Annotated in this window: 98 protein-coding genes and 1 riboswitch (2 of these 99 cut by a window edge); of the genes, 60 read left to right on the forward strand and 38 right to left on the reverse strand. The window is 60.2% G+C overall.

What is annotated here, in order from left to right; genetic code table 11:
- From pgi to edd, 5 genes are all read right to left on the reverse strand, one after another.
- A protein-coding gene (gene pgi / locus LUN51_RS09675; protein ID WP_277811089.1) for a glucose-6-phosphate isomerase crosses the window boundary here: on the reverse strand, positions 1-802 show its 5' end (the start). Its footprint begins 845 nt before the window's first position; only the first 802 of its 1,647 coding nucleotides appear in the window; it begins with the start codon at positions 800-802; its stop codon lies off the left edge, out of view.
- 120 nt (positions 803-922) lie between these two features.
- Entirely contained in the window at positions 923-1,798 is an 876-nt protein-coding gene (locus tag LUN51_RS09680) for an aldo/keto reductase (RefSeq protein ID WP_277811090.1), read from the reverse strand.
- Positions 1,795-2,670 (reverse strand): D-hexose-6-phosphate mutarotase, encoded by an 876-nt coding sequence (locus tag LUN51_RS09685; protein WP_040244448.1) that lies wholly within the window; start codon positions 2,668-2,670, stop codon positions 1,795-1,797. The genes LUN51_RS09680 and LUN51_RS09685 overlap by 4 nt, the downstream gene beginning before the upstream one ends.
- Positions 2,667-3,626, reverse strand: a complete 960-nt coding sequence (gene glk, locus LUN51_RS09690; RefSeq protein WP_246894309.1) for a glucokinase — start codon at positions 3,624-3,626, stop codon at positions 2,667-2,669. The genes LUN51_RS09685 and glk overlap by 4 nt, the downstream gene beginning before the upstream one ends.
- The gene (edd, locus tag LUN51_RS09695) at positions 3,627-5,498 is read right to left on the reverse strand and encodes a phosphogluconate dehydratase (protein ID WP_246894308.1); all 1,872 of its coding nucleotides are present in this window, start codon (positions 5,496-5,498) and stop codon (positions 3,627-3,629) included.
- Positions 5,499-5,663: 165 nt separating this feature from the next.
- Between edd and gap the strand changes: the two genes are divergently transcribed.
- From gap to LUN51_RS09715, 4 genes are all read left to right on the forward strand, one after another.
- On the forward strand, positions 5,664-6,665 hold the full coding sequence (gap, locus tag LUN51_RS09700; RefSeq protein WP_277811091.1) for a type I glyceraldehyde-3-phosphate dehydrogenase: 1,002 nt from the start codon (positions 5,664-5,666) through the stop codon (positions 6,663-6,665).
- A gap of 380 nt (positions 6,666-7,045) precedes the next feature.
- On the forward strand, positions 7,046-7,333 hold the full coding sequence (locus LUN51_RS09705) for a hypothetical protein (protein WP_246894307.1): 288 nt from the start codon (positions 7,046-7,048) through the stop codon (positions 7,331-7,333).
- Between the two features lie 75 nt (positions 7,334-7,408).
- Complete coding sequence (locus LUN51_RS09710; RefSeq protein WP_277811092.1) at positions 7,409-8,716, forward strand: sensor domain-containing diguanylate cyclase; 1,308 nt, start codon at positions 7,409-7,411, stop codon at positions 8,714-8,716.
- An 80-nt stretch (positions 8,717-8,796) separates the two neighbouring features.
- Entirely contained in the window at positions 8,797-9,603 is an 807-nt protein-coding gene (locus LUN51_RS09715) for a dienelactone hydrolase family protein (RefSeq protein ID WP_277811093.1), read from the forward strand.
- 53 nt (positions 9,604-9,656) lie between these two features.
- On the opposite strand, the gene pncB is transcribed toward LUN51_RS09715, so the two are convergent.
- Together pncB and LUN51_RS09725 are read right to left on the reverse strand one after the other, a co-directional pair.
- Complete coding sequence (gene pncB, locus LUN51_RS09720; protein WP_277811094.1) at positions 9,657-10,829, reverse strand: nicotinate phosphoribosyltransferase; 1,173 nt, start codon at positions 10,827-10,829, stop codon at positions 9,657-9,659.
- A gap of 102 nt (positions 10,830-10,931) precedes the next feature.
- Positions 10,932-11,228 carry a DUF4190 domain-containing protein gene (locus LUN51_RS09725; protein WP_277811095.1) on the reverse strand — a complete coding sequence of 99 codons (297 nt, stop codon included), beginning with the start codon at positions 11,226-11,228 and terminating at the stop codon, positions 10,932-10,934.
- A 77-nt stretch (positions 11,229-11,305) separates the two neighbouring features.
- On the opposite strand from LUN51_RS09725, the gene LUN51_RS09730 reads away from it, so the two are divergent.
- The 3 genes from LUN51_RS09730 (at position 11,306) to LUN51_RS09740 (ending at position 15,254) form a co-directional block, all read left to right on the forward strand.
- Positions 11,306-12,448 (forward strand): GNAT family N-acetyltransferase, encoded by a 1,143-nt coding sequence (locus LUN51_RS09730; protein ID WP_277811096.1) that lies wholly within the window; start codon positions 11,306-11,308, stop codon positions 12,446-12,448.
- A gap of 68 nt (positions 12,449-12,516) precedes the next feature.
- Complete coding sequence (locus tag LUN51_RS09735; protein WP_277811097.1) at positions 12,517-14,346, forward strand: monovalent cation:proton antiporter-2 (CPA2) family protein; 1,830 nt, start codon at positions 12,517-12,519, stop codon at positions 14,344-14,346.
- 74 nt (positions 14,347-14,420) lie between these two features.
- Positions 14,421-15,254: a fructosamine kinase family protein gene (locus LUN51_RS09740; RefSeq protein ID WP_277811098.1), complete on the forward strand. Its 834-nt coding sequence runs from the start codon at positions 14,421-14,423 to the stop codon at positions 15,252-15,254.
- On the opposite strand, the gene LUN51_RS09745 is transcribed toward LUN51_RS09740, so the two are convergent.
- The gene (locus LUN51_RS09745; protein ID WP_277811099.1) at positions 15,251-16,165 is read right to left on the reverse strand and encodes an alpha/beta fold hydrolase; all 915 of its coding nucleotides are present in this window, start codon (positions 16,163-16,165) and stop codon (positions 15,251-15,253) included. The two genes, LUN51_RS09740 and LUN51_RS09745, sit on opposite strands and share 4 nt — an antisense overlap.
- A gap of 62 nt (positions 16,166-16,227) precedes the next feature.
- On the reverse strand, positions 16,228-16,845 hold the full coding sequence (locus tag LUN51_RS09750; RefSeq protein WP_075370176.1) for a TetR family transcriptional regulator: 618 nt from the start codon (positions 16,843-16,845) through the stop codon (positions 16,228-16,230).
- 161 nt (positions 16,846-17,006) lie between these two features.
- Here LUN51_RS09750 and LUN51_RS09755 point away from each other — a divergent pair, with 161 nt between their 5' ends.
- From LUN51_RS09755 to cyoE, 10 genes are all read left to right on the forward strand, one after another.
- The gene (locus LUN51_RS09755) at positions 17,007-18,257 is read left to right on the forward strand and encodes an efflux RND transporter periplasmic adaptor subunit (protein ID WP_040244418.1); all 1,251 of its coding nucleotides are present in this window, start codon (positions 17,007-17,009) and stop codon (positions 18,255-18,257) included.
- A 3-nt stretch (positions 18,258-18,260) separates the two neighbouring features.
- Positions 18,261-21,461: an efflux RND transporter permease subunit gene (locus LUN51_RS09760; protein ID WP_246894298.1), complete on the forward strand. Its 3,201-nt coding sequence runs from the start codon at positions 18,261-18,263 to the stop codon at positions 21,459-21,461.
- Positions 21,462-21,573: 112 nt separating this feature from the next.
- Complete coding sequence (locus tag LUN51_RS09765; RefSeq protein WP_277811100.1) at positions 21,574-23,859, forward strand: mechanosensitive ion channel family protein; 2,286 nt, start codon at positions 21,574-21,576, stop codon at positions 23,857-23,859.
- Positions 23,860-24,012: 153 nt separating this feature from the next.
- A complete protein-coding gene (locus LUN51_RS09770) occupies positions 24,013-25,008 on the forward strand; it encodes a J domain-containing protein (RefSeq protein ID WP_277811101.1) in 996 nt (331 codons plus the stop codon).
- Between the two features lie 25 nt (positions 25,009-25,033).
- Positions 25,034-25,423, forward strand: a complete 390-nt coding sequence (locus LUN51_RS09775) for a hypothetical protein (RefSeq protein ID WP_277811102.1) — start codon at positions 25,034-25,036, stop codon at positions 25,421-25,423.
- 531 nt (positions 25,424-25,954) lie between these two features.
- Positions 25,955-26,863 carry a ubiquinol oxidase subunit II gene (gene cyoA / locus LUN51_RS09780; RefSeq protein ID WP_040244412.1) on the forward strand — a complete coding sequence of 303 codons (909 nt, stop codon included), beginning with the start codon at positions 25,955-25,957 and terminating at the stop codon, positions 26,861-26,863.
- 4 nt (positions 26,864-26,867) lie between these two features.
- Positions 26,868-28,847 carry a cytochrome o ubiquinol oxidase subunit I gene (cyoB, locus tag LUN51_RS09785; protein ID WP_277811103.1) on the forward strand — a complete coding sequence of 660 codons (1,980 nt, stop codon included), beginning with the start codon at positions 26,868-26,870 and terminating at the stop codon, positions 28,845-28,847.
- 2 nt (positions 28,848-28,849) lie between these two features.
- Positions 28,850-29,467, forward strand: a complete 618-nt coding sequence (locus tag LUN51_RS09790) for a cytochrome o ubiquinol oxidase subunit III (RefSeq protein WP_040244407.1) — start codon at positions 28,850-28,852, stop codon at positions 29,465-29,467.
- On the forward strand, positions 29,467-29,802 hold the full coding sequence (cyoD, locus tag LUN51_RS09795; RefSeq protein WP_040244404.1) for a cytochrome o ubiquinol oxidase subunit IV: 336 nt from the start codon (positions 29,467-29,469) through the stop codon (positions 29,800-29,802). Before LUN51_RS09790 ends, cyoD (LUN51_RS09795) begins: the two co-directional genes overlap by 1 nt.
- 13 nt (positions 29,803-29,815) lie before the next feature.
- Positions 29,816-30,703 carry a heme o synthase gene (gene cyoE, locus LUN51_RS09800; protein ID WP_277811167.1) on the forward strand — a complete coding sequence of 296 codons (888 nt, stop codon included), beginning with the start codon at positions 29,816-29,818 and terminating at the stop codon, positions 30,701-30,703.
- A gap of 70 nt (positions 30,704-30,773) precedes the next feature.
- On the opposite strand, the gene thiC is transcribed toward cyoE, so the two are convergent.
- The gene (gene thiC, locus LUN51_RS09805; RefSeq protein ID WP_277811104.1) at positions 30,774-32,690 is read right to left on the reverse strand and encodes a phosphomethylpyrimidine synthase ThiC; all 1,917 of its coding nucleotides are present in this window, start codon (positions 32,688-32,690) and stop codon (positions 30,774-30,776) included.
- A gap of 79 nt (positions 32,691-32,769) precedes the next feature.
- Positions 32,770-32,899: riboswitch (TPP riboswitch) on the reverse strand.
- Positions 32,900-33,022: 123 nt separating this feature from the next.
- Between thiC and LUN51_RS09810 the strand changes: the two genes are divergently transcribed.
- On the forward strand, positions 33,023-33,904 hold the full coding sequence (locus LUN51_RS09810; protein ID WP_040244400.1) for an NAD(P)-dependent oxidoreductase: 882 nt from the start codon (positions 33,023-33,025) through the stop codon (positions 33,902-33,904).
- Between the two features lie 7 nt (positions 33,905-33,911).
- Here the strand turns inward: LUN51_RS09810 and LUN51_RS09815 are convergent, their stop codons facing one another.
- The 3 genes from LUN51_RS09815 to LUN51_RS09825 form a co-directional block, all read right to left on the reverse strand.
- Positions 33,912-35,090 (reverse strand): PQQ-dependent sugar dehydrogenase, encoded by a 1,179-nt coding sequence (locus LUN51_RS09815; RefSeq protein WP_277811105.1) that lies wholly within the window; start codon positions 35,088-35,090, stop codon positions 33,912-33,914.
- A gap of 62 nt (positions 35,091-35,152) precedes the next feature.
- Entirely contained in the window at positions 35,153-36,079 is a 927-nt protein-coding gene (locus LUN51_RS09820) for a lysophospholipid acyltransferase family protein (protein WP_277811106.1), read from the reverse strand.
- Positions 36,080-36,174: 95 nt separating this feature from the next.
- Positions 36,175-36,543, reverse strand: coding sequence for a VOC family protein (locus tag LUN51_RS09825; RefSeq protein ID WP_040244392.1), 369 nt, complete (start codon positions 36,541-36,543; stop codon positions 36,175-36,177).
- A gap of 167 nt (positions 36,544-36,710) precedes the next feature.
- Between LUN51_RS09825 and LUN51_RS09830 the strand changes: the two genes are divergently transcribed.
- Positions 36,711-37,376, forward strand: a complete 666-nt coding sequence (locus LUN51_RS09830) for a class I SAM-dependent methyltransferase (RefSeq protein ID WP_277811107.1) — start codon at positions 36,711-36,713, stop codon at positions 37,374-37,376.
- 299 nt (positions 37,377-37,675) lie between these two features.
- On the forward strand, positions 37,676-37,963 hold the full coding sequence (locus LUN51_RS09835; protein WP_277811108.1) for a hypothetical protein: 288 nt from the start codon (positions 37,676-37,678) through the stop codon (positions 37,961-37,963).
- 103 nt (positions 37,964-38,066) lie between these two features.
- Here the strand turns inward: LUN51_RS09835 and LUN51_RS09840 are convergent, their stop codons facing one another.
- From LUN51_RS09840 to folB, 4 genes are all read right to left on the reverse strand, one after another.
- Positions 38,067-38,753: a response regulator gene (locus LUN51_RS09840; RefSeq protein ID WP_277811109.1), complete on the reverse strand. Its 687-nt coding sequence runs from the start codon at positions 38,751-38,753 to the stop codon at positions 38,067-38,069.
- Positions 38,754-38,772: 19 nt separating this feature from the next.
- Entirely contained in the window at positions 38,773-40,239 is a 1,467-nt protein-coding gene (locus tag LUN51_RS09845; protein WP_277811110.1) for an ATP-binding protein, read from the reverse strand.
- A gap of 137 nt (positions 40,240-40,376) precedes the next feature.
- Entirely contained in the window at positions 40,377-40,895 is a 519-nt protein-coding gene (gene folK, locus LUN51_RS09850) for a 2-amino-4-hydroxy-6-hydroxymethyldihydropteridine diphosphokinase (RefSeq protein WP_277811111.1), read from the reverse strand.
- Complete coding sequence (gene folB, locus LUN51_RS09855; RefSeq protein ID WP_277811112.1) at positions 40,892-41,245, reverse strand: dihydroneopterin aldolase; 354 nt, start codon at positions 41,243-41,245, stop codon at positions 40,892-40,894. Before folB ends, folK begins: the two co-directional genes overlap by 4 nt.
- 150 nt (positions 41,246-41,395) lie before the next feature.
- On the opposite strand from folB, the gene LUN51_RS09860 reads away from it, so the two are divergent.
- Positions 41,396-42,022 (forward strand): glycerol-3-phosphate acyltransferase, encoded by a 627-nt coding sequence (locus LUN51_RS09860; protein ID WP_277811113.1) that lies wholly within the window; start codon positions 41,396-41,398, stop codon positions 42,020-42,022.
- On the opposite strand, the gene tsaD is transcribed toward LUN51_RS09860, so the two are convergent.
- Complete coding sequence (gene tsaD / locus LUN51_RS09865; RefSeq protein ID WP_247639285.1) at positions 42,003-43,034, reverse strand: tRNA (adenosine(37)-N6)-threonylcarbamoyltransferase complex transferase subunit TsaD; 1,032 nt, start codon at positions 43,032-43,034, stop codon at positions 42,003-42,005. The genes LUN51_RS09860 and tsaD overlap by 20 nt on opposite strands.
- Before the next feature lie 231 nt (positions 43,035-43,265).
- On the opposite strand from tsaD, the gene rpsU reads away from it, so the two are divergent.
- The 3 genes from rpsU (at position 43,266) to rpoD (ending at position 47,543) form a co-directional block, all read left to right on the forward strand.
- Complete coding sequence (gene rpsU, locus LUN51_RS09870) at positions 43,266-43,481, forward strand: 30S ribosomal protein S21 (protein WP_040244373.1); 216 nt, start codon at positions 43,266-43,268, stop codon at positions 43,479-43,481.
- A 153-nt stretch (positions 43,482-43,634) separates the two neighbouring features.
- Positions 43,635-45,479, forward strand: a complete 1,845-nt coding sequence (gene dnaG, locus LUN51_RS09875) for a DNA primase (RefSeq protein ID WP_247639286.1) — start codon at positions 43,635-43,637, stop codon at positions 45,477-45,479.
- 219 nt (positions 45,480-45,698) lie between these two features.
- Entirely contained in the window at positions 45,699-47,543 is a 1,845-nt protein-coding gene (gene rpoD / locus LUN51_RS09880; protein WP_277811114.1) for an RNA polymerase sigma factor RpoD, read from the forward strand.
- Between the two features lie 73 nt (positions 47,544-47,616).
- Here the strand turns inward: rpoD and LUN51_RS09885 are convergent, their stop codons facing one another.
- On the reverse strand, positions 47,617-48,261 hold the full coding sequence (locus LUN51_RS09885; RefSeq protein ID WP_277811115.1) for a hypothetical protein: 645 nt from the start codon (positions 48,259-48,261) through the stop codon (positions 47,617-47,619).
- 176 nt (positions 48,262-48,437) lie between these two features.
- Between LUN51_RS09885 and LUN51_RS09890 the strand changes: the two genes are divergently transcribed.
- On the forward strand, positions 48,438-50,345 hold the full coding sequence (locus tag LUN51_RS09890) for a DUF294 nucleotidyltransferase-like domain-containing protein (protein ID WP_277811116.1): 1,908 nt from the start codon (positions 48,438-48,440) through the stop codon (positions 50,343-50,345).
- Positions 50,346-50,352: 7 nt separating this feature from the next.
- Positions 50,353-51,078 (forward strand): 3'-5' exonuclease, encoded by a 726-nt coding sequence (locus LUN51_RS09895; protein ID WP_040244364.1) that lies wholly within the window; start codon positions 50,353-50,355, stop codon positions 51,076-51,078.
- Positions 51,079-51,158: 80 nt separating this feature from the next.
- Here LUN51_RS09895 and LUN51_RS09900 read toward each other — a convergent pair whose 3' ends face one another.
- Complete coding sequence (locus tag LUN51_RS09900) at positions 51,159-52,805, reverse strand: BCCT family transporter (protein WP_097022681.1); 1,647 nt, start codon at positions 52,803-52,805, stop codon at positions 51,159-51,161.
- A gap of 154 nt (positions 52,806-52,959) precedes the next feature.
- Positions 52,960-53,901, reverse strand: coding sequence for a LysR substrate-binding domain-containing protein (locus tag LUN51_RS09905; RefSeq protein WP_277811117.1), 942 nt, complete (start codon positions 53,899-53,901; stop codon positions 52,960-52,962).
- Positions 53,902-54,039: 138 nt separating this feature from the next.
- Between LUN51_RS09905 and LUN51_RS09910 the strand changes: the two genes are divergently transcribed.
- Positions 54,040-55,419 carry an L-serine ammonia-lyase gene (locus LUN51_RS09910; protein WP_277811118.1) on the forward strand — a complete coding sequence of 460 codons (1,380 nt, stop codon included), beginning with the start codon at positions 54,040-54,042 and terminating at the stop codon, positions 55,417-55,419.
- A gap of 177 nt (positions 55,420-55,596) precedes the next feature.
- Complete coding sequence (locus LUN51_RS09915; protein WP_277811119.1) at positions 55,597-56,334, forward strand: Crp/Fnr family transcriptional regulator; 738 nt, start codon at positions 55,597-55,599, stop codon at positions 56,332-56,334.
- 28 nt (positions 56,335-56,362) lie between these two features.
- Here the strand turns inward: LUN51_RS09915 and LUN51_RS09920 are convergent, their stop codons facing one another.
- The gene (locus tag LUN51_RS09920; RefSeq protein ID WP_277811120.1) at positions 56,363-57,247 is read right to left on the reverse strand and encodes a LysR substrate-binding domain-containing protein; all 885 of its coding nucleotides are present in this window, start codon (positions 57,245-57,247) and stop codon (positions 56,363-56,365) included.
- A 146-nt stretch (positions 57,248-57,393) separates the two neighbouring features.
- Here LUN51_RS09920 and LUN51_RS09925 point away from each other — a divergent pair, with 146 nt between their 5' ends.
- From LUN51_RS09925 to LUN51_RS09965, 9 genes are all read left to right on the forward strand, one after another.
- The gene (locus LUN51_RS09925; RefSeq protein ID WP_277811121.1) at positions 57,394-58,503 is read left to right on the forward strand and encodes an S-(hydroxymethyl)glutathione dehydrogenase/class III alcohol dehydrogenase; all 1,110 of its coding nucleotides are present in this window, start codon (positions 57,394-57,396) and stop codon (positions 58,501-58,503) included.
- Positions 58,504-58,632: 129 nt separating this feature from the next.
- Positions 58,633-59,490: an S-formylglutathione hydrolase gene (fghA, locus tag LUN51_RS09930; protein WP_110062488.1), complete on the forward strand. Its 858-nt coding sequence runs from the start codon at positions 58,633-58,635 to the stop codon at positions 59,488-59,490.
- Positions 59,491-59,713: 223 nt separating this feature from the next.
- Positions 59,714-60,844 (forward strand): GlxA family transcriptional regulator, encoded by a 1,131-nt coding sequence (locus LUN51_RS09935; RefSeq protein WP_431355569.1) that lies wholly within the window; start codon positions 59,714-59,716, stop codon positions 60,842-60,844.
- 182 nt (positions 60,845-61,026) lie between these two features.
- Positions 61,027-62,004: a dipeptidase gene (locus LUN51_RS09940; protein ID WP_277811122.1), complete on the forward strand. Its 978-nt coding sequence runs from the start codon at positions 61,027-61,029 to the stop codon at positions 62,002-62,004.
- 171 nt (positions 62,005-62,175) lie between these two features.
- Positions 62,176-62,721 (forward strand): 4-vinyl reductase, encoded by a 546-nt coding sequence (locus LUN51_RS09945; protein WP_277811123.1) that lies wholly within the window; start codon positions 62,176-62,178, stop codon positions 62,719-62,721.
- A 10-nt stretch (positions 62,722-62,731) separates the two neighbouring features.
- Entirely contained in the window at positions 62,732-64,816 is a 2,085-nt protein-coding gene (dgcA, locus tag LUN51_RS09950) for a dimethylglycine demethylation protein DgcA (protein WP_277811124.1), read from the forward strand.
- Positions 64,817-64,925: 109 nt separating this feature from the next.
- Positions 64,926-66,977 (forward strand): (Fe-S)-binding protein, encoded by a 2,052-nt coding sequence (locus LUN51_RS09955; RefSeq protein WP_277811125.1) that lies wholly within the window; start codon positions 64,926-64,928, stop codon positions 66,975-66,977.
- Positions 66,974-68,242 carry an electron transfer flavoprotein subunit alpha/FixB family protein gene (locus tag LUN51_RS09960; protein WP_277811126.1) on the forward strand — a complete coding sequence of 423 codons (1,269 nt, stop codon included), beginning with the start codon at positions 66,974-66,976 and terminating at the stop codon, positions 68,240-68,242. The genes LUN51_RS09955 and LUN51_RS09960 overlap by 4 nt, the downstream gene beginning before the upstream one ends.
- The gene (locus LUN51_RS09965; protein WP_277811127.1) at positions 68,232-69,035 is read left to right on the forward strand and encodes an electron transfer flavoprotein subunit beta; all 804 of its coding nucleotides are present in this window, start codon (positions 68,232-68,234) and stop codon (positions 69,033-69,035) included. The genes LUN51_RS09960 and LUN51_RS09965 overlap by 11 nt, the downstream gene beginning before the upstream one ends.
- A 10-nt stretch (positions 69,036-69,045) precedes the next feature.
- Here the strand turns inward: LUN51_RS09965 and LUN51_RS09970 are convergent, their stop codons facing one another.
- Complete coding sequence (locus tag LUN51_RS09970; RefSeq protein ID WP_277811128.1) at positions 69,046-70,212, reverse strand: MFS transporter; 1,167 nt, start codon at positions 70,210-70,212, stop codon at positions 69,046-69,048.
- Between the two features lie 270 nt (positions 70,213-70,482).
- On the opposite strand from LUN51_RS09970, the gene fdhA reads away from it, so the two are divergent.
- From fdhA to LUN51_RS09990, 4 genes are all read left to right on the forward strand, one after another.
- A complete protein-coding gene (gene fdhA / locus LUN51_RS09975; RefSeq protein ID WP_277811129.1) occupies positions 70,483-71,676 on the forward strand; it encodes a formaldehyde dehydrogenase, glutathione-independent in 1,194 nt (397 codons plus the stop codon).
- Between the two features lie 159 nt (positions 71,677-71,835).
- Positions 71,836-73,554 carry an NAD(P)H-dependent oxidoreductase subunit E gene (locus LUN51_RS09980; protein WP_277811130.1) on the forward strand — a complete coding sequence of 573 codons (1,719 nt, stop codon included), beginning with the start codon at positions 71,836-71,838 and terminating at the stop codon, positions 73,552-73,554.
- 12 nt (positions 73,555-73,566) lie between these two features.
- Entirely contained in the window at positions 73,567-76,428 is a 2,862-nt protein-coding gene (fdhF, locus tag LUN51_RS09985; RefSeq protein WP_277811131.1) for a formate dehydrogenase subunit alpha, read from the forward strand.
- A gap of 150 nt (positions 76,429-76,578) precedes the next feature.
- On the forward strand, positions 76,579-77,616 hold the full coding sequence (locus LUN51_RS09990; RefSeq protein ID WP_277811132.1) for an Ldh family oxidoreductase: 1,038 nt from the start codon (positions 76,579-76,581) through the stop codon (positions 77,614-77,616).
- Positions 77,617-77,714: 98 nt separating this feature from the next.
- Here the strand turns inward: LUN51_RS09990 and LUN51_RS09995 are convergent, their stop codons facing one another.
- The 4 genes from LUN51_RS09995 to LUN51_RS10010 are packed head-to-tail and all read right to left on the reverse strand — an operon-like array spanning position 77,715 to position 83,157.
- Positions 77,715-79,415 carry an aconitase family protein gene (locus tag LUN51_RS09995; RefSeq protein ID WP_277811133.1) on the reverse strand — a complete coding sequence of 567 codons (1,701 nt, stop codon included), beginning with the start codon at positions 79,413-79,415 and terminating at the stop codon, positions 77,715-77,717.
- Between the two features lie 32 nt (positions 79,416-79,447).
- Positions 79,448-80,716 (reverse strand): NAD(P)/FAD-dependent oxidoreductase, encoded by a 1,269-nt coding sequence (locus LUN51_RS10000; protein WP_277811134.1) that lies wholly within the window; start codon positions 80,714-80,716, stop codon positions 79,448-79,450.
- Complete coding sequence (gene nhaC / locus LUN51_RS10005) at positions 80,713-82,233, reverse strand: Na+/H+ antiporter NhaC (protein ID WP_277811135.1); 1,521 nt, start codon at positions 82,231-82,233, stop codon at positions 80,713-80,715. Before nhaC ends, LUN51_RS10000 begins: the two co-directional genes overlap by 4 nt.
- Before the next feature lie 51 nt (positions 82,234-82,284).
- The gene (locus tag LUN51_RS10010; protein WP_347276510.1) at positions 82,285-83,157 is read right to left on the reverse strand and encodes an ornithine cyclodeaminase family protein; all 873 of its coding nucleotides are present in this window, start codon (positions 83,155-83,157) and stop codon (positions 82,285-82,287) included.
- Positions 83,158-83,398: 241 nt separating this feature from the next.
- Between LUN51_RS10010 and LUN51_RS10015 the strand changes: the two genes are divergently transcribed.
- From LUN51_RS10015 to LUN51_RS10055, 9 genes are all read left to right on the forward strand, one after another.
- The gene (locus LUN51_RS10015; protein ID WP_277811136.1) at positions 83,399-84,193 is read left to right on the forward strand and encodes an AraC family transcriptional regulator; all 795 of its coding nucleotides are present in this window, start codon (positions 83,399-83,401) and stop codon (positions 84,191-84,193) included.
- Positions 84,194-84,299: 106 nt separating this feature from the next.
- Positions 84,300-85,337: a GlxA family transcriptional regulator gene (locus LUN51_RS10020; RefSeq protein ID WP_277811137.1), complete on the forward strand. Its 1,038-nt coding sequence runs from the start codon at positions 84,300-84,302 to the stop codon at positions 85,335-85,337.
- 264 nt (positions 85,338-85,601) lie between these two features.
- On the forward strand, positions 85,602-86,852 hold the full coding sequence (locus LUN51_RS10025) for a sarcosine oxidase subunit beta family protein (RefSeq protein WP_277811138.1): 1,251 nt from the start codon (positions 85,602-85,604) through the stop codon (positions 86,850-86,852).
- A 171-nt stretch (positions 86,853-87,023) separates the two neighbouring features.
- Entirely contained in the window at positions 87,024-87,428 is a 405-nt protein-coding gene (locus LUN51_RS10030) for a sarcosine oxidase subunit delta (protein WP_277811139.1), read from the forward strand.
- A gap of 2 nt (positions 87,429-87,430) precedes the next feature.
- Positions 87,431-90,499, forward strand: a complete 3,069-nt coding sequence (locus LUN51_RS10035; protein ID WP_277811140.1) for a sarcosine oxidase subunit alpha family protein — start codon at positions 87,431-87,433, stop codon at positions 90,497-90,499.
- Positions 90,492-91,154, forward strand: a complete 663-nt coding sequence (locus LUN51_RS10040) for a sarcosine oxidase subunit gamma (RefSeq protein ID WP_277811141.1) — start codon at positions 90,492-90,494, stop codon at positions 91,152-91,154. The genes LUN51_RS10035 and LUN51_RS10040 overlap by 8 nt, the downstream gene beginning before the upstream one ends.
- Complete coding sequence (gene purU / locus LUN51_RS10045) at positions 91,141-92,007, forward strand: formyltetrahydrofolate deformylase (RefSeq protein ID WP_277811142.1); 867 nt, start codon at positions 91,141-91,143, stop codon at positions 92,005-92,007. Before LUN51_RS10040 ends, purU begins: the two co-directional genes overlap by 14 nt.
- Before the next feature lie 154 nt (positions 92,008-92,161).
- Positions 92,162-92,410, forward strand: a complete 249-nt coding sequence (locus LUN51_RS10050) for a hypothetical protein (protein ID WP_277811143.1) — start codon at positions 92,162-92,164, stop codon at positions 92,408-92,410.
- 168 nt (positions 92,411-92,578) lie between these two features.
- Positions 92,579-93,445: a PhzF family phenazine biosynthesis protein gene (locus tag LUN51_RS10055; RefSeq protein ID WP_277811144.1), complete on the forward strand. Its 867-nt coding sequence runs from the start codon at positions 92,579-92,581 to the stop codon at positions 93,443-93,445.
- A 61-nt stretch (positions 93,446-93,506) separates the two neighbouring features.
- Here the strand turns inward: LUN51_RS10055 and LUN51_RS10060 are convergent, their stop codons facing one another.
- Positions 93,507-94,793 carry an aromatic ring-hydroxylating oxygenase subunit alpha gene (locus LUN51_RS10060; protein ID WP_277811145.1) on the reverse strand — a complete coding sequence of 429 codons (1,287 nt, stop codon included), beginning with the start codon at positions 94,791-94,793 and terminating at the stop codon, positions 93,507-93,509.
- Positions 94,794-95,085: 292 nt separating this feature from the next.
- Between LUN51_RS10060 and LUN51_RS10065 the strand changes: the two genes are divergently transcribed.
- Positions 95,086-96,192, forward strand: a complete 1,107-nt coding sequence (locus LUN51_RS10065; RefSeq protein WP_277811146.1) for a hybrid-cluster NAD(P)-dependent oxidoreductase — start codon at positions 95,086-95,088, stop codon at positions 96,190-96,192.
- Positions 96,193-96,227: 35 nt separating this feature from the next.
- Here the strand turns inward: LUN51_RS10065 and LUN51_RS10070 are convergent, their stop codons facing one another.
- Positions 96,228-96,878: a cation transporter gene (locus tag LUN51_RS10070; protein WP_277811147.1), complete on the reverse strand. Its 651-nt coding sequence runs from the start codon at positions 96,876-96,878 to the stop codon at positions 96,228-96,230.
- Positions 96,879-97,044: 166 nt separating this feature from the next.
- On the opposite strand from LUN51_RS10070, the gene LUN51_RS10075 reads away from it, so the two are divergent.
- Positions 97,045-99,342 carry a CehA/McbA family metallohydrolase gene (locus LUN51_RS10075; protein WP_277811148.1) on the forward strand — a complete coding sequence of 766 codons (2,298 nt, stop codon included), beginning with the start codon at positions 97,045-97,047 and terminating at the stop codon, positions 99,340-99,342.
- Positions 99,343-99,514: 172 nt separating this feature from the next.
- Here LUN51_RS10075 and LUN51_RS10080 read toward each other — a convergent pair whose 3' ends face one another.
- Positions 99,515-100,747 carry an MFS transporter gene (locus LUN51_RS10080; protein WP_336296832.1) on the reverse strand — a complete coding sequence of 411 codons (1,233 nt, stop codon included), beginning with the start codon at positions 100,745-100,747 and terminating at the stop codon, positions 99,515-99,517.
- An 80-nt stretch (positions 100,748-100,827) separates the two neighbouring features.
- On the opposite strand from LUN51_RS10080, the gene LUN51_RS10085 reads away from it, so the two are divergent.
- Entirely contained in the window at positions 100,828-101,805 is a 978-nt protein-coding gene (locus tag LUN51_RS10085) for an AraC family transcriptional regulator (RefSeq protein ID WP_277811149.1), read from the forward strand.
- A gap of 28 nt (positions 101,806-101,833) precedes the next feature.
- Here LUN51_RS10085 and LUN51_RS10090 read toward each other — a convergent pair whose 3' ends face one another.
- The 3 genes from LUN51_RS10090 to LUN51_RS10100 all read right to left on the reverse strand — a co-directional run bounded on the left by LUN51_RS10090 (position 101,834) and on the right by LUN51_RS10100 (position 104,030).
- Positions 101,834-102,628 carry a hypothetical protein gene (locus LUN51_RS10090; protein ID WP_277811150.1) on the reverse strand — a complete coding sequence of 265 codons (795 nt, stop codon included), beginning with the start codon at positions 102,626-102,628 and terminating at the stop codon, positions 101,834-101,836.
- A 213-nt stretch (positions 102,629-102,841) separates the two neighbouring features.
- A complete protein-coding gene (locus tag LUN51_RS10095) occupies positions 102,842-103,663 on the reverse strand; it encodes an MBL fold metallo-hydrolase (RefSeq protein WP_277811151.1) in 822 nt (273 codons plus the stop codon).
- Positions 103,664-103,721: 58 nt separating this feature from the next.
- Positions 103,722-104,030: a hypothetical protein gene (locus tag LUN51_RS10100; protein WP_277811152.1), complete on the reverse strand. Its 309-nt coding sequence runs from the start codon at positions 104,028-104,030 to the stop codon at positions 103,722-103,724.
- A gap of 307 nt (positions 104,031-104,337) precedes the next feature.
- On the opposite strand from LUN51_RS10100, the gene LUN51_RS17410 reads away from it, so the two are divergent.
- The 3 genes from LUN51_RS17410 to LUN51_RS10115 all read left to right on the forward strand — a co-directional run bounded on the left by LUN51_RS17410 (position 104,338) and on the right by LUN51_RS10115 (position 105,856).
- A complete protein-coding gene (locus LUN51_RS17410) occupies positions 104,338-104,799 on the forward strand; it encodes a general stress protein (protein WP_347276511.1) in 462 nt (153 codons plus the stop codon).
- Between the two features lie 153 nt (positions 104,800-104,952).
- Positions 104,953-105,159: a DUF2795 domain-containing protein gene (locus LUN51_RS10110; protein ID WP_277811153.1), complete on the forward strand. Its 207-nt coding sequence runs from the start codon at positions 104,953-104,955 to the stop codon at positions 105,157-105,159.
- Between the two features lie 238 nt (positions 105,160-105,397).
- The gene (locus LUN51_RS10115) at positions 105,398-105,856 is read left to right on the forward strand and encodes a universal stress protein (RefSeq protein WP_277811154.1); all 459 of its coding nucleotides are present in this window, start codon (positions 105,398-105,400) and stop codon (positions 105,854-105,856) included.
- Between the two features lie 47 nt (positions 105,857-105,903).
- Here LUN51_RS10115 and LUN51_RS10120 read toward each other — a convergent pair whose 3' ends face one another.
- The 4 genes from LUN51_RS10120 to fdhF (LUN51_RS10135) all read right to left on the reverse strand — a co-directional run bounded on the left by LUN51_RS10120 (position 105,904) and on the right by fdhF (LUN51_RS10135) (position 110,406).
- Complete coding sequence (locus tag LUN51_RS10120) at positions 105,904-106,212, reverse strand: hypothetical protein (protein ID WP_277811155.1); 309 nt, start codon at positions 106,210-106,212, stop codon at positions 105,904-105,906.
- Positions 106,213-106,312: 100 nt separating this feature from the next.
- On the reverse strand, positions 106,313-106,825 hold the full coding sequence (locus LUN51_RS10125; RefSeq protein WP_277811156.1) for a ferritin-like domain-containing protein: 513 nt from the start codon (positions 106,823-106,825) through the stop codon (positions 106,313-106,315).
- A gap of 120 nt (positions 106,826-106,945) precedes the next feature.
- Positions 106,946-107,440, reverse strand: a complete 495-nt coding sequence (locus LUN51_RS10130; RefSeq protein WP_277811157.1) for a DUF1641 domain-containing protein — start codon at positions 107,438-107,440, stop codon at positions 106,946-106,948.
- On the reverse strand, positions 107,440-110,406 hold the full coding sequence (gene fdhF, locus LUN51_RS10135; protein ID WP_277811158.1) for a formate dehydrogenase subunit alpha: 2,967 nt from the start codon (positions 110,404-110,406) through the stop codon (positions 107,440-107,442). The genes LUN51_RS10130 and fdhF (LUN51_RS10135) overlap by 1 nt, the downstream gene beginning before the upstream one ends.
- Positions 110,407-110,991: 585 nt before the next feature.
- Here fdhF (LUN51_RS10135) and LUN51_RS10140 point away from each other — a divergent pair.
- From LUN51_RS10140 to cyoD (LUN51_RS10155), 4 genes are read left to right on the forward strand one after another with little or no spacing between them, the layout of a single operon-like run.
- Entirely contained in the window at positions 110,992-111,831 is an 840-nt protein-coding gene (locus LUN51_RS10140; RefSeq protein ID WP_277811159.1) for a ubiquinol oxidase subunit II, read from the forward strand.
- Positions 111,828-113,933, forward strand: a complete 2,106-nt coding sequence (locus LUN51_RS10145) for a cbb3-type cytochrome c oxidase subunit I (RefSeq protein WP_277811160.1) — start codon at positions 111,828-111,830, stop codon at positions 113,931-113,933. The genes LUN51_RS10140 and LUN51_RS10145 overlap by 4 nt, the downstream gene beginning before the upstream one ends.
- Positions 113,930-114,553, forward strand: a complete 624-nt coding sequence (locus tag LUN51_RS10150; RefSeq protein ID WP_277811161.1) for a cytochrome c oxidase subunit 3 — start codon at positions 113,930-113,932, stop codon at positions 114,551-114,553. Before LUN51_RS10145 ends, LUN51_RS10150 begins: the two co-directional genes overlap by 4 nt.
- Positions 114,550-114,897 carry a cytochrome o ubiquinol oxidase subunit IV gene (cyoD, locus tag LUN51_RS10155; RefSeq protein WP_277811162.1) on the forward strand — a complete coding sequence of 116 codons (348 nt, stop codon included), beginning with the start codon at positions 114,550-114,552 and terminating at the stop codon, positions 114,895-114,897. The genes LUN51_RS10150 and cyoD (LUN51_RS10155) overlap by 4 nt, the downstream gene beginning before the upstream one ends.
- A gap of 34 nt (positions 114,898-114,931) precedes the next feature.
- On the opposite strand, the gene LUN51_RS10160 is transcribed toward cyoD (LUN51_RS10155), so the two are convergent.
- Positions 114,932-115,343, reverse strand: partial view of a cytochrome P450 gene (locus LUN51_RS10160; protein ID WP_277811163.1) — the end only. It continues 869 nt past the right edge of the window; only the last 412 of its 1,281 coding nucleotides appear in the window; the start codon falls outside the window, past its right edge; it ends in the stop codon at positions 114,932-114,934.

The raw sequence follows: 115,343 nt of genomic DNA on the forward strand, positions 1-115,343 counted from the left end.
GCCCGCCGACCCAGGCCCAGAATTCGAAGACGTTTTCCTCACGGATGCCGAATTCCATCGCGGCCTTGCGGTTGGTCGAGGCAGCGATGAAATGTGCGCCGACATCGGCATTTTCGCCGGCATTGTCGAGGAACCAGCGCCGCGCGGTCTTGGCGTTGAGAAGCGTTTCCTGGGTAGAAAAGGTCTTGGTCGAGACGATGAATAGCGTGGTCGCTGGGTCGAGTGCTCTTAGCACTTTCTGGATGTGCGCGCCGTCGACGTTGGAGACAAAGTGAAAGTTGAGCTCGCCGTGACGGTGCTTGAGCAGCGCGCGGCAGGCCATGTTGGGCCCCAGGTCCGAGCCGCCGATGCCAATGTTGACCACGTCCTTGATCTGCTCGCCGCTGTAGCCCTTCCATTCGCCGCTGCGTACTTCTTCCGAGAAGCGCTTGATCTGCTCGCGCGTGCTCTGGATCTCGGGCATGACGTCCTTGCCATCGGCATAGACCGGCTCATCGCCCAAATGACGTAGGGCAGTATGCAGGACAGGGCGATCTTCGGTGACGTTGATGATATCGCCTGAGAACATCTGCGCGCGACGCTGGACCAGCGCCGAGTGATCGGCGAGCTCGATCAGTTTGGCGAGCACGGCATCCGAGACGTGGTGCTTGGAGTAATCCAGGAACAAACCGCCGACGCGCAGGCTCATCTTGTCGAAACGCTTAGGGTCGGTGGCAAAGTAATCACTGATGCGATCATTGGCGGTCTCGCGGTGGAGACGTTCGAGAGCGCGCCAGGTGACGCTGCGCGTGAGTTGGAACATGGCGTCATCCTTCTTCATGAATCGAGCGGCATGACCACGCGGGTCGGTTGGATAAATCGTGTCAGCTTTGCCATTAGCCCCACCATGGGCCTTCGACGAAAGCCGCATGCGAGTCACTGTCTAGGCCACACGGTGACTGCGAGCCTCTTCGAGCAGTGCGAACCAGGTGGCACGGTCGAGCATCAGGTTACTGTCGCGGTGCAAAGCTTGAATACGACTTTCCTTGAGGGTGCCGATGACTGGTGCGGGGTGCCCTGGCAGACGTCGTAGCCAAGCCAATGCCAATCCGGCAGTGCTCGACTCGAACTCTTCGGCGAAATGCTCCAGCGCGCTGCCCAGGACATCCTCGAAGACCAAACCTCCACCGAGCGGCGACCAGGCCATGGGCGCGAGGTTATCGGCGATCACGGCATCATAGAACCCATCGAAAAGCACTTCCGGACGTGCCAGCGACAGCTCAAACTGATGCGCACCGAGCGGGTGGCGCATGACGGCCTGCAGGCGCCGCCACTGCTCGGGCAGGAAGTTGGAAACACCCACCGCGCCGATCTTGCCGGCATCGATGGCGGCATCCAGCGCGGCTGCAGTGGCGGGGGCATCGAGTAGCGGGTCGGGGCGGTGTAGCAGGAAGTGATCGAGGCGCTCGACGCCAAGCTGCTCCAACGATGCGTCGATCCGCGCATTCAGGTAATCGGGGGAGGTATCGTAATGTTTGACGCCGAAGCGTGACGTGTCGCGGGCGGGCAACACGATATCGGTTTTGGTGATCACCTTGACGCGGGCCTTGAGCGCCGGACGCCGTGCCAAGGCCTCGCCGAACAGTTGTTCACACTCGCGATTGCCGTAGATATCGGCGTGATCGAACCAGTCGAGTCCTTCATCGAGACGTGCTTCGATCCAGTCGGCCAAGCGCGTGGCGCCGGCTAGCTCGGGACGCTCGTGAAGGCGCATCATGCCTAGCACGAACGGGACATCGAAAGTCAGCTCATCACTCATTGCGCAAGATCCTCTCGGGTCAGGGTGGTGGCCAGTAGATGCTGGGCGCCAGGCACAAGCCACACGGGGTCAATGCGTGTACAGGCCGCTTCGATGCACAGGAAACGGTAACCGACGTCGGTGGGTGTGTCGCTGGGCAAGTCGGTGTCGGGATGCCAAACTACCGTGGAGTCGCTGCCTTGCTTGGCGATCTGGAGGCGGCGTACGCCATCATCGAGCACGAGTGGACGGTTGGATTCGTAGATACGATCCAATGGGCCGCGCACGCCGAGCTCGCCTTGTTGGTGCGCTTCGGAAAAGTCCTGGCGCTTGTCCAGGTAGCGCGCCCCGGCGAGGCCCTCGACACGGCATTGGTGCGCATGCGCAACACTCAGGTAGCTATGCAATGCTGCGGTCAGTTTGACTGGCGTTTCACCGCGGTGTTCGGTAATCAGCTCGACATGCAGGCGCCGGGCGCTGGCGTGGATCATTACGCGGGGCGTGAGTTGCTCGTCAAGACGCGTTGTCGGCGACAGGTGCACCTCTACGCCTTCGTCCTCTTCGTCGATTCCGTCCAATCGCCACTCGGCCTGACGGGCAGTACCGTGCATGGGGCCGCGGCCGTCGGGGGATTCATCGGCAAACCACGGCCAGCACACCGGGATACCGCCGCGTATCGTACCCGGCAAGGCTTGTGGTGTGGGTGTTACCCATAGCCAGCCATCCTCCGTGCCGGGCGCAAAAGGTAAATAATGCAGCACCTGGGCGCCTTGAAGAGAGACCGCCAACTCGCCCCAGTCGGCATTGAACAACAGCACGCGACGGCCTTGCCATTCGGCTTCGCGCTGCCCTTTTGTCGCGTCGAGCAACTGACGCAGAGAATCGGGAATCATGCCACCTCCTCGTTATGTAACGCTTCGCAGGCACCCAGCAGCCCATTCCAAGGTGCCGTGACCACCCACACGGGAATGTGAGCAGTGTACGCGTGCATGCGGCCTTTGTCGGTGAAGGCGTCACGGAAGTGGCTATGCGGTAGCCAATCGAGCAGTCGCGGCAGAATGCCACCGCACAAATAGACCCCGCCGCGCGCGCCAAGCATCAGGGCGGCATCGCCGCTGACATCGCCGAGAATCTTGAGGAAGCGCTCGAGAGACTGACGCGCGAGTGGGTCGCCAGCGCGTGCCGCACCAGTCACCTCGGCGGGCGTGTTGTAGTGGGCAATCTGCTTGGCTAGATGCGCATTCGCGCGATAAAGATCCAGCAAGCCTTGACCACAGAGGATACGCTCCACCGAGACGCGCCCGTAGTGCTGGTGAAAGTACGCCAGCAGCTCGCGTTCATGCGCATCGGTGGGCGCGAAGGACACGTGCCCACCCTCGGTGGGAAGGGGGATCCAGTCGTGCTGACCGGGAAAGAGGCCCGCCATGCCCAGGCCGGTGCCGGGGCCGAAGATCAACCTGGCGCTGCCCGGCGCGGCCTCGCCGGCTCCTAGCGGTACCAAATCCTTGGCATCTACGTGAGGCACACCGAGAGCTTGTGCGGTGAAGTCGTTGATGACCTTGAACAGCTCGAAGCCGAACTCCTGGGCTACTTGGCGCTTGGAGAAGCACCAGGCGTTGTTGGTCATGCGGACTTCATCGTTGTGTACGGGGCAGGCGAAGGCGAGGCAGGCTTCGCGGGGTACTTCCGCACCCACCTCGTCGAGGTAGGCGCGAATCGCTTCGGAGAGTGTTGGATAATGCGCACAAGGAAGCGTTCGAATGGCCTGAAGATCGAACTCTCCCGGCGTCACCAAGGCGAAGCGGGCATTGGTGCCGCCGATGTCGCCAATCAAGGCAGGTCGGCTCATTCAAGCATCCTCGCCTTGAATGTGCGCTCCTTGGCGAGCTAGGTCGTCGGCCTCGAAGCCGCCCAGCACGCTGCAGCCTTCCTCGCCGCGCATGGCGAGCTGACGGAAGCCGCCGAACAGTTCGCGCCCCAGCCCTACATGGTAGTGGTCGAGATCGCCGACAGCCTGCTCGCGTTGCGCCCAGGTCTGTGCGTCGAGTTTTACTTCCAGGCTGCCGTTGTCGGCATCGAGGCGCACGACATCGCCGTCGCGAAGCTTGCCCAACGGGCCACCGTCGAGGGCCTCGGGTGTCATGTGGATCGCCGCGGGGACCTTGCCGGAGGCGCCGGACATGCGGCCGTCGGTCACCAGCGCGACCTTATAGCCGCGGTCCTGCAGGACACCAAGATAGGGCGTGAGCTTATGCAGCTCGGGCATGCCGTTAGCCTGGGGGCCCTGAAAGCGGACGACGGCGATGACGTCGCGGTCCAGTTCGCCAGCTTCGAAGGCGCCCTGGAGATCGTTTTGATCCTCGAAAATCCGGATGGGCGCCTCAACCAGGCGATTTTCTTGCTTCACGGCGGAGATCTTGATTACGCCGCGTCCCAGGTTGCCGTCGAGCACCGTCAGCCCACCGGTCGGGGAGAAGGGGTTCGATACCGGACGCAGGACGTCCTCGTCGAGGCTTTGCTCGGGGCCTTCACGCCAGATCAGTTCGCCGTCTTCAAGGAAGGGCTCTTTGGTGTAGGCCGTCATGTCGGTACCGAACGCGGTCGGGATGTCGCTGTGGATGAGCCCGGCCTTGAGCAGTTCACGGAACAGGAGGCTCATGCCGCCTGCGGCTTGGAAGTGGTTGATGTCTGCCTGGCCGTTGGGATAGACGTGCATCAGGCTCGGTGTCACCGCGGAAAGGTCGGTGAAGTCGTCCCAGGTCAAGGTCAGCCCCGCAGCAGCGGCCATGGCCACCAGGTGCAGGGTATGGTTGGTGGAGCCGCCCGAGGCGAGCAGGCCGACGATGGCATTGACGATGGCACGGGCGTCGATCTGCTTGTAGAAAGGCCGATAATCGCCACCCGGCTCGGTGTTGCGAATCGTCTGTTGGGTGGCGAACTGGGTGAGTGCCTCGCGCATCTCGGTACCGGGATTGACGAACGATGTGCCCGGCAGGTGCAGACCCATCATCTCCATCATCAACTGATTGGAGTTGGCGGTACCGTAAAAGGTGCAGGTGCCGGGGCTGTGATAGGACTGCGACTCGGCTTCCAACAGGTCTTCACGCGTGGCTTTGCCCTCGGCAAACAGCTGACGGACGCGGGCTTTTTCCTTGTTGGGCAGGCCGCTGGGCATTGGGCCCGCGGGCACGAAAGTGGCCGGCAGGTGGCCGAAGCGCGCCGCTGCAATGAACAGCCCCGGGACGATCTTGTCACATACCCCGAGGTAGAGGGCGCCATCGAACATGTTATGCGACAGGCCTACAGCTGTAGCCATGGCGATGACATCGCGTGAGAACAGTGACAGCTCCATGCCAGGCTGGCCTTGGGTAACGCCGTCGCACATGGCGGGGACGCCACCGGCGAACTGGGCGGTCGAGCCCATTTGTCGAGCGGCGTCCTTGATGGTGGCGGGAAAGGTTTCCAGGGGCTGGTGCGCCGACAGCATGTCGTTGTAGGCCGATATGATGCCCAGGTTGGCGGAGTTCATCAGCTTGAGCTGATTCTTGTCCTGGCTGCCGCAAGAGGCGACGCCATGGGCAAGATTACCGCAACTGAGGTCGCTGCGGTGGACTCCGCGCTTGTACTGATCGTGCATACGCTTTTCGTAAAGCGCTCGGCGTTCCTTGGAGCGTTCTTCGATGCGGCGAGTAACGTCGGCAACGGTCTGATTCAGTGGCATGTCAGGACCTCATCAAGTGCGTTGGGTGGTCATGTAAGTAAATTTAGCAAAAAATACCTTGATGGTCGTGCGTCTTTTGCCCAAATTAAGGGGATAGCTGTAGTATTCTTCCAAAAGATACTTATCGTATCTTTGGGGTCACGCCAATCAAAGGAGGAAGCCATTATGACACTGCGTATTGCAATCAACGGGTTTGGGCGTATCGGTCGTAACGTCCTGCGGGCTCTCTATGAAAACGGTTATCGCGACCGCGTCGAGGTCGTGGCCATCAACGACCTGGGTGATCCGTCGCTCAACGCCCATCTACTCAAGCATGATAGCGTGCATGGGCACTTCATGTTTGAGGTGGGACACGACGACGAGTCGTTGAACGTCGATGGCGACCGCATCCGCATACTTTCCGAGCGTGACCCGGCCGCCTTGCCCTGGACATCGCTGAATGTCGACCTGGTCATGGAGTGCACTGGGCTCTTTACCAAGCGTGATGCCGCCGCCAAGCACCTCGAAGCCGGCGCCGAGCGTGTGCTGATCTCTGCGCCCAGCGGCGATGCCGATGCCATGGTGGTGTTCGGCGTCAATGAGGATGTGTTGACCAGCGAGCATCGGGTGGTTTCCAACGCCTCTTGCACCACCAATTGCCTGGCGCCGGTTGCCAAGGCGCTCAACGACGCGGTGGGCATCGAGAACGGCTTGATGACGACGGTTCATGCCTACACCAACGACCAGAACCTATCCGACGTTTATCATAAGGATCCTTACCGGGCGCGTAGCGCGACCCAGTCGATGATTCCTACCAAGACGGGCGCCGCGGCGGCGGTGGGTCGAGTATTGCCCGAACTCGAAGGTAAGTTCGATGGTTTGGCGGTCCGCGTGCCGGTCATCAACGTGTCGCTGGTCGATCTCACTTTTACTGCCGGCCGTGAAACCACCCAGGAAGAAATCAACGCCATCGTCGAGAAGGCGGCCGAGAATTCTCCGGTGCTGGCCTCCAATGCCCAGCCACTGGTGTCGATCGACTTCAACCACGATGCGAACTCGTCCACCTTCGATGCGAACCACACGCGCGTCAACGGCCGCCTAGTCAAGGTGATGGCGTGGTACGACAATGAATGGGGTTTCTCCAACCGTATGCTGGATACGGCGCTGGCAATGCACGCGGCCAAGTAAGGCTCGTCAGTGACGTAACCACCCCGTGTGGGAGCGTCCGGATACACGTCTCGCGCACTCACGGCTCCGCTCGATCGTTGTCCGTTCGCTCTCGCTCCCCAGCGGGTACCGTCAGGTGCTCGGGAAATCAGGCGCCTCAGGGCGCCTTTTTTCTGCCGGGACACTCAAGATCCGACACCCCCCGGCCGATGTTCAAGGTAAGGCAGCACCGCATTGCCATTGGCGTATTGCAACTGTCGTGACGATGCCTAAGCTCCTGTCCTGTAGAGAATGACGAAAGTGCCATAGTGGGTCCATCATCACGTCATGGTCGGGTTTAACCCCTTCCTGTGATAGACTGCAAAAGGCATGCATCATTTCTCATCAACGGAACGGGCATCATGCGCGATTTTGTGCAACAGGCTCATCGGCTGGTCGGTGTCATGCTGCGCGACGGACACCGCAATCGCCAAGGAAAGATCACCGGTGTCGACCAATCGCGCGACACGCCTGCCGTCTACGTCGCTTGGTCGGGACAGTCCCGTTGCGAGCGTGTGGCGCTGAGCATTGAAGAGCTGCGCACCCTGGTGTCGGCCTATCTCGAAACGCATGATCGCCGACCCGTTGAGCAAGCCGAGCCGGAGGCTTCATCGGTCTCGCCGCCGCAGCGGCGCACTGGGGTGCGGTAGCCCGCTTGTGCCTTCGCTGAGTCAGCGGTCGTGCGAATTCGTCACGAAGCCTGTGAAGTGGGGCGATGACTCATTATGGATATACCGGCCGCGAAGGGTTTTTCCACGCTTCCTAGCGATTGCGATGTATTGCTGGAGGGCTCTCCCGCCATCCTATATGCGACCGGTCCCGGCTGGTGGCGTAGCGATCTACACTACGTTAGCTATAACCTCGCGGCACTGATCGGTGCCACGCGGGTGCAGCTCCAGGCTACCCCTACTTTGTGGCTCGAGCATGTGCGCGATGCCGAGGAAGCGGAGGCGCGGCTGTTTGCGGGGCTGGCAGCGGGCGAGTCGCGTATTCGCCTGTATTACCGCGTTGCGTGCGTCGAGGGGCATGTCCGCCACATGCAAGACGATATCGTGGTGCAACGTGACGCCACTGGCGATGTGATCGAGTTGATCGGCTCCCTGACCGATATCAGCGAGACGCAGATGGCGCTTGAGACACTGGCAGACAGCGAGCGTCGTTATCGTTTTATCGTCGAAAATATCAGCGATGCCATTTTGTTGATGGACGCTGATGGGGAATGCCGCTTCGCGTCGCCGTCGATACGTGGCCTGCTCGGACATCGTCCCGACACCTTGCATGATCGTGGACTGTTGGAATTGTTGCCGCCGGACGACGCGCCGCGCGTGCAGCGCCTGATTCACGATGCCTCGCGTCATGGCGAGCCGCTGCGCATGGAGCTGCGCATGCGTCACCGGCTAGGTCATTATGTGTGGCTGGAAACCTGCTGCTCGCCCTATTTGAACCCTGCCAGTGAACGCTACGAATGGATCCTTGCGGTGGCCCGCGATATTACCGACCGCAAGCATCGCGAGCATCGTCTGCATGAGCTTTCGACAACTGATAGCCTCACCGGGGCGCTCAATCGTGGCGCCTACTTGAGCTGCTTGCGTAGCGGTCTGGAAGCCGCCGATCATGTGTCTCAGCGTGTGTCCTTGGTGATTTTCGACATCGACCATTTCAAGACGATCAACGACACTTGGGGACATGCGGCCGGTGACCTGGTGCTGGCTTGTGTGGGTGAGATATGCCGCACTGCGTTGCGTGATCACGATGTGTTCGGACGCATCGGCGGGGAAGAATTCTCGTTGATGCTGGCAGGTCAATCGCTGAACGATGCGGCGTTGCTGGCCGAACGGCTGCGCAAGAAATTCGAAAGCGTACGGGTCGAATTTCATGGCGAATGGCTGAGTTTCTCAGTAAGTTTCGGTGTGGCGGAACGCCAATCCCGCGAGGGGGTGGAGTCGCTGCTACACCGCGCCGACATGGGGCTCTATGCTGCCAAGCACAACGGCCGTAACCGCGTGCATCAGGCGCCGCCGCAACCCGTATGAACACGTTATGCAATTACCCCCATCGTATGCCATATCGCCGAGCGTTAGCCGAACACGGCGTAGTAATCAAGGAGAAGAAAATGATGCGAATTCTGCTGGCCTGTTTGCTGAGCATGCTGAGCCTCGGCGCCTGGGCGGAGACCGTGGAGGGTCCAAAGGTCATCGGCGAGACGTTTGAATACTCCACTGGCGGCGAGACGTATCAAGGGTATCTGGCACGTAACGTCAACGATGAGAAACCGCGTCCGGCGGTGTTGTTGGTGCACGAATGGTGGGGCCTCAACGATTACGCCAAATCACGGGCCGATCAGTTGGCGGCGCTGGGCTTCGTCGCCCTGGCGGTCGATATGTACGGTAAGGGCGAGACCGCCGAACATCCCAACGATGCGCAGGCGTTTTCCAAGCGAGTGATGAGCGATTGGCCCACGGCGCGCGCGAGCCTCGAAGCGGCCATGGCCAAGCTGCGGGAACAGCCCTACGTGCGTGGCGATCGCATGGCGGCGTTGGGATATTGCTTCGGCGGCGGCGTGGTGATGAACATGGCGCTGGCGGGCATGCCCATCGAGGCGGCGATCAGCTTCCATGGCAGCCCTACTCAAGCGGTCTCCGATCCGCAGCCCTTCGATGGCATCGTGCAGATTCACAATGGCGAGGCCGACGGCCTGGTCGAGCCGGATGCGCTGGAGTCGATGGCACAGACGCTAAGCGATCAGGGCGCCGATGTGCGCGTAGTGCAATACCCGGGAGCCAAGCATGGTTTCAGCAACCCGGGGTCCGACGCCCAGGCTGACAAGTTCGATCTGCCGTTGGGCTATGATGCCGCCGCCGACGCGGCCTCTTGGCAATCGGCCCTGGTAGCGTTGGATCGCGCCCTCAACCAGGACTGATATGCAATCTGGCGGTGCCGTGTCGTGCCGCCAGATTTGCCACTGGTGGTGAATCAGGCGCGCCGGGAGAGGGCCAGAACACGCTTGGCGAGCTCGATCATGTCGGCGTCGCCGGTGTTTTTGTCGGGAACGTCGGAGAGCTTGATTACCGGGGTCCAATGTTGCCCTTCTGGGCGTGCCTCGGTCATCTTGATGACCATGTTCATTGGTGTAACGCCGACATCGTTGGTGAAGTTGGTGCCGATGCCGAACGCGGTAGTGATGCGTCCACGACAGAAGTTGTCAATGCGTTCCACGCGCTCGGGGGTCAAGGCATCGGAAAAGATGATGGTCTTGGTACGCGGGTCGATGCCCATGCGTTCGTAATGCGCGATGGTGGCGGCCGCGAATTCAAGTGGGTCGCCGCTATCGTGACGCACGCCATCGAAGAGTTTGGCGAACTTCTTGTCGAAGCTGTCGAAGAAGGTGGCAGAGGTAAAGGTGTCGGTAAGCGCGATGCCCAGGTCGCCGCGATAGACATCGACCCAATGCTCCAGGGCCAGGCTGTTGGCCATCTTGAAGCCAAAGCGCGCGCCGTGAAACATGAACCACTCATGGGCATGTGTGCCGATCGGCTTGACGCCATGCCGCATGGCCAGGTGCACGTTGCTCGATCCGGAAAAGGTATCACCACCGTGGTGGCACAGTGAAGCCACGACGCGGTCGTGGACGCTATAGGAATAGCGCCGACGGGTGCCGAACTCGGCGATCTTGAGGCCCAGGCGCTTGTAGTGCTCGATCTTGTCGCGGGTGCGGGTATCGATGAGAGCATCCGAGTCTCGCTGACCGTCGCCCATTTGGTACCAGATCTCGCTGATCAGCGCCATCAGTGGTACTTCCCAGAGGATGGTGCGATACCAGAGCCCTTCGATTTGCAACGTGAAGTGTCCGCCCTCCTGGACGATTTCGACCTCCTCTGGGTTGTAATGAAACCCCGAGAGGAAGTCGAGATAAGTCGGGTCGAGATAGGGGCAGGTGCGCTCCAGGTAACGCTTTTCCTCGAGGGTCAGCGACAGATTCGCCATGGCGTCCACTGCCTCGCGTAGTCGCTCGGCAAAGCCGGGGGGGAAGGTGTGGTCGCCCCGGTTGATGAACGCATAGCGAGCTCGCGCATAAGGAAAGCGCTTGATGACCGCGCTTTGCATGGTGAACTTGTAAAAGTCGTTGTCGAGGAGCGAATCCAGCATCGTGCATCCTATACGGCGAGGTTCCGAAACGGGGACGCCAGCTTAGCGCAGCTATACGATAGGCACCACCACCGCCGGGCTGAGCGCCGGCTTGTGAAGTGCTTACATGAAGGCCATGACACCGAACATGGTGATCATGAAGCCACCGAACAATAACAAACCTGCGATCGACAGCAGGAGTAACAAATAGCCGAGGATAAGAGCCGCCAGGGCCCAGGCGTCGCCCTGTTCGCCCGTGCGACGGATCTGTCGACGTGCTAAATGACCGCAGACGATGCCGCCCAGCGCGCTAGGTAGCACGAAAATGCCCAGCACGCTGAGCGCAAAAGCGACCAGTGCCATGCTGTTGAGCTGTGGTGTCGGAGGCGGCGGGGAGGGCTCGGGCGTGACGCGGGACATCGCTTGCTCCAGAGATGGGTTGGCCTCACCCTAGCATGAGCCGTGATGTTCGGGAATCCGCTTCGGGAGGCGTGGCGATGGGCTTGACGATACGGGAACTGACGCGCGTTGCCGAGGTCCCGCTCGAAACATGGAACGCATTGGTGGGTAGGCGCTATCCCTTCCTGCGGCACGAGTTTCTAGATGCCTTGGAAAGCACCGGCTGTGTGGACGCCGAGAGTGGCTGGGCGCCGCGTCATCTTTCGCTGTGGCAGGACGGACGCTTGGTGGGCGTGTTACCGCACTATCTCAAGACGCACTCTTTCGGCGAGTACGTCTTCGACTGGAGCTGGGCGGACGCCTGGGAGCGTGCCGGTGGGCGGTATTACCCCAAGCGGCTGAGCGCCATCCCCTTCACGCCTGCTGTCGGGCCGCGCCTGGCGGTAGCATCCGATATCTCGTCCGCCCAGGCGATACAAGCGGTGGCGGCTTTGTTCGAGGAGCGCGGCGACGACTTTTCGAGTTGGCATTTGCTGTTTGCCGATGACCACGAAGTTACGCAGTGGCAAGCACAGTGGCCGGCCTTACTACGGCGTGAGGCGGTGCGTTTCGAGTGGTGCGATGCCAACTACGGTGATTTCGAGGGCTTTCTGGCGTCAATGGTAGGGAAACGGCGCAAGGAGATTCGCCGTGAACGCCGCAAGGTCGCCGAACAAGGGTTGAGCCTGCACCGACTGAGCGGAGACGACATCGATGCCGCGGCGTTGGCTCACTTCTATCGCTGCTATCGCATTACCTATCTCGAACGCGGGCAGATGCCCTATCTCAGCGAAGCATTCTTCACGCGATTGCGCGCGACGATGGCTGAGGCGCTCATGCTGGTGCAGGTGCGCCAGGGCGATACGCCGGTCGCCGCGGCGCTCTACCTGAGAGGTGGTGATACGCTATATGGACGCTACTGGGGCAGTGAAGTCGTTGTCGACTGCCTACACTTCGAAGCATGTTATTACCAAGGCATCGAATACTGCTTGGAACAGGGCCTGCAACGCTTCGATCCCGGTACCCAGGGTGAGCACAAGTTGCTTCGCGGCTTCTCGCCCGAGCTAAGCACTTCGCTGCATTACTTGCCACATGCGGGATTTCGGGAGGCGGTCGCGCAGTTCTGTGTCGAGGAGCGCCAGGCCATGGGCCACTATCGCTTGGCATGCCGCGAACGCTTACCGTTTCGCCACGTACAATGAGTAGAAGCCATCGCTGGGAAGCGTGCCGTGGCGCAGCCATGGAAGGATTATATGAGGAAGGCTAGCACATGAACTTTTTCTATGAGGCAGCGGTACTGCTAGGTGCGGCCATCATCGCCGTGCCGCTGTTTCAACGTCTGGGATTGGGCTCGATACTGGGTTATCTCGCGGTGGGGCTGCTGCTAGGGCCGTCCGTGCTGGGATTCATCGCCGAACCCGAGGAAGTGCTGCATTTTTCCGAGTTCGGCGTGGTGATGTTGTTGTTCCTCATTGGGCTCGAGATGGAACCTTCGCGCCTGTGGGGTATGCGCAAGCAGTTGTTCGGTCTGGGGCTTCTGCAACTGCTGGTGTGTGGCATGTTGTTGACTCCCATCGGGCTGGCATTGGGGTTGACATGGGAGCTCGCGATACTGCTGGGGCTGATCCTGGCGCTGTCTTCCACGGCGTTCGCTCTGCAGCTTCTCAATGAACAGCATCGCCTGGCGACACCCCATGGCCAGACGGCATTTTCCATCCTGCTCTTCCAGGACCTGGCGGTCATCCCGTTACTCGCTTTGTTGCCATTATTCGCGGGCGACCTGAGCGGCCACGATAGTGCGGTGTGGCTTGATATCGGCAAGGCCGTGGGCATGGTGCTGGCGGCGATTGTCTTCGGACGCTTGGTTTTTCCGCGCGTACTGGCGTTCATCGCGCGCAGCGGTGTGCATGAAGTATTCACTGCGGCGGCGTTGTTCATGGTGCTGACCATGGCACTAGTCATGGAGTGGGCGGGCTTGTCCATGGCTTTGGGGGCCTTCCTCGGTGGCGTCATGCTAGCGGATACGGTTTATCGGCACGAGCTGGAAGCCAACATCGAGCCCTTCAAGGGCATCCTGCTGGGGCTATTTTTCATCGCCGTGGGCATGTCGGTCGACCTGACGCTCGTTGTCGACGAGGTATGGTGGGTGCTGGGCATCACCTTGGCGCTATTGGCGGCCAAGCTGGTCGTCATTGCGCTGGTGGGCATGGCGGCACGCCTGCCGCGTCAGGAGATCCCGCGCCTAGCGACGGTGATCGCCCAGGGCGGTGAATTCGATTTCGTGTTGCTCAGCGCAGCGGTCAGTGCGGGCGTTTTCGATCAACGCATCGCCAGCCTGTGCATTGCAGCAGTGACCCTGAGCATGGCGCTCACGCCGTTTCTTTACCGAGGCGGTAACTGGCTAGCCGTTCGGATGAGGGAGAGCCGTCCCTACGACAAGGACTTCGGCGACGAGACACCGCCGGTCCTGATCGCGGGACTGGGGCGCTTCGGGCAGATGGTGGCGCGCGTGCTCAAGTTGCAAGGCATCAGCTTTACCGCGCTCGATCCCAATATCACCCAGGTGGAGTTCATTCGCCGCTTCGGCTCGCGCATCTATTATGCCGACGCCGCGCGTCTGGATGTCCTGCGCTCGGCGGGGCTTGCTCAAGCCAAGTTGCTAGTGATCGCCGTCGACGACGAGGAAGCAGCACTGACCATCGCGAGGATGGTGCGTAACCACTACCCGCAGATCAAAATCTTCGCTCGCGCGCGTAATCGTCATCATACCTGGCAATTGATGGAAATCGGTGTCGATAGCGTCGTGCGAGAGACGTTCGCTTCAAGTATGGAGATGAGTGTGGAGGTGCTCAAGGGCCTTGGCTACCCCGGTTCCAACGCACTGGAAGCCGTGCGTACCTTCCGTGATTTCGATAACCAATTGTTGGCAACGTCCTACGTGCACCGCCATGATTTGGAGACCTTGAGAAAGACCGAGCATGAAGCCATTGCTGAATTCCAGGCGCTTTTCCAGCAAGAGTTGAAGCAGCGTCGGAGCAAGGAGACGGATGACGCGCCGCCATCGAGTATGGCTAACACGTCCGTGCCGGAGGAACGCTGAATACGTTTCGTACGCCGCGGAGAGGGATAGGCGTTCGTGACGCAAGGGAGGAAAGCAGTTAACGGGAGGTCGATATGCAGGAGTCGCTGCGTGCTGTGCTGGCATCGCAACATCTGGTCGCCCGGGGAGAGCCTCGGGCATTGTCGGGCGGCGATATCGCCGAGGTTGCCTGGTTGGAAACCGATCAGGGCGCGGTGGTGGTCAAACGCGACGCCTCCGATGCCCTGGCAGCCGAAGCCGAGGGCCTGCGTGCCCTGAGCTATGCGAATACGGCGTTGAAAGTGCCGGCGGTGATCGCTCAGGAAGGAGAATGGTTGATCATGGAGGCACTGGAATCGGGCGGCAAGCGCGACGCAGCGCGGCTTGGCGAAGGCTTGCGCGGATTGCACGCCGTTCACGGCGAGCGTCACGGGTGGCCGAGTGATAACCGTTGCGGGCCCACGGCGCAGCGCAACACGCCCTGTGATGATGGGCGCGTGTTTCAACGCGAGCACCGGCTAATGCCGTTGGGCACGGCCTGTGTCGAACGCGGCTTGCTGCCCACAACGCTGCTGGACGCTTTGGGCGATGTCGCCGACCGGCTCGATACGTGGTTGCCGGACGTGCCACCAAGCCTCGTGCATGGCGACCTGTGGTCTGGCAATGTGCTTACCACGCCCGAAGGGCCGGCCATCATCGACCCTGCTGTCTACTATCATTATCCCGAGGTTGATCTGGCGATGCTGACGCTGTTCGGCGCGCCGGGCGAGGCGTTCTTCGAGGCTTACTGGGATGGCGCTCGCCCCGAGGACTGGGAGCGTCGCGAGACGTTGTTCCAGCTATACCCGCTACTGAATCATTTGCTGCTATTCGGTGGTGCCTACCGGACGGGTGTCGAGCAGGCCATCGCGCGCTTGCAATCGACTTAATGTCGCCGGGATGTGCGCCACAGGCGTTGCCACCATGCCTTGCCAAGCGTAGCCGGGGCACACCGTTCACGTACCCGACGAGCGTCGAGAAACGCGGCGATCGGGGCGCTCTGTGAAGCCTTGTCGAGCATGGGGGCATGGCCGCACCCGGGCACTTCGAGGATACGGGTGCTGGGTTGGTGGTAACGCATGGCCGATAGTGTTTGGTGCGACAGGATGTCGGATTGCATGCCGCGTATCGTCATCAAGGGGCAGCGCAGAACTTTCCAGGCGGCCCACAGGTCGCGTGGCGTGTCATGGACGAATTGCTCGGCGATACGAGGATCGAAATGGTGGCTCCAGCTACCATCGGGTAAACGCCGAGCACTGCCCAAGAGCAGGCCTTGCCATACCGCCTCGCTATCGATACCGAAGCTCTGGTAGTGATTGCGGATTTCCGACTCCAGTGCCTGCAGGGTCGTGAACCGTTGCGTCGAGATGAAGTGATTCGCCAGGCGTTGCAGGCCTTTCGCTTCTACGGTCGGGCCGACATCATTGAGGATAAGAGCCGCTACACGGTGGCCATGCGACGCGTCGGCGGCCAAGAGTAGCCCCAGCAGACCGCCCATCGACGTGCCCAGCCACGGAACGCTCGTGAGTTCGAAGTGATCGAGGACCGAGAGGGCAATACGCATGTAATGTGCATAGAGATAATCGTAGGCGGGAAAGAGCGACCAACTGGAAAGGCCGCGTCCTGGTGTATCGGGGGCGATCAGTCGCCAGCGGGGACCAAGTAGTCGGGCCAGGAACTCGAAGTCGCCGCCATGCCGCGACAAGCCATGCCAGGCTATTAGTGTCCGCGGGGCCTCGGGGTGCCAGACGCGCACGGCGATCTCGAGCTCACGGTGCTGGAGCAGAACAAGCTCATCCACGGCATGGTCCTGAATATCGACACGTCACCAGTATAGACGTGATGCTGCAATGCAGTAGAACCTTAGGCGCGCCGGGTGATGAGGTAAAACAGGCTGTCGATCGCCTCGCCGCCGCTTTCGCGCAGCGAGAAACTATCAGGAGTTCGGAGCCAGTCGTGTACCAAACCGCCGATCATCGAGTGCAGCATCAGGGTGGCGACGTCTGGTGCGATCTCGTCGATGAGCAGGCCCTCGTCGTGGGCTTGCTGAAAACAGCGTCGCACGACCTCGCGGCAATCCGCGGCCAGGCGGTTTTGAAGCTCCACCGGGTTGATGTCGCTGATGAATTCGCAGCGATGCATCAAGATGGTGTGGACACGGCAAGAGCGTGGACGTTCCAGCATCTCGAACGCATGCAGCGTGGCAAGGCGCAGCGTGTCCAGCGGCCCCAGGGGCTGCTGCTCGGCGGTGATGTCGTCGATGATCTGCTGGAGCGGCATCTTGACCCGGTCGAGCATGGCATGGAACAGGTCGGCTTTGTTCTTGAAGTGCCAATACACGGCGCCACGCGTCATGCCGGCATGACGCGCGATATGTTCCAGCGAAGTGCGTGAGACGCCTTTTTCGAGGAAGACGTCTTCGGCTGCATCGAGCAAGGCTTCTCGCGTGGCCTCGGCTTCGGCTTTGGTTCTGCGGGGCATGGCGTGATCTCGTTGATGAATCCAGCCAGACGGCGGGGAATGGGCACCGAGTGGCGAGACTTTTTTAGCCATCATACCCCAAGTGAATGGCATTTACATTCATGTATGTATGCGTGTAGTCTTAGCCATCATTGATTTCGATCAAACAAGGTAAAACACCGATGGTATCCACGACAGGGAATGAGCGCCGGGGTCTTTGGGCCGTGGCGTTGGCGGGCGTTCTGTTGATGGGCTGCGGCAGCGATGACGATGCCCAGCAGCAGTCAAGCGACGCTTCTTCTCCGCCGCCCAAAAAGGCTCAGGTCATGGAAATGGCCAAGCGCGACATATCGCTCGACAAATCTTATCCTGCCATGCTGCGTAGCGATAATGAAGTGACTGTCGTGGCTCGTGTCAGCGGTACGCTCGAAGAACGGCATTTCGACCCCGGCCAACAGGTCGAGAAGGGCGATAGCCTCTACACGATCGAGCCTGAGGTCTATGAAGCCACCGTGCGCCAGCGCGAGGCGGATCTGCAGAGTGCCCAGGCCGATGCGGAACTGGCGCAGACGAATGCTGCTCGCTACGAGCGCCTGCTCAAGCAGAATTCCGTCAGCGTTCAGCAGCGCGACCAGGCACAGGCCGACCTCAAGGTGGCGCGTGCCAGCGTTGCCCAGGCGCAAGCGGCACTGGATAGCGCGCGTATCGATCTTGATTATACCGATGTCGAGGCGCCGGTGTCGGGCATGATCAGCCTGAGCGAGGTGAATCTCGGCAACCTCGTCAACGATGGCGCCGAGTTGGCGACGATTACGCCGCTCAATCCTCTCGAGGTGCGTTTCCAACTGCCTCAGGAAGAAGCCTTCGAACTACGCCGTCAGCGCGAGCAACAGGGTAAGGAGGCGATTACCGCCGAACTGCAGATTCCGGCATTGCCGGGACAGACCCTCAAAGGGAATGTGGAATTCTTGGGCTCGCGTGTCAGCGAAAGCACCAGCACCGTGCAAGCCAACGCCTTCTTCGACAATCCCGATGGCATGTTCATGCCGGGACAATTCGTGCGTGTCGAGCTGGATGGCGTGAAGCGTTTTGATGTATTTGCCGTGCCCGAGATTGCTGTGACGCAAGGGCTGATGGGCCCTCAAGTCTATGTGCTGAATGAAGAAGGCAAGGTGCGCACGCAGACCGTGCAGCTCGGCGATACAGCGGGACCGTGGATGATCATTACGGACGGAATCAAGGCGGGAGACCGCGTCGTGGTCAGCGACCCAGGCAACATCAGCGCCGGTGCGAGCATCGATCCTCAGCCGTTCGACGGCGATGCCGAAGCGCTCTCGGGTGCCGAAAAAGGCGAGGCTGCATCAGGAAGTCAGACCGAGAAGAAAGGGGCATCCAATGGCGATGGCCATGCCAACGAGGAAGGTGGAGCCTGACGGATGAATATTTCCAACTTCTTCATAAAACGGCCGGTCTTCGCCACCGTTATTTCGATCATCGTGGCGGTGATCGGGATAATGGCGATGCGCGTCTTGCCCATCGAGCAATATCCCAGCGTCGTACCCCCAACGGTTTCCGTGCAGGCAACCTATCCCGGTGCCGATGCCGAGACGGTCTCGAAGACCGTGGCGGCCCCGATCGCCGAGGCGATCAACGGGGTCGAGGACATGATCTACATGACCTCGACCAGCGCCGATAATGGCTCGATGCGGATGAATGTCTCGTTCGGTATCGGGACTGACGGTGACATCAACACGATCAACGTCAATAACCGTGTCCAGCAGGCGCTGTCGCAGTTGCCTGAATCGGTGCAATCGCAAGGGGTCACGGTCGAACTGAGTTCAAGCAGTATCTTGATGTTGGTGGCATTGACGTCGCCGACGGATGAATACAACAACATCTACATGCAGAACTACGCCACGCTCAATATCCTCAATGAACTTCGCCAAGTGCCCGGTGTGGGAACGGCTGAGGTGCTGGGGGGTGGCGAGTTCGCCATGCGTATCTGGCTCAATCCGGATAAATTGGCGCAATACGACATGACGTCTGCCGAGGTGGCCAGTGCCATCCGGTCGCAGAACACCGAAGTTCCGGCGGGGGCCTTGGCCCAGGCGCCGCAGGACGATCCGCGCGCGTATACGTATACCATCACGGCGCCGGGGCGTTTGGCCGATGCGGACCAATTCCGCGATATCATCTTGCGTACTAACAGCGATGGGTCAGCGCTGCGCTTGAGCGATGTGGCGCGCGTCGAATTGGGAGCGTCGTCCTATTCGGTCAACGCTGACATGAACGGCGCCACCATGACGCCGATCATGATCAATCAGCAGCCCGGCGCCAACGCCCTGGAAACCGCCGAGGCCGTCAAAAGCAAGATGGACGAACTCTCTGAGCGGTTTCCGCCAGGGCTTGAGTATGACGTGCCTTACGACACGACATTGTTCATCGATGCCTCGGTGGAGTCGGTCTTCCATACGTTCATAGAGGCGTTGCTGATCGTTGCGGTGATCGTGTTCATCTTTCTGCAGAACTGGCGCACCACGATCATTGCCATGTCAGTAGTGCCGGTCTCGGTGGTGGGCACCTTCGCTGGCCTGTATCTGTTCGGTTTCTCGATCAACTTGTTGTCACTGTTTGCCATGGTGCTGGCGATCGGCATCGTAGTCGATGACGCGATACTGGTGGTGGAAAACGTCGAGCGATTACTGGAGGAAGATCCCGAAATACCCATACGCAAGGCGGCCATCACCGCCATGAAAGAAGTTAGCGGCCCCGTGATCGCGACCTCGTTCATCATGGCGGCGGTGTTTGTGCCGGTGGCATTCTTGGGTGGTTTCACGGGCCAGATCTACCAGCAGTTCGCGTTGACCATCGCGATCTCCGTGGCTATCTCGGCGGTCGTGGCCTTGACCTTCACGCCGGCGATGAGTGCGCTTTTCGTCAAGCACAAGTCAGAGATAGGCGATTCCAAGATCGCGCGTGCCGCCTCGACGCCATTCCGTCTGTTCGATCGCTTCTTCGAATGGGTGACGCGGGGTTACATGGCAGTCGTACGCTTGCTGGTTAAGGCGTGGGTGCTGACGTTGATATTGGCGGCGCTCATCATCGGCTTTTCCTATTGGCTGTACCAGAGCAATCCCTCGACATTGATTCCCGAAACCGACCAGGGGATAGCCATCGCGAGTGTCACCTTGCCACAAGGCGCGTCCGTGGCGCGTACTACCGAGTACATGGACAAGCTGAGTGACAAGATCGAGCAGGATCCGGCGGTCGCGTACTCCACGGCGGTGGCGGGCTACGACATGCTGTCCAGCGCAGTCAACACGGCCAAGGGTGTGATGTTCATCACCATGAAACCGTGGGGCGAGCGTGATGAGTCCGTCGAGGACATGATCGCCAAAATCAATCGAATTGGGGCTGGTCTGGAAGGTGGTACGGTAATGGCCTTCAACATGCCGCCGATCATCGGGCTTTCCACCACGGGGGGCTTTACCGGTTACCTGCAGTCCTATGGCGGGGCTGACTCTCAGGAGTTGATGCAGGCTTCCGGTAAAATAATGCAAGCCGCCAACAAGCGTCCGGAGCTGGCCCAGGTGTTCACCACCTTCGATGCCTCGGTGCCATCGTATCGGGCGCATATTGACCAGGAAAAAGCCCTGAGTTACGGCGTGTCGATCGATGATCTCAATACGACGCTTTCGAATACGTTAGGCAGCGGTTTCGTGAACTATTTCACGTATCAGAACCGCAATTTCCAGGTCTACATGCAAAACGAGGATATGTTCCGGCAAACGCCCGATGATCTGAACAAGATCTTCGTGCGTGGCGGTGATGGCGAGCGAATTCCGATTTCCGAGTTCGTGACGCTCGAACGTCAGTCGGCGCCCTCGGTGGTATCGCGCTTTGGGGTCTACCCGTCAGCGCAGTTCCAGGGTGGCCCTGCGCCGGGCTATAGCTCAGGCCAGGCGATCGCCGCGATGCAAGAGGTGGTTCAGCAAGAACTCGGCAACGAGTGGGGCATGGGCTGGACAGGCACGTCCTTCCAGGAGGCCAATGCCGGCAATGCCGCGATTATTGCCATTACCTTCGGCATCTTGATGGTCTTCTTGATCCTGGCGGCGCAGTACGAGAGCTGGGCGTTGCCGCTGGCGGTGATCACTGCAGTACCGTTCGCCTTTATCGGGTCCATCGGGGGGATCGTGCTGCGAGGGCTGGACACCAGTGTCTATGTCCAGGTGGGCATGCTGGTGGTGGTCGGGTTGGCGGCCAAAAACGCCATCCTGATCGTCGAGTTCGCCGAGTTGCAGCGGCGCGAACTCGGCAAGTCGATCCGTGATGCCGCATTGACCGCCTCCGAGCTGCGTTTTCGGCCGATCGTGATGACTTCGCTGGCGTTCATCTTCGGGACCTTGCCGCTGGCCATCGCGAGTGGTGCCAACGACACCAACAGCCATCACATCGGCACCACGGTGGCGATGGGCATGGTCTCGGTAGCCGTATTGGCGAGCCTCTTCGTGCCAGCCTTCTACGCCATGATCGCCAACGTTCAGGTATGGCTGCAGAATAAACGTGGCGTATCCTCTCATCACGAGGATGACGACGAGGCATCGGCAACCTCCGGGCCGCCGGCAAACCACTGACCTTCGAATGAACCGACTATGGCCAGGGCCTCGCGCCCTGGCTTTTTTATTTGCGCGCAGGGTTCATGCGTGACGACCGGTTGGTTGCGGCACTCGGCTAGGGCACTCTGTCATGATGGGAAGACGAGGTGAGGTGAGCATGATCAAGGGAGCGGCACTGCATTGGTACCGAGGGATCGTCCTCTTGTGTGCGCTGCTAGTGTTTTCTGGCAGTGTGTGGGGCCAGAGCGCATCCCCGCTGGCGGCACTGTCCGGGGGCGGTAACAGCCAGGCAGCACAAGATGAAGCGCCATCCAACGAGCAGGCGCGTGCCTCGTTAGATAGCGTCATCTCTATGCTCGAGGATCAAGAGCGCCGAGACGCCTTGCTCACACAGTTGCGCGAGTTGCGAGCCTCTCTGGAGGGCGCCGATGCCGACGTTGAGGCAGAGTCGCCACGCGGCTTGTTGGGAGCTATCGCGGACTCGCTGACCTCGTTGAGCGACTCTGGCGAGGTCGTGACCCCGTTAGAGTATTGGCAGCGCCTGGGCGAACGGGCAGGGGATACCCTGACGCAGCGCGTCGCGTCGCTGGACTCGCTGCTGCATCTCGTCGTCGATTTCGCTTGGGTGCTAGGGCTCTGGGGCGGTAGCGCGTCGCTGATGGTGTTCGGCGGGCGCAGCTTGGCCAAACGCATGGATATGCAGCTCACGCTCAGCGCCGAGCCGAGTACCTGGATGCTGATACGCCATATGCTGCGTCGCTTGCTGCCCTGGGGGCTCGCCTTTGGCCTTACTCTGGGCGTCGTGCACGGCATGATATCCACGTTGGGGATGACGCTGGCGATGGTGATCGCTTACATCACCCTGTGCGGGATTCTTTTTTCCGCCGTGTGTGAAGTCGTCTTCTCACTGTTTGCTAACGGTCATCGTCGCGTCGCCTTGCGTATTCTGCATCGCCGGGCCGCTCGCTGGCTGTTCATCATCGGCGCGCTGGTCGCCTTGGGCGATGCCTCGAATGCCTCAGAACTGCGCTCGGCCCTGGGAGCGTCGTTAGCGGAAATGGTCTCGATGCTGTCCAATGTCACGGCCGCCTTGTTGACGGGGGCGTTTACGATTCGCTTCAAGCGTCCGGTCAAGCACCTGATCCGCAATCGTCCCTATCGCTACCGGCGCGACAAGCGTGCCAGCAGTGAGTTGATCCAGGTGATCGGCTCATTGTGGCATGTGCCGATTCTGCTCATGGTCGTGGTTTCGTTGGTTGCGATCCTGACGTCGGAGGGAGATTCGCGCAGTGCCTTTGCCAAGGCCATCGTGACCGCCGGGTTACTGGTGGTGACCCTGATCATCAATGGCCTGATTCATCGCCATGCCGAGCAGCCTTCTAAACTGCGCCGTCAGTCACAATATCGGCGGCGGCTGGTGCGCTTCGGCTATACCCTGGCGCACTTGATCAGTTGGTTGCTCTTCGCCGAGTTGGCGATGCGTGTCTGGGGCTTGTCGTTGCTGGCCTTTGGTGGTGACGAGGGCATCAGCCAGCTAATTGGGCAATCGCTGATCAGTATAGGTATGACAGTGCTGTTGGCATGGCTGGTCTGGATTCTTGCCGATACGGCGATCGAGCGGGCGTTGCTTTCTTCCAAGCGCGGTCGCAGCGGACGCGCGCAGAGCACGCGTGCGCAAACCATCACACCGCTGATTCGCAATGTGGTCTTCGCCACCATCGTGATTATCGCGGTCATCGTGGCGTTGGCCAATCTAGGGGTCAACGTCACGCCGCTGTTGGCCGGTGCCGGGGTGATCGGTCTGGCGGTGGGCTTCGGCGCTCAGACGCTGGTCCAAGACTTGATTACGGGACTTTTTATTCTTATCGAGGACTCGTTGGCCATCGACGACTTCGTTGACCTGAGCGGCCATATGGGGACGGTCGAGGGATTGAGTCTACGCACCGTGCGCTTGCGTGACCTGGATGGCATCGTGCATACGATTCCCTTTAGCCAGATCAAAGGAATCCAGAATTTTTCACGGGAATTCGGTATCGCCCTGATGCGCGTCCGCGTGGCGCATCATATGAAGATCGATGAAGCGATCGCCATCGTGCGTGAAGTAGCCGAGGAGTTACGTCGCGATCCGATGATGCGGCATTACATCTGGTCGCCGTTGGAACTCCAGGGAGTGGAAAGTTTCGATGCCGGCGCGGCGATTCTGCGCATGCGCATGCGCACGGCGCCGATTATGCAATGGGACGTGGCGCGGGCGTTCAATCTGCGGCTCAAGCGTCGTTTCGATGAGCTGGGCATGGAGCTTGCCATGCCGCGCATGAGCGTGAGTCTTGAGCAGGCCCCTGGTGAGGCGGTGAACTTGCCGACTTCGACCGAACATGCCACAACAGCCAGCGGTGCGCCATCCGACACGAGTTGATCGCGATTGTGGAGGTGGCATCTAGGTAAAAGGGGATGACGCATGTCATGGCGTCGCCGTTAAAGGTATGCAGCAAGCGGCCGATGCTCATAGGATGCTCGCACGCCACGCGGCGATTACCTATAACGAACAATCCAAAAGCCAGGAGCTGGCATGGCATCATCGCGTTTTACGCCTTTCGAGCGCTTATTGCTCAGCAGCCGTAACGAGGCCGATACGGCTGCGTTGTTGTTATTGGCGTGGCTGGCGATGAGCGATGGACAGGGGACCTTGAGCGACCGCAAACGCACCTTGCTCGACGAGCTCACCGGGGACTTTCGCCACGACCACGGCTATCAGTTGATCATCGATCTAGCGAGTGCGCCGGATTTCGTGGCCTTACAGCTCGCGGCGGAAGTGCTGCAACGCTATTATCGTGGGCCGCGCCGGGAAACCTTTCTCCGCCAGGCCATTCATGTGGCAACCCATGAAGGGGCGCTGGTGGCCGGCCAGCATCATGTGCTGCGTTTTCTGGCCGACCTGCTGGGCGTGGCGCCCGAGACGTTCGAGGTCTTGTTCCGGGATGTTGCCGGTTACCCGCTGGCGGTGCCCGAGGACCTCAGTGCCGCGCATTACTGGCGGTCACGCGAGAGTGCCGATCATCGGCATTCCTCCCAACAAGACCGTCATGACACGCATGGTGAAAGTTCTCGGGAACGCACGGACGGGGAGGAGGACGCCGCGCAAGGCTCGCGAGGGCGTCGTAGGAAGGAGCAACGCTATCGTCAGCGTGAGCATGCCAAGGACGGGCATGACGAAACCCGGCGGCGTCGCTGGCGTTGGCGGCGCGAGGAAGCCGGGCAGCGTGAGCAGGCTCATGACGGCCAGCATTCGGACGAAGGGGAGCGGCACCGCGAAGGTTTTTCCCATGAAGGTGCGTACGCTAAGGGGCATGCCTCAGGTAATGAAAAGGCTCAGCGGGCATTGGCCGTGCTGGGTTTGATGGAAAATGCACAAAAGAGCGAGATTAAGCGCGCCTACCGACGTCTGGCCCAAAAATACCATCCTGATCGCTATCATGCACAAAGCCAGGAGGCGATGGTCACGGCGTCGCTGCGCTTTCAGCGAATCAAGAACGCCTATGATTATTTGATGCGCCAACATGCGTGATCTTTATCGACGATTGGACATACACGTGTCGGCAAGCGACGCGGACATCGCACGGGCCATTGCGCGTTGCGAGAATCAGGCCGTCAAGGCGGCCGCGGAAAACGTCCTGCGCGTCGAATCGCGTAAGCGTGAATACGACCAACTCTATGGCACCTTGACGGGTATCGGGCTGCTGCGTGCGCGCATGGGACTGAGTCATGCACCGTATTGGAAAGGCAGCGTGGCCAACGATTTCTCGATCAGCGCCGATGGTGAGTATGCCCGCTACGCGGAGCTAAAGGCCAAGGTGGGCCGTGCCGTACGCGTCCACGACGCCTGGCAGCAAGTGCGCAGGGTGATGCTGTGGGGCGGCGGTATTTCGTTGGCCACGGGCGCCGGCGTGGCGTTGCTGATGTTTGCACCGGATCTTTTCTGATCTCATGCCATGGCATCGTTGAGGGACCCTGCGCTACCCCCTACAATCGTATGAACGTCTGCTCAGTCAAGAGGCTTAGGTGCGACACGGCTGCGGCAATTGGTCGCTTCTATTTCGCCTGATTTTGCTTCAGAATGCCGCCCCGTCGGCTCTCCCTGCTTGTCGCTCGCGTTCGACCGAAAGGTGTTCCTTTACAGGCAGACGAGGGCGAGATGGCGTAAGCGATGCGTGCTCGTTTATGGCGGAGGTATTCACCATTGCTTAGCATGCTTGGTACGCCCAACCTTCAGAGCGCATCACACTCGTGTCATTGGCAGCCGGAAAACCGGTGGCCGGTTGGAATGCCATGGGGCGTTTACAAGTAGTCAGCAATGCCTGAGCTGACCAATTGGACACGCGCCAAGTCGCTGACGTTCCGTTGGCGAATGTGCTACGGCATTTTGACCGCCAGGCCTAACGGGTCGCTAGCGGAGGAAAGCATTCAATGAGCAAGCGCTGCAACGTCTTCCCACGCTTGAGTGAGGCTATGCAATGAGAATGAAGAAGAACCTGGGATGGCTCGGTATCCTGCCCTTGATCGCAGTGCTGCTTAGTGGCTGCGATGGGGCGCTCGTGGATCCCAAGGGTCAGATCGGGGTAGAGCTAAAATCACTGATTATCACGGCGTTCTGGCTGATGATGATCGTGGTGATCCCCGTCCTCGTCATGACGGTGGTTTTTGCTTGGAAATATCGGCATAGCAACCATGCCGCCAAGTACATGCCGGACTGGGCGCACTCCAACAAGATCGAAGCCGTCGTGTGGCTCATCCCCTGCATCATCATCCTGTTTCTGGGGATCATTACCTGGAAAACGTCGCACTCGCTGGATCCGCACAAGCCGATCGAATCCGACGTCGAGACCATGGAAGTACAGGTCGTCGCCTTGGATTGGAAGTGGCTGTTCATCTATCCCGAGCAAGGCATCGCAACGGTCAACGAAGTGGCCATGCCCGTTGATGTGCCGGTGCACTTCAGCGTGACGTCGGCGGCGGTGATGAACTCGTTCTTCATCCCCACCTTGGGTAGCCAGATCTACGCTATGGCCGGCATGGATAACGACGTGTACCTGGTGGCGAACGAGGCGGGCGTCTACGACGGCAAGTCCTCCAACTACAGTGGCAAGGGTTTCTCGGAGATGACCTTCGATGCGCATGCCATGTCGCAGGATGATTTCGATGCCTGGGTCGACAAGGTGGGTCAGTCGTCCGAAACGCTCTCGTATGAAGGGAGCTACCAAGAGTTGGCGGAACCGTCCACGGACCATCCTGTGGAGTATTTCTCCGACGTAACGTCAGACCTGTACCGCGACATCGTCGAGGGTTTCCATGGTGGCAACGGTGAAGGTGGACACGATGGCGGCCATGGCGAGACGTCCATGAGCGCAGAGGCAGCGGAGTAACATTATGTTCGGAAAACTTGGACTTGACGATATTCCCTATCATGAGCCAATTCTGGTCGTGACGGCTATTGTCATGATGCTGGGTGGCTTAGCCATCGTCGGCTTGCTGACGTACTTCAAGAAGTGGAAATGGCTGTGGACGGAGTGGATCACCTCCATCGACCACAAGAAGCTGGGTATCATGTATTTCCTCGTGGCGCTGGTCATGCTGTTGCGCGGTTTCTCCGACGCCATCATGATGCGTACCCAACAGGCCATGGCCGCCGGGGGCGCCGAGGGCTATCTACCGCCCGAGCATTACGATCAGATCTTCACCGCGCATGGTGTGATCATGATCTTCTTCGTGGCCATGCCCATGGTCATCGGCCTGATGAACCTGGTTGTTCCGCTGCAGATCGGCGCGCGTGACGTCGCCTTCCCGTTCATGAACAACCTGAGTTTCTGGCTGTTCATGGCAGGTGTCGTACTGACCATGGTGTCGCTGCTCATTGGTGAGTATGGCAAGACTGGCTGGTTGGCCTATGCGCCATTATCGGGAATACAGTACAGTCCCGGCGTAGGGGTCGATTATTGGATATGGGGACTGCAGATATCGGGGATCGGCACCACCCTGACCGGTATCAACTTCTTCGTCACCATCCTGAAGATGCGTACCAAGGGCATGACGCTGTTCCGCATGCCGATCTTCACCTGGACGTCGCTGTGCGCGAACATCCTGATCATTGCTTCTTTTCCGATTCTGACTGCGACCATTGCATTGCTGACTCTCGATCGTTACCTGGGGATGCACTTCTTCACGAACGATATGGGCGGCAACATGATGATGTACGTCAACCTCATCTGGGCCTGGGGCCATCCTGAGGTGTACATTCTCATCCTGCCGGCGTTCGGGGTGTTCTCTGAGGTCATTGCGACCTTCGCCAAGAAGCGCTTGTTCGGTTACAACACCATGGTCTGGGCGACCTTGGCGATCGGTATACTGTCGTTCGTGGTGTGGCTGCATCACTTCTTCACCATGGGGGCAGGCGCGAACGTCAACGCCTTCTTCGGTATCGCGACGATGATTATCGCCATTCCGACCGGGGTGAAGATCTTCAACTGGCTGTTCACCATGTATCGCGGTCGGCTGCAGTTCACATCGCCAGTACTGTGGACACTGGGCTTCATCATCACCTTCACCATCGGTGGCATGACCGGGGTGATGCTGGCAGTGCCTGGCGCGAACTTCGTGCTGCATAACAGCCTGTTCGTCATCGCTCACTTCCACAACGTCATCATCGGCGGCGTGGTATTTGGCATGCTTGCAGGTCTGACCTACTGGTTCCCGAAGGCCTTTGGCTTCAAGCTCGACGAGAAGTGGGGCAAGCGTTCCTTCTGGTTCTGGATTACCGGTTTCTACCTGGCCTTCATGCCGCTCTATATCCTGAGCTTCATGGGTGCGGTACGCCGCATGCAATCATACGCCAACGCCGATTGGCAGCCGCTGATGATCGTGGCATGGGTCGGTGCCGTCCTCATTCTGTGCGGTATTGCCTGCACCGTGATCCAGTTCATCGTGAGTATTCGCAATCGCGAGAAGTATGCCGATATCACGGGCGATCCGTGGGATGCGCGTACACTGGAGTGGTCGACGTCTTCTCCCGCACCGTTCTATAACTTCGCGCATCTACCCAATGTTGGCTCCGTCGATGCCTTCTGGGAAGCGAAGAAAGAGAAGGGCATGGCAGCGGACAAACCGACCCAGTACGAAGACATTCACATGCCGAAGAACACTGTGGCAGGACCGATCATCGGTCTGATCAGCATCGTGTTCGGTTTCGCGTTGGTCTGGCATATCTGGTGGCTGGCCGGTGTAGGCGCGGTCGGCATGTTCGTAGCCTTCATGTTCCGTGTCTTCAACGACGACATCGACTACTACGTCCCGGCGGCGGAAGTCGAGCGTATTGAGCGCGAGCACCATAAACGGCTGGAGATGCAGGCGTAATCATGACGACGCAAACTGTTAATCAACATGACGCTCATGCCCATGACGAGCATGAGCACCACGATGCTGGTGCCATGAAGGTATTTGGCTTCTGGGTCTACCTGATGAGTGACCTGGTCATCTTCGGGAGCCTTTTCGCGACCTATGCCGTGCTCATGCAGGGCACGGCGGGCGGCCCCTCTGGGGCCGATATCTTCGAGCTCCCGTTGATTTTGGTCAGTACCTTCCTGCTGCTATTCAGTAGTTTCACCTATGGCATGGCCGTGCTTGCCATGCATGCCGATCGAGTGGCGCAGGTGAAAGGATGGCTGGTCATCACGTTCTTGCTGGGTGCCGGCTTTATCGGGTTGGAAATCTATGAATTCCATCATCTGATTGCTGAAGGCTTCGGACCGGATCGTAGTGCTTTCCTATCCTCCTTCTTCACGTTGGTCGGGACGCACGGCCTACACGTGACCTTCGGCCTGATCTGGATGCTGGTGATGATCGTCCAACTGTTCACGAAGGGTCTTAACGACAAGACGCGCCCGCGCATCATGTGCCTGAGTCTGTTCTGGCACTTCCTCGATATCGTGTGGATCTGTGTCTTTACCTTCGTCTATTTGATGGGAGTTCTGTAATGAGCGATGCACATGCTTCCCACGATGGTGGCAACCACGGCAGCGTCAAGTCCTATGTGATTGGCTTGATCCTCTCTCTCGTGTTGACGATCATCCCGTTCTGGATGGTCATGAGCGGTGGCTTCAGCAATATGGCCGTCGTCGTGACGATCTCGATCATGGCCATCTGTCAGGTGCTGGTGCAGTTGATCATGTTCATGCACCTGGACTTCAAGACCGAAGAAGGATGGAATGCGGGGTCCTTTATCTTCACGGCGTTGATCCTGGTCATCCTGGTAGGTGGGTCGCTGTGGATCATGCAGAACCTGCACGCCAACATGATGCTTGGTGGGTGAGTCGCTCGGCGTGATGCTCAAACCCTACGTCTCCATTACCAAGCCGGGCATCATCTTCGGCAATCTGATCTCCGTGGCCGGGGGCTTCTTCCTCGCTTCTCAAGGGAGCGTGGATGGTGTGCTCTTTCTGGCCACGGTTATCGGAATTGCGTTGGTGATCGCGTCCGGGTGCGTGTTCAATAATTACATCGATCGTGATATCGATCGTCTGATGGAGCGTACCCAAGGGCGTGTCACGGTCCAGGGGCTGATTTCACCCGGTATCACGCTTGCGTATGGCAGTGTGTTGGGGGTTGCAGGCTTCTTGACTCTGGCGTTGGGCACCAATGCCTTGGCGACACTGTTCGCCTTGCTCGGGTTCTTCGTCTATGTCGGGCTTTATAGCCTGTATCTCAAACGACACTCGGTCTATGGCACCCTGGTGGGCAGTTTGTCCGGCGCAGCGCCCCCGGTGGTCGGCTATTGCGCCGTCAGTGGGCAGTTCGATCTCGGCGCGCTGACGCTGCTGCTGATCTTCTGCTTGTGGCAGATGCCGCACTCGTATGCCATTGCCATCTTTCGCTACCAGGACTATCGCGCGGCGTCGATCCCGGTACTGCCGGTCACGCGCGGCGTGAGGGCAGCGAAGCATCATATCTTCTGGTATATCCTGGCGTTCTTGGGAGCGACTCTGATGCTCACGCTAGGCGGCTATGCCGGATATGGCTACTTCGCGGTGGCGGCAGCGATGGGGCTTTATTGGCTCGTCATGGCGCTGCGGGGATACCGCACAGGCGACGACCGTGTCTGGGCCAAGAAGGTATTCATCTTCTCGATCCTCACCATCACGGCGCTCAGCATCATGATGTCGATCGACTTTCAGGTGACCGATACCGAAGTACTGATGACCTCGCTACGCTGATTTAAAGCCCCTTGCCCGAAATAAAAAGCCACGCCATGACGGCGTGGCTTTTTTCGTCTCGGGCGCGTGTTTAGACCTCGCGATATAAGTTGCTCCCCTGCGCGCGGAATTTCTCGGCCTGCTCGCGCATACCGTTGTGGCGTGCTCTTTCAGTCTCAAGCGGATCTTTTTCGCCGTCCCCGCCCTGGGGCAGCCGATCCTTGAAGACATGATCGCGCACTTCATGGCTGATCTTCATCGAGCAGAATTTGGGCCCGCACATGGAGCAGAAGTGCGCCACCTTGGCCGAGTCCTTGGGCAGTGTCTCGTCGTGGTATGCCCGCGCGGTGTCTGGGTCGAGCCCCAGATTGAACTGATCCTCCCAGCGGAACTCGAAACGCGCTTTCGAGAGCGCGTTGTCGCGGCGCTGGGCGGCCGGGTGGCCTTTGGCCAGGTCGGCGGCATGCGCGGCGATCTTGTAAGTGATGATGCCGGTCTTGACGTCTTCCTTGTGGGGCAGGCCGAGGTGCTCCTTGGGGGTGACGTAGCAGAGCATGGCGCAGCCGTACCAGCCGATCATCGCCGCGCCGATGCCGGAGGTGATGTGGTCGTAGCCCGGGGCGATATCGGTCACCAGCGGCCCCAGCGTGTAGAAGGGAGCTTCATCGCAGCATTTGAGCTGCTTGTCCATGTTCTCCTTGATCAAGTGCATCGGCACGTGGCCGGGGCCTTCGATCATCACTTGAACGTCATGCTTCCAAGCGATCTTGGTCAGCTCGCCGAGAGTTTCCAGTTCGGCGAACTGCGCGGCATCGTTGGCGTCGGCTATTGATCCCGGTCGTAGGCCATCGCCCAGCGAGAATGCCACGTCGTAGCGCTTGCAGATCTCGCAGATCTCCTCGAAGTGGGTGTAGAGGAAGCTCTCTTCATGGTGATAGAGACACCACTTGGCCATGATCGAGCCGCCTCGGGAAACGATGCCGGTGACACGCTCGGTGGTGAGTGGCACGTAGCGCAGCAAGACGCCGGCATGAATGGTGAAATAATCCACACCCTGTTCGGCCTGCTCAATCAAGGTGTCGCGGAAAATGTCCCAGGTTAGATCTTCGGCGACACCACCGACTTTTTCCAGGGCCTGGTAGATGGGCACGGTGCCGATGGGTACCGGGGCGTTGCGGATGATCCACTCACGTGTTTCGTGGATATTGGCGCCGGTGGAAAGATCCATGATCGTATCCGAGCCCCAACGGATGCCCCAGGTCATCTTGTCGACCTCGTCTTCAATGGACGAGCTCACTGCCGAGTTACCCAAGTTGCCGTTGATCTTCACCAGGAAGTTGCGACCGATGATCATTGGCTCGGTTTCGGGATGGTTGATGTTGCAGGGAATGATCGCGCGTCCTGCGGCTACCTCGTCGCGCACGAATTCCGGCGTGATTTCCTCGGGTAAACGCGCGCCGAATCCTTCACCTGGATGCTGCTGATCGAGGATGCGTTCAACCTCGTCGCTTCCCAACGCTTGGCGGCGCTGGTTTTCGCGGATGGCGATGAATTCCATTTCAGGTGTCACGATGCCCTGACGGGCGTAATGAAGCTGGGTGACGTTACGACCTTCCATGCCGCGTCGTGGTGTGCGGGTCAGCTCGAAGCGCAGTTGGGCGAGCATGGGGTCGTTGGCTCGGCGTCGGCCGTATTCGGAGGTGGGGCCGTCGAGGCATTCGGTGTCGTCGCGTGCATCGATCCAATGGCGTCTCAGTTCCGTTAGCCCCTTGCGCAGGTCGATCTTCGTGTTGGGATCTGTGTAGGGGCCGGAGGTATCGTAGACCAGCAGGGATGGGTTCTTCTCATCTTGGCCGGAGGTGCGGGTCGGCGACAGCGATATCTCACGGAAGGGGACGCGGATGTCCGCACGTGAGCCTTCTACGTATATTTTGCGCGAGCCGGGTAGCGTCTGAATGGCGTCCTCATCGACGCGGGCAGTGTCGGAAAGAAATTGCGGTGATGTCATATGTGCTCCAGGGCGAGACTTGGGTCAAGCCGGCGCACAGCGCAGGAGGGGGAAACCGGCATGGGCGTGTTTTCGTATCGCGCGGTTTCCGCTTGATCCCTACGCCGGTACTAGCCGGATCAGGTTCGTCGGGATCCGTCGTGGCGCCCGCTTTGATGGCGAACGCAGGACGATCTCAGCCGGTTCCACCGGCACCCCGTCAAGCTGTCGTCTAGAGTCTAGCAAGGTATCGCCCGAATGAAATCCCCCTGTGCGATGCGTGCGACGGACGAGACGTCAAACCCTTGTTTGCATGCTAATGTTCAGGGGAAGCCACCAAAGGAGAGCTGAACATGAAAGTTGGATTTATTGGTCTGGGAGCCATGGGGCGTGGCATGGCGCAGCAGTTACTCGAGGCAGAGCATGATGTGACGGTGTGGAACCGTTCCCCGGAGGCTGCCGAGGCGCTCGCCGAGCAGGGCGCCAAGATCGCCAAGAAACCGGCCGACGCGGCGCGGTGTGAGGTGCTGGTGAGCATGCTGGCGGACGATCAGGCAGCGCATCAGGTGCTGGTCGAAAGCAAGGCCATCGAGGCGATGAAAAAGGGCAGCGTTCACGTCAACATGGCTACGGTGTCGGTGGCTTTCGCGCGCGGTATGGCGGCGCTTCACGAGCGCCTAGGCGTGGGCTATGTTGCCGCGCCGGTGCTGGGTCGGCCGGATGTGGCGGCGTCGGGTAAGCTTAATATCATCGCCGCCGGTGAACCGTCCCAAATCGAGCGGGTCAGACCCGTGCTAGACGCCATGGGGCAAGCCGTATGGCCTTTGGGAGCATCACCCGAGCGTGCCAACGTGGCTAAAATAGCCGCCAATTTCATGCTTGCCAGTGCCATCGAATCGATGGCCGAGGCCTCGACACTGACCCGCGCGTACGGCATCGAGGCCAGCGATTTCCTCGATATCGTCACCAACACGCTGTTTGCCTCGCCGGCCTATCAGGGCTACGGCAAGATGATCGCCGAGGCACGCTTCGAGCCCGCCGGGTTCACGATGCGGCTTGGCCACAAGGATGTCGGGCTGGCCTTGAGTGCGGGTGATGAGCAAAACGTCGCCTTGCCATTGGGCAGTGCGGTGCGCGATCGGCTGCTCGACGCCTTGGCCAACGGCGATGGCGAAAAGGACTGGTCGGGGCTCGCCGAGGTCGCCGCGCGCCAGGCGCATCTAGATAAGCGCTAGACCGTGTTCATGGCGTCAGGCGGTACAGCCCGGTATCACCGTCGTCGGCGGTGAAATATAACGCTCCGTTGTGGTAGGCGACGCCAGCGGGGCGTGCCCAGCGCTCGCCGTTCTCAGCCTGAAAGCCGCTGACCAGGTCGATCACTTCGCCTTGGTGACCGCCGTCCGTGAGTCGAATGCCGACGATCTTGGGCGGTCGGCGAGAGGCACGGCCGCCGGACGCTTGCGTAGCCCAGCTGCCATGGATGGCGGTGACCATATCCACTTGCCAGGGGTTGTCATCAGGCAGGAAGGTCAGGCCGATGGGGGCGCTACGAGCGGCGAAAGTGGTCACCGGTGGTGTAAGCGTGTCACGCCCGGCAGGTGGTGCCGAATCGATGCATTCGTCGCGCTGCCACTCGCCTTCATTCCATTGATACCACGGCATGCCATAAAAGCTCTCGGCCTCGGCGCGCACCAGCAGTTCAGGTGGCGCCTCGTACCCCCAATGGTCGGGGCCATTGTTGTTGAGATATAGCGTTCCCTCGGGGCTCCAGGCCATGCCGATGGGGTTGCGCAGCCCGCTGACGTAGGGTGTCCATTCAGGTGTCTCATGCGTGGGATCGAGGGCCATCACGCCGCCGCGCCGGTCCTCGAACGCAACGTCTTCGGAGATGCGTTGCGCCGAGCAGTTGCCTTGAAGGCCGAGCGCGACATAAAGCCTGCCATCGGGGCCAACAGATAACGAACGCGAGGCGTGGCCGCTGCCGCCGGGCAAGTCGGCGACGCCCTCGAAATCCGTCTCCGTGACGTCCTGTCCCGGCGTATACCTCGTGCGATAGAGTTGGTCAGTGGTCGCTACGTACAAGTAGCCTTCGTGGACCACGGCACTATGCGGGTAACCGGACAGCGGGATTTCCGCATCGACACGATCATAGGGCGGTTGCAGGCGATACAGGCGCCCCGCCTGGGAGCCGATGAACATCTCGTCCTCAGGACCAAAGCTGATCAGTCGGGGCGCGCGTAGCGCGACCTGCTTATCGAGCGTGGCACCGTCGGGGACATTGGCCCGTTCCGCGTTGCCGGCAACCTCCACTGGCGTTAGTGCTTGGGCCTGACCGGAGGCGATCATCATGGCGCCCAACCACAGGCCGGCAAGCGCCGGCGCGCTTCGCCTCAGTGCATGGGTAGTGTGGCGAACGATCATGCACGACTCCTCGAGAAATTCTCTGGAGAAGTGTAGACAACAATCAGCGATGCGCCCGGGACTCAGTAGATGCGAAAGCGTTTGAAGTCGGGATGCTTGGCAGCTTGTTGCGGGGTCTTGCGGAAGCGTTTGTATTCCCACTGGTACTGGGCGGGATCCAGGGCGATGGCGTGTTCCACGCTGGCGTTAACGCCAGTGGCGGAGTGTGCCTCATCACTGGCATAGACGCGTTCATCGGCGGCGAGAAAGTGGATCACGAAGCCCTCGCCGTTGGAGAGACGCCGCGCCACGCCAGTGACGACACGCGCCTCGGTGCGCGCCACGAGCTTGGGCAGTAAGGTGGCGGTATAGGCTGGACGCTGGAAGAAATCGGCAAAGACGCCACTACCCCAGCTCGGCTCCTGGTCGGGGAGAATCCCTACCGCCTCGCAGCGCTTGAGTGCCTTGAGCAGCGAGGCGACACCGCGTGGATTGGTGGGGACTAATTGGGCCCCCATGCGTTCGCGGCCATGCCGGATCACCGGATCGAGAGCATCAATCTTGGGAGGCTCGTACATGGCGGTAAATGGGAAGTGGCTGGAAAGCCAGAAGTTGAGCACTTCCCAGTTGCCGTAATGCGGTGCCAGCACGATGACGCCACGCCCCTGGGCGCGGGCGTCATCGAGCAGTTCGCGGCCATGCACGGCGCGGATCGAGGCCTCGACGCGCTCCGGAGCGGCCATCCAGGCAAAGCCCAGCTCGAGCATGGTTGCCGAAGAGTGCGTCAGGCTGTCCCGTGTCAGGCGTCGTTGCTGGCGTGCCGGCATGTCCGGATAGACGTGTCTGAGATTGATGCGTGTCACGTCGCGTTCGCGGCGGCTGAAGGTAAGAATCAGCGGGCCGATCAGGCGGGCCAGCTGCCACAGCCGGTGCGGTGTCAAGCGTGCCAGGGTGCGCCACAGCAGGGCGATGGCGCGTGCGCGTAAAGGAGAAGAGACATCTTCGGACATCGAACTCATGGCATCATAGTTTAGGCGGACGATAGGCCTGTATTATACAGATCGCGCGGCGTATGCCCGCCCCGCGGGCATACGATGTCATCTTGTCAGCGGCGCCTTGGTCGGGAAATCTCAATCAGATTGCCATCCGGGTCGCGTACGTGAAGCGTTTCGGCAGCGTGATGTTCACCCGGCCCTTTGTCTAGAGGCACTCCAAGCGCTTCCAGGTGTGCTTTTACTTCTGCCAGGGATAGAGAGCTGCGAAAGCCCATGGTCTGATTGCCTGGCATGGCGGGTTGCGTTTTGTCGGCTGTGGCCTGGACGGCGTATAGGCGCAAGGCGAAATCGTCCAGATAGAGATCGGTGCGTGTCGCATCGTGGTAGCGTGCCTCGAGTCCCAGTACGCGTGTGTAGAAATCGATGCTGCGCTCGAGGTCGGTGACGTTTACCACCAGATGGTCGATAGCATTGAGCATGGCGGATTGTCCAAAAAAGTGGCGGTCGGCCCCCCAGGGGGAAGGACATCATGCACGCTCGAGGCGGTCTGCATCCAGTCGAAAGATGCGCGAGCGTGTGTCACGAGGATGTTTGCCGGTAATGCTCGCCGCCGGGCAGATCAATCTACGAGGCCATGCGAGGCTCAATGACAGAACGAACAACATCACTGGCCGTTACGCCAGCATGCCCCCTGTGTGCCGCGTCGCACAGCGTACCCTCGCTGGGCGCGCCGCCACGCACCTATTATCGCTGCCCGGTGTGCGCCTTGATCTTCGTCGCCCCCGAAGAGCGCCCTACGGCCGAAGAAGAGCGTGCGGTCTACGATCTTCACGAGAATTCACCCGACGACCCAGGTTATCGCCGCTTTTTGGCACGCTTGTGGGATCCCTTGCGAGCGCGTCTGCCGCCTGCCTCGCAAGGGCTCGATTTCGGATGTGGGCCGGGACCGACGTTGTCGTTGATGATGGAAGAGGCCGGGCATCGCATGATGGTCTTTGATCCTTTCTATGCGCCGTATCCCGAACGCCTGGCACGGAATTACGACGTCATCACCGCCAGTGAAGTGGTGGAGCATCTGCATGCACCAGGGCAGGTATTGGCCGAATTGATCGCGCGGCTACGTCATGGAGGCTGGCTGGGCATCATGACCCAGCGCAGCGATGGCGTCACCGACCTCACCCGCTGGCGTTACATGCGTGATTCGACGCATGTCTGCTTCTTCGCCAAGCGCAGTTTTGACTACCTCGCCGAACAATACGGGCTGACGGTGACGTTTCCGCGTAACGATGTGGCACTGATGCAGCGCCCGTGACGATCAGCGTCAAGCGTAATTCTGATTGTCGCGGGGCTGGAAGGTTTCGTTTACGAAAAAAACATCCGTAATTAAAGTATAAAAGTATATTTTTGGGCTTGTAGGCTCCAGAAGGAGGTTTGCGCTTGATGCTGTTCTAAGCGCTTTAAGGAGGAAAAACGACTGCATCGTGACTTTTATTGGCATATAGATTTCGGCTATAGGGGCGATTGCCAAATCTATTATTGCGTTTATTGTTAGCTTGCTATATATTTTACTCAACGTTCGCAAGCGAACATGAACACGCAAGGAGATCCATCATGCAAGTACGTACCCTTATTGCCGCCGTCGCACTCGCCGCTCTGCCGGTTGCCGCTCAAGCTAGCATTGCCTCCGCTGAAGCGCTGCACGTTAATCATGAGTCGCTGCAGGCCAACCAGGGTGCCGATCAGGCATCCGTGAGCTTCCAGCAGCTCGATACCTCAGGCGCCGACAGCGTGGGCATCGCCAAGGCACGGCACTACATTTCAGTGCATAACACCAAGCAGACCGACCTGCCCAGCGATACACAGGAGCAGCAGCAGATCGGTCATCGCGCGGATTGGTAAGGTGCTGATTGACGGTGTCGCCAAGGCGCCGTCTGAACGGATATGCAAGAGCCACCCACCTTTCGAGGCGGGTGGCTTTTTATTGTGTTGGTGGTAGGGAGATTCAAGCGTCGGGCTGGTACTTGTACCCGACGCTGTAGACGGAGTGGATGATGTCGCGCTCGGGGTAGGCGTCGGCAATCTTGCGGCGCAGCTTTTTGACGTGGCTGTCCACGGTGCGCTCGGAGACGATGCGATGGTCGCGATACATATGATCCATCAGTTGGTCGCGGGAGAAGATCCGTCCCGGGGCGTGCATCATGACCTTGAGCAACTGAAATTCGACGGCGGTCAGGCCGAGGTCGTGTCCTTGGGCCAGCGCGCGCCAGCCGTCTTCATCGAGGTGCAGGGGTGGGGCGCCGGTCGCTTCCTCGTGGCGTGGTTGCAGGCGGCGGAGCACGGCCTTGACCCGCGCCACGACCTCGCGCGGACTGAATGGCTTGCAGATGTAGTCGTCGGCGCCCAGCTCCAGGCCGAGTAGCCGATCGATCTCCTCGACCCGGGCGGTCAACATGATTACGGGCAGCGAGGGGTAATCGTCGTTGATGTGTCGGCACAGCGTCATGCCGTCGGTGCCGGGCAGCATCAAGTCGAGCAGTATCAGGGCGGGGGCGGCATGGTGCGCGAGCCAGGGCATGACCTCGTTACCATGTGCCAGGTGATGCGTGGCGTAACCGCTTTGCTGGAGGTAGTCGGCGACCAGGCGCGCGATCTTGGGTTCGTCTTCGACGATCAGGATGGTGTCGTTCATGACTGTCTCCAGGCTTGGCTCATGGCGTGTCGTGATCGAGGACATCATCGCCGTGACGTACCGGAAAGGTCAGTGTCCAGCGAAGCCCACCAAGCGGCGACGCCGAGGGGGTCAGCGTACCGCCATGCGCCGTGACCAACGCATTGGCGATCGCCAGACCCAGGCCGCTGCCGCCGCTGCGACGGTTGCGCGAGCCCTCGACACGGTACAGGCGCTCGGTCAGGCGCGGTAGTAAGTCTTCGGTGACGCCGGGGGCGCTGTCTTCCCAGGTCAGGCGCAGGTGATCGGGATGACGCTCGAGACGTATGCGTAGCTGGCCCGGGGCGTCGGTGTAGGCGCAGGTGTTGCTCAGCAGGTTATTCCACAATTGACGCAGCCGCTGTGGGTCGCCGCGAATCGGCGCCGGGACGGTGCCGATCTCTGCATCGAGCGTGATTCCACGTGCATTCAACCAGCCGCGTGCCTCGTCGAGTCGTGCCCCTAGCGTATCTGCCAGGTCATGCGGAGCCAGGTAGATATCCAGAGCACCCGCGTCACTCTGGGCGAGTAGGCGTAGATCGTCGACCAGACGTTCGAGCTGGGTCACTTCCTGGGCAAGCGAGGCGAGTGTCTCTTCGCCAAGCGGGCGCACGCCATCCTCGATCGCCTCGATTTCGCCGCGTAGGACTGCCATTGGCGTGCGCAATTCATGAGCGATATCGGCGACCCACTGCTGGCGGTTACGACGATTGGCGTCCAGTGTCTCGGCGAGCACGTTGAAGTCGGCGGACAGGCGGGAAAGCTCGTCGTGGCCGCGTTCGGGAAGCCGCACGGCGAAGTCGCCCTGGGTCATACGACGGGTAGCTGCGGTCATATCGCGGGCACGCCTCCCTAGCCACCAGGCTAGGCCCGCAGCGAGCAGCAGCGAGGCCACCGACAGAGAAGCGACGATGATCGTCATGTTGCGCAACTGACGCTGCAGGAAGATGCGATCCATGCGCGCCATCAGCTGCGCAGGGGGGAGATAGCCGAGACGGCCGACGACCTCACCTTGATGCTCGATGTCGATGAAGCGGGGCTGCGGAGGAGGTTCTGCATCGGAAGGTGGTTTGCCGGGTGGCAGTGGGCGGCCGATGATGGCTTCGCCCTCGGCATCGAGTACCACGAAATCCCGCGCGTCGCTCAATTCGCGGTCGATGCCGCTGGGCGGTTGGCGTTCGCCTGGCCAGAGCTGGTTACGTACCAGGCGGTGCCAGGCGCGTGGATCGTCGCGCAGCCAATGCCAGTTGCCATGTTCCTGCCAACGTTCGGCGAGCGCGGTGGCCAGGGTGTCGGCACGATTGGCTTGGGTGCGCTCCAAGTAGTCGATGAAGCCTTGGTCGAGACTGCGGGCGATGAGCAGGAAGCTCATGCCGCCGATCAATACGTTGGTCAGCAGGATGGCGGCGAACAGTTTGAGGCTGATGCGCGCGATGCGGGGACGCTTGAAACGCAGCCAGTGTTTCATGGGACGACTCTCGAGGAACGAAACGGCCGTGGCGCGGGCGCATGACCTGATGGTAAGAGCATCATGCTGGACGCCGGCGCAAGAAACCGTCACGCAATGTGCAAGTAGTGTGCATCACACGGCCCGGTACCGAGGTGTCAGTCCGGGTGCGAGATCGTGCGGCCACGCCAGGTGAAGGTCACGGGCCACAGATGTTGGTCGCCGCTCGTGAATTGGGCCCACAGCTCGGCATAGGGGTGTCCCGTCTCGGGATGCGGCGTCTCCGGTAGCAACTCGGCGAGTGGCCGTAGCACGAAGGCATGCTTAAGAATCTCGTCACGCGGGAGATCGACGCCTTCGATATGGCCGCATTGATCGCCCACCGTGAGCAGATCGATATCCAGGGTGCGTGGACTGAACTTGGGACTGCCTGGCAGGCGCCCGTTGTTGGCCTCGACTTGCTTGCACCAAGCTTGCAGCTCGCCGACCGAGAGGGAGGAATGGAACGCGGCGACGAGGTTATAAAAATTACGCCCGTCCTCGAAGCCGACCGGTTCACTTTCGAAGATACGCGACACCCGCACATCCCCGAAGGTGTCGGCGAGAGCGTCGAGACAGGCGAGAACGTGTCGCTCGCGATCGATATTGCTACCGATGCTGACAGTGATCTGTGTCATGCCTGGCCCCGCGTGATGCGTACGCCTACGCTTGCGGCATTGGCGACCGCACCGGGCTTGCGAACGGTCAGGCGGAGCCAGGTGATGGCGAATTCCTGGCGCAAGGTATCGGCCAAGCGCTCGGCAAAGGTTTCGACCAGCGCGAATTGATGGGCCTCGGCGAATGCGCCGATACGCTCGCTAATGGCGGCGTAGTCGAGCGTCAGTTGGATATCGTCTCGCTGTGCGGCGGGGCGAATGTCGGTCGCCAGTTCGAGATCCAGCCGCAGCCGCTGGCGAAGGGTGCGCTCCCAGTCGTAAACACCGATGACGGTGTCCACTTCCAGTGCCTCGATCAGCACGTGATCCACGGCGTATCCTCATTAGGTCGGGTGTTCATGCGGCGAAGCTTGGCCAGCGCCTCACGACATTGCAAACCTTAGATTGTACGTCATGGAAGTGGCAGAATCATGGGCGGGGCCTATGCATTGGTGTGCCCGCGCCACGAGGGAGTCCAACCCATGTCTCCAGTCTTGCCTGTCGCTGCCTTGGTGGTGGTCGGCTATTTGAGTGGCTCGCTGCTCGGTGCCGTCTGGGTGTGTCGTGCGCTGGGGCGGCGGGATCCGCGTTACGCAGGATCGCGCAACCCAGGGTTTTCGAATGTCTTGCGCGTGCATGGGGCGGTGCCCGCTGCCTTGACGCTGACGGTTGATGCGATCAAGGCGATGCCGGTGTTGTGGATAGCGCAGCGTGAGGCATTACCGCTATGGATACAGGGTGCAATAGGACTGTCGGTGCTGGTGGGACACAGCTATCCAGCGTGGCATCGTGGGCGCGGCGGTAAGGCCGTGGCCAGTGCTTTCGGCGTGCTGCTGATGATCGCGACGCCAGTGGCCTGGGTTTGCGCCCTGTGCTGGGCACTCTTGGCGTGGCGCTCGCGTACTGCCGCGGTGGCGTCGTTGGCCGCGGCGTTGATCGCCCCCCTGACCAGCTACTGGCTGGCGCGCGAGGCGACGCTAGTGGTGAGCGTCTTCTCGGCGTTGGTGCTGGTGCGCCATGCCTGGAATATTCGCCGCTTGGGGCAGGGCGATGAATCAGGGCTTTCGCGCGCCTCGCGCGAGGGTGACGTCAGGCCGCCGGAGGAGTGAGCGTTGCCAGTGGCCAGCGTGGCGTCGCCTGCATGGTTGCGTCGTCGCGCTCACCGGCAAGTAGGCGTTGTGCGCCGACGTAGGCGATCATCGCGCCGTTGTCGGTGCAAAAACGTCCACGCGGATAGAAAGCCTGCGCCTGGCGCTTGGCGGTTTCATGGTCGAGACGCTCGCGCAGGCGGTAGTTGGCGCTGACGCCGCCGGCCACGACGAGACGTTTGAGCCCCGTGGCATCGAGGGCTCGGCGGCATTTGATGACCAGCGTGTCGACGACGGCTTCCTCGAAGGCACGAGCGATATCGGCGCGATCCTGATCGCTGAGGGGGCCGGCTTCCTGGAGCTTTCTGGCGGTGGTCAAGGTATGTGTCTTGAGCCCGGAGAAGCTGAAGTCGAGCCCCGGGCGATCGGTCATGGGGCGCGGGAAACGAAACCGCTTGGGGTCGCCGTGCTCGGCGAGCTTGGCCACCTGTGGGCCACCGGGGTAGGGAAGGTCGAGCATCTTGGCGGCCTTGTCGAAGGCTTCGCCCGCGGCGTCGTCGACCGACTCGCCGAGCAGGCGATAGCATCCGAGTCCGTGTACTTCGACGAGCTGCGTGTGTCCGCCCGAGACCAGTAACGCCACGAATGGAAAGTCAGGAGGCGTATCCTCGAGCATCGGTGCCAGTAGGTGCCCCTCCATGTGGTGCACGCCGAGTACCGGGATGTCCCAGGCACGTGCCAGGCCATGCGCGGTGGAGGCGCCAACCATCAGTGCGCCGACCAGGCCGGGGCCTGCCGTGTAGGCGATGGCGTCGAGCTGGTCGCCGCGCAGTTCGGCGTCGCCGAGCACCTGGCGAATCAGCGGCAGCAATTTGCGAGTATGATCGCGCGAGGCAAGTTCCGGCACCACACCGCCGAATTCGGCATGCATCGCCATTTGGCTATGCAGCGCATCGGCGATCAGGCCGCGCTCGGTATCGTAGATGGCGACGCCGGTTTCGTCGCAGGAGGTCTCGATGCCCAATACCCGCATGTGTCGTCATTTCCCCGCTATCCCGTGAAGCCCGCTATTCTACGCTTTTCGCGGCGTGCGTGGCAGGGGCCGGGGTAAAGGCTTTGCAAAGCAATCTTACGGCGACTAGAATACTGTGTTCTGCAAGACTGGGTCGTGCACCCGTCATGCCGTTCGGCATTAGTTGAACCTTGGCTGACTAGGTGTGCGTTCAATCCGAACTCATCTTTCCTAAAGGTAGGTGATTGGTTAATGCCTTCTGTAAAAGTACGTGACAACGAGCCGTTCGACGTCGCACTGCGGCGTTTCAAACGTTCTTGCGAAAAAGGCGGCGTTCTCTCCGAAGTCCGTCGTCGTGAGACTTATGAAAAGCCCACCGCAGTGCGCAAGCGCAAGGCTGCTGCGGCGGTCAAGCGTCATGCCAAGAAGCTGCAGCGCGAGCGCAAGCGTTTCGAACGGCTGTATTGATTCCGTACTAGAAGTGGCTTCGGCCGCTTCTTAGAGGGACGCCAAGCGGCTGCCATCAGGTGGCCGCTTGTTTTTCCCACCCCGCTGTTTCCGCGATGCCTGGCTCCGTGATTTCCGCGATACAGACAACGTTTCGTCGAGCGCTTCCCCGCCATGGCTGGACAGATACCTCAACGCTTCATCGATGATTTGCTGGCTCGCACCGACGTGGTCGAGATCGTCGGCGAACGCGTTCAGCTCAAGAAGGCAGGTCGCAACTACTCAGGCCTTTGCCCCTTCCATCAGGAAAAGTCGCCATCGTTCACCGTGAGTGCCGAGAAGCAGTTCTATCACTGTTTCGGTTGCGGCGTGCACGGCAATGCGCTGCGCTTCTTGATGGAGTTCGACCACCTGCGCTTTCCCGAAGCGATCGAGCAGTTGGCGTCGCGTTTGGGACTGGACGTGCCTCGTGAAGGCGATGACGATCCGCGTGCCCAGCAGCGCGAGCAGCGTCGAGAAGAGGCAGTCAACCTGCTCGAGTTGTCGGCGAGCTTCTTCCGAGAACGCCTGGCAATGACGGAGGGCAGTGACGCACGTGATTATCTCGAGCGTCGCGGGTTGTCTGAGGATATCGTGCGCGAGTTCGGGATAGGCTTCGCCCCGGACCGCTGGGAGGCGCTCAAACGTCATTTGGGCGAGCGCGGCATCAGCGATGCGGTGCAGATCGAATACGGACTGCTGGTGCATCGCGAGGACTCTGGGCGTAGCTACGACCGCTTTCGCAACCGGGTGATGTTTCCGATCCGCGATTGGAAGGGGCGCACCATCGCGTTCGGTGGGCGCGTGCTCGGGGACGCCAAGCCCAAGTACTTGAACTCGCCCGAGACGCCGGTGTTTCACAAGGGGCGCGAGCTATACGGCCTCTACGAAGCGCGTCAGGCCAACTCGCGACTGGAGCGCATGCTGGTCGTCGAGGGTTACATGGATGTCGTGGCGTTGGCCCAATTCGGAATTCGCAACGCCTGCGCGACCCTGGGGACCTCGCTTAGCGAAGACCATCTGCAGCGTCTGTTTCGCCTGGTGGGCGAGGTGGTGTTTTGTTTCGACGGGGATCAGGCCGGGCGGCAGGCGGCACGACGCGCGCTGGAGACAGTGCTGCCGTCGATGATCGACGGGCGCCAGGTGCGCTTTCTGTTTCTCCCTGAAGGTGAGGATCCGGACACTCTGGTACGCCGTGAAGGCAGCGAGGCCTTCGAGAATCGGGTTTTGTGTGCCGCGCCGCTTTCGGAGTTTCTCTTCGACCAGGCGGCCGAGGGGCGTGATCTCAAGCATATTGAAGAGCGTGAGCGTTTCGTTACCACGGTATTACGTGCCTTGGAGCGTCTGCCTGAGGGCGTGTTGAAATCGCTGTTGTTGCGCGAACTCTCGCAGCGCACGGGCGTCGAACAAGCGAACTTTCAGGCATTGCTGGCGCGTGCCGATAAGACGCATGGCATCCAAGAGTCTGGTCTCGCTGAGGCGCAGGAGGGATCGCCTCCTGAGACGACGAGTCCGCGAGAGGGGGTGTCGGATAGCCGGCGTGGTGCTCTGAGTCTCGTCGGTCGCTTGCTGCATTTGTTGGTGCATGAGCCTGGCTTGGTGAGTCGTTTGCCTGAATCGCTCGATTGGTGCCCCGACGACGAGGGCGATGGTGCGCTGTGCCACGAAGTGGTGCGCTTGATCCGCGCGGGGGGCTATCGCAACGCCCAGGTCCTGCTGGCGCATTTTCATGGCACGCCTGAAGGTGAGCGACTCGCCTGGCTGGCGCGTCGGGAGCTATTGATGCCACGCGACGCACGCGGCGCCGAGGTGGAAGGTCTGGTCGACGGGTTGCGCCAACGCCATTCGCAGCGTTCGCCGCAGGAAGCCATTGATGCTTTGTTGGCGCGCGAGCGGCATGGAGAGCGTCTTTCCCGTGAAGAGCGGGCCCAGCTCATGACGTTACTGACGGAGTTGAAAGGCGGAGCTCGCCCAACATGACGGTCGTGGGAGAGATGCCTGCCGCGACGGGTTGAATTGGCGCAAAACGTCGCCATTTAATAGGCAATATCGAAAAGGGTAGCCGAACACACTAGCACACCTGGATGACAAGACAAATACGACACTGGCAGTAAAATGCCCTTAGCGGCTATACTGGCAGGCTTAGCAGCGTTTCGATCCGTGCGCTTCCAGGTGCTCCATTGTCGAGATAGGGTTTCTATGGCTGGAAATACGCAGCAGTCACGTCTGAAGGAGTTGATCGCCCAGGGTAAGGAACAAGGCTTCCTGACCTATGCGGAGGTCAATGACCACCTTCCCGAGGATATCGCCGATCCCGATCAGGTGGAAGACATCATCGCGATGATCAACGACATGGGTATCAGCGTCGTCGAGGAAGCACCTGACGAAGATACCCTGATGATGTCCGACCAATCTACCGATGAGTCGGCGGCGGAAGAAGCTGTCGCTGCCTTGGCGGCGGTAGAGAGCGACGTCGGGCGCACTACCGATCCCGTGCGCATGTATATGCGCGAGATGGGCACGGTGGGCTTGTTGACGCGCGAAGGCGAAATCGAGATCGCCAAGCGCATCGAAGAAGGTACCCGCGAGGTGATGTCCTCGCTGGCTTATCTGCCGGGTGCCGTGGACTCCGTCCTCGAGGCTTATGACGCCACCCAGGACGAGGAAGCGCCGGGGCGGCTTTCCGACTTGTTTTCGGGCTTCATCGATCCTGACGAAGGGATCCCGGGTGTGGCCGAGGCGGAAATTCCGGAGCCCGAGCCCGAGCAAAGTGCTGTGGACGGTGAGGCTCCCGAAGACGCTGACGATGCCGAGGAAGAAGAAACCGGCGGCGGCCCGGATCCCGAGGAAGCGAAAGCACGTTTCGAGCAGATTCGCGAACAGAACGAGCGTGCCAAGGCTGCGATCGACAAACACGGTCTGGGGTCGTCTGACGCGAATCAAGAGCAAGAGCGTCTTGCCGAGCTGTTCTCGCCGATCAAGCTGGTGCCCAAGCACTTCGAGCGTCTGGTGGGGCAGGTACGCATCAGCATCGAGCAGATCCGCAGTCAGGAAAAGGCCATCATGCAGGTCTTCGTGAAGCAGGCGAAGGTGCCGCGCAAGACCTTCATCGGCTCCTTTCCTGGCGCCGAATCCGACCTCGAATGGTTGGACCGTTTCCTGACCAAGCATGCCAAGTACGCCGAGCGCCTCGAGCCGTTCCGTGCCGATATTCTGCGTTCCCAGCGCAAGATCGGCTTCGAGGAAGAAATGGTGCGCCTGCCGGTCACGAACATCAAAGAGGTCAATCGTCGGTTGTCGATTGGCGAGGCCAAGGCGCGTCGTGCCAAGAAGGAAATGGTCGAAGCCAACCTGCGCCTGGTCATCTCGATCGCCAAGAAGTACACCAACCGCGGCTTGCAGTTCCTGGATCTCATTCAGGAAGGCAACATCGGGTTGATGAAGGCGGTGGACAAGTTCGAATACCGTCGTGGCTACAAGTTCTCGACGTATGCCACTTGGTGGATTCGCCAGGCGATCACGCGCTCCATCGCCGACCAGGCACGCACCATTCGTATTCCGGTGCACATGATCGAGACCATCAACAAGCTCAACCGCGTCTCGCGCCAGATGCTGCAGGAAATGGGCCGTGAGCCGACGCCGGAAGAGCTAGGCGAGCGCCTCGAGATGCCGGAGGACAAGGTTCGCAAGGTGCTCAAGATCGCCAAAGAGCCGATCTCCATGGAAACGCCGATCGGCGACGATGACGACTCGCATCTCGGTGATTTCATCGAGGATGGCACTATGCTGCTGCCGATCGACCTGGCCACTGGTGAGGGCCTGATCGAAGCAACCCGCAACGTGCTGGGCGGTTTGACGGCGCGCGAAGCCAAAGTGCTACGTATGCGCTTCGGGATCGATATGAACACCGACCACACACTGGAAGAGGTCGGCAAACAGTTCGACGTGACTCGTGAGCGTATCCGCCAGATCGAAGCCAAGGCGCTGCGCAAGCTACGTCATCCGTCGCGTTCCGAACCTTTGCGGACTTTCCTCGACGAGTGAGCGAGGCGAGATCCAAAAAACCCGCGAGTGAGCTCGCGGGTTTTTTTATACCTCATGTATGAAGGCGGTCGTTTCAGCCATGACGGCGGAAGCGTCGACGCACCAGTAGCAGCAGCTCGATGCAAGCAAAAAAGAGCAGCATGTATCCGGCAAGCTCGGTCACTTCCTCGGCGGCATCTTTGATGACGCGCTGATAGTGGTCGCCCAGCATGGCTTCCCAGAATTCCGAACGGCCGTAAAGCCGCGAGAACACATACGTTGTGAGGAAGCCGGCGGCGAACATCCCGAAGCCAAGGCTGTTGGAGATCGACTTGAACTCCTCGGCAAAGGCATGTCGATGGCGAATTACCACAAACAGTGCCGGCAGCACGATTAGGGTCACGATTACTTGCCAGGCGCCATCGAAGACGTAGTCGTCCAGCCAGGCGTCGTTTTCTCGAACGAAGGAGGCGAACAGGAACGCGCCGAGCAACAAGCTGACGTGAGGAATGGCGTCGGGATGGCGATATATGTAGACCATCAGCAATGAGCTGAGCAGCAGCAAAGCCGACTGCGTGAGCTCGGTCAATGACGACTCGGAGAACTGGCCGACACCGGACTGAGCGTCCAGCATGACCAGTTGCATGATGCCGGCGACGATCAAGATATAGCAAAGTGCGCGAAGGCAGATCGCCTTGAAGCCAAAAGTGGCTTCGGGAGGCAGGGGCGAATGCGTCATACGTAGTCTCTGGCGTGCGTCGAAGCGACGGTGATTAGGGCATCGATGAATGTTGAATATTAGCAGGGAAACGACTCTTAAGAAACACCGTTTCCGATCTTCAAGGTAGTCCTTTACAGAACCTGGGTAGAATCTCAGACTAACGGTATTGTCCTTCATTGCCGGAGAGCGGTCGCATGCAAGTAGAATTGCTGGAGGTTCGTCAGCACATGGCGCAATTTCCGCCCTTCGAGCAGCTATCTGATGACTTGCTCGATGAGCTGGCCGGTCAGGTCGAGGTTGGGTATTTTAAGGCCGAGACCGATATTTACCGCCACGGAGATGCAGTCGAGTATCTTCACTACATTCGTAGTGGCGCTATCGATCTTTATCGCCGCAATGGCGATCTTTACAACCGCCTCAGCGAAGGCGATATCTTCGGTCAGTTCGACTTGCTCAGGGATCGACGCGTACGTTTCCCGGCCCGAGCGATCGAAGATACGCTGATCTACTTCATTCCTCTTGCGGCGTTTCAACACTTGTGCGAGGCGGACGACAACTTCGCCGATTTCGTCGAAGTCGAACGTCCGCGCCTGGAGTCTACCGTCGACCAGCAGCGCAAAAGCCACGAGATGCTGGTGACGCGGGTACGTAAGCTGGCCACCCGGGCACCGGTGATGGTGGAAAGCGATGCCACGGTACAGGAAGCGGCGCAGCGCATGGGCGAGCACAATGCCTCCTCGGTGCTGGTGCTGGGGGCGCCGCAAACACCGGACGATTCTCATGCCTTCACTCATGAGGACGGGCAACTGCGCCGCATGGTCGGTATCCTCACCGATCATGACTTACGTAACCGTGTCCTGGCCGAGGGACGACCGACGAGCACCACGGTGGGTGAGTTGATCGACGAGCGCCCGATCACCATTCAGTCCGACGAGTCGGTGTATGAAGCGATGCTGCGCATGCTGCGCAACAATATTCATCACCTGCCTGTCCTGTATCGGCGGCGCCCGGTGGGCGTGTTGCATCTATCTGATATCGTGCGTTACGAGACCAATAGCAGCCTGTATCTCGTGGATAATATCTTTCGCCAACCCAATGTCGAAAGCCTGGCGCCCCTGAGGTTCGATGTGCGTGCAGCCTTCGTGCGCATGGTCAATGAGGACGATAACTCACAGATGGTCAGTAGTTCGTTGTCGAGCATCGGACGCTCGTTCACGCGGCGTTTGCTGGAGCTGGCCGAGGAGGAATTGGGGCCGCCACCGGTGCCGTATTGCTTCATGGCATTGGGGTCCATGGCGCGCAATGAGCAATCCATCGTCACCGACCAGGACAATGCCCTGGTGCTCGATGATAGCTTCGACCCCGAGCAGCACGACGCGTACTTCCTGACATTGGCACAACGCGTCAGCGATGGGTTGGCGGCATGTGGTTATAGCTATTGCAAGGGTGACGTCATGGCTACCAATTCGCGTTGGCGTCAGCCGTTATATGTGTGGCAGCAATATTTCCGCGACTGGATCGACGATCCTAGCCCCGAGCGCTTGCTGCACAGTTCCATCTTTTTCGATCTCGATAGTGTTTATGGAGACGAGGCGTTCGTCGAGCGTCTGCAAGACCTGGTCGCTGGACGCGCCTCTCAGCGTCCACGTTTTCTGGCCGCGATGGCACGTAATGCGTTGAACCGTACGCCTCCGCTCGGTTTTTTCCGTACTTTCGTGATGGAAAAAGACGGCGAACAGAACAACACGATTAATCTCAAGCGACGCGGCACGGCGCCTTTGGTCGACCTGATCCGTGTGCATGCCCTGGCCTGCGGCTCACGTGCGCAAAATTCCTTCGACCGTCTCGAGGATATCAACAAAACTCGCTTGCTCGCGGGCCACTCCGGGGAGCGTATTCGCTACGCCCTGGAATTTATCGCCATGGTGAGAATTCGTCACCAGGTCATCGATATCCAGGAAGAGCGTGAACCGGACAATAACATTGAGCCTGAAAACGTCTCGGATAACGAGCGCCACAACCTCAAGGACGCCTTTCAGGTTCTGAGCAATGCTCAGAAATTCCTGAAGTTCCGTTATCCCATGCCTTCACAAAAGCGCTGATATTTGAATGAAGCCACTGCTTTCACGCCGTCACCCTGAGCCGTCGAAATGGACGGATTATTTTATGGCGCGTCGCGAGCAGGCGCATGATACGGCATTGAAACGCTACTTCGATGTCGGTGTGCCCGCGCCGGAGACTCCAATCGGTGACGTGCCGATGTTGGCCATGGACATGGAAACCACTGGCCTCGATGAGCAGCGTCACGCCATTGTCAGCATCGGCGTGGTGCCTTTCGATCTACAGCGCATACGGCTCGCCGAGCGGCATCACTGGGTCGTGCGGCCGCCACGTCCCCTCAATGAGCGCTCGATCACCTTTCACCATATTACCCATAGCGAGATTGAGCAGGCCCCTGACCTTGATGATGTTCTCGATGAATTATTGGCCGCGATGGCCGGGCGCATCGTCGTGGTGCATTACCGTCATATCGAGCGCACCTTCCTGAACGCGGCCGTCAAGGCGAGACGTGGCGAGGGGATCCACTTCCCCGTGATCGATACCATGTCGCTGGAGGCGCGTCTGCACCGTCAGTCGTGGTGGGCACGTCTACGGCGCTGGCTGGGGCGTCCGCCAGCGTCGATTCGCCTGCCTGATAGCCGCACGCGCTATGGCTTGCCGCCCTATCAGGCACATCATGCCTTGATCGATGCCCTGGCGACTGCCGAATTGCTACAAGCCCAGATTGCTCATCGCTACAGTCCCGAGACGCCACTTCGCGAGGTATGGAACTAGGATCGACAGGTTAGAGATGTTTTAAACGAAGAAGGCGGCCCGTAGGCCGCCTTCTTCATATTGCAAATAGTAACGTCGCGTTACGCGCTGCGCGGTTCGCTCATCAAGCCTTTGATGATGGCGTAGCAAGCCGCCAGCAAGACCAGCGTGAAAGGTAGGCCCGTGGTAATGACCGCCGTTTGTAGTGCGGTGAGGCCACCTCCCAGCAGCAGGGCGATAGCGATTGCGCCTTCGATCAAGGCCCAGAAAACGCGCTGAGGCTTGGGTGCGTCGACCTTGCCGCCGGCAGTGATCGAGTCGATGACCAGCGAGCCCGAGTCCGAGGAGGTGATGAAGAAGACCATCACCAGCACGATGCCCACGAAAGAGGTGATCGCCGTCAGCGGTAGCTGGCCGAGCATGGTGAACAGTTGCAGCTCCAGTGCGGCGTCCTGCACTCCATTGTAACCATCGGAAACGACCTGATCGATGGCAGTGCCCCCGAAGGCGGTCATCCACAGGATCGATACCAGTGTCGGTACCAGCAGCACCGCGATCAGGAATTCACGGACGGTACGGCCACGGCTGACACGAGCGATAAACATCCCGACGAACGGAGACCAGGAAATCCACCAGGCCCAGTAGTAAGCCGTCCAGCCTTGCGTGAAGCCAGTATCCTCACGGCCGAAGGGGTTGGAGAGAGCGGGGAGATTCTTGACGTAACCGAGTAGGTTCTCGAAGAACCCTGTCGCAATGAGTAGCGTCGGCCCGACGAAGATCACGAAGAGTAGCAGCAGGAAGGCGAGAGCCATATTGAGCTGCGAAAGACGTTGCACGCCCTTGTCGACCCCGGCGAGTACCGAGCCCAGCGCCACCAGCGTAATACCTAGGATCAGTACCACCATGGTGACGTTGGTGTTGGGCGTATCGAACAGGTAGTGCAGTCCTGCAGAGGCCTGTGACGCACCCAGACCCAGCGAGGTTGCCAGACCGAAGAGTGTGGCAAAGACCGCCAGTATATCGATGATATGGCCGGGCCATCCCCAAACGCGCTCGCCCAGGATCGGGTAGAAGATCGAGCGCATGGTCAGTGGCAGGCCCTTGTTATAGGAAAACAGCGCCAGCGATAGGGCGACGATGGCATAGATCCCCCAGGGATGCAGGCCCCAATGGAAAATCGTTGCCGCCATGCCTAACTGTGCCGCCGCTTGCGCGTTGCCTTCGGCACCGCCCAGAGGGGCACCGCCGTCGCCTGCAAGCGAGGTCCCGAAGTGGGTAAGCGGCTCGGAGACGCCATAGAACATCAAGCCGATGCCCATCCCTGCTGCGAACAGCATGGCGAACCAGCCGGCATAGCTGAAATCCGGCGTGGCGTTGGCGCCGCCCAAGCGGACTTTGCTCAGTGGAGTGAAAATCAGTACGACGGCGAGTACCACGAAAATATTAGCGGCAAGAATGAAGAACCAGTCCAGGTTGCCCGTCAAGAACGAGAACATGGCATTGAAAACCGGTGCTACCTGGTTCTGAAATGCCAGCGTCACGATGACGAAAAACAAGATCACCAAGGAGGAGATCGTGAACACCTTGCCGTGTAGGTCGAAGTCGATACCGAACTTCGTGGAGGTGATGTTGTCCTGACCTATTACATAATCAGTATCGATCAGGTTTGCCGGCCCCTCCGGAGCCGGAATACCCTCTGAGCCTTCATTTGGCTCATTGGCAGTATCGTCCTGCGAACGTTTGTCCATGAGAATTCTCCGTCTCAGGTAAGCGTCGATTGCGTCATTGACGCGAGATATGCCTTATCGGCAGTTAGCGCATTGTACTTAAGAAGTCTGCATAGTTGAGTCGTTTTTGCCATTAAGACCTTAAACTTTTCGCGGTGCGTTTCGCAAAAGCGTCTCACGTGTGTGAGCGAATTCCAGATTCGCCGCTGCGTGCCGCTTCCTCGACGATCCAGTCGTGCACGGCGCGCACCCGGCGGTCGTCCAGCGCCCCCGGATGATAGACCAAACCATAGCGCTTGCCGGTGGCCACGGTGCCAGTGAAGGGCGCGATCAGTGCGCCAGTGTCGAGCTCATCGGTAATCAGCGTACGCCGTGCAATCGCCACGCCCATGCCGGCGATGGCTGCCTCCACGGTCAAGTGATTGCGATTGAAGGTGTAGCCACGTCGCACGTTGACCGACTCGTCGCCCAGCGCATGCAGATAGTGCTCCCATTCGGCGTAATCGTGACTGCCGCGCCACGCGGTAACGTCATGCAGCAGTGGGTAGTAGCCCAGATCCTCCGGGCGCACCAGTGGCGGGCGCCGGCGGAGTAACTGCGGCGAGCAGACCGCGAAGATCTCTTCATCCATCAGTGGCGTGATTTGGAAGCCGGCGTAGCGCCCATCGTTGAGGTCGATGGCCAGCTCGAACTCGCCTTCACGCAGCGACAGGTTGCTGTCCTCGGAAGCGACATGCAACTCGATGTCGGGAAAGCGTGCCTGCAAGCGCGTCAGTCGTGGCATCAGCCACTTGGCGAGAAAAGAGGGTACACAACGCAAGCGCAGCACGCCGCTCATGACCCCCGTACGCAGGCGACGCACCTCCATCCCCACTGCATCGTAGGCCTGATCGACCACCGTAGCCAGGCGTTGGCCCTCATCGGTGAGTTCCAAGCGTCGTGGTAGGCGCCGGAAGAGCTTGAAGCCCAGCCGTGCCTCGAGCTGCTTGATCTGCTGGCTGACCGCGCCAGTGGTGACGTGTAGTTCTTCGGCGGCCCGGGTGAATGAAAGGTGTCGCGCGCTGATCGCGAAGACCTTGAGCCAGGCGTGGGTTTGGGCGTGCAGAGTACGGCTCATGATTTAGCCATTCTAAAGCTTGATCGAATTATTCTCCGTTGCCCGGCATCCAGGCTGGCTTCAAGCTAAAGTTAAATCGAGCTGCTAACAAGTTCGTTTAGTAATTTTGATACATAAAGACTGTTCGAGGTGTCACGCATGGCAATCAGTGTGTTCGATCTATTTAAAGTGGGAATTGGACCGTCCAGTTCGCATACGGTCGGCCCCATGCGTGCGGCCTGCGACTTCATCGATGCGCTGCGCTCGCATGATTGGCTGACACGCGTCACGCGCATCGAAGTGCACTTGCATGGCTCGCTGTGTGCCACTGGCAAAGGGCATGGCACTGATCAGGCGGTGGTTATGGGGCTCATGGGCGAACGTCCCGACACCATCGACCCCGAGATCATGCCCGCCTGTATGGAGGAGCTACGTGAATCGCAGACCTTGCTGCTGGCTGGCCAACATCCTATCTCGTTTCCCTGGGAACGCGACATGCAATGGCATGAAGAGCCACTTGCCTATCATCCCAATGCGTTGCGCCTCATCGCCCATGCCCACGGCGAAGAGCTGTATCGCAATACCTATTACTCCGTGGGCGGCGGCTTCGTTGTCGACGAGTCGCAGGCCGCCAGCGGTGCGCTGGATACCGATACCACCATGCTGCCGTTTGATTTCGCCACGGCGGAGGAGCTACTCCTGCTGTGCCGCACGCATGGGCTACGCATCAGCGAGTTGATGCTCGAAAACGAGAAGGCCTGGCGCGATGAAGCAAACGTTCGCGACGAGCTATGGCGTATCTGGGAGGCGATGAAGGCCTGCGTTGACAACGGCTTGCTCCATGATGGCGTGTTGCCCGGTGGACTCAATGTCAAACGCCGGGCCAGCACACTGCATCGGCGCTTGCAGGCAGCCAGCGACAATACCAGCGTGATCGCCTCGACCTTTTCGGCCATGGATTGGGTCAATGTCTTTGCCCTGGCCGTCAATGAGGAAAACGCCGCCGGTGGGCGCATGGTGACCGCGCCGACTAACGGTGCAGCGGGTATCGTCCCAGCGGTATTGCACTATTACATGCAGTTTCAGCCCGACGCCTGCCAACGCGATGTCGTTGACTTCCTGCTGACGGCGGGCGCCATCGGCATTCTGTGCAAGAAGAATGCCTCGATTTCCGGCGCCGAGGTCGGTTGCCAGGGAGAGGTCGGGTCGGCCTGTGCGATGGCCGCCGCCGGGCTCGCCGAGGTGATGGGGGGGACGCCAGCACAGGTTGAGAACGCCGCCGAGATCGGCCTCGAGCACAACTTGGGATTGACCTGCGATCCCATCGGCGGCCTGGTACAGGTGCCGTGCATCGAGCGTAATGCCATCGCCTCGGTGAAAGCGATCAATGCCGCGCAGATGGCGCTGGGGGGCGACGGAGAGCATTTCGTATCCCTCGATCGCGTCATTCGTACCATGCGTGATACCGGCGCCGACATGCAGGATAAGTACAAGGAAACCTCACGCGGTGGCCTGGCGGTGAACGCCATCGAATGCTGACGCAGAATCGTTCGATCAACCCTTTGGACGCCCGCGTGGCGTCCTTTTTTGATTCGAGATCGCACCGCGTGGTCTTCTATGGTTTTATTTCGTGGGAAGATAGTGCGCCTGGGGTGACCGGGATAGGCTCGGTGCCCTGCCCAAGACTCCCGACGAGATCAGACAAGAAGGCCGCTCATGAGCGAAAACGATAGCTGTATCATCCGCCATTTACGGCATTATGCGGATCTCAGCGACAGTGACGAAGCCCTGTTGGACTCGCTCGAACGCGAGCCGCGCGAGGTCGAGCGCGGGGAGGCTCTATGGCAAACCGACGATCCGGCGGGGCGCTTCTGCACGCTTTCGAAGGGCTGGGCGTATTCCTTCCGCGACATGGAAGACGGCTCGCGCCAGATTTTGGAAATCTACCTGCCGGGGGATATCATCGGCCTGCGTGAATTCGCCTTTCAAGAGCGTCTGGCCGGGGTAATGATGATTGACGATGGCGTCGTCTGCGATTTTCCTCATCGCCGTTTACTCGAAGTGTTTCGAGAGTCCTTTACTCTATCGATGATTTTCTTCGCCTTATCCTCGCAACAGCAAGCCCTACTGACCGAACGTCTGGTCAATCTGGCGCGGCGCAGTGCACGTCAAAAAGTGGCGCATCTGATCTACGAGATGTACCTGCGCCTGCAGCGTACTATGCCTTACGCTACGCGGCGTTTCCGTCTACCGCTGTCGCAGCAGCAATTGGGCGACGCGCTGGGCCTCACCTCGGTGCATATCAGCCGGACGTTGAGCGGGTTCCGCGAGGATGGACTGTTGATCCGTGAGCGCCAGTGGGTCGAACTGCTCGATCCCGATGCTGTAGCCAGCGAGGCCGAATTCGCTGGGCGGTATCTGCGTGATGGGCTGGGGCCAATCTCGGGAGAATGAGCCGCGAGGCCGTCGCAAGGGGGGCGAGTCAGGCTTGTAGCGTATTCGGCAAATGTGTGACCAGAAAGTCGACGAACTGACGCACCTTGGGTGAGAGGTGTCGGTGGCGCGGATAGATTGCCCACACCGCAGTGTCGGTGAACTGATAGGCATCGAGTACCGACACTAGCCGCCCCTGCGCCAAGTGCGGCGCCACGTAGTAGTCTGGCAGTTGCGCCAGCCCTAGGCCCTTCAATACCGCATCGAGCAGTGCCGGCCCTGAATTGGCACGCCAGCGGCCCTCGATACGTATTTCCCGGCGCTGGCCGTTGACCTCGAACAGCCAACTATCGCGAGAGCCGCGCAGGCAGTTGTGATGAGACAGCTCGGCCAACGAATGTGGCGGTGCGGCGCGCTCGAAGTATTCCCGCGCGCCGACGACGTATTCGCGACGCTCGCACAACCGCCGCGCGATCAGGCTCGAGTCACGCAGAACGCCCATACGGATGGCAACGTCGAAGCCTTCCTCGATCAACTCGACCTGGCGGTTGGTGAAGTGCATGTCGACTTCGAGCTGCGGGTGCAAGCACTGGAAATCGTTGACCAGCGGGGCGATGTAGCGCTCGCCGAACGTGGTGGCACAGGTCAGCCGCAATGTGCCCTTGGGACGCGATTGGAAGTCGACGATGGCTTCCTCGGCCTCGCGAAAGCCATCGAACAAGTGGCGGCAATGCCGGTAGTAGAGAGAGCCTGCGTCCGTGAGTCGCGTCTGGCGCGTGGTGCGATACAAAAGCGTCGTGCCGAGCTGACTCTCGAGCTGCCCAATCGAGCGGCTCACGTGTGAGGTGGAAACTTTCAGATGCCGCGCAGCGGCGGAAAACGTACCCAAGCGGGCGACTTCGATGAAAGCTTCGATGCGATCCCAGCGCTGCATTGTTGCTCCACGGCAATAATGTTGTGACGTCGTAAGCATTTATCCAAGCGTGCCAACTGCCTAGACTGGTGGGGTTAACCACGCGCGCCTAGACTGCCTATGCTGGCGCATCGGGCGCCGCCACGATCGACGAAGGAGAATGCCTGATGAAATCACGCGCCGCCATCGCTTGGGAAGCCGGCAAGCCGCTGGAGATTGCCGAGATCGACGTTGAAGGCCCCAAGGCCGGCGAGGTCATGGTGCAGATCAAGGCGACCAGCGTCTGCCATACCGACGCCTTCACCCTCTCCGGGGCCGATCCGGAAGGCAACTTTCCAGCGGTGCTGGGCCACGAAGGGGCAGGCGTCGTTCAGGAAGTCGGTGAGGGCGTCACTAGCCTCAAGCCTGGCGATCACGTCATTCCGCTGTATACCGCCGAGTGTGGCCAGTGCAAGTTCTGCCTCTCGGGCAAGACCAACCTGTGCAGCTCGGTTCGCGCGACACAGGGCAAAGGCGTGATGCCCGATGGCACCTCGCGCTTTTCCAAAAACGGCCAAGCGCTGCATCATTACATGGGTTGCTCGACGTTCAGCGAATATACCGTGCTGCCGGAAGTCTCGCTGGCCAAGGTCTCGCCCGAGGCGCCGTTGGACAAGATCTGCCTGCTGGGTTGCGGTGTCACCACGGGCATCGGCGCGGTGATGAATACCGCCAAGGTCGAGCCGGGTGCCACTGTTGCCGTGTTCGGGCTCGGTGCCATCGGCCTGGCCGTCATCCAGGGCGCGCAGATGGCCAAGGCGAGCCGGATCATCGCCATCGACGTCAATCCCGATAAGTTCGACCTGGCACGTCAGTTCGGGGCGACGGAATTCGTCAATCCCAAGGACTACAGCGATCCGATCCAGCAGGTCATCGTCGACCTGACCGATGGCGGCGTCGATTACTCTTTTGAGTGCATCGGCAACGTCAACGTCATGCGCTCGGCGCTGGAGTGCTGCCACAAGGGCTGGGGTGAGTCGATCATCATCGGCGTGGCCGGGGCCGGCGAGGAAATCTCCACAAGGCCGTTCCAACTGGTCACCGGGCGCGTCTGGAAGGGTTCCGCCTTCGGTGGCGTCAAGGGCCGCAGCGAACTGCCGGGCTACGTCGACGACTACATGAACGGCAAGCTCAAGATCGATGAGTTCGTCACCCAAGATATGGCGTTCGAGGAGATCAACGAAGCGTTCGAGTTGCTGCACGCCGGCAAGAGCATCCGTACCGTGCTGCACTATTGATTCGTCGCGCCCGGTACCGCGCGACAGGCGCTTGGTATGTGCCTGTGGTGATTCGTCGCGGCCGGGCGCGCCCCGACGTCGTTCCATCCGCCGGCGGCTCGATGCCGTCGGTTTCTTAGGGAGAGAACCATGACCATGTCCGAATCGCTGGAGCTGGTCTCCGCCACCAAGTCGTTCGGCGGTTGGCTGAAGCGCTACAAGCACCACTCACGTGCGCTCGACTGCGATATGATCTTCGCCATTTATCTGCCGCCTCAGGCGGAAACCGACAAGGTGCCATTGTTGTGGTGGCTCTCGGGACTGACCTGCAACGACGAAAACTTCATGCAAAAGGCGGGCGCGCAACGCGTGGCAGCTGAGCTTGGCATGGCCATTATTTGTCCAGATACCAGCCCTCGCGGCACCGATCTCCCCGGTGAGCACGATAGCTATGACTTCGGCTCCGGCGCGAGCTTCTACGTCAATGCTAATCAGGCGCCGTGGTCCAAGCACTATCGCATGTACGACTACGTTACCGAGGAGCTGCCTTCGGTGGCACGTCAGCATTTCCCGCTCAACGGGCGGGAAGCCATCAGTGGACATTCCATGGGCGGTCATGGCGCGCTGGTGCTGGCCTTGCGTCAACCTGGACGTTACGCCTCGGTCTCGGCATTCGCCCCGGTGGTCAATCCCATCGTCTCACCCTGGGGGCAGAAGGCCTTCACTGCTTATCTTGGCGAGGATCATGGCAAATGGACGCAATACGACGCCTGCGAACTGATTGCCAAGGGGGCCTCGCGCCAGCCTTTGTTCATCGATCAGGGCGAAGCGGATAACTTCCTCGACGAACAGCTCATGCCTGAGCGTATCGAAGCTACTTGTGAGAAGCATGATCATCCGCTGACACTCCGTCGTCAGCCGGGCTACGATCATAGCTACTTCTTCATCGCGACTTTCATCGAAGAGCACCTGCGCTACCACGCCAAGCATCTACAGCGAAAGCGTTAGATGCTGCGCCATCCATGCCCCGCCCAGATATACTGGCGCGGGGCATTTTTTTGAAAACACCAGAGGGATGTCGTTTTTGATAGCGTGAGACGACGCTTTTAGATACGTTGAGGGGGCGCCTTCTCGTCACACTCAAGGCGTTGGACCTGACTTCCTACAATGACAATACACCCCTGGTGAAGCACTACCAGTGGCTCCGAACGTGACCCGAGGAGAACCGCTGATGGCCATGACGAGCGATCGTCCCGCGCCGCCTACCGCCCCCGATGCGCCGCTGCGCGTGGGCTTCTTGTTGATGGATAATTTCACGTTGATCTCGTTGGCCTCGGCGGTGGAACCGCTGCGCATGGCCAACCAGCTCGCCGGGCGCGAACTCTACCAATGGACCACCTTGAGCGCGGACGGCGAGGCGGTACGTGCCAGCGATGGCCTGCTCATTACCCCCGACAACGGCATGCACGACCCCCTGGAACTCGATATGGTGTTCGTCTGCGGCGGCGTCGGCATCCAGCGCCATGTCACGCGCGAACATGTGCTGTGGCTGCAGACACAGGCGCGTCAGTCGCGACGCATAGGCGCGCTCTGTACCGGTAGTTGGGCGCTGGCCAAGGCGGGGTTGCTCGATGGCTACGAATGTAGCATTCACTGGGAATTCCAGGCCGCCGCGCAAGAAGCCTATCCGCGTGCCACCTTGACGACTCGATTGTTCTCGATCGATCGCGACCGTGCCACGGCGTCCGGCGGAACCGCTCCGCTGGATATGATGCTCACGCTGATCGCCCGCGATCATGGCCGCGAATTGTCGGCGGCGATCTCCGACATGTTTATTTGCGACCGCGTGCGCGGCGAGCAGGACCAGCAACGCATACCATTGCGACATGTGCTGGGCACCAGTCAACCCAAGCTGCTCGAGATCGTCGCGCTGATGGAAGCCAACCTGGAAGAGCCCATCGCCCTCGACGAACTGGCGCGCTACGTGGATGTCTCCCGGCGTCAGCTCGAGCGCTTATTCCAGAAATACCTGAGTTGCTCGCCGTCGCGTTACTATCTCAAGCTACGGTTGACCCGAGCCCGGCAACTGCTCAGGCAAACCTCAATGTCGATCATCGAAATCGCCTCGGTGTGCGGGTTCGTCTCTACGCCGCATTTTTCCAAGTGCTATCGGGAATACTTCGGCACGCCACCCCGCGACGAACGCGTGACGCGCATCAACAGTGCCAGCGTGACGCTGTCGCCCGCCACCCTGGCGGGAGGGCACGACGACGCCTACGTCGCGCCGCGTGCCTCCAGTGCGATGCAGGCTCTGGCCCAGGCGCAAGGCGAACCCACCTACGCGAGTGTGCGTTTGAGATAGCGTGCATCATCATCGCAATATTTGAACCCCAAGGAGGCCGCTCGATCATCGGGCGGCCTCCTTGCGTTAAGGCCGATGCCAAGGCGTGACGCATTTGGAATTTTCCTCGTCGCTTCCAAGCGTCGGCGGCCTGGGGGGCAGGGCTATGCTGGCCGCATAAAGCCAACCCCGGAGCGAGACTCATGAACGCGCAATCACTGCACGACGACGCCATCGTCATTGATGGCCTGATTATCGCCAAATGGGGCCGTGAACTCCTCGAGGACATGCGCCGGGGCGGTTTGACCGCCGCCAACTGCACCGTTTCGGTGTGGGAAGGGTTCCAGGCCACCGTCGACAACATCGTCAAGACCAATGCGCTTCTCGCGGCGTGCGACGACCTGGTGCGGCCCGTACATACCACCGCTGATATCACCCGCGCCAAGGAAGAAGGCAAGACCGGGATCATCTATGGCTTCCAGAATGCCCATGCCTTCGAGGATCAGATCGGTTACGTGGAGGTCTTCAAGCGCCTTGGCGTGGGTATCGTGCAGATGTGCTACAACACCCAGAATCTGGTCGGCACCGGCTGCTATGAGCGTGATGGCGGGTTGTCCGGGTTCGGCCGCGAAATCGTCGCCGAGATGAATCGCGTGGGTATGATGTGCGATCTCTCCCACGTTGGGGCCACGACCTCACAAGAAGTGATCCTCGAATCGCAAAAGCCGGTCTGCTACTCCCATTGCCTTCCGTCCGGCCTCAAGGAACACCCCCGTAACAAGTCCGACGAGGAGTTGCGCTTCATCGCCGAACATGGCGGTTTCGTCGGCGTGACCATGTTCACCCCCTTCTTGCGTGCCGGGGTCGATGCCACTGTCGACGATTACGTCGAAGCCATCGAATATGTGATGAACATCGTCGGCGAAGACGCCATCGGCATCGGTACCGACTTCACTCAGGGTCAGGATCAAGCCTTTTTCGAGTGGCTTACCCACGACAAGGGCTATGCCCGGCGCCTGACCAACTTCGGGACCATCATCAACCCTGAGGGCATTCGCACCATCGGCGAGTTCGGCAACCTGACCGAGGCGCTCTTGCGACGCGGCATGAGCGAGCGCCAGGTGCGCAAGATCATGGGTGAGAACTGGATGCGTGTTTTGAAAGAGGTATGGGGCGCCTGAGAGCAACACTTCTGCATATAAGGGGCGCCGAGGGAGGCCGAAGAGGAGGTCCGATTCCAGGGATGGAATCGGTAGCGTACAGGGATGTATCCACAGCGCCTCCTCCAGGCCTGCCGCCGTAAAGCCCCAGCCAGCAAAAGCGCCAAGACAACGATCTCGAGGAATACGACCGTGACCAAGATGGCTCCCGAATTGCCAATCGAAGTGGATAGCGAGACCGGCGTGTGGACCACCGATGCGCTCCCCATGCTTTACGTGCCGCGCCACTTCTTTATCAACAACCACCTGGCCGTCGAAGAAGCGCTGGGTGCCGCGGCTTATGCCGAGATCCTCTACCAGGCCGGCTACAAGAGCGCCTGGTACTGGTGCGAGAAAGAAGCCGAATGCCATGGCTTGGAAGGCGTGGAGGTCTTCGAACATTACATGAAGCGACTCTCGCAACGGGGCTGGGGGCGCTTCTTCACCGAGGCGTTCGATCTCGGCACGGGTAGCGCCCGCGTACGCCTGGAAGATAGCGCCTTCGTTTATCAGCTCGGCAAGGTCGGTCGCAAGGTCGAGTACATGTTTACCGGCTGGTTTGCCGGTGCGATGGATCAGATTCTCTCCGCGCAAGGCAGTGAATTGCGCACCGTCGCCGAGCAGACTCAAAGCGCCGCCGAGCCGGGTTGCGATGTCGGCCGCTTCCAGGTCTCGCCCCGCTCCCAATCCGCCGGCTGAGGTTTCCACGATGGCATTCGACGCACTTTTCCAACCCATCGAGATCGGCAAGCTGACGATTCGCAATCGCGTGGTCAGCACCGCTCATGCCGAGGTTCATGCGACTGATGGCGGCATGACCACCGATCGCTATGTCAAATACTACGAAGAAAAAGCTAAGGGCGGCGTGGGTCTTTCTATCTGCGGCGGCTCTTCGCCGGTGTCGATCGACAGTCCCCAGGCTTGGTGGAGCTCGGTGAACCTGGCCACCGACCGCATTATCCCTTATTTCCGCAACCTCTCGGACGCCGTGCACAAGCATGGTGGCAAGATCATGATCCAGATCACTCACATGGGGCGTCGCTCGCGGTGGGACGGTCACGATTGGCCGGTGCTGCTTTCGCCCTCGGGGATTCGCGAGCCGGTGCACCGCTCGACCTGCAAGACCATCGAAGAAGAAGACATCTGGCGGATCATCGACGATTTTGCCCAGGGCGCGCGGCGCGCCAAGGAAGGAGGGCTGGACGGCGTCGAGCTTTCCGCCGTGCACCAGCATCTTATCGATCAATTCTGGAGCCCGCGCGTCAACAAGCGTACCGACGAATGGGGTGGTAGCTTCGAGGGCCGCATGCGCTTCGGCATGGAAGTGCTCAAGGCGGTACGTGCCGAGGTCGGCGACGATTTCGTGGTCGGCATGCGCATCTGTGGCGACGAGTTCCATCCCGATGGCCTGACCCACGACGATATGAAGAACATCGCCGCCTACTACGACGCCACCGGCCAGGTCGACTTCTTCGGCGTGGTGGGCTCGGGTTGCGATACTCACGATACCCTGGCGAACGTGATTCCCAACATGGCCTATCCGCCGGAGCCGTTTCTGCACCTGGCGGCGGGTATCAAGGAGGTGGTCGGCGCGCCGGTGATTCACGCCCAGAACATCAAGGATCCCACCCAGGCCAACCGCATTCTCGAAGGTGGCTACGTCGATATGGTGGGCATGACCCGGGCGCACATCGCCGACCCGCACCTGATCGCCAAGGTTCAAATGGGGCAGACCGATCGGATCAAACAGTGCGTGGGTGCCAATTATTGCATCGATCGCCAGTACCAGGGCCTCGACGTGTTGTGCATCCAGAATGCAGCGACCTCTCGTGAATATATGGGCCTGCCGCATGAGATCGAGAAAAGCACCAGTCCCCAGCGGCGTGTGGTCGTCGTGGGCGGTGGGCCGGGCGGTATGGAAGCGGCGCGGGTCGCCGCCGAGCGGGGACACTCGGTCACGTTGTTCGAAGGTGCCGAAGCATTGGGCGGACAGATCACGCTGGCTGCCAAGGCGCCGCAGCGTGATCAAATTGCCGGCATTACACGTTGGTTTCAGCTCGAACTGACGCGACTCAAGGTCGATATTCGTCTGGGCGTGTACGCCGATGAGGCGACGATCGACGACCTGCGCCCGGATATCGTCGTGCTTGCCACCGGCGGCCAGCCGTTTCTGACTCAGGTGCCGGAATGGGGATATGCGGAAGATCGCGACGAGAGCTTGGTCGTCAGTGCCTGGGATGTTCTCAGTGGGGCGGTGGCGCCGGGCAAGAACGTGCTGGTGTTCGATACCATCTGCGAATTCACCGGTGTCTCGGTGGCCGACTACCTGGCCGACAAAGGCGCCCAAGTGGAGATTGTCACCGACGACACCAAGCCCGGCAGCGCGGTCGGCGGCACGACCTTTCCCACCTATTACCGCAGCCTCTACGAGAAAGAGGTCATCATGACCTCGGATCTTGCGCTGCATAAGGTCTATCGAGAGGGCGATGCCCTGGTCGCGGTACTCGAGAACGAATACACCGGCGTCCAGGAAGAGCGCGTGGTCGATCAGGTCGTGGTCGAAAATGGCGTGCGCCCGGATGAGTCGCTCTATTACGCGCTCAAGGAACGCTCACGCAATCACGGTCAGCTCGATCTTGAGGCGCTTTATGCCGCCGAGCCACAACCTAGCCTGGCAACGCTGGACGATGATGCACAGGCCGGCTTCCTGCTGTTCCGAGTGGGCGATTGTACGGCGCCGCGCAATACGCATGCGGCGATCTACGATGCCCTGCGGATCTGCAAGGACTTTTAACCCCTAGCTGGAAGCCTGAAGCTTGAAGCTGGAAGGACCCTCTGCGCTTTGCGCCCTTTCTTTCAGCTTCCGGCTTTCAGCTTCCAGCTCGCCGATGAGGTGAGCCATCATGCTCGATATCCTCCTGCCGATCCTGATCTTCGCTGCCCTGGCGCTGGCGGCGATCGGCGCCGTGCGGCGCATTCGCCTATGGCGTCAGGGGCGGCCATCGCCGGTGCCCGTGCTCCGCGGTCTGGCGGCGGTACCGCGCCGGTATCTGGTCGACCTGCACCATGTGGTGGCGCGCGACAAGGTGATGTCCAATACCCACGTCGCCACCGCCGGCGGCTTCGTCGCTGCTATGGGGCTGGCGATCGTCGTCCACGGCCTGGGCCTCGCCGAGGGCATATTGGGTTGGTTGCTGCTGGCGGCGAGCGCGACCATGTTCGCAGGCAGTCTGTTCGTCGCCCGGCGTCGGCGCGATCCGCCGGCGCGCCTGTCGAAGGGCCCCTGGATGCGCCTGCCCAAGAGTCTGATGGCGTTCTCGCTGGGCATCTTCGTGGTGACCCTGCCGGCGGTGGGCGTGCTGCCTGCCGGCTTTTCACAAGGGCTGGGCAGCTGGCTGGTCGCGTTGGTGCTGGCCGGCGTGGTGGCCTGGGGGCTGGCCGAGCTGGTGTTCGGTATGACCTGGGGCGGGCCAATGAAGCACGCCTTCGCCGGCGCCCTGCATCTGGCCTTTCACCGTCGTCCCGAACGCTTTTCCACGAAAGGGGGCGAGGGCAATCGCTCCACCGGTCTCAAGGCCCTCGATCTCGAGGATGACCAGGCCCCGCTGGGTGTGGAAACGCCCAGCGACTTTACCTGGAACCAGTTGCTGGGCTTCGACGCCTGCGTGCAGTGCGGCCGTTGTGAAGCGGTCTGTCCGGCCTTCGCCGCGGGGCAGCCGCTCAATCCCAAGAAACTGATCCAGGACATGGTAGTAGGCATGGCTGGTGGCAGTGACGCCCATTACACCGGTTCTCCCTACCCATCACCCGAGCGCGGGGACAGGCCGGTTGGCGAGCATCATGGTACGCCCCATGGGCCGATCGTCGCGCCGGCTTCGACAAAAGATGGCAAGGCGCTGGTCGACGCCGAGACACTGTGGTCGTGCACCACCTGCCGCGCCTGCGTCGAAGAGTGCCCGATGATGATCGAACACGTCGATGCCATCGTCGATATGCGCCGCCATTTGACGCTCGAAGAAGGCGCGACGCCTGGCAAGGGCGCCGAGGTGATCGACAATCTCATCGCCACCGACAACCCGGGCGGTTTCGATCCCGGTGGGCGGCTCAACTGGGCGGCGGATCTCGAACTGCCGTTGATGGCCGACGTCGAACGCGCCGAGGTGTTGCTGTGGTTGGGTGACGGCGTCTTCGATATGCGCAATCAACGCACGCTGCGTGCCCTGGTCAAGGTACTGCGCGCCGCCGGCGTGGATTTCGCGGTGCTCGGTAATGAAGAGCGCGACAGTGGCGACGTGGCGCGCCGTCTCGGGGACGAGGCGACCTTCCAGTCGCTGGCGCGGCGCAATATCGCCACACTCGCCCAGTATCGCTTCGACTGTGTCGTTACCTGCGATCCGCACAGCTTCCACGTGCTCAAGAACGAATACGGTGCCTTCTATCCAGAAGGACAGGAATCTGACTATCCGGTCTGGCATCACAGTACCTTCATCAATCAGTTGATCGAGGCTGGTCGGTTGCGACTGGCGCCGGGCCAAGCGGCGCGCGTGACCTATCACGACCCTTGCTACCTGGGGCGCTACAACGGTGAGTACGAAGCGCCTCGCGCGGTGCTGCAAGCGCTGGGTGTCGAGCTGGTCGAAATGCAGCGCTCGGGCTATCGCTCGCGTTGCTGCGGCGGTGGTGGTGGGGCGCCCGTCACCGACATTCCCGGCAAGCAACGCATCCCCGACATGCGCATGGGCGATGTGCGCGAAACGCAGGCCGAGCAGGTCGTGGTGGGCTGTCCGCAATGCACGGCCATGTTCGAGGGTGTCGTCCCGCCGGCGGGCGACGAAGAGGTTGCGGTCAAGGACATTGCCGAGATGGTCGCCGCCGCGCTGGATACCACGCCGGAGGCACCGCCTGCGCCGCGTGATGCCTCGACCGCGCAGACCACCGAGGAGGTCATGTCATGAGCGATCTTCCGCGTCGCGATCCCCGCCAAGAGTGGATCGCCCGCAATCGTCTGCATCCGCGCCATGCTGAAGTGCTCCAGGAGATGGGCCAGGGCGCGGCCAGTGAATGGTGGGGCCCCGGCGGTCTCGTACGCAGGAACCCCCACGCAGTGGGATTCGTCGGCCCCAATGGTGTGAAGCGCATCGACCGCAGCGGTACGCAGCAGGGAGCTGGGGGGAGCAGTGCCGAGACATCGAACGCCGAGCGCAAGCCGTTGGTCGAGATCGACGCGCCCGCCTTCATGATTGCAGTGGTGCCGGATATGGCCGGCGGTCGCCTGAGCGGGCATGACCGAGATCTACTCGGTCTGGCGCGTCAGCTCGCCGATGCCGATCCTGCGGCTCGAGGCGCGGTGGTGGCCGTGGTTTTCGGCCCTCACAAGGAGGCGAACTTCGGTGAAGCGGGTATCGATCGTTTGCTGCATCTCGATTCACCGGAGGTGACAGGCTATGCCCCCGAGGCGCGCCTGGGAGCGCTGATCATGGCCGAGGAGGCCTGGGCGCCACGCCATTGGCTGCTGCCGGATTCCAAGCTGGGCGGTGGAGAGCTGGGAAGACGCTTTGCGGCGCGTCTCGGCGAGCGGCCGACGACGGGCGTCTGGCAGGTCGAAGCCGGCGCCGAGGCGGCTGCCGGCTGGCATTGCACGGCGCGGGGCGCGGCCGGGTCGCTGGACATTCGGCGGCCCTTGCCACGAATCGCCCTGGCCTTGGCCGAATGTGCCGAGCCGGTCAGCGAAACGCGCCACGCTGCTGCCGAACTGGCCTTGCCTCAGCCGTTGCCGTCGACCTTGTCGCGCATTCAGGATCTCGGTCAGGTGAGTGTCGACCCGTCAGGCGTGGCCCTGTCCGAGGCGGAGTTCATTCTCTCCGCCGGCAATGGCGTCAAGGATTGGCAAGGCTTCCACCATGCCGCCGAGGTATTGGGGGCCACTGAGGGTGCCTCACGCGTGGCGGTGGATGATGGTTTCATGGCCCGTGACCGTCAGGTGGGGGCTACCGGCACCTGGGTGACGGCAAGGGTCTATGTGGCCGTGGGCATCAGCGGCGCCATTCAGCATCTGCAGGGTATTCAGACCTGCGACAAGGTGGTGGCGATCAACATGGATCCCGGTTGCGACATGATCAAGCGTGCCGATCTCGCAGTGATCGGAGACTCGACTCAAATACTCGAGGCGTTGGTCACCCTGGTGGCACAGGCACGAGAGGAGAAACGCGATGCAGCCTGAATCCGCCATGACGCCAGGACTCGAAGTGACGGTGCTGGTCTCCATCGGGCGCCACCCGCTGACGGGGAGGGCGCGGCGTGCCGACCAGGATGCCCGGGGAGTGGAGCTGGCGCGCTCCTTGGCGGATGCCCAGGTGCGTTTGTTGCATGCCGGCGAACGAGATGAAAGCAGCGAAGCGGCATTGCGCGGCTATCTGGGCATGGGCTTCACTGAATTGTCGCTACTCGAGCAGCCTGAGGGCGCCGATGTGTTGCCCGCGCTTGCCGAGGCCTTGGATGCGACCTCACCTCATCTAGTGATTACCGGTGAGCGTGCCGAACGGGGCGAAGGCTCGGGCCTGCTGCCCTACCTGCTAGCAGAGCGCCTTGGCTGGCCTCTGGTGAGTGGTCTGGCGGCGGTGGAAAGCGTCGAGGATGGTGTGGCGACCTTGCTACAGGCCCTGCCGCGGGGGCAGCGGCGGCGACTCAAGGTCCGCTTGCCTGTCATCGTCACTGTCGATGATGCGGCCCCCGCGCCGCGTCAGAGCGCCTACGGGCCGGCGCGACGCGGCGCGTTCGAAGCGACGGCAGGGCCGGTGAGCGTGGACGATGAATGGGCCGCTTGGCACGTGCAGCCTGCGCGCCAGCGTCCCAAGCGCCTCAAGATCGTCAAGGCCGCCTCAGCGCGGGACCGCTTCAAGGCGGCCGCCGCCAAGGCCGAAGGCGGTGGCGGGCAGGTACTGACGGACGTGACCCCGACCCAGGGCGCCGAGGCGATCTTCACGCTACTACGTGAAGAGGACGTGTTGCGTTGAGGCGCGGCACTCAGGTAGCGCGCTCATGCTCGGGCAGGCCGCTGGCGAGAAAAATGCTGATCACGCCGCCACCCAAGGCGATCCACAGCGGCGCGGCAGGGGCCCAAAGCGCGGCGACCGGCCCCAGCAGCATCACACCGAGGGCTGCCAGTGCATTGGCCAGGCCCAGCGCCATGCCCGACCCCAGCGAGCGGTTCTCGGGCAGGATGTCCTGGGCGATGAGGATGCCCAGCGGCAAGGTCGCGAACAGGCTGATGCCCAGCACGCCGAGCACGATCCATAGCCAGATGCCTTCGGCCAGCAGGAAAGCCGCCAGCATGATGACCGAGATGCTCATGGCGACGATCAACACCGGGCGGCGACCGAAGCGATCCGAAAGCCGCCCGCCGCCGAGGTTGCCGATCACGCCGACGACCAGCATGACGGTAATGAAGCTGGCACCGGTGGTTAGATCGCCCCCTCCCTGAGCCCACATCAGCGGCACATAGGTCACTACCGAGAGAATCATCAGCGAACGCAGGGCGGAGAAGGTTACTAACCGCGATAGCGGACCGGCATGCAGACGCCAAGCGATGGGCGTGGCATCCGCGGCGCGTGGCGGCAGACGCGGCGCCCAGTGCAGCATGAATGGCAGCGTCGCGAGAGCGGGCAGGGCGAGTAGCCACAGGTAGCCCAGTCCCCATTGCACCACCACCCAGCTTGCCAGGGCCGGCCAGACGCCGCGTCCCACCTCACCGCCGACCATGAAGATCGACATCGCGGTCCCTGGCCGTTCGCCACCCAGTTGACGGATACCGGCCAGCGCCTGAGGGTGGAAGAAAGCGTTGGATATCCCGATCATCACCAGGATGCCGATCAGCGGCCAGAAGCCGGAAGCGAAGCCTACCAGGGCGCCGCCCAGCGACGAACCGGCGAGCCCCAAGGCTACCATGACACGACCGCCGACACGGTCGGCGAATAGACCTACTAGCGGCTGCAACGCCTGGCCCATCAGCAAGGCCGCCATGATCGTGCCCGCCAGGGCCACCGAGAGATTGAGAGAGATCAGGATTGCCGGCAGCACGCCCGGCAGATAATTGGCGGCACCATCGTTGAGAAAATGCGCCCAGCTCATGCCGGTCAGGCGCGCGGGGGACGACTGGGGGCGAGACGAGGCGGTGGCGGTCGAGGCCTCCATGGTGAGCTCCGGTGACGAGTGGGCGGTGGATACGCTTCGGGGTAGGGCGTATTTCGATCATTGCTTGAATAGCACGCCCCCGAAGCCGGAACAAGTCGCGCTTATGATAAGGCGGTGCACAATAAGCGGGGGCTGCGGTTGGCACGGCAATGTCTCTTTTGAGCATGGCGATGACTCGTTGGGAACAGTCCGCGCCAGCAAGAAGGCTATGGTCGAAGAGTGGCGTTGACGCCACGACGCCTCTCACCACGAAACCAAAGGACAATAGCCATGAGTGCAGCCAACCGCGGCGTGATCTACATGGGCGCCGGCCATGTCGAGGTCCAGTCGATCCCTTTTCCCGAGCTGGCGCTGGGCAATCGCAAATGCGAGCACGGCGTGATTCTCAAGGTCATCACCACCAACATCTGTGGCAGCGACCAGCACATGGTGCGCGGCCGCACCACCGCGCCGAGCGGCATGGTACTCGGGCATGAAATCACTGGCGAAGTCGTTGAGTGCGGACGCGACGTCGAGTTCATCGGCGTCGGCGATGTCGTCTCGGTGCCCTTCAACATCGCTTGCGGGCGTTGCCGCAACTGCAAGGAAGGCCAGACCGGCATCTGCCTCAACGTCAATCCCGCGCGTCCGGGCGCTGCCTATGGCTATGTCGACATGGGCGGTTGGGTCGGTGGCCAGACAGAGTACGTCATGGTGCCCTATGCGGACTTCAATCTGTTGAAGTTTCCCGATCGTGATATCGCCATGGACAAGATCCGCGATTTGACGTTGCTCTCCGATATCTTTCCCACCGGCTTTCACGGCTGCGCCACCGCCGGTGTCGGCCCCGGCAGCACCGTCTACATCGCCGGGGCCGGTCCGGTGGGGCTGGCCCCGGCGGTCTCCGCCCAACTGTTGGGGGCCGCCTGCGTCATCGTCGGCGACATGAACCCGCAGCGTCTCGACCAGGCCAAGAGTTTCGGTTGCGAGACCCTGGACTTGCGCCAGGACACGCCCATGCCCGACATGCTGGAGCCGATTCTCGGCGAACGCGAAGTGGATTCGGCGGTGGATGCGGTGGGCTTCGAGGCGCGCTGCCATGGTCACAATCATGCGCACGAGCAGCCGGCCACGGTGCTCAATGCCTGCATGGACGTCACCCGGGCCGGCGGCCAGATCGGGATTCCGGGACTTTACGTCACCGAAGATCCCGGCGCGGACAGTGAGGAAGCGCGGCACGGCAACCTCTCGATGCGCCTTGGGCAGGGCTGGGCCAAATCCCATTCCTTCCACACCGGTCAGTGCCCGGTAATGAAATACCACCGGCAGCTGATGCAGGCGATCCTGTTCGACAAGGTAAGCATCGCCGATGCGGTCAATGTCGAGGTCATCTCGCTGGACGACGCGCCGCGTGGGTATGCGGACTTCGACGGCGGCGTGGCCAAGAAATTCGTCATCGACCCACATGGCAGTGTGGCCGCCTGAGCGGTGTGAATGGCCCCGGCACGCGACCGGGGCTAACCTGCAACGAGGCGCCTGTCTCAGGACAGGGTGGCCGATATCCGGGGGCCGTTGTCCATGGCGGTCCGTCCCGACGGACAATGCATCCCCGGGCAAGTGCCTATCGATAACAATGAGCACGCCATGACCGTTGAGACCCTCACTCCCAAGCGTCGTTTCCGCAACAAGCTCCGTGGCCGTGATTTGCCTCCCGTCGCCCTGGCGGCGCTTCGCCAACTCCTCGGCGATGAACGCGAGGACGGTGAACGGCGACGCAGCGATCTCCTGATCGAGCATCTGCACACCATCCAGGATGCCCAGGGCCACCTCTCGCTGGTGATGCTTCGCGCGCTTGCCACCTACATGAATCTGCCCATGGCCGCGGTCTACGAGACGGCGACCTTTTACGCTCACTTCGATGTGGTCCATGACGATCAGTCGCCACCGCCCGAGGTGACGGTCCGGGTCTGCGATTCGCTGTCCTGCCGGCTGGCCGGTGCCGAGGCGCTCAAGGCAAAGCTGGCGGCCGGCGTCGATCCGGAAGCGGTCCGGGTGGTGCGAGCCCCTTGCATGGGGCGCTGCGACACCGCGCCGGTGGTGGAAGTGGGTCATCATCACGTGCGCTTCGCCACCCATGAAGGGGTGGCCTCGGTGATCGATACCGGTCATTACTATCCCGAGGCGATTCTCTGGCAGCGGCTGGCGGATTATCGCGCCGAGGGCGGCTATGCGTTGCTCGCCGACTGCCACGCGGGGCGCGTCACGGTCGAGGCGTTGATGCAGGCGCTGGAAACCGCCAATCTGCGCGGCCTGGGCGGCGCCGGCTTCCCCACCTTCAAGAAATGGACCTTCGTGCGCCAGGAAGCGGGGCCGCGCTACTGTGCCATCAACGCCGACGAAGGCGAGCCCGGCACCTTCAAGGACCGCGTCTATCTGGAACGCTCGCCGCACCGCTTCCTCGAGGGTGCCCTGGTCAGCGCCTGGGCGGTGGAGGCCGAGGCGCTCTACATTTACCTGCGCGACGAGTATCCGGGCCTGCACCGCGTATTGCGCGAGGCGATCGCCGAGCTCGAGGCTGAGGGCCTGGTGGCGCCGGGCTATATCGTGCTGCGGCGCGGCGCCGGTGCCTATATCTGCGGCGAGGAGTCGGCGATGATCGAGTCGCTGGAGGGCAAGCCCGGCAAGCCTCGTCATCGGCCGCCCTTCGTCGCCCAGAGAGGGTTGTTCGATCGTCCCACGCTGGTCAACAACGTGGAAACCGTCTACTGGATCCCGCTGATCTGGCAGCGCGGCGCCGAGGCCTTCGCGCGCCAGGGCCGCCACGGTCGGGTGGGGCTGCGCAGTTTCTCGGTCTCCGGCCGGGTCAAGCACCCCGGCGTGCACCTGGCCCCGGCGGGCATCACCCTCGAGGAGTTGATCGAGGAATATTGCGGCGGCATGGCCGAGGGGCATCGCCTTGTCGCCTACCTGCCCGGCGGCGCCTCCGGCGGCATCCTGCCGGCGTCCAAGGCGAACGTACCGCTGGACTTCGACACCCTGCAGGCGCACGGCTGCTTCATCGGCTCGGCGGCGGTGATCGTGCTGTCCGACCAGGACGATCTGCGTGCCGTCGCCACCAATCTGCTGGCCTTCTTCGCCGACGAGTCCTGCGGTCAGTGCACCCCTTGTCGGGTGGGCACCGAGAAGATGCTGACCCTGCTCGAGGGCGACGAATGGGAGGCCGCGACCCTGACGCGCCTCTCGCAGGTGATGATGGATGCCTCCATCTGCGGCCTCGGGCAGGCGGCGCCCAATCCGGTGCTGGGGCTGCTCAAGGACTTCCGCGGTGAACTCGCCGCCCAGAACGTGATCGTCAAGGGATAAGGGAGACATGGCATGAGCAAGCAACGCTCGAACACAAGCTTCACCCTGACCCTGGACGGGGTGGCAGTAAGCGCCACTGCCGGGGAGACGCTCTGGCAGGTGGCCAAGCGTGCCGGCGAGAGCATTCCTCACCTGTGCTTCAAAGATGCCAGTGGCTACCGCGCCGACGGCAATTGCCGCGCCTGCATGGTGGAGATCGAGGGCGAGCGTGCCCTGGCCGCCAGTTGCCTGCGCGAGGCCGCCCCCGGCATGGTGGTCAAGAGCGCCAGTTCAGAGCGAGCCCGCACGGCGCGGGAAGGCGTCATGGAGCTGCTGCTGGTCGACCAGCCGGCGCGTGACGACAGCCCCGACCGTTCCAGCCACTTCTGGGCCATGGCCGATCAACTGGCCATCGATGCCACGGCGGTGCGCCGACGGCTGCCGGCGCGGGCCGAGAGAGAGGCGGCCACCGTGCACCATGTGCATCTTCCCGAGCATTCGCGGCGCGCCTCGTCGACCCGTGACGCCAGCCATTCGGCCATGAACGTCAACCTCGACGCCTGCATCGAGTGCAATCTCTGCGTGCGTGCCTGTCGCGAGGTCCAGGGCAATGACGTCATCGGCATGGCGCATCGCGGCGCGGCTTCCAAGATCGTCTTCGATTTCGACGATCCCATGGGCGATAGCACCTGCGTGGCCTGCGGCGAGTGCGTTCAGGCCTGCCCGACCGGGGCACTGATGCCGGCGACCCTGGTCGACGAAGCGGGGCGCGGCGATTCCCGGGTGGCCGACCGCAGCGTCGATTCCGTCTGCCCCTACTGCGGCGTGGGCTGTCAGCTCACCTACCATGTCAAGGACGACGCGATTCTCTTCGTCGAAGGGCGCGAGGGCCCTTCCAACCAGAACCGGTTATGCGTCAAGGGCCGCTTCGGCTTCGATTATCCGCGGCACCCGTCACGCTTGACCACGCCACTGATCCGCAAACCGGGGGTGCCCAAGGGGCTCGATCCCGATTTCGATCCGGCTCAGCCACTGACCCATTTCGTCGAAGCGAGCTGGGACGAAGCGCTGGAGCTTGCCGCCGGCGGACTCGCCGACCTCAAGGCAGCCCACGGCCCCGATGCCCTGGCCGGCTTCGGCAGCGCCAAATGCTCCAACGAGGAAGCCTGGCTGTTTCAGAAGCTGGTACGTACCGGCTTCGGCTCCAACCATGTCGACCATTGCACCCGGCTGTGCCATGCCAGTTCGGTGGCGGCACTGATGGAATGCATCGGCTCGGGCGCGGTGACCGCCTCCTTCATGCAGGCGCTAGAGGCCGATGTCGTGATCCTCACCGGCTGCAATCCGACGATCAACCATCCCGTGGCGGCCACCTACTTCAAGCAGGCGGCCAGAAACGGCACCAAACTGATCGTCCTCGACCCCCGCGGCCAGGCACTGGATGCCTACGCGCATCGGAGCGTGCGTTTCACGCCTGGCGGCGATGTCTCGCTCTACAACGCCATGCTCAACGTCATCATCAGCGAGGCGCTCTATGATCAGGCCTATATCGATGCCCACACCGAGGGCTTCGAGGCACTCAAGGCCCATGTGCGTGACATGACGCCCGAAGCGATGTCGCCCGCCTGCGGCGTCGAGCCCGAGCTGATTCGCGAGCTTGCACGGCTGTATGCCCAGGCCGAGCGGGCGATGATCTTCTGGGGCATGGGCATTTCCCAGCACGTGCATGGCACCGACAACGCCCGCTGCCTGATCTCGCTGGCGCTGGCTTGCGGCCAGACCGGCCGTCCCGGCACCGGACTGCATCCGCTGCGTGGCCAGAACAACGTCCAGGGCGCCTCCGATGCCGGCCTGATTCCCATGGTGCTGCCCGACTATCAACCGGTAGGCGACGCCCAGATGCGCAGTGCCTTCGAGGAACTGTGGAACTCGCCGCTGGATGCGACGCCCGGGCTCACGGTGGTGGAGATCATGAATGCCATCGCTGCCGGTACCATCAAGGGGATGTACATCCTCGGCGAGAACCCCGCGATGTCCGACCCGGACCTCGATCACGCCCGGGACGCGCTGGCCAAGCTCGAGCATCTGGTGGTGCAGGACCTGTTCGTCACCGAGACCGCGCAGTTCGCCGACGTGATCCTGCCGGCCTCGAGCTGGCCGGAAAAAGACGGCAGCGTGACCAACACCAACCGTCAGGTGCAGCTCGGCCGTGCCGCGGTGCCGCTGCCCGGTGAGGCGAAGCCCGACTGGTGGATCATCCAGCAGCTCGCCAATCGCCTGGGTCTGGACTGGCATTACACGCACCCGCGCGAGGTGTTCGACGAGATGAAGCAGGGCATGGCGTCGCTCGATCACATTTCGTGGGCCCGTCTGGAACGCGAGAGCTCGGTGACCTATCCCTGCCCGGCCGAGGACGCCCCCGGCGCTGACGTAGTGTTTTCCGACGCCTTCCCCACCGCGAGCGGGCGAGCGACGTTCACACCGACCCGGCCACTGCCACCGGATGAACCCATCGATGATGACTATCCCACGGTGTTGATCACTGGGCGCCAACTGGAACATTGGCACACCGGCTCCATGACCCGGCGTACTCGGGTACTCGATGATCTCGAGCCCGAAGCGGTGGCCAGCCTCGCCCCGTCGGAGCTGGGACGCCTGAGGCTATCACCGGGCGAGCCGATCACCATCACCACCCGCCGCGGCAGCATCACCCTGAAGACGCGTGCTGACCCGTTGATGCAGTCGGGCATGGTGTTCGTGCCGTTCTGCTACCTGGAAGCGGCGGCCAATATTCTGACCAATCCGGCGCTCGACCCGTTCGGCAAGATCCCTGAGTTCAAGTACGCCGCCAGCCGATTGCATCGTGGCGAGGTGGCGACGGCGCTCGATGTCTGATCCGCACGTTAGTGCGGCCGTTTGAGAACCAGGGGTGGACGGCGTCGATGCGTCTCTACGATTACAGGGCAAGATCCGTCATGATGGTGGCTATCGGAACCTCTGGTAAGGGGGACATCGGATGATAGCGATAGGAGAAAGCAAGCCATCATGACCACAGCGACGACACTGACGCCTGACGAGTTGGAAGCACGTATCAGCCGAATTTTCATCCGCTGCGGCGTTGACGATGAGCCCGCCAGCGCGTTGGCGCGGGTGATCACAGCGGCGGAGAGGGATAACTGCAAGTCCCATGGCGTTCATCGGGTAGCAGGCTGCCTGAGCGTGTTGAAGGCGGGGCGGGTGTCGCCGAACGCGGCCCCCGTACTCCAACCGGGCGAGGGGCCTATCGTGCGCGTCAGTGCAGCAGGTGGCTATGCTAACCCGGCTTACGAAAAAGCACGGCCGGCGCTATTGGCACGTGCTCGACAGCACGGCCTGGCCGCGCTGGTAATCAATGACTGTGTACACTTCTCGGCGCTCTGGTATGAAGTCGAGGACCTGGCCCGCGAAGGGCTCGCGGCGCTCTCCATGTGTCCGAGCTATGCAGTCATGGCCCCCTCTGGTGGCAGCCAGCCATTGCTGGGGACCAACCCCTTTGCGTTCGGCTGGCCGCGCCAGGGAGAGCACCCTTACGTGTTTGACTTTGCCACCAGCGTGGCGGCGCGCGGTGAAATCGAGCTTCACCGACGCGAAGGCAAGGCGTTGCCGGCGGGGTGGGCGATCAACACCGAGGGCCAACCAACCAGCGATCCACAGGCTGCGCTCGAGGGCGCCATGCTGCCCTTCGGCGGTCACAAGGGCTCGGCGATCGCGACCATGATCGAGCTGATGGCGGGCGCCATGCTGGGGGACTTCATGAGCGAGGAGGCGCTGGAATTCATGGGTACCAGCAAATTGTTGCCGCGCCACGGCGCGTTGGTGCTGGCCTTCGACCCTCAGGCTTTCTCGCAGGGGCGCGGTCGCGATCCGATTGCCGAGGGGGAGAAGTTACTGCAGGGGATTGCCGATCAGGGAGCGCGCTTGCCGTCGCAACGCCGCTTTGCCGCGCGCAAGATAGCCGAGACCGAGGGCATCAAGCTGAGCGAGGAAGAGCTCGCACTGCTGGAGCGGCTCGAAGCCGACGGCTTGGACGCCGTAGGCGACTGAGCCCGTTCTCAACGTGAGCCAGCTTGAAAAGCGGACGCCACTGGCGTTCGCTTTTTATTGACTTGTCAGACTAGGCCTAGCCTTGCGTCGTGCTGCTGTCACATATCCGGGCAATGCCCCGGAGGCTGCCTGAGCCAATCGGGCAGCGTGCCCGTCGTACGCCCGGTGACAAGCGCCGTCACGCACTCGCTGAGACTGCCAAAACGCACTGCGCGCCCGCTCAGGCCCGGTGCGTAATGGGCGTACTTGCCCGAATTGGTCATCAGCGTACGCGCCGCCGGTGGGAAGACGGGCTCGGAGATCGAACACCAGCAGAGGTCGGCGTGTAGACGCAGCCCGGCGGCTTCGAGCGACTGTGCGCTACCTTCCTGCCGCGCCGCCTGGAGCGTATCGCGTCCCAGGGTGACGATACCGATGACCGCCGGGTGACAGCGGCGACCGGCCATCAGCTCGGCGAGCTTGCGGCACTCGGCGAGCGAGAAGTGCGGGCTACCGAAGGCGACCAGTTCGATGTCGACGGCGCCCGCGTTGAACTGCTGCCAGACGTCTGCCAGGTCGGCGACCCTGACCGCGGCTCGGTCGGCGCTCGGTGCGATGCAGTCGGCCTCGGGTGTGATCCCTTCGATATGCAGCATGGGCGCGGCAGAGGTGGTGCCGAAGGCGGCGCAAAGTGCTTTCAAGTCGTCGTCGCTGGGTGTTAAGTCGACAACACCGGTGACCAGCGGAATGCAGTCGGGGGCGAGCTGTCCGAGCCGATACCCCAGCAGTGGCCAGAATGCATCGTCGTGCGTGGTCGGGACGTCAACGTCGATGATGCGCTGCGCTCGGCGTTCCTCATCCAGGTAGACACCGTGACAAGGCGCGCGTCCGGTTAGCGCGATGCACAGATCGAGCAAGTCGGGGTGCTTGGCGGTACGCGCACCGAGCACGCTGTTAGCGTAGATAACGGCATTGGACTCGGCCCAGGCGATCACTTCGTTGGTGCCGGGAGCGTCCTGAAGCAGATAAGGGGCGCAAGTGAAACTGGGGCGCGCGCCCATCGCCACATAGGTATCCGCCAGGCGGCTGGCGGGAAAGCCAAAGGCCTCCGGCACGCCCTGTACCCGCCATTGGGTGTGATCGACCGAAATCGAATTCATGGTGGTGGGCACTTTCACGCGCGCGCCCAAATCGGCAAAGATTTCAGCAAAACTCAATAAGGCAGGGCTGGCGTAGATGCAGCCGTCGATGTGTACCCGGGAGACATCAATAAGGCGCGTGGCGCCTTCGATCACGGCCATGTCGTGGAGAATGCGCATCGCTCTCTGCGCCGCTTCACCTTCATGGCCTTCGAGTAGCGCGTGATCGTGGTTTGTTAGTGAAAGCGCTTCACTTGAGAGGGGCGTGAGGGGGATATCCAGTCCATCGGCCACTAGACGTTGGTCGTCGATACACGCTCTCTCGCAGCGACAGAGCCGTGCGAACGCCTCGGTATCGAGCTGGACCACTGGAATCGTTTGCTCGAACAGGTGCTGAGCGACCAGCGCTCCAAGCGTCAGGATGCTTTCCGGCTCACTGAATACCAGCGCCGCCGGGGCGTTACCGTTCATGATCAACTCGAGCAGTATGCCGCTGCCGGTGCAGGAACCGCGACTGGTCGGCATGGCCAGTATTTTGCCGCCCAGATACTGTCCTCTAAGGGGGTGGTGCGAGTCGATCACTTCGCCAGTAGCGGCGTCCACGCCGCCCCAAAAGCTCAAGCCTTCCCGGGACGCGAGGAGCGAAGCATCGGCATAGCCTGTCATTACACGTCGCGACATGTTTTTTCCTCTATCTGGGGCGCATGCATGGCTCAGGTTTTGGTGAAGCGATCCGGCCGGAAAGGTGTCAGATCGAGTGTCGGTGTGCGGTTCATCAACTGATCGGCGATCAACTCGGCAGTAATCGCGGCCTGGGTCAGTCCCAGGTGCTGGTGACCGAACGCGAACTGCACGTGAGGATGTTGCGGGTGTTGCCCGATTACTGGCAGCGAGTCCGGCAACGTCGGGCGAAAGCCCATCCAGTCGCTGGCTCGCTCGACGCCGGAGGCATCGCTCAAAAGCGCTGAAGCATGGTGCTTGAGAGTACGCGAACGTTTGGGGTTCGGCTTGAGCCCCAGCCCGCCCAACTCGGAGAAGCCGACCACCCTGAGGCCATCTTTTAGGGGGGCCATGACTACGTTACGCTCGGCCGAGCCAATGGGTTGGCGTAGCGCACCGACACGGTCAGGGAGCGTGAGATGATGCCCGCTTTCGCTCTCCAGAGGCATCTTTAGGTCTAATTGCTCGGCCAGTTTGCCGCTCCAGGCGCCGGTGGCGATTACCACTCGGCTTGCCTCGATGAGGCGTTGGCTTGAGCGAAGTTCGACGCCTTCAGCAGTCGCCCTGACCTGCTCGACGCTCTCTCGCCCGATCTCGCCGCCAGCGCTTTCAAAGGCCTCGACCAAGCGTCGTACCACGCGGTACGGGTCACTGACCTGATGGGCATTGGGAAAAAGCAGAGCGTGATGAATATCACGGCTCAGCCCGCTGTCACGCGCCTGCACTGCATCGGCATCCAGCAGCTCGGCCTCGATGCCATATTGGCCGAGCTTTTCCCGATGGCGTTGCGCTTGCTCCAGCGCGCGTTCGTTCTCCCATACCATCAGATAGCCCGAGGCGATCAGCTCGTCCTGGGCACCGATACCGTCCAGACAACGCTGCCAGGCGGTCAGCGACCGGCTGTTGAGCGCGGCCAGTGCCTCGCGGCCGCGTTCGACGCTGGGCTTGCGCGCCGCCATCGCAAAATGCGCAAGCCAGGGGAGCAGGCTCGGCAGGTAGCGTGGCGGCAGCGCTAACGGGCCGTGTGGATCGAGCAGCAAGCGCGGTGCCTTGCGCAGGGTCTCGGGCGTCGAGAGCGGGTCGACCAGTTCGGTCGCGAGATAACCGGCGTTGCCGAAGGAGGCCCCCTTGCCTGGCACATCGCGGTCGACCACCAGCACGCGAAGCCCCGCCTGCTGGAGCTTCAATGCACTGGTCATGCCGATCAGGCCGGCCCCGACGACCACGACGTCGGGGCGGTACGAGGAGGATTCAGGCGTCATGCGCCCTCCAGTGGATTGGTCGCCATGCTTCCCTCAGGGAACGAACCGTCTTCCTCAGCCTGCGAGGTCAGCCTGGCAGGTTGATCGCTGTTGGGGCGCTTTTGAGGGTCCGCCTTGTGAGAGAACCAGCCGAACTGGGCATAGATGATGCTTAGCACGGGTGACAGCCAGCAGGCGAAGGAAAGCGGAATGTACAGCAAGGCGCTGAGGTCGCCATCGCCCACGGTTAGCCCGAGTGTGGTGATCACGAAAGCACCGCCGACGTTCCAGGGAATCAGCGGCGAGACAAGCGTGCCGCCTTCCTCGATAGCGCGCGACAGGTTGAGTCGTGAGTAGCCGAGGCGGTCATAGGCACTGACGTACATGCGACCCGGCAAGGCGATGGAAAGGTAGACATCGCCAGCGATGGCGTTGACGAAAACGGGCGTTAGGACTGCGCTGGTCTGAAGCGCCCTGAAGCTACGTGCCTTTTCAGTGATGGTGGTCACGACCTTTTCGAGGCACCGGGTCTTTTCGAGAATACCGCCGAAGATCAACGCGAAGATGATCAGCGTGACTACCCAGGTCATGGAGGTGACGCCGCCCCGATTGAGCAAGGTGTCCAGTGGACCAATGCCCGTGTCGACCGTATAGCCGCTATGGGCATAGGTCAGTACATCATGGAAGGAAGCACCTTGGGTCAGCATGGCGATGGCGCCACCCAGCACGGTGGCCGTGAACAGGGCCGGTATGGGCGCGATTTTCAGAAAGGCCAACGTCAAGATGACGAGCAAGGGAATCAATTGCCAGAAGCCCAGCTGGAAGGCGTCGGTCAGGCCCTCGCGGATGTTCACAATACGCGCCAGCGAGCTTGCGCCTTCTTGATCGCCGCCCCCGACCCAGGCGTAGATGACCAGTGCGATCAGCATGGCTGGCACCGTGGTCGGCAGCATGTTCTTGATGTGATCGAAGATATTGGTTTCGGTCACCGCCGGCGACAGGTTGGTGGTATCGGAAAGCGGCGACATCTTGTCGCCGAAGAAGGCGCCCGAGACGATGGCGCCCGCCGTCCAGTAGACCGGTACTTCAAGGGCGATACCGATCCCCATCAGAGCGAGTCCCACCGTACCGACGGTGGTCCAGGAGGAGCCGACCACCAGCGAGACGATAGCGCACATCAGCATGGTGGCGGCCAGAAACCACTGTGGACTGAGTAGCTCGAGACCGTAGTAGATCAGCGTGGGGACGGTTCCGCTGGAGATCAGCACGCCAATCAGCATGCCCACCACGATCAGGGTGGCCACCGCCGGCATGGCGACGTGGAGCAGCTTGAAACCGCCGGCCTGCATTTCCTGCCAGCGATAGCCACGGCTCCAGCCGAAGATAGCGGCAATCGCTGCGCCGAGTGCCAGCGGTATATGGGGCGTGAAATCGCCATAATAGAAGAGTTGGATGGCCAGCAGGCCGATCGTCAATGCGATCGGGAGGAGGGCCATGCCGAGCGATGGCAGCGCGATGGTCTTGGAGTCATGTGGCATGCTGGATTGTTCCTTTTGTTCAGCATTGAGGAGTGTCTACGGAGCAAACGATCAGTCGACGCTCCGCTCGTAAGCCGTGATCGCGGCCGCCAGGTCTTCGCAGGACGCGCCCACCGCCTTGAATGCTGTAATCGCCGCGTCGGGATCGTCCAGTTCGCTACGCCCGTGATGGCGCTTCGCGCAGAGATCGAAGAAGTCGGCCAGCACATCGGTTTCACCGATGGCGCCGGAGGCGATGGGATCGATCAGGTCGCCACTCTCGGCCAGCGCACCGGCGCGGGTGTCGACGAACACCTGCCCGCGGCGCATGACCGTGTCGTCCGCCTCACGCATCGCCGGCGTAAAACTGCCTACCAGGTCGACGTGGGTGCCCGGCGAGAGCCATTCGCCGTGGATCAACGGGGTCTGGCTGAGCGTGGCGCAACTGATGATATCGGCTGTACCGGCGGCCTCCCGAAGACCGTCTGCGGCGACCTGCTCGGCCGAGTAACCCTGTTCGGTCAGTTCCGCGACCAGGGCGGCGGCCGATTCGGGATACAGGTCCCACACACGTACGCGCTTGATCGAGCGTACGGCGGCATGTGCCGGTACCAAGCGGCGTGCCATGCGCCCGGCACCTACCATGAGAAGCTCTTCCGCGTCGTCGCGGGAAAGATAGCGTGAGGCCAGTGCCGACGCGGCGGCGGTGCGACGCGAGGTCAGTTCGTTGGCCTCGAATTGCGCCAGATGACGCCCCGTGCGGGCGCAACTGAGCAGGTAGTGGCCGGTCAGGCCGGGTTCGCCTCGCGCCGTGTTGCCAGGGAATACGTTGACCTGTTTGACGCCCAGGTAACGATCTTCGATCCAGGCCGGCATCAACAGTAGCGTGGCGTCTGGGTCGCCGCTTACGGCCAGGTGATGGTGGTGGCGAATGGGGGAGTTCACCTCACGGGTGAAGACATCATCGAGGGCATCAAGGTGAAGACATCATCGAGGGCATCAATGAGTGCCGGCCAGGGGAGGGCCTCGGCGACTTGTTCAGCGTTGCAATACATGCCAGTCTCCGGTGCGTTATGTTTATCGGTGTAGACTATGATGTTTGCAACCAGATTGGCTTGACTCGAACTCCGTAATGTTTGTCCCGAGGTCCGGTGCATGCCCATTCTGATGTCCTGCGGTGACCGTTATGCAACAGACTCAGGCCCGACGCAATCATATCGCCCGCACGCAGGGCGAACATCGCCATGATTTTCCGCAGCTGTTGCTTGGCTGGCGTGGAGAGATGGAGTGTGCGTTCGACCGTGAGTCGCAACGCCTGAGTGCCTCCACGGCGGCAGTGGTGCCGTCCAATACGCGGCATCATTTTGCCGGCTGCGATGACAGCAGCGAGCTTCTCGTGGTGGATTTGAGCAGCGCTGACAGTTGCCTCACCGCGCTGGAAGAGGACAGTCGAGTCGATTTGATGGGACGGCTGTTTTCCAGCCCGGGTTTCTTCGAGATGCCGCCTGTGATGGTGTCGACGATCAACGTGGCTGTCGAACAACTGCGTTTTTTCGGCTCGCGCGATCCGCATCATTTGCTGCGTCGTCAACTCGCCATGATGTTCGTCACTCAGGTCTATGAGCTGATGGAATCAGGCAGTGATATCGGGTTGGTCAGGGCTCGCCGCTTCTCGTGTGACGATATCGATGCCTTCATCGATGCCTCTCTGGAGACACCGCCCACCAATACTGCCTTGGCCGAGTTCATGCATTTGGGCCAGAGCCAGCTGCACATGCTATTTCTGCGTCACCTAGGGAAGACCCCTCAGCAATATGTGTTACAACGGCGCCTGCAGTGGGCCATGACATGGCTGCAAAACACGGGCTTGCCGCTCGGGCATATCGCCATGGATCTCGGTTTCTCCGATAGTTCGTCGTTCTCTCGTGCCTTTCGCCGGCATTTTGGGTATCCACCCTCGACGTTCAGGAAACCACGCTGAAACGCTGACGCGCGTCTTCAGTGCTACGCCACGACATGGCAGGATACGCCACATGCCCGGGCCGTTTCCGGGATCGAGCTGTCTTGCCATGCCACCGGGAGCGACGATGAGCCTTGCTTCTCGGGACGAGCCGCTGTCGGTTGGCTTCGTTCTTCTACAGCATTTCACCCTGTTGCCTTTTGCCGCCTTCATCGATTGTCTGCGTCTCGCCGCCGATGAAGGCGACCGTAGTCGACAGCTTCGCTGCCATTGGGCCTTCATGACCAGTGCGGGGCAGGAGGCGGTCTCCAGTTGTGGGGCGACCATCTCCCATTGCGAGTCTTTTCGCTCGCCGACTGATTTCGACTATATCGTGGTGATCGGTGGGGTGCAGAAGGAGAAGGAGCGGGTGGACGACGTCGCCTTGGCGTATCTGCGTCAAGCGGCCGCGGCCGGTGTCCCAGTGGTCGGGGTATGTACCGGTGTGTTCGCCATGATACAGGCGAGACTGATGGAGGGGCGGCGCTGCTGCGTGAGTTGGTACCATCATCGTGACATGATTCAGCGCTTTCCTGACATGAATCCGGTCGCCGACCAGCTGTTCATCGATGATGGCGACCGGATCACCTGTGCAGGCGGAGCGGCAGCAGCGGATCTGGCCGCCTACCTGATAGAGCGGCACTTGGGAAAAGCGTGGGCCATGAAAAGCTTGCACATCATGCTTCTCGATGAAGCGCGTGCGGGCAAGCACCCTCAGCCACAACCGGTAGTGTTCGGCAAGATCGAGGACCGGTTGGTGCGTCGTTCCATCACCCTGTTGGAGCAGCACCTAGGCGAAGCCATGTCGATGGATGCATTGGCCGAACGGGTCGGGACGTCGCGTCGCAACCTGGAACGACGCTTTCGCGAGACGCTCGGCATCGGCCCCCAGAAGTTCGCGCGCGACCTACGACTGCGCTATGGCGTCTGGCTGTTGCACTATACTGGCAAGAGCATCACCGACATCGGAGAGCGTTGTGGCTTCGCCGACACGGCGCACTTTTCCCGACACTTTCGTAGTGCCTTCGATATGACACCAACGGAAATGCGCAAACGTGCCACTGAGCCCGGTGGTCATCGTGTTGACCCTTTCTTCTTGCATATCGATGGCCATCCAACGCTCTAATTCCAGGGCTGTGCTTCCCCGCACACACGTCTTCTGCTCCTTCGCCATTCGCGCTGTTCACGTCGACAACTCGTATCGCCTGAGCGAGTGCCGGGCGTCGGCCGCTCCGGATGTTCAGCAAGCCTGTCGCATTTATTCAATCATTACCCCGTGCTCTCGGCTTTAATCGATGCATGATCTACATACCGTGCAGCCGTCGAGGCCCGAGCGGAGCATTCTCCGATTTCGTTCTCTCATTCGCCTGCACGCGTCAGGAGAGGTGCCATGCAACGTTATTCAGGCTTCGGGCTCGTCAAGCACGCGTTACGTCATCACGAGGATTGGCAACGCCAATGGCGCAATCCCACGCCCAAGCCGGGCTATGACGTGATCATCGTCGGCGGTGGGGGACACGGTCTGGCCACGGCGTACTACCTGGCCAAGGAGCACGGCATCACCAATGTGGCGGTGCTCGAGAAAGGCTGGTTGGGCGGTGGCAATACCGCGCGCAACACCACCATCGTGCGTTCCAACTATCTATGGGACGAGTCGGCGGCGCTCTATGAGCATGCCATGAAACATTGGGAAGGGCTCTCGCAGGAGCTCAACTACAACGTCATGTTTTCCCAGCGTGGCGTGTTGAACCTTGGCCATACCCTGCAAGACATGCGCGACATTCAGCGCCGGGTCAATGCCAACCGCCTCAACGGCATCGATGGTGAGGTGCTGGATGCCGAAGGCGTCCAGTCGCTGGTGCCGATCATGGACTGCTCGAAGCGTGCTCGATATCCGGTCATGGGCGCTTCCTGGCAACCACGCGCCGGCGTGGCGCGCCACGATGCCGTGGCCTGGGGCTATGCCCGTGCCGCTGACGCGTTGGGCGTCGATCTGCTGCAGAACACCGAGGTCACCGGCTTCAAGATTCGCGACGGCCAGATCCAGGGCGTGCATACCAATCGCGGCGACATCGCGTCCAAGACCGTGGGCTGTGTGACGGCGGGCAATTCCAGCGTGTTGGCCGGGATGGCCGGCCTCAACCTGCCGTTGGAATCGCATCCGCTACAGGCTCTGGTCTCTGAGCCGCTCAAGCCGGTGCTGGACACCGTGGTGATGTCCAATCACGTCCATGGTTATATCAGCCAGTCGGACAAGGGCGATCTGGTCATTGGCGCGGGTATCGACGGCTACAACGGCTACGGCCAGCGGGGCAGCTATCCCACCGTCGAGCACACCTTGCAGGCCATCGTCGAGATGTTCCCGATCTTCTCCCGGGTGCGCATGAACCGCCAGTGGGGCGGCATCGTCGATACCTGTCCGGATGCCTGTCCGATCCTTTCCAAGACGAAGGTCAAGGGGCTTTACTTCAATTGCGGCTGGGGTACCGGCGGCTTCAAAGCGACGCCGGGCTCGGGGCATGTCTTTGCTGCCAGTCTGGCCAAGGGCGAGATGCATCCCATCGCCGCGCCGTTTTCCATCGACCGCTTCCACAGCGGGGCGTTGATCGACGAGCACGGCGCCGCTGGCGTCGCGCACTAGGACTCGTCTGAAAAGTCGACGAGCGATTATCAGACAAGGCAAAAATGGGCGAAAAGACGGAGTTTACAGATCGTAAATGAGTACTTTGATCGGACTCGCGCACGAGCCTATTTTTAACGCCGTATGATCGAGCGCAGGCACTTTTCAGACAGTGCCTAAGGGAGAACCACCATGTTCCATATCTACTGCCCCTATTGTGAAGAATTGCGCGAAGAAGAGGAGTTCCACCCCAAGGGCCAGGCGCACATTGCTCGCCCTGAGGAGCCGGACGCCTGCAGCGACGAGGAGTGGGGCGATTATCTGTTCTTCCGCGACAACCCGCGCGGCATCCATCACGAAATGTGGCTGCACGCGGTGGGCTGTCGCAAGTTCTTCAATATCACGCGCAATACCGTGAGTTACGAGATTCTCGAAACCTACAAGATGGGCGAGCAGCCGACGGTGGGCGCCGAGCATCTGGCGCGTGAGGAAAAAACCGCGCGTGAGGGGAAAACCGATAGCGTGCAGGTCGCCGAGGGCGGCCAGCAGACCGTGGGTGCCAGCGACGCCGCCCAGGCGTCGGTCAAGGGAGCGTAGGCATGAGCCAGTCAGCATTACAGCCCAACCGCCTGGCGCAAGGCGGCCAGATCGATCGCACACATGCGTTGACCTTTACTTTCAATGGCCGCTCATATACCGGCCATCCCGGCGATACTCTGGCCTCGGCCTTGCTGGCCAACGGCGTGGACCTGGTCAATCGCAGTTTCAAGTACTCGCGCCCGCGCGGCATCGTCGCCGCCGGTGCGGAAGAACCCAATGCGGTGGTTCAATTGGGCGCGACGGAGGCAACCCAGGTGCCCAACGTGCGCGCTACCCAGCAGGCGCTGTACGACGGTCTCGTCGCGTGCAGCACCAATGGTTGGCCCGACGCGCAGCGCGACATCATGCGCTGGGTCGGCAAACTGGGCAGCCCGTTCATGCCGCCGGGGTTCTATTACAAGACCTTCATGGCACCGGCCTCGATGTGGATGACCTACGAAAAATACATCCGCAAGACGGCCGGTCTGGGGCGTAGTCCGACACAGCCCGATCCGGATATCTATGATCACATGCATCGGCATTGTGATCTGCTCGTCGTCGGCGCCGGTCCCGCAGGCTTGAGCGCGGCGCTGGCGGCGGCACGTGCCGGGGCTCGGGTAATCCTCGCTGACGAACAGGAGGCGATGGGTGGCTCGCTGCTCGACACGCGCGAGACGCTGGACGATCAACCCGCCGCTCAATGGCTGAAGACGACACTGGCGGCGCTGGTGGAACACGACAACGTTACCTTGCTGCCGCGTACCACTGCGCATGGTTATCACGATCATCATTTCGTGACGCTTCACGAGCGCCGCACTGAGCACCTGGGCGATAGTGCGCCGTCTCAGGCCGGTCATCGACAGTCGCGCTCGCGGTTGCACCGGGTACGTGCCGGCCAGGTAATCCTGGCGACCGGCGCGCATGAACGTCCGTTGGTGTATGCCAACAATGATGTCCCCGGCAACCTGCTGGCAGGGGCAGTGTCGACCTACATTCGCCGCTACGGCGTGGTGCCCGGCCAGAAGCTGGTGCTCTCCACCAGCAACGATCACGCTTACCGCGCCGCATTGGATTGGCAGGAGGCCGGGCGTGAGGTTGCAGCCATCGTCGATGCCCGCACCGCGCCGGAGGGCGATCTCGTGGCGCAGGCCAAGGCCGCGGGCATCCGTGTCATCACCGGTAGTGCGGTGATCGAGGCCAAAGGGGCGCAGCGCGTCTCGGCGGCACGGGTGGCGGCCATCGACGTGGACGCCTTCACGGTCACCGGAAAAGTCGAGACGCTCGAGTGCGACACCATCGCCAGCTCCGGCGGATACAGCCCGGTGATCCATCTGGCCTCGCATACCGGCGCGCGTCCGGTATGGAGCGATGACATCATCGGTTTCGTGCCGACCACCGTGGCGGGCGTCACGGCGACGGGCGGTGCCCATGGCGTCTATCCGCTGGGCGAGGTGCTGGCGGACGGCGTCGAGGCCGGCGTTAACGCGGCGACGGCGCTGGGATTCGCTGCCACCGTGAACGACGCGGACTTGCCGCGTGTTGCGCCGCGCCATGAAGGCCCGGCCTGCGCGCTATTCCAGGTGCCGCATGAGAAAGCCACGCTGCGTGCGCCCAAGCAGTTCGTCGATCTGCAGAATGACGTCACCGCCGGCGCCATCGAGGTGGCAACGCTCGAAGGGTTCGAATCCATCGAGCACGTCAAGCGCTACACCGCCATGGGCTTCGGTACCGACCAGGGCAAGCTGGGTAATATCAATGGCATGGCGGTCGCCGCACGCTGCCTGGGGCAGAGCATTCCCGAAACCGGCACTACGGTATTCAGGCCCAACTACACGCCAGTGACCTTCGGTGCCGTGGTCGGTCGTCACTGCCGCGAGCTCTTCGACCCCGAGCGCTACACGCCGATGCAGGCCTGGCACGTCGCTCAGGGCGCCGAATTCGAAGACGTCGGGCAGTGGAAGCGTCCTTGGTACTATCCTCAAAAACGCCGCACATCGGAGGGCGAAGGCCTCGAAACCATGGCGGAAGCGGTGGCCCGTGAATGCCGCGCGGTTCGTGAGGGTGTGGGCATTCTCGACGCCTCGACGCTGGGTAAGATCGATATTCAGGGGGCGGATGCCCGCGAGTTCCTGGGGCGCATCTACACTAATAAGTGGCAGAAGCTGGCGCCTGGTCGCGTGCGCTACGGACTGATGTGCGGCGACGACGGCATGGTGATGGATGATGGCACTACCAGTTGCCTGGCCGAGAATCACTTCTTGATGACCACCACCACCGGCAACGCCGCGCCGGTGTTGGAATGGCTCGAACTCTGGCACCAGACCGAATGGCCGGAACTCGAGGTGTATTTCAACTCGGTTACCGACCACTGGGCGACGATGACCGTGACCGGCCCTGAGGCGCGCAAGCTGCTCACTGAGCTGACCGACATCGACCTCGACCGTGAGGCGTTCAAGTTCATGGATTGGCGCGAGGGGCATGTGGCCGGTGTACCCGCGCGGGTGTTCCGGATCTCCTTCACCGGGGAGCTGGCCTTCGAGATCAACGTCCAGGCGCACTACGCCATGCACGTCTGGGAAGCGTTATTCGCGCACGGCGACAAGTACAACCTGACGCCTTACGGCACCGAGACGATGCATGTGCTGCGTGCCGAGAAGGGCTTCATCATCGTCGGCCAGGATACCGATGGGTCGGTAACACCCGAGGATCTGGGCATGTACTGGGCCATCGGCTACGACAAGCCCTTCCCGTGGGTCGGCAAGCGGGCGCTGACGCGTTCCGATACGCGCCGCGAGGGACGCAAGCATCTCGTCGGCCTCAAACCCAAGGACGCGAGCGTGGTGCTGGAGGAGGGCGCGCCGATCGTCTTCGACCCGAAACACGCCATCCCCATGCCCATGGCTGGCCACGTGACCTCGAGCTACTACAGCCCGACGCTGGAAAGCGGCTTCGCCCTGGCGGTGGTCAAGGGTGGCCATCAGCGCCTGGGCGAAAGCGTCTATCTGCCGATGGCCGATGGGCGTGTGCATGAAGCCGAAATCGTCGGTACCCAATTCGTCGACCCGAAGGGAGAGCGCCAGCATGTCTAACTCGGTCCATGTCTACGACGCCCGCGCCGATCACGCCACCGTTAACGCCCAGTCGCCGCTGGCGTACTCCTTCCAGCGCAGCGGCATGCCCGCGCCTGGAGAGGAAGGCCGTGCAGTGGTTGGCGAGCGAGCATTCTTGGGGCATCTCATCCTGCGCGGCGGTGCTATCGTGCTCGACGAGGCGCTGCGCGAGGTACTCGGCATTGGCCTGCCCGGGCGCCCTAATTCGCTCACCGTCGATGCCGATGGTCAGCGCTCCGTGCAATGGTTATCGCCCGACGAATGGCTGCTGATCGTGCCTGGCGACGAGACCTTCGGCCTCGAGACGCGGCTACGTGCGCATCTCGGCGGGTCACATGTCGCCATCGTCGACGTCAGCGCGGGGCAGACGCTGATCGAACTCACCGGAGAGGCGGCGCATGGAGTCCTGATGAAGTCGACGGTCTACGATGTCGACCCGCATGCATTTACGGTGGGCAAGGGCGTGACCACCATCTTCGCCAAGACCAGCGTTATCTTGCGTCGCCCTGACGAGTCGCGCTGGGAACTCATCGTACGGCGCAGTTTTGCCGACTACGTGTATCGCTGGCTGCTGGATGCGGGGGAAGAATATGGCATCGGTGTCGCTCGAGAAAGCCGTCATGAGTCGCAGTAACGATACATGGATCCTCGCCGCGCAGTGCCCCAGCCGCCTGGGCACCGTGGATGTCGTGACGCGCTTCCTCAAGGAGCGCGATTGCTACATCACCGAACAGCAGTCGTTCGATGACCGCCTGGGCGAGCGTTTCTTCATCCGTACCGAGTTTCGGCCTCTGGCCTCCGACTTCGATGCCGAGATGTTTCAGGCCGATTTCGCGTCCCGGGCCTTCGAATTCGAGATGGATTACGAACTGACCCCGCCCGAGCGGCGCACGCCGGTGGTGATCATGGTCTCCAAGGCCGATCATTGCCTCCACGACCTGTTGTATCGCTACCGCACCGGGCAGTTGCCGTTGGATATTCGTGCGGTGATCTCCAATCACCCCGATCTCGAATCATTGGTAACCGGGCACGGGTTGGCATATCACCATTTTCCGATCACGCCCGAGACCAAGGCAGCGCAGGAAACTCGCGTCCTGGACGTGATCGAGTCCACCGGCGCCGAGCTGGTGATCCTGGCGCGTTACATGCAGGTACTTTCCAGTGAGATGTGCGCGCGTCTCAGCGGGCGCGCGATCAACATTCATCACTCGCTGTTGCCGGGATTCAAGGGGGCCAAGCCGTATCACCAGGCCTACGAAAAAGGCGTCAAATTGGTCGGGGCCACCGCGCACTATATCAACGACGATCTCGACGAAGGCCCTATTATCACCCAAGGGGTGGAACCGGTCAGTCATGCCGATTACCCCGAGGACCTGGTCGCCAAGGGGCGCGATATCGAATGCTTGACCCTGGCGCGGGCGGTATCGCTTCATCTGGAGCGCAGGGTGTTTCTGCATTCCAAGCGCACCGTAGTGTTCACACGTTGACGATGCGGGAGCGGGCATTTTTCCACCGCTCTCCTAAACTTCGGGTAACGCCTCTGGCGACAGGCGTTCACGACAGTGATCACCCACAATAACGACCATCGCAGCCGCGACCGGTGACACCGGCCGGCGCGTCGTCACTCGAGGAGGGGAAGACATGATGCTCGCGGATCTGATCGACGGCGACGACTTTCGTCAACGCCTACAAGCGCTGGGCGTGCGCATTCCCGATGGTGCTTGCCCCGAAACCTGTGCTCGCATGGCCGTATGCAAGTACAACGAAGTCGGCGTGGAAGGATTGCCCGAGGCCATTCACGACATGATGCAGCACAGCGACGAAATGCTGCCGTCGGTACGCCAAGCGATAGACACCCATCTGTTGCCTCGCCTGCGGGCGAACGAATAAGCACAGCCTGCAACATCCAACGCCGCGCCGATATCGGCGCGGCGTTGGTGTGCCATGCTAGGCGCCTCGGCGGCCATCCGTTTCCGGTTCGCTTCGCGATCCCCGGCCGGTTACGATCCTTCCAGACGTCATCCTGAATGCCGCTTGTCGCTCAAGGGAGGTGAACCAATGGGTAAGGCCGGTGATCGTTATTATCTACTCGATGTTTTCACGGATACTCCATTTGCGGGTAATCCGTTAGCAGTCTTTACGGAAGCGGCAGGCATATCCGATGTACGAATGCAGGCCATAGCGACGGAATTGAATCTCTCGGAGACGGTTTTCGTCGGTAAGCAGACAGCCGGTAACCGCTTCCCGATCCGCATCTTTACCCCTGGCACTGAATTGCCCTTCGCCGGCCACCCGACCATCGGGACGGCCTATTTGCTGGCCTCACTCGGTTTAGCCGATCGCCAGTCGCCACTGGTGTTGCAAGCCGGTGTGGGAGATCTGGAAGTGCGGTTCGACGGGGACATGGCGCGTTTCACGACCGCTCGGCCAGTCGACGTGCAGCCAAGTTCGCTCGACAGGATGTCAGCCGCGGAGTTGCTCGGGTTGTCAGCCTCTCAGGTAGTCGATGATCCGGAGGTCGCCTCTTGTGGCCTTGCGTACCATCTAATCGAACTGGATAGTCTCGACGCGCTGGAGCAGGCGCGACCATCGGCGGCATCATGGAGCCGGTGTGTATCACCGAGCGGTATAGAGCAGATTTATCTGCATGTTCGTACCGGCGACGAGACCCGGCGCTCGCGCATGTTTTCCACTGAAATCGGCAATCTGCGTGAGGACCCGGCCACGGGCAGTGCCGCGTCCGCCTTGGCCGGTTTCCTTGCAACTCGAGAAACGGGAGGTAGCCGGTGGTACTGGCAGATCGATCAGGGCGTCGAAATGGGCCGCCCCAGTCGTATCCATGCCTGGGTCGAACGTGACGATGCCATGACCATTCGTATCGGTGGACAAGCCGTCATGGTGGGCGAGGGCAAGCTCTACCGTTGATCCCGCGCCGGTATCGGCGCGGGATGACGCATCATGCCGTATCAGTGCATGACGCCAGGCGTCAGCCCTGGACGATGTGCAGTGATGGGGCCTCGGATTCCAGTCGCGAGAGCAGCGTGTCGCTGTACCAGTTGACGAAGTCGATCACGCCGAATTCATAGGTTTCGGAGTAAGGGCCGGGCTGGTAGGCGATGGAGTTGATACCGCGCTGGTTCTCTTCGGCCAGCTGCCGGTCTTGATCGTTGGTGGCGTCCCACACCTTGCGTAGCCATTGGGGGTCGTAATCGACGCCTTCCTGGGCATCCCGGCGGACGAGCCACTTGGTGGTTACCAGGGTCTGTTGCGGGCCCAGCGGCAGCACGCGAAAGACCACGGCATGATCGCCCATGAAATGGTTCCAGGAATTGGGCAGATGCAAAATGCGCAGCGAGCCCATGTCCGGGCTCTGCAGATGCCCCATCAACTTTCCACAGCCGGGCTTGCCGTCCATGGTCATCGACATGACGCCGTCGATCATCGGCGTGCGGGTCAGACGGTTACGCTTGCCGAACCGCTTAAGCGCCCAGGGCACTTGCTGGCAATCCCAATGTGCCTGCTGGCGGGCGACCAAGTCGCGATAGGCGGGCGTAGCGCGTGGGTCGTCGGTGTCGTCGAACTCGATCAGCGAGTTGAGCAGCTCCGGGTGGGCACCGTTGCAGTGATAACACTCGCGGTTGTTCTCAAGGACCAGCTTCCAGTTGGCCTGCTCGACGATGTTCGATTCCGCCGCGACTTTGACGTTATCCATCTCGTAGGGCGCGAGATAGTCCTCGAGGGTTGCCAGGAAGTCGTCGATGGCCGGTGGCTGCTCGGCGAGACTGATGAAGATGAAACCCCCGGCGCTCTTCACCGCCACCGGCTTGAGGCCATAGGCGGAAAGATCGAAGTCCTCGCCCATGTCTTGCCCGGCGAACAGTAGGCGTCCATCGAGTTCGTAGGTCCATTGATGATAGGGGCAGACCAGCTTGGCGACCTTGCCTTTCTCCTGCGTGCACAGCCGCGATCCACGGTGCCGGCAGACGTTGTGGAAGGCATGCAGCGTGCCCTGGTCGCCGCGCACCACGATGATGGGGTTGTCGCCGATCTGCGCGGTCAGGTAATTGCCCTTGGCGGGGAGCTCGCAGGTCATGCCGACGAACAGCCACTCTTGGGTGAAAATTTCCTGCATATCCAGCGCGAACACGCGTGGATCATTATAGAAGGGTTGCGGCAGCGAATACGTGCGCCGGCGCTGGCGAAGCATGTCGGCGGTCGCGTCACGCGCGGCGGCCAAGGGATCGTCGAGTGCAGCTGTAGCGATCAGATCCATGAAGGCATCCTCTTCCTCTTCGTGCGCCGTGTCGGGTAACGGATGGCGCCATGACATTGAGTGGGTGTGTGCGTGAGAGGCGTGATTGACACGGAGTGTGGCGTATTGCCGCCAATGGGGATTGTCTGCCCGCGACATCGGCCGATGCCGTGACGACGTCAGTTGGCGATTGCCCTCGTCATGGCGGCTGACGCAGGCATGCGCGTGTCGTTGGCAGGCAAGTGGTCGGTGCGGGGGGCGCCCACAATGCGTCTGACAGTCAGATACCGCCGCGCGACCAGGTAGCCATCTCATGAGCTTGAACTTCTTCAATCCCGTCACTACCCAGACCTGGACCAATGGGCGCCATAACGTGCGTTGCGTGAAGATCATCCAGGAGACTTGGGATGTCCGCACCTTCTGCTTCATGGCCGATCAGCCGGTGCTGTTCTTCTTCAAGCCCGGGCAATTCGTGACCCTGGAGCTGGAGATCGACGGCGAGCCGATCATGCGCTCCTACACGATTTCCAGCTCGCCCTCGGTGCCCTACAGCTTCTCGATCACGGTCAAGCGGCTTCCCGATGGACGCGTTTCCAACTGGCTACATGACAACCTGCAGGTCGGCAGCGAACTCGTCGTTCACGGACCGGTGGGGGATTTCAACGTCATCGACTATCCCGCCGACAAGGTGCTCATGCTCTCCGGTGGGGTCGGCGTCACGCCGTTGATGTCGATGACGCGCTGGTTCTTCGATACCAACGCCAACGTCGACCTGCAGTTCGTGCACAGTGCGCGCGAGCCACGCGACATCATCTTCCACCGCGAGCTGGAACATATCTTCTCGCGGATCCCCGATTTTCGGCTGCATATCGTCTGTGAGCGCGGCGATGAAAACGGTGTGGCTTGGGCGGGATTTCGTGGCTATCTAGCGCAGGCGATGCTCGAGTTGATGGTACCGGACTACCTGGAGCGCGAGATATTTTGTTGCGGCCCCACGCCGTACATGAAGGCCGTCAGGCAGGTGCTGCAGAGCAACGGCTTCGACATGAGCCACTATCACGAAGAGTCGTTCGGGGCCACGCCCGCGGATGTCCGGGCGGATGTGGAGGAACTTGCCGAGCAGGCCGAAGCGGAGATGGATGCCGTCGATACCGCCGACATGTTGCAGGTCGAATTCAGCAACAGTGGCAAGAGCATTCGCATTCTGCCTGAGGAGACCGTGCATTCCGCCGCCGCCAAGCTCGGCCTGCATATTCCCAAGGCCTGCGGGATGGGTATCTGCGGTACCTGCAAGGTCAAGAAGCTCTCGGGCGACGTCAACATGGAGCACAACGGCGGCATCACCGAGGATGACGAAGCGGAAGGCTACATTCTGAGCTGCTGCAGCACGCCCAAGAGCCATGTCGCTATCGAGTTTTAATACCTGACGTCCCTGGGTCCGGCATGACCGGGCGCTCAGCGCGACTCGGCGGTGGTAGTACCAAGCCGCTCGGCGTCGCGCGCTTGACGCAGTTCGCCGCGTGCCTGGCGGGCGATCTTCCAGCCGCCGGACAGCGAGAGAAAGGCGAACACGCCCCCCACGATCAAGTCGGGCAGGGCGGTGCCGCTGCCGAAAACACCCAGCGCGGCGAGCAGCACCGCGCCGTTGCCGATGACATCGTTACGCGTGCAGATCCACACGCTGCGCATGTTGCTGTCGCCCTCACGATAGCGCATCAACAGCACCAGCACCGCGAGATTGGCGAGCAGTGCCAAAAACCCCACCGCGCCCATGGTCGGCGCATCTGGGTAGCTACCCGCGAACAGGTTATGCAGTGTCACGCCCAGCACCACCACGCCGAACCCGGCCAGCGTTGCGGCCTTGACCAGCGATGCACGAGCGCGCCAGATCAAGCCCATGCCCAGTACACCAAGGCTGATGGCGTAGTTCGCCGCGTCGCCGAGGAAATCGAGTGAGTCGGCCATCAGCGAGGTGGAATCCGCCTTCACGCCGGCCAGCATCTCGACCCCGAACATCACCGCATTGACCACCAGCGCGATCCATAGCACGCGCCGGTAGCGTGGCGTCGACTCGGGAGAAGGGGAAGAACCGCAGCAACACGCCATGCAAACCTCATCATCGTGGACCGAACTAGTACCTGTAATTCTACAACCCTAGAGTGCGCTCCAGGGCAAGCGTGCAGTCGCAGCATGCGTAATTTGAACGTACAATCAAAATTATGAATAATGGAAAAAGCAATTATAGATAAAAATTCAACATCAGAGGGATTTTATGACACATTCACGATGGAGCTTTGTGCCGCTTGCGGCGCTGACCTTGGGCGCCGCCTCGCTGGCACAGGCCGATGTCAGTGTCACGCGCGGCGCGACCGATATTCCCGATGGCGAGGCCACTCACGTCGAAGACATCACCGTCGCCAATGACAAGCTGGCCTTCGCGTTGGCCGTCGAGTCGCGGCCGCCCTGGGGCGTGCCGCGCGGCACTCTGGTCGACCTGGCAGCGGTAAAAGGCGGCGAGATCGACCTGGATCGTGTCGCCTTTGCTGACTTCATTCCCAATAACTGGTCCGCCTGGCCCAACGACGACAAGAACGTCGAAGTCGTCGAGAAGTCGCCTGAGCGTGCGGTGATCCGCGTCAGCCGCAATTTCGGCGAGGCGATGGTCACCACCACCTACACGCTGGACGCCGACAGCGACCGCGTGCACCTGGAAACCGTGCTCGACAACCAGGGCGACGAGCCACTGGAAGGCATTCGCTCCGGCTTTACGCTGTGGCCGGACACCGGTTACCTGTTCGGCGTGCCTGGCCTGGGCGATGCCAAGGAAACCGAGGCCAGCGACGCGCTCACCGACCGCATGGTTGCCTACGATCAGGATTGGGCCTTTGCCCTGCATGCACCGTATTTCGACCGCATCAACTACGAAGGCCAGGACATGTACCTGGAACACAGTCTGAAAGCCGGCGAGTCGCGTCGCTTCGAGGGCTGGTTGCAGGTCGTGCCGGAAGGCGATTTGGCCCCGGTGGTCACCAACGAGATCGAACGCAAGAGTCTCGATAGCGGTGAGATTCATGGCCAGCTACGCGATGGCGACGGCGAGGCGCCCGCCAACGGACTGGTGATGATCGAGAAGGAAGGTGCGCCCTACGCCTGGACGCTGGCCGACGATGGCAAGTTCTCGATGTCGCTGCCGGCGGGCGAGTACCAGGCTTACGCCACGGCGGAAGGCTTTGCCAACTCCGAGCCGGTCGAACTGAATGTCGCTGACGGCAGCGAGCGCGAGCTGAGCTTCGATGGCATGCGCGGCCCGGGAACGCTGTCGCTGGATATTCGCGGCGCCGAGAATGACACCCCGCGCGACGCACGCCTGACGATCCTCGAAGGCCAGCAGCCGCCAGTGGAATTCCTCGGCAAGCAGACCTTCTTCACCGAACTGGACCCGGCCGGCCAAGCCGAGCTCAAGCTGGCGCCCGGCGACTATCGCCTGGCCGTCAATGCCGGTGCCGGCTTCACCGCGCGCCAGCAAACGCTGGATGTCAGCCTCGAGACTGGGGAGGAAATCGACAAGAGCGTGGAGATCGAGCGTCTCGTCGAACCCAATGACGACCACTGGTACGGCGCCGACCTGCATCACCACGCCAACGTGCTGGAGGGCACCACGCCGCCGGATACGGTGGTGCGCGCCCAGTTGGCCACGGATCTCGACCTGACCTTCATCAGCGATCACGACTCTACGGCTAATCACGACACCTTTAGCCAGCTTTCCGCTGAGCGCGGCGTGCCGTTCATTCCCTCCATTGAGGTCTCGCCCTCCTGGGGACACATGAACCCGTTCCCCATCGAGATGAACGGTGAGCTCGAGGTCGATCCGGGCACCGACGACGTGCAGGACATCGTCAAGGACGCACGCCGCCTGGGTGCCGAGGTGGTGCCCATGAACCATCCGTATAACGCCTACGGTTATCTCAGCAACCTGGGCGACGGCAAGGTGCCCGGCGGTTTCACGCCTGGCTTCGATCTGCTCGAACTCAATGCCGAAGTGGACAACGAGCCGACCATCGCTGCCGCGCATCGCTTCTGGGATCAGGGCACGCGCATGTACTTCACGGCGGGCACGGACACCCACGATGCCTGGAATGACCTCACCGGTCGCATTCGCATGATGGGCCACGTGCCCGGCGAGCTGACCCCACGCGCCTTCGCGCGTGCCCTCAAGGATGGCCATGGCTACGCGACTCAAGGGCCGCTGCTGTTCCCCGAGGAGCACATGTTCGGCGATAGCCTGCGCTTGGTAGAAGACGCCAAGGGCGAATGGACGGTGAACGCCACCGCCGTCAACGGCCTCAAGGAAGCGCGCCTGATCGGCCAGGGAGGCGAAGTGCTCGCCACCCAAACGCCTGACGGCACTGACGCGACGTTGACCTTCGAGATCCCCGGCGATGCCAACGGCTGGGTCGCGCTGGAAGTCGACGATGCCGATGGCGATACCGCCTGGACGAACCCGCTGTGGCTCGAACGTTCCAGCAAGGCCGATTACCTCGGTAATGAAGGCGGCGACGAAGACGCCTGATCTCGCGATCTGGCACTCGTCACTACAATCACGATAACTCGCCGTCAAGACCCCTGCTCAAAGGGGCTTCAAGGGAATGCCACGCCTTCGGGCGTGGCTTTTTTGTGGGCGCTTATGCGTTGGGGATGCCGCCAACCGTGATTGTTCCTCGGCTGGCGGATTCTTGCCTGCGTTACTGACAGGCCTTTGCGACGGCATCGCCATCGGTGGAGACGGTTGGCCGCGTTCTCACGCCGACAAGCACCAGAGCGGCGGCGGCCAACAGCATCGTTCCAGCTGTTGCACACACGCCCAGGACGCCGCTGATGTCGAACATGACACCCCCGACGGCGGCGCCCAGCGCGATCGCCAGTTGTATCGAGGCGACGATCAAACCGCCACCGCTTTCGGCCTCGTCCGGCACGACACGGGTGATCCAGGTCGACCAGGCGACTGGCACGGCACCGAAGGCGAAACCCCACAGAGCCACCATGAGAACATCGGTGCCCATCGAAATTCCGCCCAGCGTGGCTAACAGCCAGCCCAGCACGCCCATGATCAGTGGCATCAGCAGCAGTGTCAGGCGCAGGCTGCGTTCGAGCAGGTAACCCGCGACCAACGTCCCGACGAAGTTCGCCACACCGAACGCCAGCAAGGTCGAAGAAAGCTCGTTGATGCCCATCCGGGAAACGCCTTCGAGAAACGGACGAACATAGGTGAAGAAGGCAAAATGGCCGCAGAACACCAGCAGAATGGCCACGATGCCGACGGCCATGCCCGGCCGTTTCATGACGCTCACCAACGTGCCAAGTGGTGTCGGGCGCTCAGGTGCCATTCGCGGCAGGGTGGTGTATTGCAGCACCAGCGTCAGCACCGAGAGCGCCGTCGCGAGCAGGAAGACGTTGCGCCAGCCGATCATGTCGCCGAGATAGCTGCCCAGCGCGGCGGCACTGATAGTGGCGATGGGGACGCCGGTGAACAGCAGGGACATCGCACGCGGGACGTCATGCTCCGAGACCAGCCGCATGACCGTGGCAGCGGACAGCGCCCAAAATCCGCCCAGTGCCACACCGAGTAGTACCCGCCCGACCAGCAACCAGGCCAGATGCGGGGCGAAGGCCACCATCAGGTTGGCAGCGATCATCAGCACGGAGAATGCCAGCAGCACGTGGCGGCGATCGAGGCGCTGTGTCACGGACGTCACCAGCAAGCCGGAGAGTAGCGCCACCACCGCCGTGACCGTAACGGCCTGCCCGGCCTGGCCTTCGCTGATCATGAGTGAATCGGCCATCGGCGTCAGCAGACTGGCCGGCAGGAATTCGGCCATCACCAGGCTGAACACGCCCATCGTCAGCGAAAACACGGCGACCCAGCGCGATGGCGTTGGCGACTCGTGCGTCGAGTGTTGAGGTTCTTGCGTCGTCATTTCGAGATTTCCGATCAAGACTTGGGATGATGCGTAGACTAAAGTAGTATCGAGAGATCATCTATCACTGAAAATCCGATATGTTTGATCAAAAGTCCGAATTTTTTACCGCCACCGACTCTGATGTCCGCTCCAGCGAATGGATCAACGAGCTGCTCCTCGGTATGCGTCTGTCGGGGCTGAACTATCGGCGCGTCCAGATAGCGCCGCCCTTCGGCATTCGTTTCGATACCGACGCCCGCTGCGCGCAATTTCACTTCGTCGCCCAAGGGCCCGTTATACTGCGGCTCGGTGGCGAGGAGCAGATCCTGGAGACCGGCGATGCCGTGCTCCTGCCCCGGGGTGGCCAGCACTGCTTGCTCTCTTCACCTGAGGTTAAGAGCCGCGACATCGAGCAGATCGACGCGCTGCCGCTATGTGACGACTTCAGTTGCATCAATGAATGTCCCGATACGCTCGACGGTACTCCCCCGATGCGTTTATTCAGTGGCTGCATGCAGTTCGATCTAGGCGGCATGCAGCCGCTTTTGACGCTGATGCCCGCAGTGATGCACGTCAGTACGTTACTTTCGCGCTACCCGGAGATGCTGCCGATGCTGGAGGCGATGGCGCGCGAAGCGAGTCTTGAGCGGGCCGGCGCCGCCGGCATTCTGGCCCGGCTGGCCGACGTGGTCGCCGCTAGCATCGTGCGGGGCTGGGTCGAATGTGGCTGCGCCGACATCGATGGCTGGATCGAGGCGTTGCGTGATCCGCGTCTGGGTAAGGTCATCGCCGCTGTCCACCGCGAACCTGGCCGCGACTGGACGGTGGCCGCTATGGCGGCGGAGATAGGCAGTTCCCGTTCGGTATTCGCCGAACGCTTCCGCTGTTCGCTAGGCATCTCGCCGCTCGGATACGTCACCCAGCTTCGCATGCGTCTGGCCACGCAGTGGATCGCCGAGAAGCAATTATCGATCGATCAGGTCGCCTGGCGCCTGGGCTATGGCTCTCAGGCCGCTTTCAGTCGTGCTTTCAAGCGGTCGACCGGGCAGACGCCGGGTGCGGTGCGTGTATCGTGACGCGATCCGCGGCGTCAATGGTAGCTTGTCAGGCCTCGGCCGCTTCCTTCACCCCCTGGGTATCCTTGGCCAATTTGCAGCGCACCAATGCGGCCACCAGCTTGGGGTAATCTTCCCGCGACACCTTGTTGGCGAGCTTGGCGGCATCAGCCTTGAGTCCCAGCTTCTCGGCGGCGGATAGCGCTGCCTTGTCGGCGTAGGGATAGCATTCATCCCATGTCAGTTGGATCTCGCGCAGGAAGATATCGGCACCGGTGCCGCCGATTCCCTTGAATGCCTTGAGCCGTTTGCGCAGCGCCTTCGGGCTGCCTTCCGCCGCTTCACGCAGCTTGCGCAGATCGCCGCCATAGGTTTCCAGCAGCGCATCATTCATGTCCGCCAATTGCGTCGCCGTTTTTTCGTCGACGCGTGCGTAGCCGGATTCATTGAGCACTCGCGCCCGGGTTGCCCAATCGCTCGTCTTCAGTTTTTGCGGCGTCGTCCAGCCGGCCTTAGCCATTGCTTTTGCACCGCGCATGGCGAGATCGGCACTGATCGGCGCGCTGGTCAGCAACGAATAGCAGAGCAACCGAAAGAGCGGCGATGGCGTGTTTTTGCGCAGGTCGATACCCAGCTCACTGGCAAAAGTTTGCCCGTGGCGCTGCATCAACGTCTCGATGATCTGTTTTTGACTGGCCATGCTAGCTCCCGTAAGCGAAGGCGGCATTTCAACGATGACAGAGCTCAACATGGCACCGTCTGGCCAGCTGTCAAATACGCAACGAGGTAATCTCAAACAAGAACTCATCGCCTGCCTGCGGTAGGCAACGGCAAGCGGCGCCATCGGGTAGTCGTAGCGGCTGATCAATCTATGTATATAAAGTTATTGCGTTTGAAAGTGCTGCGGTCCTTGGGTTTTCCGCAAAGACGCCTCTGGATTATTACCTCATAATACATGGTTCGGCTTTTTATCGCTGTTTCTGCCCGCATGTTGTTTATAAACTGGGGGCCATAGGCTAGGGATCATGGGCTAGGATTCATAGTTGTCCTACTCAGCTTAAGGCGCGTAGGGAGTGTTTGAAGAATAGAAATGGGCAAGCATGGACTTCAAACCATCTGTCAGCCCTGGCCCTCCAATAGGTGGTCCATGCCCTGTGGCTGCAACAGAAGGGGACAGCATCGCGAGCTTCTTTATGGATTCAAAAGCATGTTCCCAGTCTTGGGTGAAGTAACGTGGAGGCCCGCTAAGCTGAGGACGTTGAAGGAAAACACGACGTAGAGATTCTTGTTGTACACTAACAAAGGCGTCTCCTGCGATTAACGATCTATCATACTCTCTAAATAACGAAATATGACCGGGTGTATGGCCAGGTGTTTGTAGCCATCGCCATGTTGCTAGTCCTGGTACGGTGCCATCTTCAGGGAGAGGAGATAGTACTCCATTGAAGTTGTAAGGGCCGCGTGAGAAAAGTGGGGATAGTCGAGAAATAGTGCCGCCGCCGGCTTCTGCATTCGCTGGAGGATAAGCGCGAGAGCCCGTTAGGTAAGGTAGTTCTAAATCGCTGGCATACAGTGGAACCTGCCAGTGATGACTGAGCGGCAAGGCGGAGCCGATATGATCGAAGTGCCCATGAGTCAAAATGATTGCTTCGGGTGCGCGATTACCAAATAAGTATCTGGCACAATCGATGATCTTCTTTTCTTGCCTTGATAACGCTGTGTCAATCAAGATCCAGCGTTGGGTCTCTGGCTCTTCAATGAAGCAGACATTAACGAACTTTAGCGTCAGTTGAATCACGTTTGACGCTACCGTTTGATGATGATTATGCCTGATTGAGGTCAGGCCTAGCGCTAGATGCTGACGGGTTTCATCCTTCATAATATACTTGATGGCTAAGAAAGTTTGTGTATAGGCCTCAACGACATAAGTTCGTTACTCAGCCCCTTTCCGTAGGATTAGTACGATCAGATTTCTCATTGATATTATCTTTATGAACTTTCTTTTCTTTGGAAAGCTGTCCTCCTGAGAAAGGTGCTTTGTCCAACGAATTATTATGACCAGGCTCCTTGGGGTTGCCCCTTGCTTTCTGGTTGTCTACGTTTTCCTCCTTCCGGTAGGGCTCAGGCTCTCCTTGTAGCTCTGATGTCTTCTGTTGAGAATCAGAAGGAATATCCCTTTTGGTTGTCTTGGCGGCTTTTTTTCTCTCTTCGCTTGGATGGCCATGATCCTTCGGCTCAGAATTCATATTCATTGCTCCGTAAGTGTTGTGCATAATCTACTATTTTTCATCATAGTTACTAATGAGATGGTCAACATTAACCACCATCAAATTTTGCTGCAAAAAATGAATGATGGAAACAATCTGGCTCACTGAGGGTATGTATCGCCAGCCTGTTAACATAGAGCAAATAGAGCAGGCTGATCCGGTTTTCGTGTAGCGCCAACACGACTATTGTGAAATTGCATGGTAAAGGAACACCATGCCAATTGTGGCATCCAGCATAAAAAGGTGTCGCAATTAACATGCTTACGCTGATTAATCAGGAGGTCTTATGTCCAGCAAGCGCAATAATGATCGCGATATGTCGGTTAAAGAAGCGGGCCGCAAGGGTGGCGAGGCCAACGCAGAAACCCATGATCAAGAGCATTTCGAAGATATTGGTCATAAAGGGGGGACTGCTAACGCTGAGTCCCATGACCAGGAGCACTTCGAAGATATTGGTCACAAGGGGGGCGTTGCGAACGCAGAGAGCCACAGCCGCGAACACTTCGAAGACATTGGCCACAAGGGAGGTACTGCGAACGCAGAATCTCATAGCCGCGAACATTTTGAAGATATTGGACATGAAGGCGGAGAAAGGAGCAGTGGCAACTTTGCCAATGATCCTGAGAAAGCCTCCGAGGCTGGCCAGAAAGGTGGCAAGCACAGCAGTGGTAGTTTCGAGAAAGATGGGGAAAAGGCCTCGGAGGCGGGAAAAAAAGGTGGCCGCCGTAGCGGAGGTGGTAATTCATAATCTCATTGCCCACTTTTCTAGCGCTAGCCATGGAAGGCTAGCGCTAGGAAAATTGAGTATAGAGGCGTAAGGGAATGAATTTGGATTACCAATAGCCCATATTTTTGAAAGTAAGGTTGTGAACTTTACTCGTGGCGAATAGGGAGAGCTGATATGACACAAGGAGTAGGAGGTCAGTCGCCGGGAAATATTACCCATCATCTTAAGGGTATGGATTTTCCCGCGGACCGGTCAGACCTCGAGCGTCAGGCCCAAGAAAATGGCGCTGGAGAAGATGTGATGGATATTATTCGGCAACTGCCGGATCAGCAATACGAAAGCATGGCTGACGTTACCAAGGGAGTTGGTGAAGTGGAGTAGGATCTTAGTCGTACAGTACGGCCTTTTTTAAGTAAGAGGGCCGGAAAAGAGGAGGTATACAGTACAGGGATGTATATTTTTAATAGAAAAGCGCTCTTTCCGAGCGCTTTTCACTGTCATGTAACCTTATTAGGGTGGCCTGGTTAAGAAGCTTGGGTGAGTTTACGAAGTACGATTGATCTTTAAAAATGCTTGGAGCGCGCTCTGAGAAACAGGTCTAAGATAAGGTGTTATAAAGATGTACAAGTCTATACTTGTCCCAATGAATGACAGTCTCGCATCTATGTCGGCGTTGTATAAGGCCCACCGACTCGCGCAGCGTGAAAATGCGCAATTACATTTGCTCCATGTAGTAGAACCCCGAGATACTGGGGATGTTATAGGAGAGGCGTTAGGTGCCCCTATACATCAAATGGATGCGCAGGATTGTGCCAGAGCAGAAGCTTCTTTGGATTCTTGGTGGAAGAAAGTGAATCAGCCGCGGGGAGAAGTGAACCTGGTGGTGAAAAGTGGAAAGATAGATGAGGCTATAAGCGAGGAAGTTGGGCGCTTAGAAGTAGATATCATCATTATGGGTTCTACAAAAGCCACCCACAAGTGGAGAGGGATACTCTTGAAAGTTCAAAGAAAGGTATCATGTGGTCTTGTTGTTATTAATGAAAGGGAAGATATAGTGCTAGAGCACTTTCCTTCCTAGGTTAATGTGTTCTCTATACTGGCTATATTAAAAGGGTGGCATGTTGTTTAGCGGTCCTGCGGGGTTTCATCTTGGCCACCTAAGGTGTAGTCAGGGGGGTCGCTAGCGGGAAAGCTATCTTTGCTCATGTCATCAATATGCTCTTGGCTTTCTTCTTTAGGTGGAGCTTTGCTAAATTCGAGAAGTGGTCTTGTTAATATCCAATGGTCTTCTTGTTGTTTGAGGTGATGATAGGGGATGTTATATAGATCGCCATCCTTAGCCTTGAGTAAAGCTTCATCTTGACTCGCGTCTTTAAGTAAGTGGCCAACAATAGTGTTGTCCTCGTTATAAACCGCATACGGATAGTTTTTCATAGGTACCTCTTAGAGGCTTGTATAATACTGAAGGTTGGTTATAAAGCGTTGGTTAGGCTAGGCGTATAAGATACGCCTAGCCGAGTTATCATAAAGAAACTTACCTTTTTCCTTCTAAAGCTTCGCTCTCGGCACGGGATAGAAAAGCTTTAGTTATGTCATCAAGGTTATCTTCTAACCATTTGGCCATATTTACTTCCTCCTCGAGAATACCCTTGCAGACTTCCCTGATCTGGTTTTCACCGAGTTCGTCAGCCGCAGCGATAAGAGCCCGATAATTAGCAATTTCGAAGTGTTCAAACGCGTAGCTAGCAATGCCCCCTTTAACGACTTCGTCAGAAGCCATGGATCCACCGATGGCTTGCCCTATGGCGGCGAATTTACCGCTGACATCCTTCATGGTAGAAGGGCTTTCATCCATTGATTTCAGGCATCCTTCTAGGCGGTCTGCCTGTGATTTGGTCTCTTCAATATGTTGGTTGATCCTTTCCTTCAACTTCGGGTAATGCTCCAAACGCTTGGCCTGAGCTGTTAGCATTTGCTCTGCTTGCTCTTCCATGGCATGCGCGTCCTTTAACCAAACATGTAGTTGGCTTACTGAACTGGTGCTCATAGCTTCTCTCCTTGAGGTGGGTGTTATTTCGCGTTTTCAAGTACATGTGCTATATATTTTAGTAGCCTACATGGACAGGCACATCCAAAGGTTGGCTCTGCCTTTGTTTTAAGTAAAAAATCACTCGAATGCGCTAGCCTTTCCTGTGCGATCGGAAACCGGTCGTTCGACTTCTCGGTCGAGACGCTCGGTAAATGTTTTCAACCCGCTTGCTAAGGGTGACATTGCTCGCCACAGTTCATCGTCCTTGAGCAGGCGAAAGACACCCCTGACCCCAGGTGCCTGTTGCCGGCGGTGCTCGGCGCCGTGAGCTTCTCTCTCCACAGTGACTAAAGCATCGCGGGCAGCGTAGACGGTCTTGTGGAATTGTCCCGGGGGGACACTGGAAATTGCTATCAGCAGCGTAGAAAGATTCTGTATGGCATTCAGCGAACCCTCACGACTGAGTGCATCGGTAAGACTTTGTGCCAGTTGGGTATTGCTGCGAACGAGATCGTCTGCAAAACGCAGGAAGCCATGCTCGTGCAATCCTTGCAGCAGTCGTTCTAGCTCTTGCTGCGCGCTGGGCTCGAGATTCTCGTTGGGCGGTGGTGTGTAATCGATACGCTCGGCCATTAGTTCTTCTCCGGATGCGCTTGATGCTCAGGGGGTTGGTGGTAATCCTCCTGCATCCATTTGACTTCGACCGGAACACCCTCGATCGGCGTGGGATGACCGTAACGAAAATTGTTGTGGGGGAGAGGAGGATGTCCCTTTTCCTTGGGGAGGCGTTCCAGCCTGACGGCTGTCTCCTTGTAGGCGGGCGTGTCGACGTCGGGATCGTGATGCTCGCCCGTCAATAGGTTAAGTCCCGGCTTGCCTTGGTGAATGGGCATGAATAGCGTGTAACCGCTGACCCGGTCAGTTACACAGGCCTTGACCTCCAGGCTGCCCCGGCGCGACGTGACTCGGACCCAACTTCCGTCCTCAAGGTTCATTTCTCGGGCCATGTCTGGCCCTACCTCGACAAACCAGTCGGGAACTTGTTTTAGGGTGCCCTCTGTTTGGCCGCTCTGGTTCATGCCTTGAAAATGTTCCAGCAGCCTGCCGTTATCCAGCATGAAGGGATAATCTTCGTCCTCGACTTCCGCTGGCGATTGCCATTCGAGCGGGTAGAGCTGCGCTTTACCATTCTCTTTTGGGAAGCCGTCGCGATAAAGATAGGGCGAATCGTTGCCTTCGGCGTCGACAGGCCAAAGCAATGAATTCCAGCCCTCAAGCCGCTCGTAGCTGACCCCGGCAAAGAGGGGGGAAATAGCGGCACACTCAGCCATGATCTCGGAGGGATGCTGGTAGCTCCACGTATATCCCATGCGATTGGCCAGCTCAGTCAGAATCCGCCAATCAGGACGGCTATCGCCCAGTGGTGGCATGGCTTCGTAGAAACGTTGAATACGCCGCTCGGTATTAACGAAGGTTCCTTCTTTTTCGACGCTGGCACAGGCAGGCAAAACGACGTCGGCGAACTGGGCAGTGCGGCTTACGAACATATCCTGAACGACGAGAAAGTCGAGCTTGCTGAAAGCGTCATGCACATTATTGGTGTCCGCATCGGAAAAGGCGGTCTCCTCACCAATGACATACATCGCCTTGAGATCACGCTTCTCGGCGGCTTGCACCATCAGAAAGTTGCCTTCCCCCACTTTGCTGGGAAGTGTCTCCTTGTCGACGCCCCAACCTTTGGCCCAGCGCTCGCGGACCTCGTCGTCGGCCACCGGATCGTAGCCGGGATAGGTATTGCGTAGACAGCCGAAGTCACTCGCGCCTTGGACGTTGTTATGCCCCCGCATGGGATAGCCACCGGTACCCGGACGACCGAAGTTACCAGTGGTGAGTAGGAGATTAGAGAACGCCGTGCTGGTATCGGTTCCATGGCTGTGTTGGGTGACGCCCATCGCCCATACGATGCACAGTCGCTCGGCCTTGCCGACGGTCTCCGCCAACTCCGTTAGTGTTTCCAACGAGAGCCCGGTCACCTCGGTAGCGAACTCGAGCGTATAGGGTTCCAGTGAACGCCGGAATTCATCCACGCCCGCGACATGCTCATCCAGAAACGTTTGGTCGGCGTAGCCGTTATCGAACTGATAACGTGTGATCGCCAGGGTCCAGGCCAAGTCGGTCCCTGCGCGCGGACGCAGGAACCGGTCGGCGCGTTCGGCCATCTCGTGTTTTCGTGTATCGATGACGATGTGCTTTTGTTGGCCTTTCTTATGGGCAGCCTTGAGGCGCGAGGCGATGACGGGGTGGCTCTCGGCGGTATTACTACCCACCATGATGACCACGTCGGCATGCTGAAGATCTTCGATACGCCCCGCATCGGCTCCGTAACCAGCGGTGCGTTTCAATCCCGTCGACGCTGGGCTCTGACAATAACGCGAGGAATTGTCGATGTTATTGGTGCCTATGATCTGACGCGCCAACTTCTGTGCCAGGTACGCCTCTTCATTGCTCGCCTTGCTGGAGCCGATGACACCGATGCTGTCGGCGCCGTAGGTATCGCGCACTTCAAGCAAACGTTTCGCTACCAGCGATAGGGCCTCGTCCCAACTTGCTTCGCGAAAGGCACCGTTTTCACGAATCAATGGAGTTTTTAAGCGGTTGTCAGAGTTGACGAAGTCCCAGGCAAATTTGCCCTTGATGCAGGTGGATATACCATTGACCGGCGCCTCTTCGACCGGTTGAATCTTGAGAATCGTTCGGTCCCGCGTCCACATCTCGAACGAACAGCCGACACCACAATAGGTACAGACGGTCTTGGTGCGCTTGATCTCAGGCTGCCGCCAATGCATGTCCATCACCGAAATACCGGTAATCAACTGCGCGCCCGTGGTTTTCTCGACCTGTTTGGTGAGATCGATCATTGAGCGCTTGAGCTGGCTTGGCATGAAAGTAAAAGGGCCAGTGTTCTCGTGCATGCTGTTTTCCAGCAGAGCGTTGCACGGGCAAACGGTAACGCAATGGCCGCAGTGGACACAGCTCGACTCATCGATCTGCTTGCCGCCGTCCCACAGCACACGTGGGCTTTCCATGCTGTAATCGATGGAAAGAGTCTCGTTGACTTCGATGTTCTGGCAAGCTTCAACGCAGCGACCGCAAAGGATGCATTGATCGGGATCGTAGGTATAGAAAGGGCTGGAAGTGTCTTTCTGATAGGGTTTGCGTTGGTAGTCATAGCGCTGGATATCGATACCCATATCGGCAACCGTGTTGTGCAACGTGCAGTCGCCGTTATTATTCTCGCAGACCGTGCAATACAACTCGTGTTTGGAGAGCAGCCGATCCATACCCTCTTCGCGAGCCTCCCTGGCCAATGGAGAGGCGCTTTTGATGTCGAGCCCCGCTGTGCTTGTTACCGCACAACTTCGCTTAAGTTCTCCATTGATCTCTACCCAGCAAGTATCACAGGTTTGCAATGGCCCCAATGTTTTTAAGTAACAGACATGGGGGAGGCTGATTCCGTTTTGCTCAAGAAAATCAATGAGCGGGACATTCTCTTCTCCGCTCAGCCGTTTGCCATCCAAAATGAGCTCGCATTGACTCATTGCACGTCACCTTGTCTCGGCCGGTTATTAGCTACCTATTGCTAGTAGTTAATATGCTTGTGTGTTTTGTTTCATAACGACTTGATTCTAGCTTACGCCTTCTTGATGTATTGATAAGGATGAGCTTAGCGTTGATGCAGGTTAATATCCTCGACGAAAAGAGTATCCGCGGGCTGGGGATTGCGCGAAGATGAGTGCGTCTTGTACGTGGCAGGCGCGAGGTGGATACGTTGCGTCCAATAAATTTATAAGGTTGTGTACAGGGAATGTATAGATGACAAGAGGCGTCAACAATAAATATCAAGGCTCAAATTGCTACGTTTAGAAACACGACAAGGCAATCGATATTGCTACTATGATATTGTTACTACTATATTGCACTGACCTTTAGTGAGCTCCCACATGATGAGTCGAAGACAGTCTATATGGATATCTCACCTTGTACAGCGCTATCAATTCGGGTTGTTATTGTGCCTGTTCGTCACATTGGCGGGGTGTAGTGAGCACCATTTGAGTTTCTTGGACCCACAGGGGCCTATCGCGGCGGCACAACGCGGCCACTATTGGTTTGTAGTAGCACTATCGATGGTTGTAGTGCTGCCTGTCATCGTTTTAACACCTTGGCTGGTGTGGCGTTATCGCTATGGCGGTACGGCCATCTATCGCCCCCATTGGACGTTTTCCAAGAAGATGGAATGGCTTATATGGGGGATGCCCGTATTGATTGTAGCCGTGTTGAGTTATGTGCTCTGGACGGCGACTCATGCGCTTGATCCTTATCAGCCGTTGTCTTCCGATAAAGAGCCGTTGCGTGTTCAGGTCGTAGGTTACGACTGGAAATGGCTGTTTATCTATCCCGAGCAGGGCATCGCCATCGCCGGGAAACTGATGTTTCCCGCCGACCGCCCGTTAGCCCTCGAGCTGACGTCAAACACGGTGATGCAGTCATTCTTCATACCGGCGCTGGGTAGCCAGATCTATGCAATGAACAACATGGTCACCAAGCTACATCTGGCGGCGGGGGCTCCAGGGACATTTCGCGGTCAGAACGCTCAGTACAATGGCAAGCATTTTCACGAGCAGCGCTTCACTGCTGAGGCCCTCGAGCCTTATGCGTTCAGTGATTTTGTCGAAGCAGCACGTAAAACAGGGGTGCCGATGACGCGTCAGCGCTATGAAATTTTCGCGGACCCCAGCACGCTGAGTGAGGCGGAACGGATAATCGACAATGGAACTAACGATGGTCTGATCAGCTTCTCTCAAGTGCCCGAGGGGCTGTTTGAGGCAATCGTCGATGGCCCCTTGCTCGCCCGAGCTCTGCTGCCCTCCGGTCCTGTCGCCATGACACCCAGAAACGTATCTGCCGTGCCCAAGGCGCCGGCCGGCGCCTCCATCGTTCCGTTCAAGAAGGAAGCCGCCCAGTGAGTTATTTTCTCGACATGCTTCTCGGCAGGCTCGACTGGGACGCCTTGCCCTTCTGGAAGATGCTTCAGGAGCCCACGACCTTCAACATCATCAACGGCACGATCGTCACCGGGGCCGCGTCCATGGTCGTGCTGGGGGGGCTGGCGTTGGTGGCTCTGATCACTTGGTTCGGCAAATGGCGCGTATTATGGAGTGACTGGCTAACCAGCGTGGATCACAAGAAGATCGGCATCATGTTCATTGTGGTCGCCTTCGTGATGCTCGCTCGAGCAATTATTGAGGCCGTCTTCATGCGGGCTCAGCAGAGCGTGGGGCTGGGCGGGGGCTTCCTGTCGGCCGAGCATTTCGGCGAGTTCTTCTCGACCCACGGCACAATCATGATCTTCTTCATGGCCATGCCGTTCCTCACCGGGGTCATCAATTACATCATGCCGCTGCAGATCGGGGCCCGCGATCTGTCCTTTCCGGTGATGAACTCGATCAGTCTTGCCCTCACCGCGGCCGGCGCCGTGCTGGTCATGGTCTCGCTGGTGCTCACGCCGTTTTCCACCGGTGGCTGGAGTGGCTATCCACCCTTTACCGAAAGCCCCTATAGCCCCGGAGCAGGGGTCGATTACTGGATCTGGGCGGTCACGCTATCGACACTCAGTTCGACCATGACCGGCATCAACTTTGCGGTGACGATCTACAAGAAGCGCGCGCCGGGCATGCACCTGATGCGTATGCCGCTATTCTGCTGGACGGCGTTGACTACGGCGATTTTGATGATCTTCGGCATGCCGCCGTTGACCGTGGCCACCGCCTTGCTGGCCCTCGATCGTTACCTGGACTTCCACTTCTTTACCACCGATCTCGGTGGCAACATGATGAACTACGTCAATCTTTTCTGGGCGTTCGGCCATCCCGAGGTCTACATCCTTATCCTGCCCGCTTTCGGGGTTTTTTCTGAGATCTTTTCTACCTTCTCGGGCAAGCGCATCTATGGCTACAAGACGCTAGTGATCGCCACCATCAGCATCGCGGCGCTTTCCTTTACCGTATGGCTGCATCACTTCTTCACCATGGGCCAGGACGCCAGCATTAACGCCGTATTCGGCATCGCCACCATGTTGATAGGCATACCCACCGGCGTAAAAATCTACGATTGGATGCTGACCATGTATCGGGGGCGGGTGCGCCTTACTATCCCCATGGTATATGCCATCGGGTTCATCATGCTGTTCGTTATCGGCGGGCTGACGGGGATCATACTCGCCAACCCGAGCATCGATTACCAGGTGCATAACACGTTGTTCTTGGTAGCACACTTTCACAACATGCTGGTGCCGGGGATGCTGTTCGGTATGTTGGCCGGTTATAACTACTGGTTTCCCAAGGCCTTTGGTTATCGCCTTAACGAGCGTTGGGGCTACCGCGCCGCATATTCCTGGATCATCGGCTTCATACTGGCGTTCTTTCCGCTCTACGCGTTGGGGCTATTGGGCATGCCGCGACGCACGGTCGCCTTCCTCGAACCGGCTTACCTGCCCTGGACGATCGTCGCCGGTATCGGCGCACTGGTGGTACTGTTCGCGCTGTTCAGCCTGATCATGCAGCTCGGCGTGAGCATCCGTCGGCGCGTCACCTATGCAGTACCCATCGGTGACCCTTGGGATGGCTTCAGTCTCGAATGGTCGACGTCGTCGCCTCCGCCGGAATACAACTTCCCGGTGATTCCTCAGATCGCCAGCCGCGACCCGTTTCGCAGCGAGAAGGATAGCGGCCAGGCCTACCAGCGACCGGAGGAGTACGGGAACATCGAGATGCCCGCCAATAGTGCGCTGGGGCCGGTCCTTGCCGTCGTGAGCTTTCTGATGACGTTCGGCCTGGTGTGGTACATGTGGTGGCTGGTGATCGGTAGCGGGCTGATGGGCCTGGCAGCGTTGGTCGGGCGTAGTTTCGTGCGCCGTACCACGCGGATCATCAGTGCTGACGAGGTCCGCCGCACCCATGAAAGCTGGCTCGACCAGGTGGCCCGCGCCAAGGCCATTACGCGCGCCGACGAACGTGACACGACCAACCAGGGACTTGCAGCATCCCCCGTGGAAGGAGCCGTGCAATGACTCCCACCACCAACAGACATCCAGGTATCAACCTCGGCGACATGCACGAGGAAGCCAGCGACGCCTGCGAAAGCCTGGTATTCGGCTTCTGGGTGTTCATGATGAGTGATCTCATCATTTTCGCGTTGCTGTTCGCCACCTACGTGGTAATGCTAGGCGGCACGGCCGGCGGTCCGGGGCCCCATGAGCTCTATGAGATGAAGAGCGCCTTCCTCGAAACGATGCTATTGCTGGCCAGCAGCTTTACCTTTGGCATGGCGTCGTTGGCGCTCAAGTACGATCGGACCAAGGGGCAGCTGCTCGGCTGGTTGGTGATCACCCTATTGTTGGGCCTTGCCTTCATTGGTCTTGAGTTGCGTGACTTTCACCTGATGGCGTCCAAGGACGGTGTGCCGAGCCGCAGCGGGTTCCTCTCCGCTTTTTATGCGTTGGTTTCCTTGCATGGCCTCCACGTAACAGGCGCCTGCCTCTGGATGCTGGTGCTATTCGGCCAGATGGCGGTCCATGGGTTAGATACTGGTGTAAAAACGGGATTACTGCGCCTCGGCATTCTCTGGCACTTTCTGGATATCGTCTGGATTGGAATCTTTTCCGTCGTCTATTTGGGGGGGCTCGTATGACGCGTCATCACCTATCAGCCCAGCAGGAGAACGAGCGTTCAAGTGAGCTGCGTTCATACGTCGTGGGGTATGTGCTCGCGCTGATATTGACGCTGACGCCCTTTGCGCTCGTCGCCTGGAGCGATTTGTCGAATATGAAACTATGGTCGGTGATTGGAATATGTGCCTTAATACAAATCGTCGTGCATTTTCGCTTCTTCTTGCATGTCTCGTTGGCCAAACAAAAGCGTGAAGACCTGCACTTGATACTGTTCACAACGCTTATTCTTGTCATCATGGTTGGCGGGACGCTATGGATAATTCTTAATCTCTATACGCGCATAATGCCGTCGATGCTGCCATAGGCAGTACTATTATATTTTTAGTGACCAAAAATATTTAAATGTGGCTGGAAGATTTAATTCGTCGAATATTATCGATAATTAGCTTGCTGCGGGGGTGAGTAGGTATTGATTTAAAATCCAAGCCGAGATTTTGAGGAGGTATGCGGTAGTCTAATTGCCAAACGAATTTATCGATTGCCAAATCCATTAGCCTTAGTGTTATCCACTCACCTGGACAGCGATGGTGCGTTTCATGATCGCTACCACCCTGAGGTATCATTGCGAAGCGGTGGTAGTCCTCACTTTCTTTTTCGAAGCGCTCTGGCCGAAACTCGCCGGGAGAGTCCCAACGGTTCGGGTCATGGTTGGTGCCGTGAATATCTAATATCGCCTGCCAACCCTGATGAAATTGATAGCCATGCCAAGTGAAATCCTTTTTAACTCGCGCAGCCAAGAAAGGGAAAAAT

Source organism: Chromohalobacter canadensis (assembly GCF_029544075.1).
Lineage (GTDB): Bacteria > Pseudomonadota > Gammaproteobacteria > Pseudomonadales > Halomonadaceae > Chromohalobacter > Chromohalobacter canadensis_A.

Excerpts from the sequence above, each read along its gene's own strand:
- LUN51_RS09680 (WP_277811090.1), bottom strand. The coding sequence starts at position 1,798 with ATGAGTGATGAGCTGACTTTCGATGTCCCGTTCGTGCTAGGCATGATG.
- LUN51_RS09685 (WP_040244448.1), bottom strand. The coding sequence starts at position 2,670 with ATGATTCCCGATTCTCTGCGTCAGTTGCTCGACGCGACAAAAGGGCAG.
- glk (WP_246894309.1), bottom strand. The coding sequence starts at position 3,626 with ATGAGCCGACCTGCCTTGATTGGCGACATCGGCGGCACCAATGCCCGC.
- edd (WP_246894308.1), bottom strand. The coding sequence starts at position 5,498 with ATGCCACTGAATCAGACCGTTGCCGACGTTACTCGCCGCATCGAAGAA.
- gap (WP_277811091.1), top strand. The coding sequence starts at position 5,664 with ATGACACTGCGTATTGCAATCAACGGGTTTGGGCGTATCGGTCGTAAC.
- LUN51_RS09705 (WP_246894307.1), top strand. The coding sequence starts at position 7,046 with ATGCGCGATTTTGTGCAACAGGCTCATCGGCTGGTCGGTGTCATGCTG.
- LUN51_RS09710 (WP_277811092.1), top strand. The coding sequence starts at position 7,409 with ATGGATATACCGGCCGCGAAGGGTTTTTCCACGCTTCCTAGCGATTGC.
- LUN51_RS09715 (WP_277811093.1), top strand. The coding sequence starts at position 8,797 with ATGATGCGAATTCTGCTGGCCTGTTTGCTGAGCATGCTGAGCCTCGGC.
- pncB (WP_277811094.1), bottom strand. The coding sequence starts at position 10,829 with ATGCTGGATTCGCTCCTCGACAACGACTTTTACAAGTTCACCATGCAA.
- LUN51_RS09725 (WP_277811095.1), bottom strand. The coding sequence starts at position 11,228 with ATGTCCCGCGTCACGCCCGAGCCCTCCCCGCCGCCTCCGACACCACAG.
- LUN51_RS09730 (WP_277811096.1), top strand. The coding sequence starts at position 11,306 with ATGGGCTTGACGATACGGGAACTGACGCGCGTTGCCGAGGTCCCGCTC.
- LUN51_RS09735 (WP_277811097.1), top strand. The coding sequence starts at position 12,517 with ATGAACTTTTTCTATGAGGCAGCGGTACTGCTAGGTGCGGCCATCATC.
- LUN51_RS09740 (WP_277811098.1), top strand. The coding sequence starts at position 14,421 with ATGCAGGAGTCGCTGCGTGCTGTGCTGGCATCGCAACATCTGGTCGCC.
- LUN51_RS09750 (WP_075370176.1), bottom strand. The coding sequence starts at position 16,845 with ATGCCCCGCAGAACCAAAGCCGAAGCCGAGGCCACGCGAGAAGCCTTG.
- LUN51_RS09755 (WP_040244418.1), top strand. The coding sequence starts at position 17,007 with ATGGTATCCACGACAGGGAATGAGCGCCGGGGTCTTTGGGCCGTGGCG.
- LUN51_RS09760 (WP_246894298.1), top strand. The coding sequence starts at position 18,261 with ATGAATATTTCCAACTTCTTCATAAAACGGCCGGTCTTCGCCACCGTT.
- LUN51_RS09765 (WP_277811100.1), top strand. The coding sequence starts at position 21,574 with ATGATGGGAAGACGAGGTGAGGTGAGCATGATCAAGGGAGCGGCACTG.
- LUN51_RS09770 (WP_277811101.1), top strand. The coding sequence starts at position 24,013 with ATGGCATCATCGCGTTTTACGCCTTTCGAGCGCTTATTGCTCAGCAGC.
- cyoA (WP_040244412.1), top strand. The coding sequence starts at position 25,955 with ATGAGAATGAAGAAGAACCTGGGATGGCTCGGTATCCTGCCCTTGATC.
- cyoB (WP_277811103.1), top strand. The coding sequence starts at position 26,868 with ATGTTCGGAAAACTTGGACTTGACGATATTCCCTATCATGAGCCAATT.
- LUN51_RS09790 (WP_040244407.1), top strand. The coding sequence starts at position 28,850 with ATGACGACGCAAACTGTTAATCAACATGACGCTCATGCCCATGACGAG.
- cyoD (WP_040244404.1), top strand. The coding sequence starts at position 29,467 with ATGAGCGATGCACATGCTTCCCACGATGGTGGCAACCACGGCAGCGTC.
- cyoE (WP_277811167.1), top strand. The coding sequence starts at position 29,816 with ATGCTCAAACCCTACGTCTCCATTACCAAGCCGGGCATCATCTTCGGC.
- thiC (WP_277811104.1), bottom strand. The coding sequence starts at position 32,690 with ATGACATCACCGCAATTTCTTTCCGACACTGCCCGCGTCGATGAGGAC.
- LUN51_RS09810 (WP_040244400.1), top strand. The coding sequence starts at position 33,023 with ATGAAAGTTGGATTTATTGGTCTGGGAGCCATGGGGCGTGGCATGGCG.
- LUN51_RS09815 (WP_277811105.1), bottom strand. The coding sequence starts at position 35,090 with ATGATCGTTCGCCACACTACCCATGCACTGAGGCGAAGCGCGCCGGCG.
- LUN51_RS09820 (WP_277811106.1), bottom strand. The coding sequence starts at position 36,079 with ATGTCCGAAGATGTCTCTTCTCCTTTACGCGCACGCGCCATCGCCCTG.
- LUN51_RS09825 (WP_040244392.1), bottom strand. The coding sequence starts at position 36,543 with ATGCTCAATGCTATCGACCATCTGGTGGTAAACGTCACCGACCTCGAG.
- LUN51_RS09830 (WP_277811107.1), top strand. The coding sequence starts at position 36,711 with ATGACAGAACGAACAACATCACTGGCCGTTACGCCAGCATGCCCCCTG.
- LUN51_RS09835 (WP_277811108.1), top strand. The coding sequence starts at position 37,676 with ATGCAAGTACGTACCCTTATTGCCGCCGTCGCACTCGCCGCTCTGCCG.
- LUN51_RS09840 (WP_277811109.1), bottom strand. The coding sequence starts at position 38,753 with ATGAACGACACCATCCTGATCGTCGAAGACGAACCCAAGATCGCGCGC.
- LUN51_RS09845 (WP_277811110.1), bottom strand. The coding sequence starts at position 40,239 with ATGAAACACTGGCTGCGTTTCAAGCGTCCCCGCATCGCGCGCATCAGC.
- folK (WP_277811111.1), bottom strand. The coding sequence starts at position 40,895 with ATGACACAGATCACTGTCAGCATCGGTAGCAATATCGATCGCGAGCGA.
- LUN51_RS09860 (WP_277811113.1), top strand. The coding sequence starts at position 41,396 with ATGTCTCCAGTCTTGCCTGTCGCTGCCTTGGTGGTGGTCGGCTATTTG.
- tsaD (WP_247639285.1), bottom strand. The coding sequence starts at position 43,034 with ATGCGGGTATTGGGCATCGAGACCTCCTGCGACGAAACCGGCGTCGCC.
- rpsU (WP_040244373.1), top strand. The coding sequence starts at position 43,266 with ATGCCTTCTGTAAAAGTACGTGACAACGAGCCGTTCGACGTCGCACTG.
- dnaG (WP_247639286.1), top strand. The coding sequence starts at position 43,635 with ATGGCTGGACAGATACCTCAACGCTTCATCGATGATTTGCTGGCTCGC.
- rpoD (WP_277811114.1), top strand. The coding sequence starts at position 45,699 with ATGGCTGGAAATACGCAGCAGTCACGTCTGAAGGAGTTGATCGCCCAG.
- LUN51_RS09885 (WP_277811115.1), bottom strand. The coding sequence starts at position 48,261 with ATGACGCATTCGCCCCTGCCTCCCGAAGCCACTTTTGGCTTCAAGGCG.
- LUN51_RS09890 (WP_277811116.1), top strand. The coding sequence starts at position 48,438 with ATGCAAGTAGAATTGCTGGAGGTTCGTCAGCACATGGCGCAATTTCCG.
- LUN51_RS09895 (WP_040244364.1), top strand. The coding sequence starts at position 50,353 with ATGAAGCCACTGCTTTCACGCCGTCACCCTGAGCCGTCGAAATGGACG.
- LUN51_RS09900 (WP_097022681.1), bottom strand. The coding sequence starts at position 52,805 with ATGGACAAACGTTCGCAGGACGATACTGCCAATGAGCCAAATGAAGGC.
- LUN51_RS09905 (WP_277811117.1), bottom strand. The coding sequence starts at position 53,901 with ATGAGCCGTACTCTGCACGCCCAAACCCACGCCTGGCTCAAGGTCTTC.
- LUN51_RS09910 (WP_277811118.1), top strand. The coding sequence starts at position 54,040 with ATGGCAATCAGTGTGTTCGATCTATTTAAAGTGGGAATTGGACCGTCC.
- LUN51_RS09915 (WP_277811119.1), top strand. The coding sequence starts at position 55,597 with ATGAGCGAAAACGATAGCTGTATCATCCGCCATTTACGGCATTATGCG.
- LUN51_RS09920 (WP_277811120.1), bottom strand. The coding sequence starts at position 57,247 with ATGCAGCGCTGGGATCGCATCGAAGCTTTCATCGAAGTCGCCCGCTTG.
- LUN51_RS09925 (WP_277811121.1), top strand. The coding sequence starts at position 57,394 with ATGAAATCACGCGCCGCCATCGCTTGGGAAGCCGGCAAGCCGCTGGAG.
- fghA (WP_110062488.1), top strand. The coding sequence starts at position 58,633 with ATGACCATGTCCGAATCGCTGGAGCTGGTCTCCGCCACCAAGTCGTTC.
- LUN51_RS09935 (WP_431355569.1), top strand. The coding sequence starts at position 59,714 with ATGGCCATGACGAGCGATCGTCCCGCGCCGCCTACCGCCCCCGATGCG.
- LUN51_RS09940 (WP_277811122.1), top strand. The coding sequence starts at position 61,027 with ATGAACGCGCAATCACTGCACGACGACGCCATCGTCATTGATGGCCTG.
- dgcA (WP_277811124.1), top strand. The coding sequence starts at position 62,732 with ATGGCATTCGACGCACTTTTCCAACCCATCGAGATCGGCAAGCTGACG.
- LUN51_RS09955 (WP_277811125.1), top strand. The coding sequence starts at position 64,926 with ATGCTCGATATCCTCCTGCCGATCCTGATCTTCGCTGCCCTGGCGCTG.
- LUN51_RS09960 (WP_277811126.1), top strand. The coding sequence starts at position 66,974 with ATGAGCGATCTTCCGCGTCGCGATCCCCGCCAAGAGTGGATCGCCCGC.
- LUN51_RS09965 (WP_277811127.1), top strand. The coding sequence starts at position 68,232 with ATGCAGCCTGAATCCGCCATGACGCCAGGACTCGAAGTGACGGTGCTG.
- LUN51_RS09970 (WP_277811128.1), bottom strand. The coding sequence starts at position 70,212 with ATGGAGGCCTCGACCGCCACCGCCTCGTCTCGCCCCCAGTCGTCCCCC.
- fdhA (WP_277811129.1), top strand. The coding sequence starts at position 70,483 with ATGAGTGCAGCCAACCGCGGCGTGATCTACATGGGCGCCGGCCATGTC.
- LUN51_RS09980 (WP_277811130.1), top strand. The coding sequence starts at position 71,836 with ATGACCGTTGAGACCCTCACTCCCAAGCGTCGTTTCCGCAACAAGCTC.
- fdhF (WP_277811131.1), top strand. The coding sequence starts at position 73,567 with ATGAGCAAGCAACGCTCGAACACAAGCTTCACCCTGACCCTGGACGGG.
- LUN51_RS09990 (WP_277811132.1), top strand. The coding sequence starts at position 76,579 with ATGACCACAGCGACGACACTGACGCCTGACGAGTTGGAAGCACGTATC.
- LUN51_RS09995 (WP_277811133.1), bottom strand. The coding sequence starts at position 79,415 with ATGTCGCGACGTGTAATGACAGGCTATGCCGATGCTTCGCTCCTCGCG.
- LUN51_RS10000 (WP_277811134.1), bottom strand. The coding sequence starts at position 80,716 with ATGACGCCTGAATCCTCCTCGTACCGCCCCGACGTCGTGGTCGTCGGG.
- nhaC (WP_277811135.1), bottom strand. The coding sequence starts at position 82,233 with ATGCCACATGACTCCAAGACCATCGCGCTGCCATCGCTCGGCATGGCC.
- LUN51_RS10015 (WP_277811136.1), top strand. The coding sequence starts at position 83,399 with ATGCAACAGACTCAGGCCCGACGCAATCATATCGCCCGCACGCAGGGC.
- LUN51_RS10020 (WP_277811137.1), top strand. The coding sequence starts at position 84,300 with ATGAGCCTTGCTTCTCGGGACGAGCCGCTGTCGGTTGGCTTCGTTCTT.
- LUN51_RS10025 (WP_277811138.1), top strand. The coding sequence starts at position 85,602 with ATGCAACGTTATTCAGGCTTCGGGCTCGTCAAGCACGCGTTACGTCAT.
- LUN51_RS10030 (WP_277811139.1), top strand. The coding sequence starts at position 87,024 with ATGTTCCATATCTACTGCCCCTATTGTGAAGAATTGCGCGAAGAAGAG.
- LUN51_RS10035 (WP_277811140.1), top strand. The coding sequence starts at position 87,431 with ATGAGCCAGTCAGCATTACAGCCCAACCGCCTGGCGCAAGGCGGCCAG.
- LUN51_RS10040 (WP_277811141.1), top strand. The coding sequence starts at position 90,492 with ATGTCTAACTCGGTCCATGTCTACGACGCCCGCGCCGATCACGCCACC.
- purU (WP_277811142.1), top strand. The coding sequence starts at position 91,141 with ATGAGTCGCAGTAACGATACATGGATCCTCGCCGCGCAGTGCCCCAGC.
- LUN51_RS10050 (WP_277811143.1), top strand. The coding sequence starts at position 92,162 with ATGATGCTCGCGGATCTGATCGACGGCGACGACTTTCGTCAACGCCTA.
- LUN51_RS10055 (WP_277811144.1), top strand. The coding sequence starts at position 92,579 with ATGGGTAAGGCCGGTGATCGTTATTATCTACTCGATGTTTTCACGGAT.
- LUN51_RS10060 (WP_277811145.1), bottom strand. The coding sequence starts at position 94,793 with ATGGATCTGATCGCTACAGCTGCACTCGACGATCCCTTGGCCGCCGCG.
- LUN51_RS10065 (WP_277811146.1), top strand. The coding sequence starts at position 95,086 with ATGAGCTTGAACTTCTTCAATCCCGTCACTACCCAGACCTGGACCAAT.
- LUN51_RS10070 (WP_277811147.1), bottom strand. The coding sequence starts at position 96,878 with ATGGCGTGTTGCTGCGGTTCTTCCCCTTCTCCCGAGTCGACGCCACGC.
- LUN51_RS10075 (WP_277811148.1), top strand. The coding sequence starts at position 97,045 with ATGACACATTCACGATGGAGCTTTGTGCCGCTTGCGGCGCTGACCTTG.
- LUN51_RS10080 (WP_336296832.1), bottom strand. The coding sequence starts at position 100,747 with ATGACGACGCAAGAACCTCAACACTCGACGCACGAGTCGCCAACGCCA.
- LUN51_RS10085 (WP_277811149.1), top strand. The coding sequence starts at position 100,828 with ATGTTTGATCAAAAGTCCGAATTTTTTACCGCCACCGACTCTGATGTC.
- LUN51_RS10090 (WP_277811150.1), bottom strand. The coding sequence starts at position 102,628 with ATGGCGCCGCTTGCCGTTGCCTACCGCAGGCAGGCGATGAGTTCTTGT.
- LUN51_RS10095 (WP_277811151.1), bottom strand. The coding sequence starts at position 103,663 with ATGAAGGATGAAACCCGTCAGCATCTAGCGCTAGGCCTGACCTCAATC.
- LUN51_RS10100 (WP_277811152.1), bottom strand. The coding sequence starts at position 104,030 with ATGAATTCTGAGCCGAAGGATCATGGCCATCCAAGCGAAGAGAGAAAA.
- LUN51_RS17410 (WP_347276511.1), top strand. The coding sequence starts at position 104,338 with ATGTCCAGCAAGCGCAATAATGATCGCGATATGTCGGTTAAAGAAGCG.
- LUN51_RS10110 (WP_277811153.1), top strand. The coding sequence starts at position 104,953 with ATGACACAAGGAGTAGGAGGTCAGTCGCCGGGAAATATTACCCATCAT.
- LUN51_RS10115 (WP_277811154.1), top strand. The coding sequence starts at position 105,398 with ATGTACAAGTCTATACTTGTCCCAATGAATGACAGTCTCGCATCTATG.
- LUN51_RS10120 (WP_277811155.1), bottom strand. The coding sequence starts at position 106,212 with ATGAAAAACTATCCGTATGCGGTTTATAACGAGGACAACACTATTGTT.
- LUN51_RS10125 (WP_277811156.1), bottom strand. The coding sequence starts at position 106,825 with ATGAGCACCAGTTCAGTAAGCCAACTACATGTTTGGTTAAAGGACGCG.
- LUN51_RS10130 (WP_277811157.1), bottom strand. The coding sequence starts at position 107,440 with ATGGCCGAGCGTATCGATTACACACCACCGCCCAACGAGAATCTCGAG.
- fdhF (WP_277811158.1), bottom strand. The coding sequence starts at position 110,406 with ATGAGTCAATGCGAGCTCATTTTGGATGGCAAACGGCTGAGCGGAGAA.
- LUN51_RS10140 (WP_277811159.1), top strand. The coding sequence starts at position 110,992 with ATGGTTGTAGTGCTGCCTGTCATCGTTTTAACACCTTGGCTGGTGTGG.
- LUN51_RS10150 (WP_277811161.1), top strand. The coding sequence starts at position 113,930 with ATGACTCCCACCACCAACAGACATCCAGGTATCAACCTCGGCGACATG.
- cyoD (WP_277811162.1), top strand. The coding sequence starts at position 114,550 with ATGACGCGTCATCACCTATCAGCCCAGCAGGAGAACGAGCGTTCAAGT.